The organism is Sphaerisporangium corydalis (genome assembly GCF_025506355.1).
In the GTDB taxonomy this organism is placed as follows: Bacteria; Actinomycetota; Actinomycetes; order Streptosporangiales; family Streptosporangiaceae; genus Sphaerisporangium; species Sphaerisporangium corydalis.
On the sequence record NZ_JANZYP010000013.1, the window covers coordinates 1 to 115,343 of the forward strand.

The following is a 115,343-nucleotide window of genomic DNA, read 5'->3' on the forward strand; positions in this document are numbered from 1 at the left end:
CCCGCGGGGCGGGGAGAGCCCGCGGGGCGGGGAGAGCCCGCGGGCGGGGAGAGGCTGCGGGCGGTCAGGGAGGGGTGGGTCAGGGAGGGGTGGTCAGGGAAGGGCGGGTTAGGGGGTGGGTGGGGGGAGGAAGGTGCCGTCGTGGAGTTCTAGGACGCGGTCGGCGAGGGTGATGAGGCTGGGGTCGTGGGTGGCGACCAGGGCTGTGACGCCCTCGCTGCGGACCACCGCGCGCAGGAGTTGCATGATCTGCCGCCCGGTCTGCGAGTCCAGCTGCCCGGTCGGTTCGTCGGCTACCAGGAGCCGGGGACGGTTGGCGAGGGCGCGGGCCACCGCGACGCGCTGCTGCTGCCCGCCGGACAGCTCGTACGGCCGCTGGTTGGCGTGCTTTTCGAGCCCGACCATCGACAGCAGCATCGAGACGCGTTCTTCGCGTTCGGCGACGGGCGTGCGCGCCAGGCGCAGCGGAATGCCGACGTTCTCCGCCGCCGACAGCACCGGGACCAGCCCGAACGACTGGAAGATGAACCCGATGACGTCCCGCCGGAGCTCCAGCAGCGCCGTTTCCGGCATTTCGGTGACGGGGTGCCCGGCGACGACGACGTGCCCGCCATCGGGCCGATCGAGGCCGCCGACCAGGTTGAGCAGCGTCGTCTTGCCCGAGCCGGACCGCCCTCGGACCGCGATCAGTTCGCCCGGGTACGCCGCGAAGGACACGTCGTGGAGGGCGACGACCTCTTTGGGGCCGGTCCTGTACACCTTGCGCAGCCCGTCGACGGTGACCAGCGGCCCTCCCTCGCCGGGCGCGCGCTCGGTCCCGTTGTCGGTCACCTGCTGCTTCACTCCGCGCCCTCCGGTCGGGGTTTGTCCGGCCATACGCCGATGTGGTCGCGCTCGAGTTCCAGCCGTACCCGGCGTTCCATGTCCAGCGCGTTGGTGAAGTCCCTGGGAAGCTGTAGCCGGCCCACGCGGTCCAGGACGGCGTACTCCTCGGCGATGATCTCCCCGTCCGAGGACGCACGGCGGAGCGTCTCGCTGCTGGTGCGCCCGTCGCGGATGCCCACGGTGCGGTCGACGTGCTCCGACACGAGCGCGTCGTGGGTGACCACCACGGCGGTGACCCCGAGCTCCCTGTTGGCCTGGCGCAGCGCGGCGAAGACCTGTTCGGAGCTCTCGCTGTCCAGTTCGCCGGTCGGTTCGTCGGCGAGGATGACCTCGGGCGAGTTGGACAGGGCGACGGCGATGGCGACGCGCTGCTGCTCTCCGCCGGACAGTTCGCCGGGCCTGCGGTCGGCGCAGTAGCCGATGCCGAGCAGGTCGAGCAGTTCGTCGGCGTGCGCGGTGCGCGCCCTCTTGCCGGCGAGCCGCGACGGCAGTTTCACGTTCTCCCTGGCGGTGAGGTACGGCAGCAGGTTGCGGGCGGTCTGCTGCCAGATGAAGCCGACGATCTCGCGGCGGTAGCGCAGCCGGTCCTTGCCCGTCATGCTCAGCAGGTCGGTCCCGGCGACCCGGGCGAGGCCCGCCGTCGGGACGTCCAGGCCGGACAGCACGTTGAGCAGGGTCGACTTGCCCGAGCCCGAGGCGCCGACGATGGCGATCAGCTCGCCCTCCTCGATGAGCAGGTCGAGGCCCTGGAGCGCGACGACCTCGACGCCTTCGGTCTTGTAGATGCGCACGAGGTTGTCGCACAGGATGTGCGCGTGCTCGCCGAAGGCGGGCCGCGTGTGCACGGCCTCGGCCTCCAGTTCGGACAGGGTAGGCGTGCCCAGATCGGCCGGGGTGTCCAACTCATTCACCTGCTCGGGACTCGGTCGGTGTGGCCATTTCACTCACCCACTCGGAGGATGGAGCCGAGTGACCGGTTGCGGCCGATCACGGCATGGAGGAACGCCCCGGCCACGGCGACGGCGGCGAGGCCCGCGGCGAGCAGGATCGGCGTGGTGAGGCTGAGTTCGTACGCCTGGATGGACAGGTCGCCCGCGTAGATGCCCAGGTCCAGGCCGGGGCCGAGCGTCGGCGGCAGTGCCAGGCCGAGCAGGAGCCCCGCGCAGGCGGTGAGGACGATCAGAGGGGTGATCTCCAGCACGGTGAGGCTCGCCGCCTGCCGTTCCGACAGCCCGAGGGTGCGCAGGAACGACAGCGCCCGCGCGCGCTCGGCGGCGCCGACGACCAGGGCGATGATGACGGTGAGCAGCGCGTACACGGCCAGCGCGATGGTCACGACCACGAAGCTGCTGGTGATGGTGGAGGTGAGCGGTGACTTGTCCACCTTCGCGAGGGCCTCGTCGAAGGTGGAGACCAGGATGTCGGGCCGGTTGCCCGCCGCCGCCCGCAGCGCGGCCCCGTCGATGCCGTCGCCCTCGATGAGCAGCGTGTTGGTGTACGGCCGCGCCCCGGCCCGCTTGGACGCGTCGTACGGCATCACGATCAGGTTGTTCTCGGCGAAGGAGAGGCCGGCCAGCCCTCCGGTGATGACGCCGCGCTTGACGAGGTTCATGCGGACGTGCCAGCCGACCTCGAAGGAGGTGAGGCCCGCCAGGTCGGGGGAGACCAGGACGGGGACCGCGGGAGGGGGCACGTCGGGCGCGGCGGGCGGCACGGCGAGCGGGGTGTCGGCGACGATCCGGCGGTAGGCGTCGAGGTCGACGGCGAAGCCGATCGCGGTCTTGCCGCCCCAGCCGATCTGCAGGACGCCCCGGTCCGCGGGCACGACGGTGCGGACGCCCGGTACGTGGCGGATCCTCTCGATGACGTCGGCCGGCAGTTCCGCCCCCCGGTCCACGCGCGCGTCGGCCCCGGTGGCCATCCAGGCGGCACGGCGCTGCGTGGAGTCCAGGGTCGCTCCGACGACGGACCCGTACACCGAGACGGCCAGCGCGGGCAGCAGGATCAGCACCGGCAGCGCGGTGACCGACCGGGCGCGGGCCGCCAGCGTCAGCCCGACGAACGGCACGGCGGGCCGTGCCCGGGCGGCGAGCCACACGATCAGCCGCAGCGGGTACGGGTAGCAGCGCAGGGTGATCAGCGCGACGGCCACCGTCAGCGCGGCGGGGACCATCATCAGGAACGGGTCGGCCCCCAGGGCGGCGACGCCGGTGGTGAGCCCCCGGTCACGGAGCAGGTAGGCGCCGCCCAGCGCGATCGCGACGACCAGGATCTCCAGCGTCATCCTGCGGGGGGACGGCCGCCGGGCCGCGATGTCGTCGCGGCGTTCCTGGAGCGGTTTGCGGTGGACGACGGCGACCCGGCCGCCGGCGTACGCCAGCGTGATCAGCGTGATGACGAGGGGGGCCATGTGGACGATCGGCGTCACGGGGCCGGGCAGCAGGTAGGACAGCCCGTAGCCCGCGAGGACGGCGGGGACGGCGGCCAGCCCGACCGTGCCGACCACGGCCCGGACGAGTTCCTCGATGGACGCGCCCCGTGCTCGGGCCAGGGACAGGGCGGACCGCATGCGCTCGGTCATGAGCTGCACGGCCAGCGCGAGGACGCCGGCCGCCACGACCACCAGGCCGCCGAGGATGAGGAACAGCAGCGCCTGGGCGGTCGCGAGCCGTTTCAGGAAGTCGCCGAGGATCAGGCCGAGTGCCGTGTCCAGATCGAACCCGGCGAACCCGGCGACCTGCTGGTAGTTGGTGATGGAGCCGGCGTTCGTCCGGGTCAGGAAGGACTGGAACTCGGTCAGGCCCTGGATGACGGCGGGCGCGTTGCGCGCGTCCACGGCGGCGGAGTCGACGGCGATGACCCAGCTGTAGTTCAGGTCCCGGGCGTCGTTGTCGAGCTGCCGCAGGGACGCCTCGCTGGTCAGCGCGGTGACGTGCTGTTCTTCGGTGTCGGCGTCGGTGCGCCTGACGGTGATCTGGATGGAGTTGAGTTCGTGCGCCCAGAACCGGTCCGCGGGGGCGACCGGTTCGAACAGCCCGGTGACGCGCGCGAGCGCGGGGCGGCTGTTGCCGAGCACCACGGTGGTGCCGACGGGCAGCTTCATCTTGTCCGACGCGCTCTTGGCCAGGGCGATGTCGAACCGCTTGACGTCCTTCAGGTTCGGGTAGCCGGGCACGCTCTTGACGATGGCCGGCGGTCCGGGCGGGCCGCCGGCGACGTAGCGCACGCGCTTGTCGACCCCCGAGAGCCAGCCCAGTTCGACGTACTGCGCCGCGGGCGCGTCGGGCCCGCTGACGCGGCCGCCCACCGGGGTGCCGAACGTCTTGGCGGCGAAGTGGCTGTCGTTGCCCGGCCCGGTGTCCAGCACGGAGGTCAGGGCGGGCGGCAGGCCGGCCCGGAAGATGCGGTCCTTGCCGGTGAACTCCGCCTCGGACTTGAGGTTCTGCTGGAACATCATCGGCTGCAACCGCACGACCACGTCGGTGAGGCTCGCGGGGGAGCCACGCATGATGTCGTGCAGTGCGGCGTCGTAGGAGGCCTCGAACCCGCGGGGCAGCCCGGCGACCAGCAGCGACGCGCTCAGGGCCAGCAGCGCGAGCAGGGTCGCCGCCCCCCGGTGGACCCGGAGCAGCAGAAAGGGGTTCATCGGTGCTCCCCGGTGCGGGCCGATCGGACGGTGCCGGTGCGGCTCATCGGTCCTCCCCGATGCGCAGGGCGCGGCCGAGACCGTGCCGCCGCAGCGAGCGGGCGAGGCCGGCGATGATCGCGAACAGCAGGACCGCGATCCCCGCGAGCATCCCGAGCGTGGCAGGCCAGGGCACGTCGAGGAGCACGGCCGGGGTCACCGACGCCGCCTGGCCGGTCAGGACGATGTGCGGGACGACCAGCGTCGCGACGCCCACGGCCAGCAGCGTGCCGCCGACCAGCGACAGCCCGATCAGGAACGCCTGCTCGACGGCGAGCATGCCGAAGATCTGCCGGAAGCTGACCCCGAGGGCGCGCAGGATCGCGAACTCCGAGATGCGCTCGCGCGCCGCCACGGCCGCGTTGACCAGGAAGCCGAGCAACGCGAAGATCAGCGCCGCGACGAAGCCGAGGATGAGCGCCCCCTGGAGCCCGCTGGCCAGCGGGTCGTCCCGCAGCCGTTTGGTCAGTGAGCCGAGGTCGACGACGACCTGGTCCCATTCGGGGTGGCGGCTCAGCACGGCGGCCGCGGGCGCGGGGTCGCCGTCGCGTGCGGACATCCACCATTCACCGGCGACCCTCGGGTCGCGGGCCAGCGCGACGTCCTGGGCCTGCAGGCTGGGCAGGTCGGCGAGCACGGCCGAGGTGCCGGCCGAGGTCCCGGGCATGGCCTGGATGATCCCGGCGACGGTCACCCTGATCGGCTCGCCGTCCAGTGTCAGCACCCCGGACTTGCCTTCGGTGAGCTTCTCCCGTGCCGCGACGTCCGCGGTGACCACCACGGGCAGCGGCTTGAAGATCGCCGCCTTCTCGGCCGGGGTCGAGGGCGCCGCGCCTCCCGGCGGCCCGTCGGACGGCAGGAACATGTCGGTGCTCTGAACGCCGGCGGGCGCGGCGACCAGGGCGACGTCCTCGGGGGCGAGCGGGTCGTCGGCGGAGGTGCCCGCCGGCGCGGGGACGGTCAGGGTGAACAGCGCGGGGCCGGTGGTGACCTCCTCGCCGGGGATGTGGACGGTCCCCCGGGCGATGTGCGCCCACTGCACGCCGCCGGGCATGGTGACCTCGGCGCCGGTGTCGGTCCTGACCGCGCCGGTCGCCAGCTCCAGGGCGGTCCCCACCGGCGGGAGCGGGACGCTGGCGAAGAACCCCCGGATGCCGAGCGGGTAGCTCAGCCGCCCCGACACCCCGGCGAGCGCGGACAGGTTCACGCTGACCCGATGCGGCTTCCCGTCGGCGGGGGGCGGGGTCAGCGGGATCGACCACTGCGTCCCCAGGGAGTCGGAGAGGACCATCCGGAGCTCCAGGGAGGTGTACGCGGCGCTCAGGGACGGCTGGCCGAGGCGGAGCCGCAGGTCCATGGTGAGCGCCTTCGGCGTGCCGGGCAGGGGGACCACGGGGATGTCGGGCCGTCCGGCGGTGAGCCGGCCGGCCAGCGCGCCCGCCGTGTGGCCCGCCAGGTCGGGCCGGAGCATCAGCATCGGGCCCAGTTGGGCCATGTCGGCGGCCAGGAGCGTACCGGCGTTCTCCGAGACGGTGGCGGTGCCCCTGTACACCGGGCTGACGGCGGTGACCCCGGGCAGGGCCGCGAAGGTGCCCCCTCTGCCGAGCGGGCCGAGCTCGGGAGTCTCCACCGGGCCCGACACGCGCAGGTCGGCGCCGGCCTGGTGCCTGGCCTGGTCCACCTGCGAGGTGCGCCAGGTCGCCGAGGTCGCCATGGAGACGACCCCGATGGCGACGGCCATGGTGAGCAGCAGCGCGGGCCCGGAGTACCGGGTGGGCCTGCGGCTCACCTGCCAGGCGCCCAGCGCGGGCGCGAGGCCCGGCCGCCGCGAGGTGTACCGCTCGACGAGCCGCGAGACGCGCGGGACGAGCCGCAGGCCGAGCATGCCCCCGCAGAGCAGCGCCAGCGCGGGGCCGGTCACGATCAGCGGGTCGATGCCGAGGTCGCCGCCTGACGTGGCGGTGACCGGGGCGCCGTAGTGCTGGAGCTGCCAGATGGCCAGCGCCGCCACCACCAGGAGCGCGACGTCGCCGCCCGTCCGCTGCAGTAGCCCCTGGGAGTCGCCCCGGCCGCGCGCGGCCTGCTCCTCCACGTACGTGCGGCGCCCGCCGCGCAGCGCGGGCAGCATGAGCAGGACGGCGCAGGCCAGGGCCACCGCGCCGGACACCGCGAACGTGGTGGCACCGGGCTCGGGGGCGATGCGCACCCCCGCCGCGCGGATCCACGGGATCGCGTTCACCAGCCGCAGCACCAAAGGAGCCAGGAACGGGGCGATGACCGCGCACGGGATGGCCACCAGCAGGGCCTCGGTGCCGGTCAGCACCGCCAGCCGCACGCTGCCCGCCCCCCGCGAGCGCAGCAGCGCCACCTCCATCCGCCGGTGGTCGACCAGCAGCCGCGCGGTCAGGACCAGCGCGTACGCGGCGAGCAGCAGCAGTTGCAGTACGGGGACCAGCATCGTGGACCTGGCGACCAGCGCGGCCTGGTCGAGCTGGGTGAGCATGTCCGGCAGCCGGCTGAAGGTCGTGCACGCGGAGCAGTCGCGGCTGAGCTCCTTGCCCATCTGCGCCATCGAGGACGCGAAGGGCCGCAGCCGGTCCTGGGTGAGGTTGCGCAGGTCGGGCACCGCGGTCCAGGTGACCGTGACGCTGGTGGTGGTGAACCGGGTGAGGAAGGTCTCGCGCGGCACCATCAGGGGGCCGTGGGTGGTGTACCCGCCGTGCTCCACCCCCTTGCGCAGCAGCTCCTCGCGGCTCCAGCGGTCGGCGAAGGGGTCGTTGAGCTGGAAGATCCCCGTCAGCCTGGCCTTGATGGCCTTGTGGTCCAGGCGGCCCACCATGCTGAACTCCTGGCCGGGGGTCAGGCGCATCGCCTGCGCGGCCTGCTGGCCCAGCGCGACCTCGACGGTGCCGGTGGTCCTCGGGCTCGGCCAGGTGCCCTTCAGGAGCCGCGCCTGCCGTTCGAGGCCGTCGTAGACGCCGAACCGGGTCAGCTCGGGGTGCGGGAGCCGTTCCTGGCCCGGCAGCGCGTAGGAGTCGGACCGGCCGCTGAGCGTGATCTCGTACGGGACGCCCGCGGTCCCGGCCGCCTCGGACAGGGAGGCGAAGCGGTTCCTGACGGCCTTCTCGATGCCGGCGAAGGTCCGCTGCTGGACGGGGGCGCTCACGGTCGTCGAGGTGGTCTGGAGCGACGCCGTCTCCATCGCGCGCCGCACGCCGACGCCGGCGACGGTGGTGGCGTACATCGTCAGCGCTACCAGCGTCGTGGTCGCCAGCAGGATCGAGCCGAAGGCGGCGAACAGCAGCAGCGGCTCGCTGAACGCACGCCGCAGCACCAGAGGTGTCCGCCCCCGCATGAACCCGCCTCCCCAGCTCCCGTTTTGCCCACCTTATTGACGGTTCGGGGGGAAGGAAGAGGCCGGGAACCAGGGTGATGGACCCGAGACCCGCCGGACATTACCGTGTGATATTGAAATCGAGACATTTGCCGCTGGTTCTCACGGAACGTGAGAGCCCGGCCCCGGGCCCGGCGTGGGCCTTCAGCGGGGTCCGGGTGTGCTGGGGCCGGGCATGTAGCGGGTCCGGGTGTTCTGGGGGCGGGCATGCCAAAACGCCGCGCCCTCGCGGTACGCGGCGTTGTGGAAGCCTGAGCCTACTTGGCGGGCTCGAGCGTGGCGACGCGCTTGGCGATCGCCGACTTGCGGTTCGCTGCCTGGTTCTTGTGGATGACGCCCTTGCTCGCAGCCTTGTCGAGCTGGCGCGCGGCGGCGCGCATGAGGACCGCCGCCTCATCCACGTTGCCCTGCTCAGCGGCCTCGCGGAACTTGCGGACCGCCGTCTTCAGGGACGACTTGACTGCCTTGTTACGCAGCCGGGCTTTTTCGTTCTGCCGGTTGCGCTTGATCTGGGACTTGATGTTCGCCACGAAGAAGCCTCGGTGAAAGTCGATTGGATGGGGCGCGCGGGCAGAGAGGGCGCGCCACACGCAGTTCAACAGAGTACCAACATGCCAGGTCCGCCCTCAAATCGGAGACCATGGCACACGCCTGCACCCGTATCTTAGCGCAGCGACGAGCCCGGTGGTCTTGGTGCCCGGTAAACTGGGGCGGAGCGCGGCACCGACACGCCGGTGAGACGAGGTGGCACACCTCGTCCGGGTGGCATTAGGGCGCAAATCGCCGCGCTGCTCTGCTGTCCAGGTGACGCTGCCCGGGTGACCATCCGGGCGTGTCACCATGGTCGGCGGCTGCCCTGTCAGCCTCCTGATCGTCCTTTTGATCATCGTCAAACCTGCCGAAACGGACCCCGGTGCGCATCCACCCTGGCCAGACCGACCCCGCGTTGATCCGCAACTTCTGCATCATCGCGCACATCGACCATGGCAAGTCCACGCTTGCCGACCGGATGCTGCAGCTCACCGGCGTGGTCGAAGGCCGTCAAATGCGCGCGCAGTACCTCGACCGCATGGACATCGAGCGCGAGCGCGGCATCACGATCAAGTCGCAGGCGGTCCGGCTGCCGTGGGACGGCCACGTGCTCAACATGATCGACACACCGGGCCACGTCGACTTCACCTACGAGGTCTCCCGCTCCCTGGAGGCCTGCGAGGGCGCGGTCCTGCTCGTGGACGCCGCCCAGGGCATCGAGGCGCAGACGCTCGCCAACCTCTACCTGGCGATGAGCGCCGACCTGCACATCATCCCGGTGCTCAACAAGATCGACCTGCCCGCCGCGCAGCCGGACAAGTACGCCGAGGAGATCGCGGGGCTCATCGGCTGCGCCCCCTCCGACGTGCTGCGGGTCTCGGGCAAGACCGGCGTCGGGGTCAAGGAGCTGCTCGACCACGTCGTCCAGAACGTGCCCGCCCCCGTCGGGGACGCCGACGCGCCCGCGCGGGCGCTGATCTTCGACTCGGTGTACGACACCTACCGGGGCGTCGTCACCTACGTACGGGTCGTCGACGGGCACCTCTCCAAGCGCGAGCGCACGATCATGATGTCCACCGGCGCCACGCACGAGACCCTGGAGATCGGCGTCATCTCGCCCGATCCGGTGCCGTCGGTGTCGCTCGGCGTGGGCGAGGTGGGCTACCTCATCACCGGCGTCAAGGACGTGCGCCAGGCGCGCGTCGGCGACACGGTCACCTCGGTGGTCAAGCCGGCCCTCACGGCGCTCGGCGGGTACGACCACCCGAGGCCGATGGTGTACTCCGGCCTCTACCCGATCGACGGCGACGACTACCCCGAGCTGCGCGAGGCCCTCGACAAGCTGCGCCTGAACGACGCCGCGCTCGCTTACGAGCCGGAGACCTCCGCCGCGCTCGGGTTCGGCTTCCGGTGCGGGTTCCTCGGCCTGCTGCACATGGAGATCGTCCGCGAGCGGCTGGAGCGCGAGTTCAACCTGTCGCTGATCTCCACGGCCCCCAACGTCATCTACCGGGTGGTCATGGAGGACGGCAAGGAGATCGTCGTCACCAACCCCTCGGAGTTCCCGTCCGGCAAGATCGCCGAGATCCACGAGCCGATGGTGAAGGCGACGCTGCTCTCGCCCTCCGACCACATCGGCGCGATCATGGAGCTGTGCCAGGGACGGCGCGGCGCGCTGCTCGGCATGGACTACCTCTCCGAGGACCGTGTCGAGATCCGCTACACGCTGCCGCTCGGCGAGATCATCTTCGACTTCTTCGACCAGCTCAAGTCGCGGACCCGGGGGTACGCCTCGCTCGACTACGACCCCTCGGGCGAGCAGGACGCCGACCTGGTCAAGGTCGACATCCTGCTCCAGGGCGAGGCCGTCGACGCCTTCAGCGCGATCGTCCACCGCGAGAAGGCCTACGCCTACGGCGTGGAGATGGCCAAGAAGCTCAAGGAGCTCATTCCGAGGCAGCAGTTCGAGGTCCCGATCCAGGCCGCCATCGGCGCCCGCGTGATCGCCCGCGAGAACATCCGCGCCATCCGCAAGGACGTCCTCGCCAAGTGCTACGGCGGCGACATCAGCCGTAAGCGCAAGCTGCTGGAGAAGCAGAAGGAGGGCAAGAAGCGCATGAAGATGGTCGGCCGGGTCGAGGTCCCCCAGGAGGCCTTCGTCGCCGCCCTGTCCACCGAGGCCTCCGCCGCCGAGAAGGCCAAGAAGTAACGACCCGAACCCGTCCGCCCGCCGGGGAGCCGCACGGCCGCCAAGCGGCGGACACGGGCGAACGCGGCGGGCGGGGGCGGGCACAGCGGACGCGCGGCGGGCCGGGGCACCCGCGGGGGAGCGGCAGACTGGGGGCGTGCCTTCCGTACTTCTCGACGGCGATGCCGTGCCCGCCTCCGGTGAGCTGCCCGCGAGCGCCCGCGAGGGCCTCGGCGACCGGCCGTTCGGCTTCTACGTCCACGTGCCGTTCTGCGTGACCCGGTGCGGGTACTGCGACTTCAACACCTACACCGCCACCGAGCTGGGCCCGGGCGCCTCCCGCGCCGACTACGCCGAGACCGCGATCGAGGAGGTCCGGCTGGCGCGCAGGGTGCTCGGGGACGCCGAGCTCCCGGTGGAGACCGTGTTCTTCGGCGGCGGCACGCCGACCCTGCTGCCCCCGGGGGACCTGGCCAGGATCCTTCGCGCGATCGGCGAGGAGTTCGGGCTCGCGCCGGGCGCCGAGGTCACCACCGAGGCCAACCCGGAGTCGGTCGACCCGGCCTACCTCGAAGGGCTCCTGGCGGGGGGCTTCACCCGCGTCAGCTTCGGCATGCAGAGCGCCAGGGAGCACGTCCTGACCGTCCTGGACCGGCGCCACACCGCGGGCCGCCCCGCCGAGGCCGTACGCGAGGCGCACGCGGCCGGGTTCGCGCACGTCAACCTGGACCTGATCTACAGCACGCCCGGCGAGGACGACGACGACTGGCGTGCGTCCCTCGCGGCGGCGATCGAGGCCGGCCCCGACCACGTGTCGGCGTACTCGCTGATCGTCGAGGAGGGCACCCGGCTGGCCGCGCGGATCCGCAGGGGCGAGCTGCCGATGCCCGACGACGACGTCGCCGCCGACCGCTACCTCATCGCCGACGCGATGCTCGCGGAGGCCGGGTTCTCCTGGTACGAGGTGTCCAACTGGGCCACCTCCGAGGAGGCCCGGTGCCGCCACAACCTGCTGTACTGGACCGGCGGCGACTGGTGGGGCGTCGGCCCGGGCGCGCACGGCCACGTGGGCGGCACCCGCTGGTGGAACGTCAAGCACCCTGCGGCCTACGCCTCGCGCCTGGCCACGGGATCGTCACCGGGCCACGCCCGCGAGGTGCTGTCGGAGGAGGACCGGCGGATGGAGCGGCTGATGCTGGAGCTGCGGCTCGACTCGGGCTTCCCGCTCGCCGAGATCGCCCCGTCCGCCCGTACGGCCGTCGCCCAGGCCCTCGGGAACGGCCTCCTGGCCACCGGGCCGTTCGCCTCCGGCCGCGCCGTCCTCACCCTCAAGGGCCGCCTTCTGGCCGACGCCCTGATCCGTGACCTGACCTGACCGTGCGGGACGCGCGTGCCGCCTCGCTCACCTACCAGGCGCCGGCGCGGCAGGACCGGGGTGTGGTGAAGCCGGCGCCTTGTGCGGCGGCCGGCCGGTGAGCGTTCGTGACGTGACCCGCTCTAGCTGACGAAGCGGATGTTCATCGCGTAGCGGTAGTTCTCTCCCCGGTTGGCGGCCACCGAGGCCATGATCGCCATGATCAGGGAGCCGATCCACACCACCGGCAGCAGGAGGAAGCCGATGACGAGGAAGGCCAGCAGGGAGCACACGACGTAGGCGATGAACAGCGTGATCTGGAAGTTCAGCGCCTCGGCCGCCTGGTCGCGGACGTAGGGCGACTGGTCCTTCTTGACGAGGTAGATGATCAGCGGGCCGAGGAACGCGGTCAGCAGGCCCAGCAGGTGGGACAGCATCGCCAGCGTCGTGTCGTCGGTGCCGGGCCGGGGCCCGTACCTCCCGGGCACATGCCGCGCCCCGTACGCCACGTTTCCGAACCCGGGCTGTCCGTAGCCCGGTTGCCCGTAGCCCGGCTGCCCGTGACCCGCCGGTCCGTATCCGGGCTGCCCGTACCCCGGTTGCCCGTACCCGGCCTGTCCGTAGCCGGGCTGGTCGTACCCGCCCTGCCCGTACCCCGGCTGGTCGTACCCCGCCTGCCCGTAGCCGGGCTGCTCGTATGCCCCCTGTCCGTACCCGGGCTGCTCGTAACCGCCCTGTCCGTAGCCGGGCTGCTCATATCCGCCCTGCCCGTACGCGGGCTGGTCGTACCCGGCCTGTCCGTACGCGGGCTGGTCGTACCCGGCCTGTCCGTACGCGGGCTGGTCGTACCCCGCCTGCCCGTACCCGGGCTGCCCGGATTGCCCGTACCCCTGGGAGCCCTGGCCGGCCCGGCCGTACCCCTGGGGGTCGTGATCGGGCCGCCTGTGGCCCGGCGGGGCGTCCCGGTAGGACCCGTTCACCGGGGGGCGCCCGTTGGGAGAGTCGTACTCCCGGTCGCGCGGCTGGTCGTCGGGACGTCGGTCCCACGGGGTCTCGCTCATGTCTCCTCCTCGGTCGTCACGAAGTCGATCAGCTCCTCGACCCGGCCCAGCAGCTCCGGTTCGAGGTCGGCGAACGTGCGGACGGAACCGAGGATGCGCCGCCAGGCGTCCGCCGGCTCCAGCCGCCAGCCGAGGGCCTGGATCACGCCCTCCTTCCACGGCACGCCACGCGGGACCACCGGCCACGCGGGGATGCCCACCACGGCGGGCCGTACCGCCTGCCAGATGTCCACGAACGGGTGCCCGGCGACGAGCACCTGCGGGCTGGACACCTGGGCCGCGATCCGGCTCTCCTTGGACCCGGGGACCAGATGGTCCACCAGCACCCCGAGCCGCCGTCCCGGCCCCGGCCCGAACTCGGCGACGATCGCGGGCAGGTCGTCGACGCCTTCGAGGTACTCGACGACGACGCCCTCCACCCGCAGGTCGTGCCCCCAGACCCTCTCGACGAGGGACGCGTCGTGCACGCCCTCGACGTAGATGCGGCTCTCCCGGGCGACCCGCGCCCGCAGGCCCTCGACGGCGATGGAGCCCGACGCGCTGCGGGCGGCGGGCCTGTCCACCGGGCCCGGCGGCGGGCGGACGAGCGTCACGGGTCTGCCCTCGAGGAGGAACGCCGCGGGCGCCAGCGGGAAGAGCCGGCGCCGGCCGAAGCGGTCCTCCAGCGTGACCGCCTCCTTGTCACAGGCGACCACGGCCCCGCAGAACCCTCCCTCGGCGTCCTCGACCACCAGGTCGAGCTCGGCGGGCACCTGCGGGATCTTCCCGCGCAGCGGCCTCCGCCAGTTCCCGGCGAGCACGTCGCGTCCGTAGTCCGGCATAACTGGGCACGCTAGCAAAGATCACGCGCCGGGCGGGGTGCCCTGAGGCCACCCGCCGCCGTACGGTGCGGCCGCCTGCCGCTTGCGGCTCCGGTTGCGCCGGACGAGCACGACGATCGTGACGATGACCGCGAACAGGAACCCGCCGAGCGGGAGGACGATCAGGGAGGCCACCCCTCCGACGAGCGTCCCGGCACTGGCGGTCAGCGACTTGCCGACGCCGAACAGGACCTTGTTGTCGCCCTCGGCCTGGCACCCGATGGTGTACGTGCCCGGGGCGGGGACGCCGATGTTGAACATCAGCTCCCAGACGCGGCCGTTCGCCGAGATCGTCTGCGCGGCCACGGGCCGGGTCAGGGAGGCCTTGCCACCCGAGGCGTCCTGGGCCAGGCAGGTGACGCTGGTCCCCCCGGGCGCCGAGGTGGTCACGGAGGCGTACAGGACGGGCTTGTCCTTGGGGTCCAGAACGGCGGAGATGGTGGCGCCGCCCTCGAACGTCTGGGTCGGCGCGAGGTCGTTGACGGTCTTGACCAGGCTGCCGGCGAAGCCCGCGACCCCGAAGCCGATGCAGACGACCGCGATGATCCACGCGAGCACGATCCACAGCACGCTGGGCTTCACCGGGACGCGGGCGGGCGGGGCGGCGCCGTACCCCGGCCGCTGCTGGAATCCGGGAGGGGGCGCGCCGTGGCCGGGGCCGCCGTACCCACCGCCGGGAGGGCCGTACCCGGGAGGGCCGCCGTGACCGGGGGCGCCCGAGGGGGCGTTGTACGAGGGGGGACCGTACGGGCCGCCGGGGGAGGGCGACCGCGGCGGCCGGGCGGTCTCGTCGTTCGGACGGGGGTCGTTCTCGGTCATAGGCATGATTCTGGGCGTATCAACTTGCTGTCGGATAGCAAGTGGCTTGTCTGTGACTGGGCGATGTCCTACGGGTGGGTTATCGCACGCCGCCGACAGGAGCCGTACACTTGGCACTCGGGAACACAGAGTGCCAAGCCAGGCGTTTACGCAGGCACGAAACGCAGGCAGGAGGTGAGCACGTTGCTCGATGAGCGTAAGCTGGCCGTTCTGCGCGCCGTCGTCGAGGACTACGTGTCCACCAACGAGCCGGTCGGGTCGAAGGCGCTGGCCGAGCGGCACAACCTGGGGGTCTCCCCGGCCACGGTCCGCAACGACATGGCCGTGCTCGAGGAGCAGGGGTACATCACCCAGCCGCACACCAGCGCGGGCCGCGTGCCGACCGACAAGGGGTACCGGTTGTTCGTCGACCGGCTGTCCCAGATCAAGCCGCTGTCCGGCGCCGAGCGCCGCGCGATCGAGACGTTCCTGGCCGGCGCGGTCGACCTCGACGACGTCGTGACCCGCACGGTGCGGCTGCTCGCGCAGTTGACCCGGCAGGTCGCGGTGGTGCAGTATCCATCGCTGATCCGTTCCACGGTCCGGCACGTCGAGCTCGTGCCGCTGACCGAGCGGCGGATCATGCTGGTGCTGATCACCAACACCGGCCGGGTCGAGCAGCGGGTCGTCGATCTTCCCGATGTGGTGGAGGACGCGCAGGTCGCGCATCTGCGAGCGGTGCTCAACGCCTGCCTCGACGGATGCCGGCTCAACCGCGTGCCGGAGACGGTGGCCGACCTGCACGAGCGGCTTCCGGAGGAAGACCGGCACGTGGCCACCACGATCCTGTCCGTGCTCCTGGAGACCCTGGTGGACCGGCACGACGAGAAGATCGTCTTCGCCGGGGCCGCGAACCTCGCCGGCGACTTCAGCGTCGGCCTGCGTGAGGTCCTGGAGGCACTGGAGGAGCAGGTCGTGCTGATGCGGCTGCTCGGCGAGGCGAGTGACTCGGCCGCGCTCACGGTGCGCATCGGCTCGGAGAACCCCTACTCCGGGCTTCACGGCACCTCGATCGTCGCGGCCGGATACGGTTCGGGCGACAATGAACTGGCCCGGCTGGGAGTGCTGGGCCCGACGCGAATGGACTACCCGGTGACAATGGGAGCGGTGCGCGCAGTGGCACGCTATGTCGGCCAGATCCTGGCGGGGTCCTAGGTGGCCCGCGACTATTACGGCATCCTCGGGGTCCGGCGTGACGCCGGCCAGGACGAGATCAAGAAGGCGTATCGCCGCCTCGCGCGCGAACTCCATCCGGACATCAACCCCGACCCGGAGACGCAGGAACGCTTCAAGGAGATCAACCAGGCGTACGAGGTCCTGTCGGACCCGAACAAGCGCCAGATGTTCGATCTCGGCGCCGACCCGTTCGGCGGGGGCGCCCCGGCGGGGGCCGGTGCCGCCGGGTTCGGCGCGGGCTTCCCGTTCAGCGACATCATGGACGCCTTCTTCGGCGGCGGCGGGGGAGGCAGAGGCCCGCGTTCCCGGGCCAGGCGCGGCCGCAACGCGACGATCCGGGTCGAGCTCGACCTGTCGGAGTCGGCGTTCGGCACGACGCGCGAGCTGGTGGTGGACACCGCCGTGCTGTGCGAGGTCTGCCAGGGCTCGGGCGCCGCGTCGGGCACCCACCCCGACACCTGCGACATGTGCCACGGCCGAGGCGAGATCTCGCAGGTCACCCGGTCGTTCCTCGGCCAGGTGATGACCGCGCGCCCCTGCCCCCAGTGCGGCGGGTTCGGCTCGATCATCCAGCACCCCTGCCAGGAGTGCTCAGGCGACGGGCGCGTGCGCACGCGCCGCACGATCAAGGTGCGCATCCCCGCCGGCGTCGAGGAGGGCACCCACATCCAGCTCGCCGGCGAGGGCGAGGTCGGCCCCGGCGGCGGCCCGGCCGGTGACCTGTTCCTGGAGATCGTCGAGCGGCCTCACGAGATCTTCGAGCGGCGCGGCGACGACCTGCACTGCACGGTGCAGATCCCGATGACGGCGGCGGCCCTCGGCACGATCCTGACCGTGGAGACGCTCGACGGCGCCGAGGAGATCGACGTGCGGCCGGGCACCCAGGCCGGGCACGTCCTGCCGCTGTACGGCCGGGGCATCCAGCGGCTCAACGAGACCGGCCGGGGCGACCTGCTGATCCACGTCAACGTGGAGACGCCGACGCGCCTCGACCCGGCCCAGGAGGAACTGCTCAAGGAGCTGTCCAAGCTGCGCGGCGAGGAGCGCCCGCCAGGAAAGTTCGCCCCCGGCCAGCAGGGCTTCTTCTCCCGCCTCAGAGACGCCTTCAACGGCCGCTGACCCCGCCCCCGATCCGTCCCCGTGATCGCGGGGCGGTTCGGTTTCGCGGGAGGCGCCGCGCGTGGCTAAGGTCTACGGGTGAGCGTCCCCGTCTTCCTCGCCGACGACCTCTCCGGGGACGAGATCGTCCTGTCCGGTCCCGAGGGGCGCCATGCCGCCACGGTGCGCAGGCTCCGCGCCGGTGAGCGCGTCGACCTGACCGACGGCAGGGGCGCGGTGGCCGAGAGCGTGGTGCGCGACGTCGCCAAGGACTCGCTCCGCCTCCAGGTGACCGGCCGCCGCTCGCTGCCCGCCCCCGCCCCGCGCCTGGTGGTCGTCCAGGGCCTGCCCAAGGGCGACAGGGGCGAGCTGGCCGTCGAGATGATGACCGAGGCGGGGGTGGACGTCATCGTCCCCTGGGCCGCCGCACGGTGCGTCACGCAGTGGAAGGGCGACCGCGCGGGCAAGGCGCTGGCCCGCTGGAGGTCCACGGCCAGGGAGGCCGGCAAGCAGGCCCGGCGGTTCCACCTGCCGGAGGTCACCGACCAGGTCACCACGGCCGGGGTGGCGGCCCTGCTGCGGGACGCCGCGGTGGCCGCCGTGCTGCACGAGGAGGCCGGGGAACCCCTGTCCGGCCTGGAGCTGCCCTCGGCCGGCGACATCGTGGTGGTGATCGGTCCCGAGGGCGGCATCGCCGCCGAGGAGATCGAGCGGTTCAGGGACTCGGGCGCCCGGCCGGTCCTGCTGGGCCCGACCGTCCTTCGCACGTCGACCGCGGGCGTGGCCGCCGCCGCCGTTCTGCTCACCCGCTCCGGCCGGTGGTGACCCGCGGGGTCAGTCCTGCGGGGCCGCCGGGTCGGACTCCAGGGTCATCTCCGGGGTGACCGTCGGCTCCGGCGGGGTGACGGTCGGCTCGGGGGAGCACTGTTGCCCGCACGGGTCGGTGGTCGGGTCGGCCGTCGGCGTCTTGCTCGGCTTCGGCGTCCTGGTCGGCTTCGTGGTGGGCTTGGTGGTCGGCTTCGTCGGTGTGGGCGTGGGCGACGCGGTCGGGTCGGGCTTGGTGGTCTGGTCCGGCCGGGTCTCGGTCGCCGAGGCGGACGGGCAGGGCTGGGACGACCCGCCGGACTCCGTCGGCACCGAGGTCGCGCAGTCGTTGCCCGGGGAGGTCGTCGGCGTCGGCCTCGGCGTGCCCGCCGCCGTGGTGGCGGTGGTCGGGCTGGGCTCGGGACGCAAAGTGTTCACCGGCGGGGTGTGGACGTACACAGGTCTGCGCGTGCTCGACTCGTCGGGCGGCGAGGTGTCGAACTGGACCGGGACGATGGAGCGGTGGTCGGTGGTGAACTGCTCCCGCAGGTCGGGCACGACCATCACGACGGCGGCGGCCACCAGGACGGCGCCGAAGGCGGACGCGGCGGCCCGCCACCAGAACACGCCCCGCAGGCCACGCAGCCCCCGCTGTTCGACGCGGGCGCGGATGATCTGCAGTCCTTCGGCGGAGGGCATGACGGAATCGGCCTCCGCGCGCAAGACACGGCTGAGGATCTCGCCGTACTCGTCGGGGGACTCGGTCATGACAATTGCTCCAGTACCGTGCGTAAGGCGGCCATGCCGCGGGCCGTGTGGCTTTTCACCGCACCCTTGCTGATGCCCATGGCGCTGGCGATCTCCGCCTCGGAGAGGTCGCCGTAGTAGCGGAGCACCAACGCCTCACGCTGCCTGGTGGGCAGCCCGCGGAGCGCCTCGATCACGGCGGACCGCTCCAGCTCGCCTATGGCGCCGTTCTCGGCGCTCGGCGCGTCGGGGAGGCCCTTGGGGGCGTACTTCTCCACGACGGCCCGGTGCCGCAGCACGGAACGCGATCGGTTGACGACCGACTGGCGCAGGTAGGCGAGTGCCTTGTCGGTGTCACGCAGGCGGCGCCACGCCCCATGGAGGGCGACGAACGCGTCCTGCACGACTTCCTCCGCGGTCGCGGTGTCGCGAACCAACAGCATGGCGAGACGCACAAGCGACCGATAATGGGCGCTGTAGAGCGCCGTCACGGCCATGTCGGCGTCCCATCCGACGGGCACCGCCCCCAGCGACCTTTCGGCCACGAGGGTCTCGGTGGTCACATCTGTTGGACGCGCGACCTTCCCAGAGGGTTTACTCTCTGCCGGTTCTTTAGGGGGCATGACCCAGTTGTGTCCTCGCCGGTGGCCTCGCCGACACTGACCGCTATCTGACGCTGAAGTGTCGCACACCAACCCTAGTCGTGAGGATCTTTTGACGGGGGCTCCTCGGTATTACCGATTGGCAACAGAGGTGACTACCATTCTGGCGGTGACAGACTGCCTGTTCTGCAAGATCGTGGCCAAGGACATCCCGGCGACGATCGTCCACGAGACCGACCGCACGCTGGCGTTCCGCGATCTGAACCCGCAGGCGCCCACCCACGTGCTGGTCATCCCGAAGGGCCATTACGAGAACGCCGCGGCGCTCGCCGCGGCCGACGACGGGCTCGCCGACGAGGTGCTCACGACGGCCCACGCCGTCGCCGTCCAGGAGGGCGTGGCCGATTCCGGCTACCGGCTGGTCTTCAACACCGGCCCGCAGTCCGGCCAGACCGTCTTCCACGTCCATGGTCACCTGCTCGGCGGGCGCGACCTGCTCTGGCCTCCGGGCTGAGCCCGTCCCGGATACCATGGCTTAATCAGTGGCGCGGCCGAACCGGATGCGACCAGGATCGAAGGATCATCCGAACGGCCGTGGCGAAGCAGGCACGGCAGACGAAGTACGCAGACCGGGAGGCGAGCAGGCCGTAGGGCCGCCCATGTCCGAGTCACACGAAACCCGCGGTGCGCCGAACGGCGCGCGCGCCGGCGAACCGCCGCGAACCAAGGGCCCGTCACGCACCCAGGCCAAGGTCGTGATCCCCGACGAGCACCTCATGGTCACCATCCTCGGCTCACGGGACGAGCTGCTGCGTGTCATCGAGAGGGCCTTCCGCGCGGACGTCCACGTCCGCGGCAACGAGATCACCATCAGCGGCAGCCCCGAGGAGAGCGGCCTTGTGGTGCGGCTCTTCGAGGAGATGGTGGAGCTGGTGCGCTCCGGCGCCCAGCTCACCGCCGACGCGGTGGAGCGCAGCATCGCCATGCTGCGCATGAGCTCGATCCGCCCCGCCGACGTGCTCTCCCTCGACATCCTGTCGGCCCGGGGGCGCACGATCCGCCCGAAGACCGTGAACCAGAAGCGGTACGTCGACGCGATCGACAAGCACACGATCGTCTTCGGCATCGGCCCGGCCGGCACGGGCAAGACCTACCTGGCGATGGCCAAGGCGGTGAAGGCCCTCCAGAACAAGGACGTCAACCGCATCATCCTCACCAGGCCCGCGGTCGAGGCGGGGGAGCGGCTGGGCTTCCTGCCGGGAACGCTCTACGAGAAGATCGACCCCTACCTGAGGCCGCTCTACGACGCGCTCCACGACATGCTCGACCCCGACTCCATCCCCCGCCTGATGGCGGCGGGGACGATCGAGGTGGCCCCGCTGGCCTACATGCGCGGGCGCACGCTGAACGACGCCTTCATCATCCTGGACGAGGCCCAGAACACCTCGCCCGAGCAGATGAAGATGTTCCTCACCCGCCTGGGGTTCGGCGCGCAGATCGTGGTCACCGGCGACGTCACCCAGATCGACCTTCCGGGCGGCACCGAGAGCGGGCTGAAGGTCGTCCAGGATATCCTTGAGGGCATTCCGGACATCCATTTCAGCAGGCTGACGAGCGCGGACGTCGTGCGGCACAAGCTGGTGAGCGACATCGTCGACGCCTACAGCCGTTACGACCTCGCGACCGCCGAGCCGCACGCCATCAAGGGCGGCAAGCGCCCGCGGGGGAGATAGGTCGACGATGAGTATCGAGGTGGCCAACGAGTCGGGCGTGGAGGTCGACGAGTCCTCGCTCGTGAAGCTGGCCGGTCACGTGCTCGGGCGCATGGGCATCCACCCGCTCGCCGAGCTCTCCATCCTCATCGTGGACGAGGCGGCGATGTCCCAGCTCCACGAGAAGTGGATGGGCGAGCCCGGCCCGACGGACGTGCTGGCGTTCCCGATGGACGAGCTGCGGCCGAGCCCGGGCGGCTCCCGCCAGGAGGGCGACGCCCAGCTCGACCCGGCGCTGCTCGGCGACGTGGTCCTGTGCCCGCAGGTCGCGGCCAAGCAGGCCGCGGAGGCCGGGCACGCCACCCGTGACGAGCTGGAACTGCTCTGCACGCATGGCATCCTGCACCTCCTCGGCTACGATCACGCCGAGCCCGAGGAGCACGCGGAGATGTTCGGCCTCCAGGGCGAACTTCTCGACGCGTGGCAGGAGGTGCGGCGGGAGCCGTGAGTTCCCCCAGCGGATGGCTGCTGTCAGCCGTCCTTCTCATCCTCATCGGCGGGCTGCTGGCCAGCGCCGAGACGGCCCTCGCGCGCATCTCCCGGGTGCGCGCCGAGGAGTTCGCGCGCAAGGGGAGGCGCGGGGCGCACCGCCTCCAGGCGATTGTCGCCGACCCGCCCCGCTACCTCAACCTCCTGCTGCTGCTGCGGCTCAGCTGCGAGCTGATCGCCACGGTGATCGCGACGCTGCTGTTCATCGACTGGCTCGGTGACGAGGGCCAGGCGTACGCGGCGGCGGCGGGCGTGATGATCGTGATCAGCTACGTCATCGTGGGCGTCTCGCCGCGCACCCTCGGCCGCCAGCACGCCGAGCCGGTCGCGCTGGCGAGCGCCCCCATCGTCTACGGGCTCACGCGCATCTTCGGCCCGCTGCCCAAGCTGCTCATCCTGCTGGGCAACGCGCTCACGCCCGGCAAGGGCTTCCGTGACGGCCCGTTCACCTCCGAGGCCGAGCTGCGCGACCTGGTGGACCTGGCCGAGGAGCGGCGGGTCATCGAGCCCGACGAGCGCCAGATGATCCACTCGGTGTTCGAGCTGGGGGACACCCTGGTCCGCGAGGTGATGGTGCCGCGCACGGACATGGTGTTCATCGAGCGCGGCAAGACCCTGTCCCAGGCGCTCTCGCTCGCGCTGCGCAGCGGCTTCTCGCGCATCCCGGTGGTCGGCGAGAACGAGGACGACGTGGTGGGCATCGCCTACCTCAAGGACGTCGTCCGGCGGGTGCACGAGTCGACCGTCGCCGGCGACACCGAGCGGGAGAAGATCGGGTCGCTGATGCGCCCGGCCACGTACGTGCCCGAGAGCAAGCCGATCGACGAGCTCATGCGCGAGATGCAGGCGCGCCAGATCCACCTGGCCATCGTCATCGACGAGTACGGCGGCACCGCCGGCCTGGTCACGATCGAGGACGTCCTTGAGGAGATCGTCGGCGAGATCGCCGACGAGTACGACCAGGAGGCCCCGCGCGTCGAGTGGCTGGACGACGGCAGCGCCCGGGTGACCGCCCGGCTGTCCGTCGACGAGCTGGGCGAGCTGTTCGACACCGAACTGGAGGTCGACGACGTCGACACGGTGGGCGGGCTGCTGGCCCACGCGCTCGGCCGGGTGCCGATCGCGGGTTCCCGCGCCACGGTCGACGGGCTCAGCCTGACCGCCGAGAGCACCGCCGGCCGCCGCAACCGCATCAACACCGTCGTCGTGCACCGCGCGGCCCCCGCCGAGGACGTCGCCGTGCACGCCTCGGCCGAACACGAGTGACGTGGGCTCCTCCGTCCGGCGCGGGTGAGGTGCCCGCTCCGCCGGCCACCGCGGGCCCCTTCGCCGGCCACCGGTGACGTGCCCGCCGCCTGCCACGAGTGACCCCGCGGGCCGGACGGGCCGGTGGTGACGCCGTGCCCTGGAGGCGCTCCCGGGTGAGGCTTGACCCGGCGGGTCGCGAGCGGCGCCGTGGCCGCAAGGGGCGCACGTCAAGCGTCCTTTAAGCGGATTGCAAGTGGTTCATGGAATTTTCTTCTCAGGCGCCCAATGGCTCGGGGCGCCGGTAAGGGGAGGGCCGGTGTGCCGGGGAGGGGTTCGCGGCGCATCGGCAGAGCCGGGGGGACAGTGTGGCGGGCCCTGACCGGGCGATCGGTCAGGGTACGGCGCGCCAAAAGGGTGCCCCCACCTGCGCTGGGCAGGTGGGGGCACCCTTTTGGTGTTCACCGGTCCCTCAGGCCGGCCTGTGCGCCGGTGACCGGCGGTCCAGGCCTCCGGCGGGCCGGTCTGGAGGTTTCAGCAGATCAGCCCGGGGGCGACCGGACCGTCGCCGCCCCACACGCTCTCGTCCTCGGTCAGCCAGGTCGAGCGCTCGCGCTCCTGGTTGGCCTCGTTGCCCGCGCCGCCGCCCATGGGCATGAACGGCATGCCGCCCATTCCCTGGCCGAGGCCGCGGCCCGCGTTCTGGCCGAGTGCTCCGGCCGCGCCCGCGCCGCCGTACCCCGTGCCGCCGCCGAGACCGGTCGCGAGCGGGCCGGTGCCGGTCGGGTTGGTGAGCAGCGGGTTGTTCAGCGGGTTGGTGCCCAGCGGGTTGTTCACCAGCCCGGAGGGGTTGGTGAGGCTCGTGGGCGTGGTGAGGCCGTTGAGCCCGCTGGGGTTGTTCAGGGAGGTCGCGTTCGGGTTGGTCAGACCGTTCAGCGCCGGGTTGTTGAGCCCGTTGGTGTTCGGCAGCCCGTTCGTGGGGTTGAGCCCGGCCAGGTTGGTGTTCCTGGGGTCGTTCGGATTCAGGCCCCCGGCCGGATTGCTCCCGTTCCCGTTCGGGTTCGACGGATCGACCCCACCGGGGAAGTTGGTGCCGTTGCCGCCAGGGAAGTTGGTTCCGGGGCCCCCGGTGCCGTTCCCTGTCCCGTTGCCCGTGCCGTTCCCTGTCCCGTTACCGGTGCCGTCACCCGTGCCGGTGCCGGTGCCGTCTCCCGTACCGCCCGTGCCGTTGTCGCCGGGGCCGCCGGTTCCGGGGAGGCCCGACCCGCCCGGGAAGTTCACTCCGCCGTTCGAGCCGTTGGACCCCGCCGGGTTGGAGACGTTGCTGTAGTCCGGCAGCCCGTTGGAGTCGAATCCCGAGCCGTTGCCGTAGGTGCTCGCCGGGTACCCGTTGCCCTTGTACGGGTCGCCGCCCGGGTAGTCGGTCGTGTCCAGGGGCGGGACGACCGGCCCGGTGGGCGCCGGGAGCATGGTGGTCACAGTGTCGGGCAACGTCTGGTAGACGGCCGTGATCTGCTTGTTCAGGTCCGCGATGTGGTTCTGGGCCTGCTCGTTCTCCGAGTCCCACCCGTTGCCGTTGGTCGTGAACCCCCACCAGTCGTCGTCGAAGGAGAACGCGCCTCCTTCGGGCAGGTTCGCCTTCGCCGCGCTGAGCTGGTCGGAGTAGTCCTTGTGGGCCGCGCCGACCTCGCGTGCGCGGTAGGCGACCTCGACCGCGCTGGCGTGCAGGAGCTGCAGCGCCTTCTGGGCCTCCTGTGAGGACTTGTCCTTCCAGTCACCCGCCATGCTGCCGGCGACCGACTGCAGCAGGTTGTGGGTGTCCTCGAGCATGCCGGCGGCGCGGATGTAGGCGTCCCCGGCCTGCGCGATCCCCCCGGGGTCGGTGTTCGTCAGCTTGTTCCTGACGCTCTCCACGCCCCCGTACGTGCTGGGATCGCCATGCGGCGCGGCGGTACCAGCCCTGATGGCTTGAATGTCATTGATCTGCGCCATGTTGACCCATCGCTTTGTTGACTACTTGCCCACGTCGCTCGCCGAGTCGGCCTTCCCGATGTTGAGGAACGACGCCTTGATCACCGTGATCGCCGCCTCGTACTGAGTGATCAGCTTCTCGTAGCTCATGGTCAGCGACGTGTGGCCCTGCGAGAAGACGGCGGCGAGCTGCTGGGCGGCGTCCCAGTCCCCGAGGTGGGCCGGCGTGACCCGGCCGTTCACCCGCAGATGTGCCACCGTCCCGGCGTTGACGCCCTTGAGCCGCTCGACGTCCTCTTCCAGAGCCTTGAGCAGGTTCTTCACCCGGTCGTGGTGGACGTCGATCCCTTCACCGACATCGAGGCCCGGCCAGCCCTTGTCGAGCTGGAAGCCGTCGTAGGCGAAGCCGCTCCGGCCGTTGCCGTTGTTGTTGCCCAATGTCTCTACCCCCTGCGATCAGGCCGCCCTGTGCCCGCGAACGCGGTCAGGGCGGTCTGCTTGCCGCGAGTGTGAAATGTCAGAAGGCTCAGTGGCCGTCGAACATGGTGACGTTGGCCTTCTCGGCCATCGTGAAGTTCTCGTGACCCTGCTCGATGACGCCACCGAGCTTCTGCAGCAGGAGCGCCATGCGACCGGACGCCGCGTCCCACTGGGCCCGCGCGGTGTAGTAGGCCGTGCGCGCGTCGCCGTCCCACTCGCCGAGCAGGTTGTCAAGGTCGGTCTCCAGCTGCTGGAGCGAGCCTTCCATCGCCTGCCACTGGCGCGCGAAGTCCTGGCGCCCCGTGGCCATCGTCCCGAAGTTGACCAGCGTGCGGTCGACGTCGTTGTTGATACCAGCCATGTTGATCTCCGTATTCAGGGGCGGGTCGTCAGGTCAGACGTTGATGTCGGCGGTGAGACGGTGCGCGGCCGACGCCTGCTCGTCTTCAGTCTTGCGGTACTGAACCTCGGCGAGCTTGAGCTTCCTCGCCAGCTCCTGGAGCTGGAACAGCACCGTGTTGAGCTCCTGGTCCCACTGGCCGTACACGGACTCGAACGCCATGCCGGACTGGCCACCCCAACCCGCGCGCAGGTCGGCCACGTGGCCGTGAAGCTGGGTCTGGATACTGCCGATGAACGAATGGGCGGCATCTGTCTTCTTCGCCGATTCGACGATTTGAGGGAGATTCGCAGCGGTCTGCTGGCCCACGAGATACCTCCAGGGAGTGTGCCTGCCGTGCCCGCGGTGGACCACCGTAGCGATACGCATCTTCGGCCCCCGCGATGCTGATCAGGTCACACACTAGGATCATTTAGCACATGGTGGACATACGTCATATTGCGAGTCGATAACGGTTTTTCGCACCGCTGGTCACACGGGTCATCATGGTTTCACCGCTTCGGCATGCGTGATCGGGACGGGCGTCCTCGCGAGTGCCGGGTCCAGCGCGGGCCCCTCGGGGATCAGGTGGAGCACCTGCGCGGGAAGCGGCGCGACCTCGCTCGGGTCGTATCCCAGTTTCGTCAGCAGATCGGCCGAGCCGAGTGCGAACCTGCGCCCCTGATCTGTGATAAGGGAGTAGTTCTGCACCGCGCTGAGCTGGCCCTCCCCGGGCAGCAGGCCCGCGAGGACCGCGCCGCCGGGCGGCAGCAGCACCTGGTCGAAGTGATCCTGGTCGGAGATGTCGGGCGGGACCGGCAGGCGCATGCGGCTGCCGATCGTCAGGTGCGCGCGGGTGGACCCCTTGGCCGTGTCGGAGTAGACGGTGCACAGCGGCGCGGTGGGGTCGGGCACGGTGATCTTCGGCATCGACGTCGGCAGCCCCTGGGTGACCATCGAGGTGCGCGACTGGCGTGCCGCGTTGGCCCGTGCCGCGTCGACCTCGATGGCCCGCACCGGGCTGCGGCCGTAGGCGCCCTTGCTCGCCGGGTCCTGCAGCAGCATCGTGGCCTGCATCCGGGAGATCGCGGCGATGCCGTCGGCGACCTGCACGTACCAGCGGGCCTCGCCGCCGGTCACGGCCGGCACGGTGTACACCCTGCCCACCAGCGAGAGGTGCCCGTCCGGCCCGCGGACCTTGCGTCCCACGCCGTGGATCCTCGGGCCGCGGAAGTCGGGACCGATCGGGAGCGCGTTCAGCCAGGTGGCGGGGATCTGGCGGGGCTGCTCGGAGGTCAGGGCCCTGATGCCCGAGTCCGTCACCCGCATCCGGCGGTCGGCGAGGATCACCCACGACTGCTGGCCGTCGTCGGCGATCATCGCCTCGTCGCCGAACGGCCTGCCGCCGACGTCCATGCCGCCGACCAGCGAGACGTACGGCTTGCGCGCCCCGGTGGGGTCCACGCTCTCGGCCACGCAGGCCGACCAGGGCCCCTTGATCAGCTTCTCGCGCGCCGGCAGCGAGTCGGGGGCGCCGGGGATGCCGACCAGCGTGCCCCGGGAGAACCCCGCCAGCGACGCCGACGAGACCGTGCGCACATTGACCTCGGCGGTGTCGAGCAGCAGGCGGGCCGAGGTGTAGTTGGCCACCGGGATGAGCTTGGACTCCTGCTGGCTGTAGACGTACGTGGCGCCGGTCTGCTCCTCGACGATCAGGGTGCCCGGCTCGGTCAGGGCGGTGGCGCCGCCCGGCTTGAGCAGCCCCCAGATGCCGAAGGCGGCCGTCACCAGCACGGCCACCAGCACACCGCAGAACATCGCGACGTTGTGCCTGCGCATGGGCGACTCGGGAACGTCCGGTTCGCCCTGGAGCAGGGCCATGCCGAGGCGCTGCATCATCAGACGGTGCGCCTGGTAGAGATCACGACGGGTTTGCATGCCACCTCAGCCTTGCCTGGCGGGTCCTGGCGGACAGCATAGAAGCGCGTGCCCGATGAAGTGGGTTTGGCGTGGATAACCGGTAAGACGAGGCTTGTCCGCTTCCTATACGGCCCCGGTGGCGCTGGGCTAGTCTGCATTTTCACGGCTGATCAAGAGTTTGCAGGTGCGGGACGGGGGCCGGAATGAGCGAGTCACGGGGCATCGAGGCACTGCTGAACGGGCAGGGCTCGACGTCCACCACGTCCGGGGGCGGAGCCCTCGACCCGACGGCCTCCACAACCTCCGGCGGCGGAGCGTTCGATTCAATGGGGTCCAACGGCTCGGACGGCGCCGGTTCCGGCCCATTCGGGTCCACTGACGGGGGTGGCGGGTTCGACCCGATGGGGTCCACCGTGTCTAACGATGGCGGTGCGTTCGATTCGATGGGGGCGGGCGGCGACGGCGGGTTCGCGGGCGGGCCGTTCGTCGTGTCCGACGGCGGCGGATCCTCGTCGTTCGACGGCCTGAACGGGTCCGGGGACCCGCAGGGAACGGGCGGGCTCGACTCGCTCCTGTTCGGCACGGGCGGCCCCGGCGGGCCGATGGGCGCCCCCGACGGGTCGGGGAACGGCCTGGACGGCTTCTTCGGAGGGCCGGACACCAACGTCGTGGGCGGCCCGGAGGGGTTCTTCGGCGGCCCGGGCGGGCCGCCCGGGCAGGTCGATCCGACCGGCGACCCGGTGGGCATGGACCCGATGTTCAACGTGACCGGGCCTCAAGGCAACAACTGGCTGGACACCACGGGGCCGAACGGGAACGACCCGACGGGACAGGACACCAGCAACCCGTTCATTCCCGACCAGTCCGACCCGACCTACCTGGACCCCCTGCACCTGGGCGGCCCCACCGGCACCGGCGACCCGAACGCCACGCTGGACCCGCTCGGGAACGTGGATCCCAACGTGTCGGGCGACCCGCTCGGCATCATCTACCCCAACGGGTCGGGAAACCCCCTCGGGAACGGGGACCCCAACGGAACGGCCGACCCGACCGGGAACGCCGACCCGATCGGGACCATCGATCCGCTCGGGAACGTGGACCCGCAGTATCCGGTCGACCCCAACGGCAACGGGACGCTGGACCCGATCGGCTTTCCCTCCGACCCGAGCAACCCGGCCGATCCCACCATCCCCGATCCGAACATTCCCGACCCGGGCAACCCGGGTGACCCCGGCATCCCGGGCATCCCCGACCCGAACAATCCGGGGGACCCGAGCAACCCGGGCATCCCCGACCCGAACAACCCGATCGATCCGAACATCCCGGCCATCCCTAACATCCCGGCCATTCCAGATCCGAACAACACCGGAAACCCCAACATCCCGGGCGTCACGGACCCGAGCACGATCCCGGTGACGGATCCGACCGGGACGGGGAACGGGACGGGCGGCGCCGGGAACGGCATTCCCAGCATCCCGAACATTCCAAGCGGCACCGGTGGCAACCCGGGCGGCGGGACCACCGGCGGCCCGGGGACCGGCCCTGCGGTGGGCACCTATCCCACGAACCCGGCGGCCAATCCGAAGAATCCGGTGCAGACCCGCGAGGTCGACCACGACGCCGTCATCAACCTCGGGACGAAGGTCGAGCAGGGCCCGGGCGCCAAGGCCGCGAACCTGCAGAAGCAGCCGGGCAACAACCACATCGGCGCGATGGACTGCGGTCTGGTCGGCATGCCCATCTCCGGTGCCCACGGCAACGTGTGCCGGGGTTCGGGAAGTTACCTCCAGACCGTGCACGACCAGCTCGGCGTCTGGCGTGAGCAGCTCAAGCTCTCCGGCGACAAGTGGCGTATGACCGAGGGCGACGTGGTCAAGACCGTTGAGGCGACCGGAACGGAGCTGAAGAAGTGAGTTACGAGTCAGCGCCCTATCTGTACTACGGCGGGTTCGCCGGAGCGATCACGTTCGCCTTCCTCGGCAACCCCAAGGTGGGCCTGGCCGTGGCCGGCGCCATCGCCAGCATCAACTCACGGCCCGAGTCGCTCTCCAGGGCCGGGGACAACTGGAACACCATGGCCCAGGGCATCAGGGACGTGAGCACGGAGCTGACCAAGCTCGAGGAGTCGGTGCCCCCCGAGAAGTGGACGGCCGAGGACCGCGAGGCGTTCAAGGGTGCCGTCCAGTACCTGAACCAGGGCATGGAGCAGGGGGCGACCACCCACCAGGACGCGGCCAAGATCATGCACGGACTCGCCCAGCTCACCTACGGCGGCGCGGTCGTGTCGGCCATCGCCGGAGGCATCCTCGCCGCGCTGGCCGCGACCCGCTTCATCCCGGGCGTCAACCTCATCTCGGCACCGGCCGTCCAGGTCGTCGCCCTGCCGGTCCAGCAGGGCATGATGGGCGTGATGAAGAAGTACGCGGGCGCGGCGATGGCGGCCGGCGTGGTGCTGTCGCTCGCATACAGCTACATCCAGACCAAGCAGGCCGAGCTCGACGCCAACGTCCAGTCGATGAAGGGGCAGGAGCCGCAGGTGAAGACGGTGAACATCCCGCTCACCAACCTGTCGCAGACCTCCGCGGGCGCCCCCTCGCCGTACACCACCGGGAACGGCATCCCGTCGAACAACGGCATCCCCTCGAACAACGGCATTCCGGCGAACACCACCGCCGGAACCTGAGCCCCGGGTCCGCCGGCCGGGCGGACCGGGTGCTCACTGCTCGAGGCGGCGGCGGATCTCCTCAAGGTCGCCCATCACCTGGTCGAAGGTGCGGTCGTAGGCGCCCTCGGCCTCGCGGATCTTCGCCAGCGCCGCCTCAGGGTCGCGCAGGAGGTTCATCGGGTTGTCCGCCTCGCCGAAGACCTCGCCCATCAGCTCGCCGGTCTTGCGCTCCAAGTCCTGGGCGGCCTCGCGCGCCACGGTCTTGATCAGGTCGGCCAGGTCGGCCGAGGCGAGGCGCATCGCGCGCGGGTTGAGCCGCAGGTCGCGAAGGCCGTCCGCAGCGTACTCGACCGTGACCAGGCCGTCCTTGTCCTGGGCCTCGCCGACCACGCCGACGGTGCGGCGCTGCAGCTCCTCAAGCTGGGACACCTGCCGCTGGGCGTCGCTGAGCAACTTCTCCACGTCCATGTTGGCGAAGCCGCCGAACTCTGTCATGTGTTCTCGAACCTCCGTCGCCACCCCGGCACCGCCGACACCGAGGACCCTACCGCCGACGCTCACCCGGTCGCGCGAGCGTGAACGGCGATCAGCGCGCATCTTTCCGATCATCTAGGACAAGGTGAACAACGGCCGTACAGTCGTAGATCTTCCTGAAACGCCTGATAAGACATGATCTACGACATTCGGACGTGCGGAGGCGGGATGGGGCAGGAGCGGTACGTCACCTCGGCGGCCATCGAGAGCATCATCAAGGAGATCGACGAGGACGTGCTCCCCGCGGTCAAGGAGTGGCGCTCGCTGGTGGACAGCACGGTCGTCGGATTCCCGGGGTGGGGGGCGATCGGCGAGGTGCTGATCGGGGTGCGCTACCGGAACGTCCAGGACGACGTGCGGGAGAAGTTCTCCGAGGCGATCAGCGTGCTGGAGACCTGGACCCGTGACCTCGACGTGGCCCGGCGGAACTGGCGGACCGCCGAAGAGCAGTCCACCGCCGTCTACGTCTGAACACGGCGACCGGGCCGCGACCGGCCCCACCAGCGACAGGGAAGCGTGAACGATGCCCGGGGTCTACAGGCCTTCGATGAACATGGCCGGGGGCAGCGCGGCCTCCGTGCTCAACGACATGCGGAAGGCCGCCCTGCTGTCCCGCCCGCTGACGGTGGGCGTCGCGATGGCCGCCAGCGCCATTGCCAACGTCCCCGGCATGGCTGACGCCTACAACAACTGGGAGTCCATCCACGCCCGGCTCGACACGGCGAACAAGAGCTTCGTCCGCAACCTCGGCGACAAGGGCAAGGACGGCTGGATCGCGCAGGACCACGACGCGTTCATGGACGCGGTCGAGCGCTACCAGGAGGCGCTGGAGAGCCTGCGGGGGTACATCAAGAACATCGGGGGCATCGTCGACGAGCTCGGCGACGCCTACCGCGCGTACTGGCTGGCCCTGGCGCGGGTGGTCGCGGTCCTGCTCGCGGCGCTGCCGATCGCCGCCGCCATGCTCGCGACCCCGTACGCCGCCGCCGGGTACGCCCGGCTGGAGATGCTGGGCAACCTGGCGAATTCCGTCATCGCCGCCGCGACCGGCATGCTCTCGAAGGTGGTGGCCGCGGCGGCGGGCGGCATGTCGGTCTACTTCGCCGGCAAGGCCTTCGTCCAGATGTTCAACCTGCAGCCGACCGGCGAGGCGAAGGTGGACTTCACCAAGGCGGTCATCGACACCAACGGCCTGCCGCCGTTCCAGGCGCCGCCGGCCACGGTGGGCGGGGCCCCGCCCTCCCTGCCGCCGTCGGCGGGCTTCGAGTGGCGTGAGCCCAAGCAGGAGACCCCCGAGCCGTACCACCCCTGATCCCGCACGTTACCCGGACCAGCAGAGGAGAGGCGCGCGTGTTCGACCCGGACGGTTTCCGGCCTGAGGACCTCGACCAGGTGGCCGAGCGGAGCAGGGAGGCCGTGCGGCGGCTGAGCGGGCTGGTCGGCGAGCTGGCGGACCTCAAGGGGGAGGGGGAGTCCGCCGGCGGACTCATCGGCGCCGTCGTGGACGGAGGGGGCCGGATCCAGGAGGTCACGCTCGACCCCCGGGCCATGCGGATGGACAGCCGCACCCTGGCCGAGGCCGTGACCGAGGCCGTGCGGGCCGCGCAGGAGGACGCCGCGCGGGCGAGCCAGGAGCTCCTGCGCGAGGTCGTGGGGGAGGACGCCCCCTCGCTGGACCCGGGGGACACGCAGGCGTGGCTGGACGACGTCGCCCGCTCGATGGGCGAGGCCTGGTCCCCCGACACCCACTGACCGCCCGCCGCCTCCGGCGCGTAGGCTCGACGTGCCGGATCACCCGCTTGGGGTCACTGCGCGTATTCTCCTTATTTCGTGTAGGAATACCGTGTATTGTCGATCACGCCGGCCGGTGTTCATCCCTTGGACATCCCGCCGGTCGTGACCGACGACCCGCCGGCGGCGGACGTGACCACTCCTGTCGCCATCTCTTCGCGACACGGGGGATTCATGTCGTACCCGAGGCACACGCCGTACGATCCGTACGATCCCACCAGCCCGCCCGGCACAGGGCCGGGCGCCGTCACGGGGCCGGCGGCCGGGGGGCCGGGGCCGGGGCTGGACGTGTCGCCGTCCGGGCTCGCCGACCTCGCCAAGCTGTTCGACGTCCAGGTCACCGACCTCAACGGGGCCATGCGCGAGGCGGCGGGCCGGCTCGCGGCCATCGGGGCCTTCTGGGGCGGCGACGAGGCGGGCAGAAAGTTCCACGAGGGCGACGGCGGCCGTGCCGGGTACGGTGCCGTCGCCGCCGACATCACCTCCGACGTCCGGGCCCTGTCCACCGTGTACGACGGCATCGGCGACCGCCTCGTCGTCATGGGGCGGAACGTGCGGGCGGCCGACTGGGCCTCGATCCCGAGACTGCCGGAGGTCCCGAGATGAAGCTCGGCCGCTCGGCGCTCTACCCCGCGGCGGGGACGGGCATGGCCGCGTTCGTGGCGCTGACGATCCTGTCGGAGTGGCCCGAGGGCGACGCGGACGGGGCGCGCCAGGCCGCCGCCGTCTGGCGGTCGCTGGCCGGGCGCCTTGACGCCAACGCCACCACCACCGGCGGGGTCGCCGAGAGGGTGTGGACGGCGAACCCGAGCGCGGGCTCGGAGGCGTTCCGCGCCTTCTGGTCCTCCGGCGGGTCCGGCGCCCCGCCCGGTGGCGTGGCCGCCTATCCGCCGCAGGTGTCGGCGTACTGCCGGCGGGTGGCCGAGGCGTGCGAGGGGTACGCCACGGCGGTCGAGACCACCAAGCACGCTCTGCAGGTGCTCTCGGTGATCAGCTACACGCAGCTCATGTTCGCCTGCTCCTGGCCCTGGGTCGGCGCCCGGGTCACGCTGCTGTCGGAGTGGCTGCTCCAGCGGCTGTACAAGAAGGTGCAGGCGACGGTCCTGCTGAAGTTCCTCAGCAACGCCGTCATGAAGATCGTGATGGACAAGCTCGTCCGCTACACGGTCGGCAGCGCCACCTTCGCCCTCGGGGACGAGGCGCTGGCGCTGGGCACCAAGGTGTCCTTCGGCGACGACGTGGGGTCCTTCGGCGACAACGCCTCGTCGACGCTGAAGGACTTCGCCGCGTGCATGGTCTTCTTCGGCGTCTGGGACCTCACCAAGGTGGGCCCCATGACCAAGGTGTTCCGCAACAACGACGCGGGGGACTTCGCCTCGTTCTACGCCGGGTCGAGCGCCTACACGGTCGCCTACAACGTGGAGAGCGGCAAGACGGGCACCGACGTCCTGCCGACGATGAGCCAGCTCATGTCCAAGCTGCTCATCGGCACGGCGCAGCGCGGCAAGGACCCCGGCTACCGCCCGAGGTAGCCCTCACCCCGCCAGGCCGCGCACCCAGGCGTAGACGTCGAGCACGCCGAGGGCCAGCGGGAACAGGCCGACGATCAGCATGAACTCGACGATGTCCCCGGCCCTGCCCCAGAACGGCGTGGGGTTGCGCTGCGGCAGCATCAGGCCCATGCCCGCGCTCACCGCCGCCATCACCAGCAGCGCCGGGACGGCGAGCAGCGCGGCCGCCGGGCTCGTCACGGCCATCGCCCCCACGAAGGCGACGAACCCGGTCGCGCCGGCCGCGAACAGCCACACGCGCTGGCCGACCCCGAGGAAGACGCGGGCGCGCATCACCAGCGCCAGCGCGAGCACCACCTCCATGGCCCCGCCGGTCCACCCCGAGGCGCCCAGCAGCAGCAGTTCGGCGGCGATCGCGACCAGCGCGGCGCCCGCGGCCAGGCCGGTGGCGAACCGCTCGGCCTCGACGGCGCGCTTCTTCACGTCGGGCCCGTCGAGCTCCTGGGAGTCGGTGCGCAGCTCTTCGGCGTTCCTCGGGGCGCTCGGCAGCGGCAGCCGCGCGAGCCGGAAGGAGAGCGTCGGGATCAGCGGGGTGCAGGCCAGGACGATGGCGACCAGCAGGGCGGCGACACCGGCCGGGTGCACGTCCCAGATCATGACGATGGCCGCGCCGGCGGCGCCCGCCATGGCGGCCAGCATGGCGCCGAAGAAGTTCGGCAGCCCCTCGGCGATGACCCAGCCGGAGACGGTGGCGGCGAGCGCCGTCATGGCGAACCCGGCGAGCAGGTTCGGCGCCCCGAACCCCAGCATGCCCACGTCCTTGGCCGGTGCCAGCAGCCCGGCGAGGAAGGCGTACGGCAGCGCGGTGTACCCGATGACGGCGCCCGCGCCGGCGTCCCCGACGGCCCGGGACAGCGCCGCGCCCGCGCCGATCAGGACCAGGGCGAGCACGCCGGCCACGATCACGGTCAGCGTCCAGGGCGGCCCGGCCATGGTGATCGCGAGCGCGCCGGCCAGCAGGAACGCCACGGCCACGCTGAGGCCCGTCGTCCGGGTGTGCCGGGGCTGCCAGCGGCCGGATCGTTCCTTGATGCCGGTGGCGATGGTGTCGGCGACGTCGTCGAACACGGCCTCGGGCAGCTCGGAGGGGCGGGGCAGGAGGTAGAGGACCTCGCCGTCGCGTATCCCGAGCGTGGTCATGCTGGCGTCCAGGTCCAGGGCCCGGCCCCCGACGCGCTGCAGCACCCATCCGGTGGTCGAGAGCACGGCTTCGTCGCCGTCCTCTCCCGCGGCGGCCAGCAGGTTCGGCAGGACGTGGGCCAGGGGGAGGTCGGAGGGGACCGCGAGGTCGATCCTCTTGCGTTGGGTCACGATCGTGACCCGGCTCATGGCGATGGCGGACCCGGGCGGGCGCAGGACGGCCGCCTTGGGCGCGCCGTTCATGACGTTCAGCGCGCCGGGGCCCCCGGGGCCGCGCGTGGGGGGTCCCGCCATCGGGTTCAGCGTCACACCGGCTCCATTGAGGTCACGCGAATACCGTAGCGGGACGGTATGCCCGGAGAGTGGGGACATGTCTATGTTCGATAGTGACACGTCCATATTTATGTGAGACTCGGGGTTCGTGGGGGACGCGGTCGGCCGTGTGATCGCTGTTCGCTACGGTTAGCTGTTCGGTACGAGTTCCCCTTGAGACCCGTGGGCACAGAGGTTCCGGGGACAGGCCCTCTGATATGGAGCGACGTGGGCATAGTCGTTGTCCGGCGACCCGAGCGCCGGCCGCCCCCGGCACCGCCGCGCGGTGAGATCCTGCTGGAGTCGCCGCCGGAGATCCCCGAGACCACCTCCGGTGGCTTCATGCAGGTCCTGACCTTCATGCCGATGGTGGCGGGCGGGGCCGCGATGGCCCTGATGTTCACCGCGGGCGGCTCGGGCAGCCCCATCATGTACGTCGCCAGCGGCATGTTCGCCCTGTCGATGGTCGGCATGAGCATGAGCCAGCTCGGCAGGGCCTCCGGAGAGCGCAAGCTGCGGCTCAACGGCCTGCGGCGCGACTACTTCCGCTACCTCTCCCAGACCAGGAAGAAGGTGCGCAAGGCGGCCCGCCAGCAGCGGGAGGCCCTGCACTGGAACGGCCCCGACCCCGACTCGCTGTGGTCGGTCGTCATGGGCCCGCGCCTGTGGGAGCGCCGGCCGCGCGACGGCGACTTCGCGACGGTCCGGGCCGGCACCGGCACCCAGCGCCTCGCCGTGCAGCTCATCCCGCCGGACTCCAAGCCCGTCGAGGACCTCGACGCCATGTCGGCGGGCGCGCTGCGCCGCTTCGTCCGCGCGCACTCGACCGTGGACGACCTGCCGATCGCCATGGCGCTGCACTCCTTCGCCCGCATCATCCCCACCGGCGAGACCGGGGCCGTCCACGACCTCGTGCGGGCCCTGGTCGGCCAGCTCGCGGTGTTCCACTCCCCGGAGGACATGCGGGTCGCCGTGTGCGCCAGCAAGGAGTGGATGGCCCAGTGGGAGTGGGTCAAGTGGCTGCCGCACGCGCTGCACCCCGAGGAGACCGACGCGGCGGGCCCGGTGCGCCTCATGGCCGACGACCTGCGCGACCTCGACCGCCTGCTCGGCGGCGAGCTGAAGGACCGCGGCCGGTTCCGGCCGGGCCCCAACGTCGACTCCCTGCCCTACCACGTGGTGATCGTCGACGGGGGGTACGTCCCGCAGGACTCGCAGCTCGGCGCGGACGCCATCCAGGGGGTCACCGTCATCGACCTCAGCGGCTCGACCTCGGCCACCGAGGAGGGCATCACGCTGCGCCTGGAGGTGCTGGGGGACCGGTTCAACCGGATCCAGCTCGACCACGCGGGCAAGGAGATCGTCACCGGGCTCGGCCGGCCGGACCGGCTGAGCTTCCTGCAGGCCGACGGCCTGGCCCGCCAGCTCGCGCCGCTGCGCGCCTCCACCGCCAAGAGCGGCGACAGCCAGGACGTGCTGGCCGCCAACATGACGCTCACCGACCTGCTCGGGGTGCCCGACCCCCGCAAGCTGGAGATCCCCGCCCTGTGGCGCCCCAGGGCGCCGCGTAACCGGCTGCGGGTGCCGATCGGCCTCGGGGCCGACGGGCGGATGGTGGAGCTGGACATCAAGGAGTCCGCCCAGGGCGGCATGGGGCCGCACGGCCTCATCATCGGCGCGACCGGCTCGGGCAAGAGCGAGCTGGTGCGCACCCTGGTGCTCGGCCTGGCCACCACCCACTCCTCGGAGATCCTCAACTTCGTGCTCGTCGACTTCAAGGGCGGCGCGACGTTCCTCGGCATGGAGTCGCTGCCGCACGTCTCCGCGGTGATCACCAACCTGGAGGACGAGCTCCCGCTGGTCGACCGTATGTACGACGCCCTGCACGGCGAGATGGTGCGCCGCCAGGAGCTGCTGCGCTCGGCGGGCAACTACGCCTCGCTGCGCGACTACGAACGGGCCAGGGAGCAGGGCGCCGACCTGCGGCCGATGCCCACGCTGTTCGTGGTGCTCGACGAGTTCAGCGAGCTGCTGTCGGCCAAGCCGGAGTTCATCGACCTGTTCGTGATGATCGGCCGGCTCGGCCGGTCGCTCGGCGTGCACCTGATGCTGGCGTCCCAGCGGCTGGAGGAGGGCAGGCTGCGCGGCCTGGACACGCACCTGTCGTACCGCATCGGCCTGCGGACGTTCTCGGCCATGGAGAGCAGGGTCGTCCTCGGCGTCGCCGACGCCTACGAGCTGCCCTCGGCGCCGGGCAACGGCTACCTGAAGTTCGACACCAGCGGGATGACCAGGTTCAAGGCCGCCTACGTGTCGGGCCCGTTCGCGCCCGAGGCGCGCCAGGAGCGGCGCGCCTCCGCCGACCAGCGCCAGGTCGTCCTGTACGGCCCGGCCTACGTCCCGCCGGCCGCCCCGGCGCAGCAGCCCGACCCCGAGCCGGCCGAGCCCACGGTGGTCGGCAGGGACAGCCTGCTGGACATCATGGTCCGCCAGTTCCAGGGGTACGGACCGCCCGCGCACCGCATCTGGCTGCCGCCGCTGGCCGAGCCGCTGACCCTCAGCCACCTGCTCCCGCCGCTGAGCATCACCCCCGAGCACGGCCTGACCACCGCGGGCTGGGGCGGGCGCGGGAAGCTGCGCGCCGTGCTCGGCATCGTGGACCGCCCCTTCGAGCAGCGGCGCGACCCGCTCGGCGTCGACCTGTCGGGCGCCGCGGGCCACCTGGCCATCGTCGGGTCGCCGCAGAGCGGCAAGAGCACCGTCCTGCGCACGCTGATCGCCGGGCTCGCGCTCACCCACACCCCGCGTGAGGCGCAGTTCTACTGCCTGGACTTCGGCGGCGGCACCCTGGCCTCGCTGGAGGGCCTGCCGCACGTCGGCGGCGTGGCCAACCGGCTGGACGGCGACCGCGTGCGCCGTACCGTCGCGGAGGTCACCTCCCTGCTGCAGCAGCGTGAGCGGGAGTTCTCCGAGCGCGGCATCGACTCGTTCGCGACCTACCGGCGCGAGGTCGCCGAGGGGAACATCACCGGCAACGACTTCGGCGACGTGTTCCTGGTCGTGGACGGCTGGCTCACGGTGCGGCAGGACTTCGACTCGCTGGAGCCCACCATCACCGACCTCGCCGCCCGGGGTCTCAGCTACGGCATCCACGTCGTCGCGGCGACCAACAAGTGGTCGGAGTTCCGGCCCGGCATCCGCGACCTGTTCGGCTCCCGGCTGGAGCTGCGCCTGGGCGACGCCTACGAGTCGGAGGTCAACCGCAAGACGGCGCTGGCGGTGCCCGAGGGCGTCCCCGGCCGGGGGCTGACCCGCGACGGGCTGCACTTCCTCAGCGCGCTGCCCCGCATCGACGGGGTACGGCAGGCCGACGACCTCACGGTGGGCGTGCGGGCCCTGGTCGACGGCGTCCGGGAGTCCTGGCAGGGGCGGCCCGCTCCGCGCGTGCGGCTGCTGCCCGCCGTCCTGCCGGTGGACTCCCTGCCAGGCCCCGAGGAGACCGGGCGGCGCATCCCCATCGGCATCGACGAGGCCACGCTGTCGCCGGTCTCGGCGGAGTTCGACGTCGACCCGCACCTGACGGTCATCGGCGACACCGAGAGCGGGAAGTCCAACCTGCTGCGGCTGGTCGCCGAGGCCGTCGTCGCGCGCAACACCACGGCCGAGGCGCGGCTCATCGTCATCGACTACCGCCGCTCGCTCCTGGACGCCGCCTACACCGAGCACCGCATCGGCTACGCGGCCTCCAGCACGGCGGCGGCGGAGATGGTCGCCGAGGCCCGTGAGGCGCTGGTCAAGCGGCTCCCGCCGGCCGACCTCACCCCCGACCAGCTGCGCGCGCGCAACTGGTGGAAGGGGGCCGACCTGTACTTCATCGTGGACGACTACGACCTGGTGGCCACCGGCAGCAACCCGCTGACCCCGCTGCTCGACCTGCTGCCCCAGGCCAGGGACATCGGCCTGCACCTGGTGCTGTCCCGCGCGATGGGCGGCGCGGGGCGGGCGATGTTCGACCCGGTCATGCAGCGGCTGAAGGACATGGCCAGCCCGGCGGTCATCCTGTCGGGCGACCGGGACGAGGGCGTGCTGTTCGGCGTGCGGCCGCACGCGCTGCCTCCGGGCCGGGCCAACTACGTGGACCGCAGGTACGGCGCCCGGCTGATCCAGACGGCGTTCCTGCCCCAGTCGGGGCCCGCGGAGGGCTGAGGACACACGATGTGATTTACCCCCCATGGTCATCAGTAGGTAGATATGATCGATTTCGGTAGATCTGGTCGACGGCACGCGGGTAGCCGGCCGGCGGCCGGAGGACGTCCGAGCGGATGGTTTCTCGGTGACGGCGGAGGGAGCCGGTCCCGGTGGCAGGTATCGATCTGAATCGCGAGGCGCTCGCCAAGCTTCGCGTCTCGGTGAACACGCAGGCGGGCAAGCTGGCCCTGATCGGTGACGGCTTCCCGTCCAAGGACGGGGCAGGGTCGTCGATGTTCGGGAAGCTGGCCGGCGCCGAGGCGCTGGCCGGCGCGGTCGGCCGGGTCGAGGGGCACGCCGACGGAGAGCTCGGCACGGTGAAGAGCCGTCTCGACGGGGTGGAACGCGCGCTCGACACCATCGAGAGCAACATCCAGAAGGCCGAGCACGGCACGACCTCGAATCTGCCCGCCGTATGACCGACATGGGGGCGGTGGGGGCCCTTCCCGGCGGCCAGGCCCTGGTCGACCTGGCGAACAAGGCCAACGGGGACCCGGCCGCGATCCGGGCCGTGGCGACGCGCTGGCGCGGCGCGGCGACGTTGACGACCGAGCCGTTCAAGCTGCTCGGCGGCGCGGTGGGCCAGGTCGACATCGCCTGGATGGGCGCCTCGGCCGACGCCTTCGTGGCGTACATGAAGCGGTACGGGCAGGCGGGCGAGGCCCTCAACGACGTGCTGGGCGACTGCGCGACCTCCCTGGACACCGTCGCGGGCGCGGTCGAGTCGGCCAAGAAGAACGTCGACAGCGTGTGCGGCGACCTGCTCGGCTGGGTCGCGGAGTACCGCCGCAGGAACCCGCACGCCACCGAGGACCAGCTCAAGCCGGGGATCACCGAACAGGTCTCCAGCGCGGTCTCGCTCGCGCAGGGGCACGTCGGCGCGGCGGAGACGGCGGTGTCCACCGCCCAGCGCGAGATCGACAAGTACCTCGGCGACGCCTCGCCGGACTTCGCCGACATCCCGGCCGCCGGTGACCAGTCGTTCGTCCCGGGTGCCGGCCACACCACCGAGTGGGTGCCGGTGCCGGAGGACCAGCTCCGCACCACCGACCTGGCCGGGAACACCGGCGACGGGAACGGCGCCGGCTCGTCCTCGAACGGCGGCGGCGGGCAGTCCGGCGGTGGCGGGCAGAGCGGCGGTGGCGGCGGTGGCGGCGGCCAGCCCGTCCCCTACACCGTGACCGGCAACGGGACCGGCGCGGACATCGTCGCGGCGGCCAGGTCCCACCTCGGCAAGCCCTACGTCTGGGGCGCCGACGGGCCCAACGCGTTCGACTGCAGCGGCCTGGTCCACGTCTCACTGAACGAGGCCGGGATCAAGATCGGCGACAGCACCGCCGCCGGGTACCAGCACAGCGGCCAGCCCGTCGTGGGCCCGCCGCAGCCCGGCGACATCATCTTCTTCGGCGACCCGGCGACGCACACCGCGATCTACATCGGCAACGGGCAGATGATCGCCGCGCCCCACTCGGGCACGGTCGTGCAGATCCAGAACGTGGCCGGTCACGCCCCCATCACCTACCGCCGCTTCACCTGACCCTCGCTGTGACGGCGGCACCCGCCGGCGGCCGTTTCGGCGCCGCCGGCCGGTGCGGTGCGCCCGCGCCCCGGCACCGAATCGTGATCAAGCTTTCCGCACGCCTTTCCGGGATGCACGGATAGATGTACGGCACAGAAACTTGATCTTAAATTCCTCGTAATCAGACGTTCCTAGTATCAGGCTGTCCGATTTGCGCCTTATGGCGGGGGGAGCCTGCGGTGGCCATTCCTGATGACCCGGGCGGTGGCGGGTCCACGGCGCCGACGACCGACGTCAGCTCGACGGACCTCGCCAAGGCCGGGGGCGCGTTCACCCAGGAGAGCGTGACCCTCGACAAGGCCGTGATGGACGCCGTGGCGGCCCTCGCCGCCCTGGGGGAGTTCTGGGGCGGGGACGAGAACGGCCAGAAGTTCTACCACGGCGTCGGCGGCGGCAAGGGGTTCCTGAGCGCGCTGACCGACGCCGTGACGCACATCGGGCACATCGAGGACGGGTACTCCCTGATCGGGGCCAAGCTCGCCACGAGCGGGGGGAACCTCGACACCGCCCAGTGGAACACGGTCGCCGACCTGGCGACGGTGGTCGCCCAGGATGAGCTGTACACGCCGACCACCAAGGCCAAGGTCGCGTGACCCCCCCGCTCGCGGGCTTCACCAAACTCGTCAAGGCCCATCCGGTGGGCACCACCATGGGCGTGGGCATGGTGACGCACGCCGCCTTCGCCAGCGCCATCCTCATGGTGGACTGGCCCGAGGGCGACCCGGACAAGCTCCGGCAGGCCGCCACGATCATGAACGACCTGGCCGGGAAGATCGACTCGGGCCTGGTGGCCGCCAACGACGCCGCCGTGCAGGTGTGGCTGAAGAACTCAGGGCTGGGCATCGACGCGTTCAAGAAGATGTGGGCGGGCGGGGGCGGCACCTACGGCCCGTTCGTCACCACCCCGCCCGAGGGCTTCTCCGGATACCCGCCGGACGTGGCCGGCCTGTGCCGCCGCATCGCCAAGGCCTGCGAGGGCTACGCCGAGTGCGTCGAGACGACCAGGAAGATCCTGATCGTGCTGGCGATCCAGTCGTACACCAACATGCTGTTCACCTCGATGTGGGGCTGGAGCAGCGCCGGGCTGTCCACGATGGTGCAGAAGAAGATCATCGAGAAGTACTTCCAGCGGCTCGCGCAGAGCCGGCTCAAGCTGCTCGGCCTCAGCGTCGAGAAGCTCGTGCACTCGTTCTTCTACTACTCGATCGAGAGCGCCGCCTACGCGGGCGGCCAGCAGGCGATCAGGCTCGGCGTGTACGGGGCGTCGGGCGTGCGGACCGACGACAAGGGCAGGGACGTCTTCTCCTTCGGCACCAACGGGACCCAGTTCCTCCAGGGCGCCGCCGCCAACGCCGCGTACAACACGGTCTGGGACGCCATCCCGGTCACCAGGTTCACCCCCAAGGGCACCCGCTGGGGCGACTTCGTCCGCCGCCTGTCCGGTTCGGCGACCTACTCCGTCACCGACAACTTCCTGCAGAACCCGGACGGGCAGCCGTTCCCCACCGACTGGCAGACCTGGACGAGCAAGATCCTCACGCACGGCGTGCGCTCGATCAGGCCGTCCTAGCGGTCGCCGGCGGTCAGGACCTTCTGCCGGTGTGGGTGACGATGAAGTCGTCCAGGGTCTCCTGGAAGAAGGCGATGTCGGTCTCCAGCGCCTCCCGGGTGAACAGCTCAGGCTCATCGCGGTGGGCCGCCGAGCCCATCTCCGACCAGAACGCCGACGCGGGCACCGCGTCCGCGCCGTCGGGGAGGAACTTGGCCACCTCGATGGCCGCGTCGCGGGCCGACTCCCAGCCGGTCACCACGCTCTGGAAGTGCCGGGGGTCGCCGGGGTCCTCGGCGAACTCCAGGTCGTTGCGCATGGTGCGGCGGGCGTACCCGGCGCTGACCACCCTCCACTGCCCGGCGTCGATCAGCTCCGACGGGCCGTCGCCGAACCGCAGCCCCTCCTGCCTGGCCTGGTACTCGGTCTGGTACGGCACCAGGACGACGACCTCCAGGGCCGGTTCGAGGTCGCGCCCGTCGAAGCGCAGCGTCCAGGCCTCGCGGCCCTCGGTGATCGTGGTGGCGGCCTGGTGGTCGCGGACCGGACCGGCCTCCTCCGACTCCTCGTCGCGGTCGTCGGCGGCGAGCGCCGCGAGGTCGATGTACAGGTAGGCCTCAACGAGGGTCCTCGCGACAAGCGGTGACATCGCGTCCTCTCCCTTCCCCCGGCCGTGCCCGTGGCGACTTCGACCCTAGCGGCAGCTCGCGAGGGCTACCGCTTCTCCGCGAGCCTGAGGTAGGTGTCGCGGACGATCAGCAGCCGCTCGACCTGGAACCGGCCCGGCTCGGTGTCGCGCGTCAGCCTCCCCCGGTCGGTCCAGAACGCCGTGCCCGGCACCGTGTCCGCGCCGGGCGGGATGAACTTGACGACCTCCTCCACGGCCGCGACCGCGATGGCCAGCGCCTGCCGGGCCGCGTCGGGGTCGCCGGCGGGGACGTTGCCGGCGGTCAGGTCGGCCACCCACAGCCACTCCCCGGCGTCCAGCAACTGCGACGGCTCAGGTCCGCCGAACGTGGGGAAGCGGGCGGAGACCACCTCGCGCTCGGGCAGCCCGAACAGGTGGACCCGCCGCGTCCCGCAGCCCGCGCACGTGCCCGAGTACCGGGCGGCCAGGGCGCCCTCCGCGTCGACCAGCCCGTTCTCCCAGGTCGTGTCGACCGAACCGCACTCCTCACACGGGTGCAGGTCCAGGTAGAGGTGCGCCTCGTCCCTGGTCCGCGCCACCGGAAACCTCATGTCCGTCCTTTCGCGCCAGATTTCCTGGCCGGGGCGGTCAGGACCTGGCCGGGGTGGATCACACTCGGGTCACTGCCGATCACGGCCCGGTTTGCTTTGTACCAGTCGTCGACGGCCCGCTCGAGCTCCTCCTGGCTGGCGTCGGGGCCCAGCCACTCCCTGGCGATGTCGTACAGCGTCTGGTTGCGCTTGACCTTCACCTTGATCGGGTCCGGCTCGTCCACCGGCTTCGGCGTGCTCGGCGTCCCGCCGGGACCGGGAGGCTCGCCGGGTCCCGGCGTCGGCGCGCCCGGCCCGGACGAGCTGCCCACCGGCCCGGGAGCGGAGGGGGAAGGCGAGCTCGGCGCCGGCACGGGGGCACGCCTGGCGTCCGGCTCCTCCTCGGGCGGGATCCAGCCGGTCGTGTTGGCCAGCCGCCGCATCCGGGCCCAGAACTCGTCCTTGGTCTCGGCCCTCGGCCCCGCCTGGGGCGGCACGGAGCCCGTCGCGGCCGGTGAGCCGGGCGACACCGGGCCGTTGAGCAGGCTCGCGAAGTCCGCGGCGGGCGCCTGCTGGAGCGCGGCCGACCAGGGCGGGACCGGCACGGGCAGGCCGCGCGCCTCGAAGAACCGCTTCAGCCCGTTGATCTGGGACTCCAGATCCGCCCGCCGGTCGGCCGGCGCCTCCGCCCACTTGCGGGACAGGTAGCGGTGCTCGTCACGGCGCGTGTCGACACACAGGTCGTCGGTCTGGACGGGCGTGGCCGCCGGGTTCGCCGCCGCGGCCGCCACCGCCGTGGCCGCCGCGAGGGACGGCCGGACGATGCCCTGCGGAGACCCGCTGGCGGTCGCGGCGAGCTCCCGCAGGGAGTGCCCGACCTCGTGGATCATGGTCCGGGTCACCAGGTGTGCGGGGGTCTCCGGGTCCAGCTTCATGATGTGCGGGTCGGCGGCGGTGCCGGTGTGCAGCTCGGTCCTGGCCATCTGGTCGTCGGGCACCGCCTCCACGACGGGACGGAAGTGCTGCTTGCCGAGGGCCCCGGTGTCCACCGAGAGATCCGGCGAGCCCTCCGGCCACGTGGAGGCGAGGAAGCCCTCGCTGATGTCGGACGCCTGGACGTCGGTCCACGCGTCCCGCATCTCCGCGTCGTCCAGCAGCGCCGCCCCCGCCGGCCGGCCCTTGACGAACCCCGACCCCGGCTCCACCGGGGCCGAGACGCCGAAGCCGCCCATCGTCGAGCCGCCGCTCCGGTCCGGGCCCGGCCCCCACAGCTTGGTCGGGAACACCGGCGTGTACGGCTCGGGGACCGAGATCCCGCGGTCGCTCAGCGCCTGCCTGACCTGCTCGGTGAAGGTGCCCTGCCCGCCGCCCCGGTTGAACAGCGAGCGCAGGTCGAGATCGTTCTCCACCGCCGTCCCCCACACCTCCGGCGGCAACGAGGCGAACGCGGTCGTGAAGCCGCCGTCCGGCACCACGCTGGACAGCGCGCCGTGCGGGGTCGCCACATAGGAGCGCACCTCACCGCCGGGTTCGCGCACGTCGATGCGCACCTCCGACCCGGTCTCGCGTGCCAGCAGCCGCGCCCACACCAGCGAGAGCGGAAGCTGGGCGGCGTCGGCGTCGACGGCCAGCGACACCGGGCCACGGGAGCCGCCCATGCGGGCGGCCAGCAGGTCGGCCACGTCCGCGTACAGGTCCTCGTGGGTACGGGGCCGGGCCATCGCCGCCGAGATCAGCTCGTCCAGCTCCTGCGGCGCGGCGGCCGGCACGGCCGCCGGGGCGGTGCGCCTCCGGTCCGCGCCGGAGTCCAGGTCGTCGAAGTTCCAGCCCTCGGCCGGCGCGGGATCGGCCTCCAGCCCGCGCATCATGGCCTGGTGGTCGTGCTCGAACATCAGCAGCTGCGCGCGGCCGACCACCGGGCGCGGCAGCTCGATCCTGGTGCCGGGACGATCGCTGCCGTCGCGGCGCACGGTGTGCCGTTCGACGACGATGTCGTAGTCCACCCGGAACTCCGCCGACACCACCCAGCCCTTCTCGAACAAGCTGGTCTCGTTGCGGTTCCCGCCGCCGGAGGAGAACCGCTGGCCCGCCTGCTCGCCGAAGGAGATCCCCTCCTCGGTCCCGGTGACGCCCTGCCCGAAGCCGAAGCCGAACGAGAAGGGGAGCAGGCGGTTGCGGTCCACCGCCGATCCGTAGACGCGCTGCATACGGTCGACCCGGCCCAGCTCGATGTCCGCGCGCCGCCCGACCTCAAGGCGGGGCTGGCTCGGCCTGGCGCGCAGGTACACGTCCACCACCTCGTTGAGCCGCCCGGGGACGGGCAGCCGCAGCATCCGGTGCCCCTCAGGGTCGGTCATCCAGCGGAAGTTCGCGGTCATCGCCATGGGCCCCAGCCCGTGGTTGACGTGCGTCGAGTGCTCCAGCAGCCCGGCCTCGCCGAGCATGTCGTCCTGGGCCAGCCGGGCGCGCACGGCGTCGATGACGTCGTCGGTGCCCGCCGTCTCGGTGTAGTAGGTGTCCGGCAGCGTCACCGCGCGAGGGTCGGGAAGCTGGTACGGCGCCTCCTCGGCCTTGTCCGCCGAGATGGTCAGGCCGTCCGGCACGACCCGGACGGCGCGGCCCTTCAGCACGATGGGGGGGAGCTTCTCGGGCGGCGCCGGCGCGGTCGGCGCGTTGTGCCCGATCCCGGTCGCGTAGCGGTCGGCGGCCTTGACGCCCTTGACCGCACCCCGCCACGCGGCGCGGACGGCCTTGCGCAGTGGCCGGGTGATCCGGTTGCCCGGCTGGTTGGGCGGCAGCGGCGATCGCTCGACCTGGATGGTGAGCGTCACACCGTGGCTGACACGGTCCGCGCCGTCGGAGGAGAGCACCCGTTCCAGCAGGGTGCGCTGGCTGCCGCGCGAGTTCTGCCGGTTGTGGCCCCTCTCGGAGTTCACGCCGCCGTTCCCGCCCAGGCCCGACCCGGATCCGCTCGCGCCGGCGCCCGCGCCCGCGCCCCACCCCTTGGAGGCGGATCGGCTCTCCTCCGAGTAGGCGTACCCCTGGCTGATGTCGACCTTCTCGTCGTGCTTGCCCTCCAGCTCCGGCAGCTCCTGGCCCATGTCGAGGTTCGCCGTGAGCCGGAACAGCTCGGTGTGGTGCGAGCTCAGACGTACCGGGATCTCCCACTCGAACCCGTGGCGGCCCAGCATGTTGTCCGCCTTGCCCCACCAGTTCTCGCCGGCCGTGTCGCCGAACAGGGCGCGCCACAGCGTCGGATCCGACACGACGGCGCCCGGGGCCGACCTCTGGATGCCGGCGATCATCGAGTCGAACAGCTCGACGGGGTCGCCGTTCTCGTCGACCAGGTCGATCGACTCGAACGTCGTCAGGCCCATCGCCCGCCGGAAGCTCTTCGGCATGGCCATCTGCGGCTTCGGCCGGTCGCGCCGGGGGTCGAGCAGGTCGTCCAGGGAGGACGCCTTCCCGTTGTCCGCCAGGCTCAGGCGCTTGACGAACTGCGTGAACACCGTGTCGGAGGTGTGCTTGGCGACCAGCTTGCCGACCGGGGTGCCGGCCTTGAGCGCGGCGGCCCGCTCCGAGCGGTAGCGGCGCATGATCCGCACGGCCGTGGCGCGGTCGAGCCGCATGTTGCCGTGCAGATAGCGCTCCATCGCGTCCGCGACCAGGTCCAGGGGGATCGGGATCTCGTCGTGGCTGTACAGGAGCAGGGCGTCGTGCTCGGGGATCGTGTAGATGATCGGGCGGTCGAGCAGGACCTCGGTCTTGGACTCGTCGCTCCCCGCCTCCCGCCCGACGACCTTGATCTTCGCGAGCGTCCGGTAGGTGTACTGCTTGCCGGTCTCGACGGTGAGCTGCTCGCGGCCCGAGATGGACATCTGGGTGGCCGACTTGGAGCCGCCGACCGACGCGGACCCGTTGGCCCCGAAGCCCCCCGAGGGGTTGCCGTTCTGCCGGTATCCCAGGCCGACGCTGCCGTTCACCCCGTGGCCGTGGTGGACGCCGATCGTCGTCGCGCTGCTGCCCAGGGCCAGCGTGATCTCGCCGGTCACCAGGTCGTTGATCCCGACGAGCTCGGACTCGCCCAGCTCGGCGCTGATGGCCACCGACGCCTGGGTCGGCGACATGCCCTGCGGCCGGATCGCGAGGTTCGTACTGAACTCGGTGAAGAGCCAGCCGACATTGGAGATCAGGCTGCGGACGTTGGAGAAGGCGGCGAGATGGTGGAACGCCTCGGAGTCGCTCAGCGCCCCCGTCGGCAGCACCTTCCTGATGGCGTCCATCATGGCGCCCGCGTCCATGTGGAGCAGCGTCGAGCGGCGGATCATCGTCAGCGGCGTTGGGTGCGGCGCCTGCGTGAGGTGCCGGCCGTCCTTCTCGGGCAGCAGGTCGCGGGGCACCAGCATCCGCGCGTCCACGACCTTCGCCACCGTCTCCGGGGCCAGCAGCGACGTGGGCACGCCGTTCTCGTCGATCAGGTCGACCCGCATCACGTAGCCGCGGTTGAAGACCGCCGACTGCCCGGTGCTCTCCACGAGCGTCACCGCGTTCAGGGTGTTGCCCATGGCCCACGCGGCGAGCCTGCCCATGCTCCACTGGTAGCCGCCGTCCAGGCCGGTGAACCGGAGGAAGGCGTCGAAGACCTTGCGGCCGACCCCGGCGCCGAAGCCCAGCGTGAAGTTCTTCGACCGGCTCCTCGACCGCGCCTGGGTGCTGGAGCCGATGTTCAGGTGGACCTGCGGCTCGACGGAGGTCATCCCGGCGTACACCGGCTCGCCGGCCGGGTCGAGCGACACGCTGACCGTCACGTGCTCCACGCTGTGAAAGCGGCTCATCTTCAGCAGGTCGAGGTGGATGCGGTCCTGGGAGGCCTGGTCGATGCGGGTGTTCAGCGCGTTGGCGGACAGTTGCTCGGAGACCTCCCGCATGTTGGCGAGCTGGGCGTCCCGCACCAGGGGGTCGTCGTCCATCACCGGCATCCCGTCGCGGTCCAGCGCGGGCAGCAGGCCCATGCCCCGCAGGGACGCCTCCACCTCCAGCCGCCGCTCGAGGACCTCGCGCGGGTCCAGGTCGACCATCGTCGGCCCCGCCCCGCGCGCCTGTTTCGGACCGTCGCCCAGCCACTCGGGGATCTTCGGCTTGCGGCCGGGCGGCGGACCGGGGGTGGGGTCGCCGCGCAGCCGCGTCGAGCCGTCCGGGTTGGTGAGCGCCTGGCGTCCCGGGCCCCGCTCGACGGCGTTGGCGTCGACCTCCCAGCCGTACCGTGCCGCGTCCATCTCCGGGGTCTGGATCAGGCCGTCGACGCGGCCGGAGACCGGCGTGCTGGACTCGGAGGCGCCGAACGGCTTGAAGGTGACCGTGACCTCGGTGACGACCGCGTGCAGGTTGGTGTGCCCCATCCAGCGCCGCACCAGCGGGAAGATCGCCACGCCGCCCGCGCTCTGCCCGTCCGCCCGTGACCACGACTTCTGGATGAGGCCGAGCACGTGGGCCTTCAGCGCGGCGAGCCCCCGGGCGGCGGGGGAGTCGGGGGAGCCGTCGTGGACGCCCGCCGTGAGGCTGATCCCCGAGGAGCTGGAGTCCGACGCCGAGCCGTTGGCGCCGGAGAAGCTGACGCCCAGCCACTCCTGGTGCTGCTTCCTGGTCGGCCGCGCCGCCAGCTTCGCCGTCACCACCTTGGCCTGGACACGGAGGAAGCCCACCGGGCGCCCGCCATCGTTGATCACCCGCTGGTACCCGTCGGGGTTGTCGGCCGCCTCCTTGAGGTGCCCGGGAAGCTCCTCGGTGATCACGTTGTGGATCTCGGCGCGGGCCAGGTCGCTCACCGACCTGTGGCTCCTGGCCACGGAGTCCACGGTCCGGTCCGCCAGCGCGGTGGCCCCGTTGACGGTCAGCATCACGTTCCTCGGGAACGCCGTCCGCTGGACCTCCGCGTCGGGAAGCGTGACGGTGTGCTTGTGCGGCCGCTCGGTGTGGGCGTGCGAGAGCCACAGGTCCAGGTCCGGCTTGTCGCCGGCCATGCCCTCCGAGACGTGGACCGCCGGGGTCCGGGTGGGGGCGCCGCGCCTGCCCGGGTACAGCAGGTCCACCTCGTAGTCGACGGGCACCTTGTACAGGGTCGCGTCGCCCCGGTTGTCGGTGACCGAGCCCGGCAGGACGTACTCGGCGGAGTTGCCGCTCGTCTGGGTCAGGTGACCGGTGTTCGTCTTGACGTTGAGCACGAGGATCTTCACCAGCGCCTTGACGTGGTGCCAGAACCCGGGAGTGTCGGGGGCCAGGTTCGCGATGGTCGCCAGGTCCAGGCCGAACGAGCCGCCGAGGATGCGCGAGAGGGTGGCGCCCACCCAGCTTCCCCCCTGAGGGAGCCAGGCGGCCATCATCTCCGAGGCCTTGCGCTTCGCGTCCGGCACCTCGACGGGCTCGCCCATGGTGAGGCGGACGCGCAGCTCGCCCTCCTTGTGCGCTCCGACGCGCAGCACGGCGCCGTCGGTCGAGGCGAGCCTGCGGAACTCCGAGCGCAGCTCCCACAGCAGTTCCTGCGCGGTGTAGCGGTGGTCGATGCCCCGCTCGGCGAGCAGGTCGTTCACCACCCGCGTCAGCCGCAGCAGGTGCGGCAGCCGGCCCGCGGGGAGGCCGGTGCGCAGCAGTTGGGCCGGCGGCAGGGCGTTCTCGATCGCGCTGCGGTACTTGGCGAACGCGGCGTCGGCCTCGCGGGAGAGCCTGGCCACCTCCGCGGCCAGGTCCGCCGCCGGCGTCGGGTCCACCCCCGAGGCCAGCCGGTCGAGCGTCTCCGCCAGGGCGGTGTACACCTTGGCGACCCGGCCTGCCTGCTCGGCGGCCCTGGCGTACCCCTTGGCGATCCGGGCGTGGCGTGCGGCGGAATCCTGCGCGAGGTCCTGGTCGAACAGGGACCTGCGCACGCGCTCGACGGCGCCGGAGTCCTCTTCGGTGGAGGCGGTCTTCGCCTTGGCCTTCGCGTCGCGGGCCGCCGCGATGTTCTCCTCGAGCTTCTTGCGGTTCACCTCGGTACGCTGAACCAGACCCGCGTCCAGGTCCGTCAGCGCCCGCCCCATCCGCTGAACCCGCTCCGCCAGCTCACTCACCACCACCGGCACCACGGCGGCGGGGGCTCCCTGCGGTGCGGTGGCGGTCGAGGTCGTGCCCGCTGGTGTGGTGGTGGCCGTTCCCTGTGGGGCCGGGGTGGCGGGGGCGGGGGCCGTGTGGACCCGGTCGGTGGTCCAGGGGGCCACCGGCGGGGTCTGGTCGTGCGCCTGGAGGTCCCGGGCCAGGTCGGTGATCTGCCCTCGCAGGACGGTCCGCTCGTCGAGGGTGCCGTCGGTCCACAGCCGCGCCAGGTGCCGGTACTCGCCGAGCCGCGCCTCCACGTACGGGTCGGCCGTGCCCCTTCTGAACAGGCGCTCCGTGAGGAACCGCCGCACGACCCCCTGGTCCGGACGGGCGGCCGGGGCGGTGCTCAGGGCCGGGGCGACGACCGCCGGGCTCGGGGCCGGTGCCGGGTTCGCCAGCGCGGCCTCCAGGCCCTCGGCCCGTTCGCTGATCTCCTGCCGCTGGGCGTCCAGCACGTTGGTACGCAGCGCGTACATCCCCTGGGGCGGCTCGGTGCCGGTCATGCGGGCCTCGGTCGCCAGCGCGCGTGCCGCCTCGCTCAGGTGGGAGAGGTTCACGCGGTTCCACCGGTGCCCCACCACCTCCTGGGCGACGGTCACGGTGAGGGCCGCGAGGTCCGGGGAGACCTCGGTCAGCCGCGCGAGCGCGTCCAGCGCCCCTTCCATCGGCGGGCGATGACTCGCCCTCGCGTCGGCGGCGCCGAGCCAGGCCGCCGCCTCGGTGCGCAGGCGGTCCTCCGACGCGCCGTCGGCGGCCCGGACCGCCAGCCGCCGGCGGATCCGGGACAGGACGTCGGCGGGGATGTGGGTGACCCGCCCGTCCGGAGCGGTCAGCCGGACGGTGCCATCCTGAAGCGGCAACGCGCCAGGGGCGACCACCGGCAACGTCTCACTCAACACGGAGTCGGCGACCACCCGCGGCACGACCGGCGCGACGGCGGCGGTCCCCGTCCCGGCCGCGGGACCCGGCACCCCCGTCGCCGGGGTCCCACTCGCGACGGGCGTCCCGGACGCGGAAGCCGGCGCTCCGGACGGAGCGGCGGCCGTTCCAGTCGATGGGGCGGATGTGCCGGTCGCGGGAGCCGGTGCCCCGGTCGATGGGGCGGACGTGCCGGTCGCGGGGGCCGGTGAGCCGGACGCGGCGGGGGTCCCGGTCCCAGGGGCCGGTGTGCCGGTCGACGGGGTGGACGGTGCGGTCGCGGGGGCCGGTGAGCCGGTCGTGGTGGCGGGGGTGCCGGAGGCGGGGGTGGGCGTGCCGGTCCCCGGGGTGGGGGAGGCGGCGGGGACGACGGTCGGGACGGGCCCGGCGGGGGGCACGTTCTGGGGCGTCGTGTTCCCCGGGCCGGTGGTCCCGGTGGTGGCCCCGGGCCCGGTGGCCGTGCCGGCGGGCGGGGGCGGTTGCGCCGTGTTCGGGGCGGGCGTCGGTGTCGTGCCGCTTTGGGCCGGGGTTCCGGTGGGCGCGACGTTCGCGGGGGGACCTGCCGCGGGCTGGCCCGACGCGGTGGGCCCCGCGGCAGGTGCGCCGGTGCTCGGCCCCGCGGTCGGTACGGCGGCGTTCGGCCCTGTGGCCGGTGCGGCCGGGGGCGGTACGGCGGTGTTCGGCCCCGTGGCAGGCGCGGCGGGGTTCGGTCCCGGGGTGGGTACGGCGGTGTTCGGCCCCGTGGCAGGCGCGGCGGGGTTCGGTCCTGGGGTGGGTACGGCGGTGTTCGGTCCTGGGGTGGGTGTGACGGGGGTCTGTCCGGTGGCCTGGGCGGGCGGGGGTTGTGCGGCGGACGCGTTCGAGCCGGTGGGGGTGGCCCCGGGGTTGCCGGTCTGGGGGGCGGGCGCGCCTGCCAGGGGAGCGGGGGTCCCCTGCGGCGTGGGGGGCGCCCCTTGGGCGGTGCCGGTGGGCGTGTGTCCCGAGGGCGTTCCCTGCCCCGCCGAGGGCTGGCCGGGGTCGGGACCTCCAGCGGCCGTGGGCCCGGCAACCGTGGGCCCGGCGACCGCGCTCTGCGCGCCGGCCCCCGTTCCCGCCGTCGGGTTGGAGGCGGTTCCGGAGGCACCCGGGCCGCCGCCGGTTCCGGACGCGGGGTTGGAGCCGGTTCCGGTGGGGTTCGCCCCGGTGCCGGAGGTGGGGTTCGTGCCTGTGCCGGAGGTTGGGTTGGAGCCGGTGCCGGACCCGGCATTCGTCCCGGTTCCGGACGGGGGGTTCGCCCCGGTGCCGGAGGCGGGGTTCGTGCCTGTGCCGGAGGTCGGGTTGGAGCCGGTGCCGGACCCGGCATTCGTCCCGGTTCCGGATGGGGGGTTCGCTCCGGTGCCGGAGGCGGGGTTCGTGCCCGTGCCGGAGGTTGGGTTGGAGCCGGTGCCGGACGTGGCACTCGTCCCGGTTCCGGTTCCGGTTCCGGTGCCTGTGCCTGTGCCTGTGCCGGAGGTGGGGTTCGTGCCCGTTCCGGTGGCCGAGGTGGCGGGGTTGGTGCCGCCGGTGGGGCCGCCGGTGCCGGTGGCGGTGGGGTTGCCCGTCGCGGGGTTGCCCGTGGCGGCGGTGGGGACGACGACGGGGTTCGTGGCGGGGCCGGTGCCCGACGCGCCGGTGCCCGAGGCGGCGGGATTGCCCGATGCGGGGGGATTGCCGGAAGCGGGCGGGTTGCCGGTGGCGGGCGGGTTGCCGGAGGCAGGGGGGTTGCCGGAGGCGCTGGCGAGGTTCGCCGCGCGGGTGGCGTCCGAGGCCGCCGCGGTGTCCGTGGCCGAGGCCAGGGTCGAGATGGGGTGGGTGACCGCCATGAGCACGTCGGGGTTGAACGGGCTGATCGTGTTCGTCCGCCCGGCGCCGCCCATCGCGGCTCCGACCAGCGACTCCGCGTCCGGGAGCTGCCAGGTGCCGTACACCAGGCCGTTGGCCAGGATGCTGCCCCCGGGGGAGGCGACCACGTTGTTGAGCCCGGTCTGCACCGCCCGCCCGGGGAACCTGGCGAACGCGTTCCCGACGCCCGGCCCGGTGCCGCCCGCGTTGTTCAGCGCCCTGAGCAGGGGGATCCGGTTGCTGTAGCGGGACAGCGGCGCCGCCGCGCGCATGCCGATGACCGCGCCACCGCCCGCGCCGACCGCCGAGGCCGAGGTCTTCTTCCAGTCCCAGCCGCTGCGCGTCCCCTGCTTCATCTGGTCGCGCTGCGACCAGGCGTCGATGAAGACCTCTTCGCCGATCTCCTCGAAGATCTCCCGGCCCAGGTGGCTGGTGAGCAGGGTGCGTACGAGACCGCCGCCGCCGGCCCTGGCCGCGGTCGAGCCGGCCAGCCTGGTGACGGCGCCGGTGCTGAAGCCGCGCCCGGCCACGGCGGCGAGCCGGGCCAGGATGCGGCTGATGGCCGCGCGCGCGGAGGCGGCGATCGGCCCGACCATCGGCGCGCTCGCCCCGGCCGTGAAGAAGGCGCTGACCAGGGCGATGAACGCCGCGATGACCGCGACCCAGAAGGCCACGTTGATGGAGATCTTGGAGTACTGGGTCTCGCGGGCGAAGCCGTCGGCCTGGAGCGCTTTGGTGAGGTTGTCGATCCCGATCTTGGTGACCCCGGACTGCTCGGAGAACAGGACGTCGGCCTCCGAGAGGTACAGAGGCGTCGCGGGCACCTCCCACCCGGTCAGGATGGTCCGGCACGCGGTGACGCTCGGGTCCACCGAACCGCACAGGCCGGCGCCGAGCGCCTGGTGCTCCTTGGCCAGCGCCCACAGCAGGCGCTCGCTGGCCTCGGGCCAGCTCTGCCCGGAGACGATCAGCGAGACCAGCGTGGACGCCCACCCGGGAAGGCTCTCGCCCCACGCGGGCGTGACGTCGACGGACGCGCTGCCGCCCGCGTCTCCGAGGGTGGCCTGGCCACCGGGGGTGTTCGGATTGACGGCGGGGTTCGTGTTGGCGGACACGTCACCCCAATCTGGTCATCGGCCGTCCGGTCCGGCCGCCTCGCGTACGGGCGCCCGCGGCCGGTGCCGGGGGCGCGGGGAGCGGACCGGGGTCCGCTCCTGTGTCGATCAGATGCTTCTGATCGTCTCTGTGGTCTGGCTGTCGGTGTCGCGGGATCGGGTGACGGCCGTGCGCACCTTGGCGCCCAGGGCGGCGATGTCCTTCATGATCCGGTCGCCGTCCTGGTGCATGCGGTCCGGCCCGCCGTCCTTGGTGTAGGCCGTCTGGAAGTTGGTCCCGGCGGAGTCGTGCCCCCACGGCGCGGCGGCGGCGAGCCGCTGGATCCTGGCGATGCCGTCGGCCCAGACCTTGGACAGGTCGGCGGTGGCGGTGTCCCACTGGGCGAGCCCGAGGCCGGCGGCCTGCGCGTGGATGTCGACGTCCTGCGGCATGGCGGTCACTTCTCCCCGAGCATCTGCGCGGCCATCTGGTCGAGCACGCCCCCGAGGTCCCCATCGAGGTGCGCCTTCATCTGCTCGGCCGGGATCAGCGGCTCGAAGAGCTCGATGACCCTGTCCTGGGCCTTCTCGGCGGCCCGGTGGACGGTCTCGGTGATCGAGTCGGCCAGTTCGCGCGAGTCGGGGCGCCGGTAGACGCGGGGGTCGATGTCGAGCCGGATGAGGTCGCCGCGCGGTCCCACGGTCGCCGAGATGAGCCCGTCGCGCGACTTCTCCGTGATCTGGACGGCCCGTGCCTTCTCGTGCACGGCCGGCGCTTCTTCCTGCAGGCGCGCGAAGGTGGCACGCAGCTCCTCGGCATAGGCCTGCATATCCCCCCCGCTCGGTCCCTCGAACGGCTCCACATGACCCCCTCAAGCACCTGTCCGGCCGGTTCCATGTGCTTAACGGCACCGTAACCGTTGCCTAACCCCAGGGAAACAGTCGCTTTGAGCGGTCATTCTGGCATTTTGGAATGTCGTTCGGCAAGCATTGTGATCCCGTAGCGGGAAATTGCGCCATATGTCCGAATTATTGTCGTCTGATGGCGAAAGTCGGGCCTAACCGAGCGCTCGGAACGTACCCGGAAACAGTCCCGTGACACCCACAACGCACAGCCGTCACAGAGGAACGGCGTGCTCCCGGAGATCCACGACCTCGTGCCGGGGGACCCACGCCCGGTGGACGCCCCGCTCGACGCGCTCCAGCCCCAGCTCCCGCGCGACCGGCAGCCGCCCTCCGGTGTACTCGACGAGCAGCTCGCCCTCGCGCTCGTCGTGCACCTGGCACTCGGCGCCCCGCCACCGCCCGGTCATCGTGACGAACAGCACCGCCTCGCACTCCTCCGCCCGCACGGGCCGGACGTGGCGGCCCGGCGCCACCTCGTCGAACCCCTCGGCGGGCGCGGTGACGCGCAACCGCATCCACAGCCCGTCCGCGCGGGGCTCGGCGCTCGCCTCGTAGTCGGCCCCCCGCCAGCGCGCGCGGTAGGAATGCCACCTCATACGGGCCCGCCCTGGGCGTACGCGCCGGCGCCGTCCCCGGCGGCCTCGCCGTACGGCAGGACCTGGACCAGCATCCACCGTTCGAGGTCGCCGTCGTACACGGCGCGGCGCCGCTCGACCCCCGAGGCGGTCAGCTCCCGGATCTCCGCGCCGTGCGGCAGCCCGACACCGTCGACCTTGTACTCGCGGATGAGCTGGTCGACGTTCGGCACCAGCCCCATCCCGACGAACGGAGGCTCCTCGATGACCCACCCGGCCACGGCGGCCATGGTCTCCTCGTCGGTGCCGCCGTACGGGGTGCGGTACAGGTGCGGCCCGGCCACCCGCCACCGCAGGATGTTCACCGACCCCTCCTCGGTGACCACGCCCTCCTGCTCCGTGTGTCCGAGGGCGTCCGCGAGCACGGTGGGGGTCGCGATGTGCGCGACGTCCAGGGCGTGGTGGCAGTAGCCGGAGACCCGCGAGACGCCGTCGGCGAGGAAGGCGTACAGGTCGGCGGGGCGCAGCAGCTTCTGCACCACGGGGATGCCGGAGCCGGGCTCGGCGAGGAGGTCCTGGGCCAGCGAGGGCACGGCGAGCCGGGCGACCGTCCCCGGTTCCAGCAGGAAGGACACCGGGAGGCCGGGGTTGACCGCCAGCCCCCAGCGGAGGTCGGGCCACCCGGCGGCCAGCTCGGCCATCGACACGATGCGGTGCTCCAGGACCGCGCCGACGCCGGAGCGCATCGCGGGCTCGGAGGTGTACGCGGCGATCCAGGTGCGGTCCTCGCCGGGGACGGTGGGCCAGGCGACCGGCACCTGCCCGGCCGAGGCGGCGGGCCCGATCGGGAGCGCGAACTCCGCGCTCCGCAGCATGCCCAGGCAGAGGGCGAGGTCACCCGCCGCGAACGCCGAGCCGAGCCCTTCCTCGAACGGGCTCGACGGTTCCCATTCCCGCACGACGATCACTATAGGTCGTCGCGCGTGCCACCCCGATGGCCCCTCGGGCGGTCCGGTCCGACGGCCACTCGGACGCGCCGTCAGCGGCCGAGGACCTGGGCCGTCAGCGGCCGGGGCCGCGCCGTCCGGAGTCGTCAGGGTCGCCGGTGCCGGGGGGCGGCACGTACAGGCCGGGGCCGGGTGTGCCGGGCTCGCCGAACAGCGGGAGCATCAGCGACTCCGCCCGTTCGGCGGCGTCGGCCTCCGCCGCGCCGGCCGCGCGCAGGATCGCCTCGGCCAGGGCCTCGGAGCCGAGGCGCATCGCGCGGGGGTCGATGCGCAGCGCCGTGAGCGACCCGTTGGGCCGCACCTCGACGACCACGCGTCCCTCCTCGGCCTCGCCGCGCCCGACGGTCTCCGACAGCAGCCGCCCGGCCTCCTCGAAGTCGGCCGACTGCGCGTTGAGCGTCTTCAGCACCTCGTCGACCTCAGGGTCGCCGGTCGGCGAGAACGGCCCGAACGGCCCACCATTCGTCGTCATGCGATCGTCATCCTCCGGGTCGCGTGCGGTGGCGCGGGGGAGCCGGTGACGGCTCCCCCGCGAGGGCCGGCGGCTATCCGCAGTTGCCGAACACCGAGGTGGCCGAGCCGGTGGCGGTCGTGCCGCCGAACCTCACGCACTTGCCCTTGGCCTGGAGGATCACCGGGCCGGCGTAGTACTTGAAGGATCCGCCGTCGCTGACCGGGGTGCCGCCCTGGACCTCCAGGGTGGCCGACACCGGAGTGGCGGTGCCGAGGTAGGTGGTCTTCATCGTCACCACGCAGTTGGCGCCGGAGGCGGCGCTGTACAGCTGGTAGGCGGTGCCGCCGTTGAACGCCAGCGACCGCTGGACGAAGAACCCGGTGCCCTGGCCGGCCGCGTCACAGACCCGCTGCGGCGTGTACGGGCTGGTCATCGGCGGGGCCGAGGGCCGGGAGGCGCTGGGCCTCGGCACGACCGTCCTGGTCACCGTCGGCCGGGGCGTGGCCGTCCGGCTGGGCCGGGGCACGACCGTCCTGGTGACCGTCGGCTTGGGCGCCGGCTTCTTGGTCACCGTCGGGGTGGGGGTCGGGCGGGGCGTGACCGGGGCCGAAGCGGTCGGCGTCGGCGTCGGGGTCGGCGTGGGGGTGGGCGTCGGGGTCGGGGTGCCGTTGGGCACCAGGTTGTTCTCCGACGTGGTCGGCGTGGGCGTCGGGGTGACGCCGCCGGACGGCGTCGCCTCGGGGGTGGGGCTCCCGCTGGCGGACGGGTCGGGGGTCCCGGTCGGGCCCGAGGGCGTCGGCGTCCCCTCGGCGGACGGCGTCACCGTCGGCGTCGCGGTCACGGTGACCGTGGGCGCCGGGGTCGGCGTCCCGGGCTTCGAGGGGGTGGCGGTCGTCGGGACGTTCGTGGGGATCGGCGGCGGGGTGAACTGCGGGGCCGCCGAGAAGCTCGGCACACCGACCGACGGGGTGACCGTCGTGATCTGCATCGGGTAGACGCCGGTGTCCTTCGGGTTCGGCGTCTGGGCCCACGGAGCGGTCACCTGCGGCCGGGGCGCGGTCGAGCCGCCCACCCCGCCGACGTTCACCGAGCCGTCGGACGGCATCGGGACGTTGTTCGCCTGACCCTCGGCGGCCACCCGCCCGATCTGCTGGACGCCCGAGTAGTGCCCGGCGCCCCACAGCCCGAGACCGGACAGGCCGATCACGACGCCGACGCCGGCCGCCAGGCCGACGGGGAAGTGGCCGGCCTTCTTCTTGCGCGTGGGCGCGGCGGGCGGGGGGACCTGCCCGGCCGCGGCCGGGAGAGCCAGCTGCCCGGTCTCCTCGGCGGGCAGCGCGGGCGCGCCCCACACCTGCGACTCGGAGGCCTGCGGCTCGGCGGGGACCGCCCAGACCGGTTCGGCCTCGCCTTCGGCGGCCGCCGGCACGATCGTGCCGGCCGGAGCCGGGTCGCCGGTGCCGTTCACGTCCACCCAGGCCGGCTCCACCGCGAGCGGCAGGACGACGGGGACGGGGGCGGCGGGGACCGAGGGGGCGGGCGGTGCCGCCTTCTCCTCGCCCAGCAGCCACAGCATCGCGCCCTGGGCGGTCGGCCGCTCGGCGGGCACCTTGGCCAGGCAGGCCGAGACGACGTCGCGCAGCGGCGTGGGCAGGGTGCTCAGGTCGGGCCGTGCGGTCGCGATGGCCTCGGCGCTGTCGCCGAACAGGTCGCTGCCGGTGGCGGCGTAGGCGATCGTGGTCGCCCAGGCGAAGACGTCGGCGGCGGGGCCCGAGGGCTCTCCGCGCACCTGCTCGGGGGAGCGGTAGGCCGTCTCGCCGAGGCCGAAGTCGGAGACGCGCGGCCCGTCGGGGCCGAGCAGGACGTTGTCGGCGGTGAGCCCGCGGTGCGCGATGCCGGCCAGGTGGATGGCGGTGAGCGCGGTCAGGCTGCCGATGGCGATGCGTTCGAGGTCGTCGCCGGTGACCGGCCCGTTCGCCTCGACGGCCTCGCGCAGGGAACCGCCTTCGACGTGCTCGCGGACGACGTAGGCGCGGTCGCCGATCCAGCCGGCGTCGACGGTCCTGACGGCGTACGCGCTGGCGACCCGCTGGGCGGAGGAGAGGTCGTCGACGACCCGTGCGCGGGAGTCGGCGTCGGCCTCCGGCCACGAGGGCAGCAGCTTGATGACGAAGCGCTTGCCCGGGGCGGCGGTCTCGGCCGCGGGCTCCGGGGCCTCGCTCACGATGACGGAGGACGTGGCTTCCGCCGCGCTTTCCGCGGGGCCTTCCTGACCCCCGACCTGCGCTTCTTCCGAGAGGTGGCCAAGGTAGACAATTCCGCGTGGCCCATGGCCCAGGCGTCCGAGAAGGGTGTATTTCCCGACTTGCCTGGGATCGTCCGGAAGCAATGGCTGCATGTCCCCTACTGCCTTCCCCTGTGGCTCAAGTGTCGCGGGAACATGACACCACAAATTGAGGTCTCACTTATCGTATTTTGTCACGTGTGCATCACATGTTACGGATTCGTTGATCTTTGTCCTGAAAGACTGGGTACGGGTTATGGCTTGCCGGTGCTCTGCAGCTCCGTGCGACCCGGTTTCCAGTTCCGCCGCCGGCCCAGGGGGATCACCAGGCCCAGTGCCGTGACCAGGGCGGCCGCACACGCGGCGATCACCGCGACACCCACCGAGATGTCGATGGCCTTCTGGTCCGGGGGCCGCGCCTTGGTCACGACGCCCGGCGGCAGCGCGCCGGGCTGCTTGGGGGCGATGGCCACGACCTCGGAGGGCAGGATTTCGGACACGGCCAAAAGGGGGTTCACCATGCCGCCGCCCGTCCCCGCCCCGGAGGCGCCGTCGGCGGTCAGCTCGATGCGCCGCCGCACGCGCACGTTGTCCAGCTCGGGGTGGCGCGAGCGCACCAGGGCCGCCACCCCGGCGACGTACGGGGCCGCGTAGCTGGTGCCCTCGAGGTCCTGGCGGTAGGCGGCGCCGGGCCAGGTGCTCGTGATGTCGGCGCCCGGCGCCAGGACCGACACCGGGGTGGCCGCGTTGGAGAAGTCGGTGCGCCTTCCGTCGGGCCCGGCCGATCCGACGGAGAGCACGCCCGGGTAGGCGGCGGGGAAGATCGCCGCCGGGGTGCCGTCGCCCTGGTGCAGGTTGCCGGCGGCGGCCACGATCACGACGTCCTTGGCCAGCGCGTAGTCGACGGCGTTCTTCAGGTCGGGCTGGTCGCTCGTCTGGATGGAGATGTTCATGACCTTGGCGCCGAGGTCGGCCGCCTGCCGGATCGCCTGGACGAGCAGGGACACGTCCCCTCGCTCGCTGTTGGTCTGCTTGATGGAGATGAGCCGGGCCTTGGGGGCCACGCCGACGAAGGGGATCTGCTTCATGTCCGCCCCCGCGATGATCCCCGCCACCGCCGTGCCGTGCCCGACGCAGTCCAGCGTCCCTGTCCCGGTCAGGTCGATCGAGCGGGCGACGCGCACCTGCGGGTGGCGGGTGTCCACGCCGCTGTCGATCAGCGCCACGGTCACGCCCTCGCCCTGGGTGAGCGGCCAGACCCCGGTGAACGCGAGCCGGCGCTGCCCCCACGACTCGCCGACCTGGCTGCCGCCCCGAGGGGGCGAGCACGGTTCCGCGACGGGCGGGGCCGCGGCGGCGGCCGTGCTCGGCCCCACCGCGAGCGCCACGGCCAGAAAGCTGGTCAGAATCCCCCGACCGGCCATGCTTCAGCTCCATCTCTCGCCAGGTGCCCGCTATGGGCGGATCGCGGCATGGATACGACCGGGAAGCCTAGCGAATACCCCTCGACCGGTTGATTTCGAGATGGGGGCCAGGTGATCACGGTACGCGCTGGCAACATATCTCCGCGTATATGCATATAGCTCAATACGACCGTCACCGTAGCCGCGCCGCCCGCCATTCGCGGGAGAATCCCCACATCAACCAGGAGATTGCGCCTTTTGCCGACCGGGCAGGATTTCCTCAGACGGGACGCGGGGGGTCCCGTCCGGCGGGATTCGGGGGAGCACGATGCGCGTCACCGGTGCGGTCCTTGCCTGCGCCCTGGTCGCCGCGACGGCGGGGGCCTGCGGCCACGGCCTGTTCGGCGCGCCCGGCGGGAACGAGGAGCTGAGGCGGGCGAGCAAGGCGCTGGCCGATATGGACGACCCGTCCGTGGACTTCACCGACCGCGCCGAGGCGGCCTGGCAGTCGCCCTTCCACCCCGCGAACCGGCAGTGCGGCCGGCTCTTCGACCTCGCCGAGGGCAAGGCCGGGGACCTGGCGTCCGCCACCCACGAGGCCACCTCCTTCCGCGGCGGCCGGCTGGGCGAGTCCACCGGGGTCGTCCTGGCCGCCTACGCCCCCTCAGGGGCCCGCGAGGCCCTGCGCAGCGTCGCCGGCCTCATGCGCGACTGCGCGGTCGCCTCGGTGCGCACGGCGGGCGGCGGCGACCGGCTGGTCGGCTCCGAGCTGCCGGTGGGCGCCATCGGCGACGGGGTCGAGGCGCGGCGGTTCAGGGGCCGGGTCGGCGGCTACCCCTACGAGATGCACCTGGTCGTGGTCCGCTCGGGCGACATGCTGATCTCGCTGGTCCACACGGGCCTGGCCAGGCTCGACCCCGAGCGGACCGCGAAGCTGGCCGCCGTCGTCGCCGCCAGGGTCGGGCGGGCAGCCGAGTAATCTGGGCCGGTGACTGAGACGACCCTCGGCCCCGAGGACAGCAAGATCATCACTCTGGCCCGCGCCGTGCGCGCCCGCAACGGGACCGCCGAGGGCGCCGCCGTCCGTGACGAGACCGGCCGCACCTACACCGCGACCAACGTCGACCTGCCCTCGCTCAAACTGTCCGCCGTCCAGGTCGCGGTCGCCATGGCCGTGTCCAGCGGTGCCGTCTCCCTGGAGGCCGCGGCCCTGGTCAGCGAGGAGGAGGAGCCCGCCGAGCAGGACATGGCGGTGGTCCAGGACCTCGGCAACGCGATCATCTTCATGGCCGGGACCGACGGCACCGTGAAGGGGCGGTACATCTGATCGGCGACAATGGGTGACGTGAGTTCCTCTGCCACTGAGTTCCGTTCCGGCTTCACCTGCTTCGTCGGCAGGCCCAACGTCGGCAAGTCGACGTTGATGAACGCGCTGGTCGGCGCCAAGGTGGCGATCACCTCGTCCAAGCCACAGACGACCCGCAGGGCCGTGCGGGGCATCGTCACCAGGCCCGACGCCCAGCTCGTCATCATCGACACCCCCGGCCTGCACCGGCCGCGCACCCTGCTCGGCGAGCGCCTCGACAGCCTGGTGCTCTCGACCCTGACCGAGGTCGACGTCATCGGCTTCTGCATGCCCGCCGACGAGCCGCTCGGCAAGGGCGACCGCTTCATCGCCGAGAAGCTCGCGGCCGTCAAGAAGACGCCCGTCGTCGCCGTGCTCACCAAATGCGATCTCGCCACCCGCGAGCAGATCGCCGCCCGGCTGCTCGCCGTCTCCGGGCTCGCCGAATTCGCCGAGATCATCCCGGTGTCGGCGGAGACGGGGGAGCGGCTCGACGTCCTGCGCGACCAGCTCGTCGACCGGCTGCCGTTCTCCCCGCCGCTGTACCCCGGGGGCGAGCTGACCGACGAGCCCGAGCAGCAACTGGTCGCCGAGCTGATCCGCGAGGCCGCCCTGGAGGGCGTGCGCGACGAGCTGCCGCACTCCATCGCCGTGGTGGTCGAGGAGATGACCCCCCGGGAGGGCCGCGACGACCTCCTCGACGTGTACGCGCACATGTTCGTCGAGCGCCCCTCGCAGAAGGCCATCGTGATCGGGCCCAAGGGCGCCAGGCTCAAGGACGTCGGCAGCCGCGCGCGCAAGCAGATCGAGGCCCTGCTGGGCACCCACGTCTATCTCGACCTGCGCATCAAGGTCGCCAAGGACTGGCAGCGCGACCCGAAGCAGCTCCGCCGCCTCGGCTTCTACGACTGAGCCACCCCCGGCTACGACCGCGTCGCCCGGGCCTCCCCCCAGGTCAGCCGCTCGCGCAGCGCCGCCGCGTCCGGGGCCAGGGCCGACACCAGCGTCCCCGGGCCCGCCAGCGGCAGCACCACGCACCCCTCCGCGAGAACGGGTTCGGTGAGACGGCCGGAGGTGGGCGGCTTGTCCGTACGGCCGGCGGCGGGGGCGTCCGCGAACGGCGGGCCGGGAGGCTCCGGGCGGACGACCAGGACGCTGCCGACGCAGCGCGCGTCCCCGTACACCGCGGGGCTGCCGTCCACGGCGGGGTCGCCCACGACGAACTCCTGCCGCAGCAGGGGCACGCCCCCGATCGTCGCGTCGAAGCGCGAGTGGCAGGTGCCCGGCCGCTCGCCGTACCGGCCGAAGACGATCTCCTCACGCCAGGTCACCGAGGCGCCCTCCTCCAGCGCCAGCCGCACGATCATGCGGTGGGCGCAGCCGGCGGCCAGGACGGTCGGCTCGGGCGCGTACCGCAGCGTGGCACCCGCACCCACCCGCGCCTCCACGACGGTGACCGACTCGCCGGGTCCCGGCAGCACGAGCGTGCTCGCGACCGAGGCGATCTCCAGGCACGTCCCCGGCGCCACGTCGATCCGCAGCTCCAGGTGGTCGCCGCCGAGCGGGCCCGCCGCGGTCGACACCAGGTGGACGGTGACCGGACCGGTCTGGCGCATGGTGAGCGGCGGGTCGGACCGCAGCGTGCCCAGCACGGTGCGGCCGCCCGCCGACTCGGTCGCGATCGCCGCCCGCGCGTCCACCGATCAGGCGTTGGTGGTCGGGACGGCCGGGCCGTGCGGGTGCTCGCGGGCGTGCGCCCAGGACTCGACCACCCCGTGCACCCACTCCGCCACCGAGTACACCTCAGGGACCTCCCTGATCGAGGTGAACAGGACCGGCCTGCCTTCCCGCACGGCCGCCGCGTCCCTGGACATCACGGTCAGGTCCGCGCCGACGTGCTTGGCGAGGTCGGTCTTGTTGATCACCAGCAGGTCGGCGGTGGTGACGCCAGGGCCGCCCTTGCGGGGCACCTTGTCGCCGCCGGACACGTCCAGCACGAAGATCTGGTGGTCGGCGAGCCCTCTGCTGAAGGTCGCGGTCAGGTTGTCCCCGCCGCTCTCCACGATCACCAGGTCCAGCGGGCCGAAACGCTCCTCCAGGCTCTCGACCGCGTCGAGGTTGGCCGCGATGTCGTCGCGGATGGCGGTGTGCGGGCAGCAGCCGGTCTGCACCGCGATGATGCGCTCGGGGTCGAGCACCCCGGCCCTGCGCAGGAAGTCGGCGTCCTCGGTGGTGTAGATGTCGTTGGTGACCACGCCCAGCCGGAGCACCGGCCCGAGCGTGCGGCACAGCGCGGCGACGAGCGCGGTCTTGCCGCTTCCGACCGGGCCGCCGACGCCGAGGCGCAGCGCCCTTCCGTGCGGATCGGGAGAGTCGTGACGGTCGTCGTGGTTAGCTGACAAAGAGCCGTACCTCCGTGCGTAAGTGCTGTTCGGCCAGCAGGTCGAGTGCGGGAGCGGCGTGCGCGGGAAGGTCCTCCCACGCGGTGCGGGCGCATGCCGTGCGCGCCACGCTTTCGAGATCGGGAACGAGGCCGGCGAGCACGCGGTGCACGACGACGGGGTCGAGCCCGAGAAGCCGGACCGCCGCTGTGGCGGGCCCGGTGATCGAGGTGTACGCGGTGGCGAGCGCCGCGTCATGGGGGGAGCATCCGGCGGCGGCCGACACCGCGCCGAGGGCGATCGGATGGTGGACGCCCTGCGGCACGGCCCGCGCCGGGGCGTCCAGGGCGGGGGAGGGCCAGATCCTCCGGGCGCTGCGCAGCAGGAGCCGGCCCTGGGTGCGGCTCGCGCCCCGCTGCGCGGGCGAGGCCGCACGGGCGTCCGCCTCCGCGTCCAGCCCGCGCCACTCACCCTCGGCCCCCCCACCCGAGCGGTCCGGTTCCCCCGAACGGCCCGGTTCGTACGAGCGGTCCGGTTCGTACGAGCGGCCCGGTTCGTACGAGCGGCCCGGTTCGTCCGAGCGGCCCGGTTCGTACGAGCGGCCCGGTTCGTCCACGGCGGACGCGTCGTCCCGGGCGGCCAGGGCGCAGGCGGCGGCGGACAGGGCGGCGGCGACCAGGCCGGCCGTGGCGAGCCGGCCGCGCAGGAACCGTGCCAGGTCCCCGGGGCCGGTGATCGCCCCGACGCGGACCGCCTCCTCCGCGCCTCCGGAGTGGCCGTGGCCACCGGCGGGGAGGCGGGAGTCGGCGAGGAGCAGCAGCGCCGCGTTCATGTCAGAACAGGAAGTAGCGCTGGGCCATGGGGAGCACCTCGGCCGGGGCCGGTTCGATCGCCTCACCCTCCACCCGGACCGCGAACGTGTCCGGATCCACCTCGATGGCCGGCAGGGCGTCGTTCAGCGGCATGGACGACTTCCCCCGCCGCCGCACGTCGGCGACCGGGACCAGCCGGCGCTGGACCCGCAGCCGGTCGGCCAGGCCGTCCTCGATGGCGAGCGGCGCGACGAAGTGCAGCGACGTGGCGGCGGCGGTCACCGGGGCGGCGCCGAACATCGGCCGGGGCATCACCGGCTGCGGCGTCGGGATGGAGGCGTTGGCGTCGCCCATCTGCGCGTAGGCGATGACGCCGCCCTTGACCACCAGGTGCGGCTTCACCCCGAAGAACGCCGGTTCCCACAGGACCAGGTCGGCCAGCTTGCCGGTCTCCACCGACCCGACGTGGTCGTCCAGCCCGTGCGCGATCGCCGGACAGATCGTATATTTCGCGACATAGCGGCGGGCGCGAAGGTTGTCCGCCGGCCCGTCGCCCGGCAGCGCCCCCCTGCGCCTCTTCATCACGTGCGCGGTCTGCCAGGTCCTGATGATCGTCTCGCCGACCCGGCCCATCGCCTGGGAGTCGGAGCCGATCATCGAGATCGCGCCCATGTCGTGCAGCACGTCCTCGGCGGCCATCGTCGTCGGCCGGATGCGCGACTCGGCGAACGCCAGGTCCTCGGGCACCGCCGGGTTGAGGTGGTGGCACACCATGAGCATGTCGAGGTGCTCGTCGAGCGTGTTCACCGTGTGCGGGCGCGTCGGGTTCGTCGAGGACGGCAGCACGTTGGCGTACCCGGCCACGCGGATGATGTCGGGGGCGTGCCCGCCCCCCGCCCCCTCGGTGTGGTAAGCGTGGATCATCCGGTCGCCGATGGCCTGGAGCGTCGACTCGACGAACCCGGCCTCGTTGAGGGTGTCGGTGTGGATGGCGACCTGCACGCCCGTGGCGTCCGCGACGCGCAGGCAGGCGTCGATGGCGGCCGGCGTGGTGCCCCAGTCCTCGTGCAGCTTGAAGCCCGAGGCGCCGGCCCTGAGCTGCTCGGTCAGCGCGTCGGCGCTGACGGTGTTGCCCTTGCCGAGGAGCGCGACGTTGACCGGCATCCCGTCCATCGACTCCAGCATGCGCGCCAGGTACCACGTGCCGGTGACCGTGGTCGCCTTGGTGCCCTCCGCGGGGCCGGTGCCGCCGCCGACGACCGTGGTCACGCCCGCGCCGATCGCCTCGTCCACGATCTGCGGGCAGATCAGGTGGACGTGCGAGTCGACCGCCCCCGCCGTGAGGATCTTGCCGTTGCCGGCCAGGATCTCGGTGGAGGGGCCGATCACCAGCTCGGGGTGGACGCCGTCCATCGTGTCGGGGTTGCCGGCCTTGCCGATGGCGGTGATCCGCCCGTCCCTGACGCCGATGTCGGCCTTGACCACGCCCCAGTGGTCCAGGATCACCGCGCCGGTGATCACCAGGTCGGGCGCGCCCTCGGCGCGGGTCGTCCTGGCCTGCCCCATGGACTCGCGGATCACCTTGCCGCCGCCGAAGACGACCTCGTCGCCCGCGCCCTGCGGACCCTGGCTGCGGTCCTCGGTCACCTCGATGAACAGGTCGGTGTCGGCGAGCCGGATCCGGTCCCCGGTCGTCGGGCCGTAGAGCATGGCGTACCGGGAACGGCCGATCGTCGGCTCAGTCATGCGAACCCCCGTCAGGTGCACGTGTGTCGAGCGGCCCGGCCCACTCCGGGCGTAGCCCGGGGACGACGCGGAGGCCGGCGATCGGGACCAGGCTCACGTCCCGCTCGATGCCCGGCTCGAACCGGACGGCCGTGCCGGCGGGCACGTCGAGCCGCCTGCCCCACGCGGCGTCCCGGTCGAACGTCAGACCGGGGTTGGCGGCGGCGAAGTGGTAGTGCGACCCCACCTGGATCGGCCGGTCGGCGGTGTTGACCACGCGCAGCGTGACCCGCTCCCGGCCCGGGTTCAGCGGGATCGGCGCCCCGCCGTGGACGATCTCTCCCGGCGTCATCGCGCCGGGCCCGTCGTGCGCCGCGCCGGGCTCGCCGGGGGCCGCCGTCATTGGATCGGCCGGTGGACGGTGACCAGCTTGGTGCCGTCAGGGAACGTCGCCTCGATCTGCACCGACTCCAGCATCTCGGGGATCCCCTCCATCACGTCCTCGCGGCGGAGCACCTTGCGTCCCGCCTCCATGAGGTCGGCCACGGTCCGCCCGTCCCTGGCCCCTTCCAGGAGGAAGGAGGCGATGATCGCGGTGGCCTCCGGGTGGTTGAGACGCAGCCCCCTGGCCTGGCGGTCCCTGGCGACGCCCGCCGCGACGTGAATGAGCAGGCGTTCCTGTTCGTGTGGGGTGAGCCGCATGGCCGGACCTTAGGCAACGGTGGTTTCCGTGACGTGACGGCGGCATTTCCACTGTGTGTCGGCCGTTCACGGCCCCGCGTATTCCGCCTTCCGGCCCGGCGCGCCGAATCTCCGGCCCGGCGCGGCGGCCGTCCCCGGCCTTCCCGAATTCACCGGATCTGTCCCTTGAACACCTTATACGGTCAGGCCATGAAGGCCGATCGTGTTGTTGCGGTGATGAGCCGGTAAACGGCAATTAACAATTCCGACGTCAACGGGAAACCTCGCTCGATCACCTTGGCGGCAGATGGGTCGGTGCGGGGGCCGTATCGGCAAGGAGGAGTAATTGCGGAATTCAGCTTGGCGTATCGGGGCCGTGGTCGCGGTCCTGGCAACCGGGCTCGCCGCCTGTGGTGGGCAGTCCTCGACGACCGGCGGCGGAACGGCCGCGGCAGGAGGGGACGCCTCCAGCATCAAGGTCGGCATCCTGCATTCCCTGAGCGGCACCATGGCGATCAGCGAGGTCACCGTGCGTGACTCCGAGCTGCTCGCCATCGAGGAGATCAACGCGGCCGGCGGCGTGCTGGGCAAGAAACTCGTCCCCGTGGTCGAGGACGGCGCGTCGGACTGGCCGACCTTCGCCGAGAAGGCCACCAAGCTCATCGCGCAGGACAAGGTCGCCACCGTGTTCGGCGGCTGGACCTCCGCGAGCCGCAAGGCGATGCTCCCCGTGTTCGAGAAGCGCAAGGCGCTGCTGTGGTACCCGGTGCAGTACGAGGGCCTGGAGAGCTCCCCGTACATCTTCTACACCGGCGCCACGACGAACCAGCAGATCGTCCCCGGGCTCGACTATCTCAAGGAAAAGGGAAAGAAGAGAATCTTCCTGGTCGGCAGCGACTACGTCTTTCCGCGGACCGCCAACAAAATCATCAAGGCGTACGCGGCGGCGAACGGAATGCAGGTCCTCGGCGAGGAATACACGCCGCTGGGGCACACCGAATACAGCACCCTCGTCAACAAGGTCGTCCAGGCCAAACCCGACGCGGTGTTCAACACGCTGAACGGCGACAGCAACGTGGCCTTCTTCAAGCAACTGAAGAGCGCCGGCGTCACCGCCGAGCAGATGCCCGTCATGTCGGTGAGCGTCGCCGAGGAAGAGGTCAAGGGCATCGGCGTCGACAACATCGCCGGCCACCTCGTGGCGTGGAACTACTACCAGACCACCGACAACCCGGCCAACAAGAAGTTCGTCGAGGCGTTCAAGGCCAAGTACGGGCCCGACCGGGTCACCTCCGACCCCATGGAGGCCGGCTACAACGCCGTCTACCTGTGGGCCGAGGCCGTGAAGAAGGCCGGCAGCACCGAGGTCGAGGCCGTGAAGAAGGCCGCGGGCGGCATCACGCTCGACCGCCCCGAGGGCTCGGTGACCATCGACGGCGAGAACCAGCACATCTACAAGACCGCCAGGATCGGCGTGATCGAGACGGACGGCCAGATCAAGGAGGTCTGGAACTCCGGCAAACCGATCAAGCCCGACCCCTACCTCAAGACCTACCCCTGGGCCGGCGGCCTCGCCTGACGGCGGGACGCCACCACGACGTGGCCGGGTAGAGGGGGAGTCTCCACCCGGCCACCCACGACGGTCCGGAACGTGGGCGGCGACCCGACCGCGGACATCACCGCGGCGCGGCGACGCGGCGCCGCCCGCGTTCCGGAACCGTACGGGACCAGGCACCAGGCACCAGGCAGGCACGAGCCGGAGGAGATCGCCATCAGCGACAGCGAGACGGCCGCTCGGCGGCCGGCGGAGACGGCGGGGAACGCGCGGGAGGCGAGGCGGCGGTGGAGGCCATAGTCAACCAGCTCCCCATCGGCCTCTCGATCGGGGCGGTACTGCTGCTCATCGCGCTCGGCCTGACGTTCACGTTCGGCCAGATGGGCGTGATCAACATGGCGCACGGCGAGTTCATCATGGCCGGCGCCTACACCGCGTACCTGCTCCAGGGCTGGGCCGGGCGCCAGGCGGTGCTGGTGGCGCTGCCGGTCGCGTTCGCCGTGGCCGGGCTCATGGGCCTGATCCTGGAGCGGACCGCGATCCGGCACTTCTACGGCCGCCCCCTCGACACCCTGCTGCTCACCTGGGGCGTCAGCCTGGTGCTGCAGCAGCTCGCCAGGGACCTGTTCGGCGCGCCCAACGTGCAGGTGCAGGCGCCCGCCTGGCTGCAGGGCGGCCTCGGCATCCTGCCCTACAACCGGCTGTTCATCTTCGCGCTGGCCGTCGGCAGCGTCGTGGCGATCTGGGGGTACATGAACCGCACGTCCCACGGCCGCCGCATGCAGGCGGTCATGCAGAACCGCCAGCTCGCCGCCGTCATGGGCATCAACACCGGACGGGTGGACCAGCGCACGTTCTTCATCGGCTCCGGCCTCGCCGGGATCGCCGGGGTCGCGCTCACGCTGATCGGCCCGGTGGGACCGGCACTCGGCACCTACTACATCGTGGACGCGTTCCTCGTCGTGGTCGCGGGCGGCCTCGGGCAGCTCCGCGGCGCGGTCATCGCGGCCGTCGCGCTCGGCCTGCTCAACTCCTACGCGGAGTTCTGGACCAACGCGAGCCTCGCCAAGGTGATCGTCTTCGTGGCCATCATCGCGTTCCTCCAGGTACGGCCGCAGGGCATGTTCGTCCTTCGGTCCCGGGCGCTCACATGACCGCCACCGTGCGCGACGCCGCGCCCGTCGCCCCGCCCGCCCCCGGCCGTTCCTGGCGCGACCGGCTCCGCGGCCCGTCCGTCTTCGTCCTGATCGCCGTGCTGGCGCTGGTCGTCGCGCCGCTGCTGCTGGAGCCGTTCCGCCTCGGCCTGCTGGCCAAGTACCTCTGCTTCGGCATCGTCGCGCTCGGCATCGGGCTCGCGTGGGGGCAGGGCGGCATGCTCACCCTCGGCCAGGGCGTGTTCTTCGGCCTCGGCGGCTACGCCATGGGCATGTACCTCAAACTGCACGACGCCGGCGGCGACCTGCCGGACTTCATGGTGTGGAGCGGCGTGGAGCGGCTGCCCGCGCTGTGGATCCCGTTCGAGAACCCCGTCTTCGCCATCGCCTTCGCGGTCGTCGGCCCGGTCCTGCTGGCGGTGCTGCTCGGCTCCCTGGTGTTCCGGCAGCGCGTGCGCGGCGCCTACTTCGCGATCCTGACCCAGGCGCTCGCCGCCGCGATGGTCATCCTGCTGGTCGGCCAGCAGGGGCTGACCGGCGGGACCAACGGCCTGACCAACTTCTTCGACCTGTTCGGCCAGGACCTCGCCGCCGACGGGACCCAGCGCGGGTTGTACGTCGTCGTGGCCGCCGTCCTCGGCGTGCTGTACCTGGTCGCCTGGCAGCTCGTCAGGAGCAGGTTCGGCCGGCTGCTGGTCGCGATCAGGGACGGCGAGGACCGGGTGCGCTTCCTCGGCTACAACCCCGCGACGATCAAGACGATCACGTTCGCCGTCTCGGCGGGCATGGCCGGCCTGGCGGGGGCGCTGTTCGTGCCCGTCGTCGGCATCATCTCGCCCGCGCTGCTCGGCGTGGTCCCGTCCCTGGAACTGGTCGTCGCGGTCGCGGTCGGCGGCCGGTTCTCGCTGGCCGGGGCCGTGCTCGGGGCCGTGGTCATGGGGTACGCCAAGACCTCCTTCAGCGAGGAGTTCGCCGACGGCTGGCTCTACCTGCAAGGAGCGCTGTTCATCCTGGTCATGACACTGGCGCCCAAGGGGATCTTCGGCCTGGCCGCGACGCTGCGCGACCTTCTCCCGGGAAGGAGGGCGCGCGCGTGAGCGGCACCCTGCTGGAGGTGCGGGACCTGTCGGTGGTCTTCGACGGGTTCCGGGCGATCGACGGGGTCGACTTCACCGTCGAACAGGGGGAGCTGCGCTTCCTCATCGGCCCCAACGGCGCGGGCAAGACCACCCTGATCGACGTGATCACCGGCCTGACCCGGCCGGCCTCGGGCTCGGTGCGGTTCGAGGGCTGGGACCTGGTCGGGCGCAAGGAGCACGAGATCGTCCGCATGGGCGTCGGGCGCACGTTCCAGACCTCGGTGGTGTTCGAGCAGCTCACCGTCGTGGAGAACCTCGACCTGGCCGCGTCCTTCCGCCGGCCGCTGTGGTCGCTGGCGCGGCGGCGGCGCGGGGTGTCTGCGGCCGTCGAGGCGGCGATGGCGACCACCGGCCTGGACGCGCTCGCCGCCCGGCCCGCCGGGGTGCTGTCCCACGGGCAGCGGCAGTGGCTGGAGATCGGCATGCTCATCGCCCAGCGGCCCCGGCTGCTGCTGCTCGACGAGCCGGTGGCCGGGATGTCGGGCGAGGAGCGGTCCCGAACCGGGGAACTGCTCGTCGAGATTGCCAAGGACCACACCGTGATCGTGATCGAGCACGACATGGACTTCCTGCGGCGGTACGCCTCCCAGGTGACCGTCCTGCACGAGGGGAAGGTGCTCGTGGAGGGCTCGGTGGACCAGGTGAGGTCCGACCCGCGCGTCCAGGAGGTCTACCTCGGCCGCGCCGAGGACAGGGACAAGCGTCCGGCCGGCGGCGGCCGTGCGGGTGCGGCCGGTGAGGGCCGCACGGGTTCGGCCGGCGCGGAGCCGGCCGAGGGAGCGGCTGTCGGCTCGGCCGCCGGAGAGGTGACGTGATGCTGTCGGTACAGGGCCTGGAGGCGGGGTACGGCAGGGCGCGCGTGCTGTTCGGCGTGTCGTTCGAGGTGGAGCCGGGCCGCCTGGTCTGCGTCATGGGACGCAACGGCGTGGGCAAGACCACGCTGCTCAACACCGTCATGGGGGTGCTGCCCGCCACGGCGGGCACCGTCACCTTCGAGGGCAAGGACGTCACGCGGCTGACGCCGCACGAACGGGTAAGGCTCGGCCTGGGCTACGTCCCCCAGGGTCACGAGACGTTTCCGCAGCTCAGCGTGATGGGGAACCTGCTGGTGACCCTGGAGGCGTCCCCGCACAAGGACCCGGCCGCGATCGAGGAGGCCCTCACGGTCTTCCCCCGGCTGAAACCGCTGCTGAAGAAGCGGGCGGGCTTTCTGTCCGGCGGGCAGCAGCAGCAACTGGCCATGGCGCGCGCCCTGGTCACCCGGCCCAAGCTGCTGATCCTGGACGAGCCCACCGAGGGCATCCAGCCGTCCATCATCCTGGAGATCGAGGAGGCCATCGAGCACCTGCACGCCTCCGGGCTCGCCGTGCTCCTCGTCGAGCAGTACCTCGATCTGGCGCTGCGCCTCGCCGACCGGTTCCTCATCCTCGACGCGGGTCACGTCGTGCACGCCGGCACCGCCGAGGAGCTGCGCGGGGAGGAGGTCCACCGGCTGCTGGCCGTCTGATCCGCGAGGGCCCTTCGCGGGCGCTCACTCCCGCGGGGGCTCGATGGGCTGCGCCGCCGCGTGCAGGTGGGTGTAGTGGTAGTCGAAGGCGGGCCGCTCGGACCGGATCGGCGGCAGCCGGGTGAAGTTGTGCCGGGGCGGCGGGCACGAGGTGGCCCATTCGAGCGAGTTCCCGAAACCCCACGGGTCGTCCACCGTCACCTTGGGGGCGTGCCGCCAGGTGTGCCAGATGTTGTACAGGAACGGCAGCGTCGAGGCGCCCAGGATGAACGCGCCGATCGACGAGACCAGGTTCTTGCCGCTGAAACCGTCGGCCGCCGCGTAGTCGGCGTACCGGCGGGGGAACCCCTCGGCGCCGAGCCAGTGCTGGACGAGGAACGTCATGTGGAAGCCGATGAACAGCGGCCAGAAGTGCCACTTGCCGAGCGTGTCGTTCAGCATCTTCCCGGTGAGCTTCGGCCACCAGAAGTAGAACCCGGCGAACATCGCGAACACGACGGTGCCGAACACCACGTAGTGGAAGTGGGCGACGACGAAGTAGGAGTCGCTGACCTGGAAGTCCAGCGGCGGCGAGGCCAGGACGACCCCCGTGAGCCCGCCGAACAGGAACGTGACCAGGAACCCGACGGCGAACAGCATCGGCGTGGGGAACGTCAGGTGGCCGCGCCACATCGTGCCGACCCAGTTGAAGAACTTCACCCCGGTCGGGACCGCGATGAGGAACGACATGAACGAGAAGAACGGCAGCAGGACGTGGCCGGTGACGAACATGTGGTGCGCCCAGACCGTCGCCGACAGCCCCGCGATGGCGATCGTCGCGCCGACCAGCCCGATGTAGCCGAACACCGGCTTGTGGCTGAAGACCGGCAGGACCTCGGTGATGATGCCGAAGAACGGCAACGCGATGATGTAGACCTCGGGGTGGCCGAAGAACCAGAACAGGTGCTGCCACAGCAGGGCGCCGCCGGTCTCGGGGTCGTAGATGTGCGCGCCCAGCCTGCGGTCCGCCTCCATGGCCAGCAGCGCGGCGGCCAGCACCGGGAACGCCAGCAGCACCAGCACGCTGGTGAGCAGGACGTTCCAGGTGAAGATCGGCATGCGGAACATCGTCATGCCGGGGGCCCGCATGCAGATGATCGTGGTGATGAAGTTGACCGAGCCGAGGATCGTGCCGAGGCCGGACAGGACCAGCCCCATGATCCACAACTCCTTGCCGACGCCCGGCGAGTAGGTGTCGCCGGCCAGGGGCATGTAGGCGGTCCAGCCGAAGTCCGCCGGGCCGTCCGCGATGAGGTACCCGGAGATCACGATGAGGCCGCCGAACAGGAACAGCCAGTAGCTCACCATGTTCAGCCGGGGGAAGGCCACGTCGGGGGCACCGATCTGCAGCGGCATGATCGCGTTGGCGAACCCGGCGAAGAGCGGCGTCGCGAACAGCAGGAGCATCAGCGCGCCGTGCATGGTGAACAGCTCGTTGTAGTGCTTCTGGGTGACGAACTGCAGGCCGGGACGGGCCAGCTCGGCCCGGATGAGCATCGCCAGCGCGCCGGCCAGCAGGAAGAACAGGAACGACGTGACGAGGTACAGGTTGCCGATCACCTTGTGATCCGTCGTGGACGCCCACTTGAGGACGAGCCGCCCCTTCGTCAGGGGCCGTCGCTCCTCGCCGGCGATCCCGAGATCTTTTGTCGTCCGCACGTCCCCACCTCCCGGCACGGCTACTTCCCGTCGTATTCCGATTACAGCGTGCGAATGGTGCGTAGCGCCGAAACAGCCAGCAAAAACACAAAGCACATCGGCCAGGCTTTCTTGACCAAAGCGCGGGCTCGCCGGTTCGCTCCACGGCGGCCTCGTCCCGGCTCGGCTTCGGCGGAATGAAACGTTCATTCGGAACGGTCCTGGCGGAGCGTCGGGACGGCCCGGCGCGGGCCCGGCGATGGTCGTGAATCCGGCCATCCGCCGCTCTGACCTCCCGAAAGTTTCGGCAGCGGACCCGATCTCAATGTGGCGCGCCCCTGACCGTGAAAGGGCGCCGGATAACGGGCCCCACGGGTTGACCGCGCTCTTGACGTACCCCTACAGGACGCCTATATTTCCGCAATATTAATGCGCGACCTTGAAAGTTTCGGATGCACAGTCGTGACCTTCGCGGCCTGTGAGGGATGACACCGTCGTCGGCCGAGAGGGATGGCATGCGCGATCAGCTGGACGACGCGGTCGCCGCGCCGGGTGCCGTAAGCACGTCATCCGACCCCCGTGGCGCGCACCGGCCGAGTTCCGTTCGCCCGTCGGGAAAGCGCTATCCAAGCCGCACCTGGCGTCAGGCGCTGCGCCGCGACTGGCGGCTCTACTCGCTCGCGATCCTCCCGCTGCTGTTCTTCGCGGTGTTCCGCTACCTGCCGATGATCGGCAACGTGATCGCCTTCCGGAAGTTCGAGCCCGGCGGCAGCGTGCTGGGCGAGGAGTGGGTGGGCCTGCGCTACGTGCGGCTGTTCCTGAGCGACCCGACGTTCTGGCACGTGTTCACCAACACGCTGATCCTCGGCACGCTGACCCTGCTGTTCTGCTTCCCCATGCCGATCATGCTCGCGCTGCTGATCAACGAGGTCCGGCACCAGCGCCTCAAGCGGTTCGTCCAGTCGGTGTCCTACCTGCCGCACTTCCTGTCGATGGTGGTCGTGGCCGGACTGATCGTCGAGCTGGTGTCGGTCGACGGGCCGGTGAACCAGATCCTGCGCGGCGCGGGCGGCGATCCCATCGCGTTCATCCAGCAGCCCGAGTGGTTCCGCACGATCTACGTCTCCTCGGAGATGTGGCAGACCGTCGGGTGGGGGACGATCCTCTACCTCGCCGCGCTGACGACCATCGACGACCAGCTCTACGAGGCGGCCCGCATCGACGGCGCGGGCCGATGGCGCCAGACCTGGCACGTCACCCTGCCCGGCATCCGGCCGACCGCGGTCACCCTGCTGATCCTCAACATCGGCGCGTTCATGGCGGTCGGCTTCGAGAAGATCCTGCTGCTCTACAACCCGCTGACGTACCCGACCGCGGACGTGATCTCCACGTACCTGTACCGCATGGGCGTGGTCTCCAACAACTTCAGCTACGCGGCGGCGATCGGCCTGCTGGAGGCCCTGATCGGGCTGACCCTGGTCCTGTCGGCGAACCTGATCTCCCGGCGCGCGGTGGGGACGAGCCTGTGGTGACCGTGGACCGCGGCAGGGGCCACCGCGTGTTCCAGTGGGTCAACGGCGTCATCCTCACCGGCGTCGTGATCGTGACCCTGTACCCCTTCGTCAACATCGTCGCCCGCTCGCTGTCCGACGAGAACGCCATCCGGTCGGGCCAGGTCAACCTCATCCCGCGCGGGTTCACCTTCACGACGTACGAGTACGTGGTCTCCGACCCGACCTTCTGGACGAACTACCGCAACACCGTGGTGTACACGGTCGTCGCCACGCTGATCGCCATGTTCCTGACCACCTGCTACGCCTACGTCCTGTCCAAGAAGGACCTCAAGGGACGCACGTTCCTGATCGGGATCGCCGTCTTCACCATGTTCTTCTCCGGCGGCCTCATCCCCAACTACGTCCTGATCACCAGCCTCGGGATGAAGGACGCCATCTGGGCCATCGTCCTGCCGAACGCCGTCAACGTCTTCAACCTCCTGATCATGAAGACGTTCTTCGAAGGGCTGCCGGCCGAGCTGGAGGAGGCCGCCGCGATCGACGGCATGAGCACCTACGGCATCCTGCTCCGGATCGTGCTGCCGCTGTCGAAGGCGGTGATCGCCACGATGCTGCTCTTCTACGCCGTCGCGTTCTGGAACTCCTGGTTCGCCGCCTTCCTGTACATGAGCCAGACCGACCTCTTCCCCGTGACGATCTTCCTGCGCAACCTGATCGCCGGCGCCACCGGCGCCTCGTCCGTCGGCGCCGACGCCATGGACCTGACGGTCGCGGCCAACATCAAGTCGGTGACCATGGTGCTCACCATCCTGCCCATCCTGGGGATCTACCCCTTCGTCCAGCGGTACTTCATCACCGGGGTCATGCTCGGCGCGGTCAAGGGATAGCCCCCGCCGGTCGCCTCAGTCGCCCTCCACCCACCCCCGTTTTGCGGAAAGGACTCCCATGTACCAGGTGAACCGGCGTCAGGCGATGCTCGCGATGGGTGCCTTCGTCGTCCTGGCCGGCTGCGGCGACGACGGCGCCAAGAAGAAGACCGACGACTTCTCGGCCAACCGGACCGGCGCGATGACGGACTACGGCCCCGGCAAGCAGTTCAAGGCCACCGCGCCGCTGTCCTTCACCGTCCTGTACAACAACCACCCCTTCTACCCGATGAAGAAGGACTGGCTGTTCTGGTCGGAGCTCGGCAAGCGGACCAACGTGACGATCCAGCCGAGCGTGGTGCCGCTCAGCGACTACGAGAACAAGCGCAGCCTGGTGATCGGCGCCGGCGACGCCCCGCCCATCATCCCGAAGACCTACCCCGCCCAGGAGACCCCGTTCGTCGCCTCCGGCGCCATCCTGCCGGTGAGCGAGTACCTCGACCTGATGCCGAACTTCACCGACAAGATCGCCAGGTGGAACCTCAAGGGCGACGTGGACACCCTGCGCCAGGCGGACGGCCGGTTCTACTTGCTACCCGGGCTCCACCAGGACTACTGGGTGGACTACTCCCTGGCGATCCGCACCGACGTCCTGGACAAGCTCGGGCTCGCCATCCCCGAGACCTGGGACGACCTGCACACCGTGCTGAAGGCGATGAAGCAGGAGTACCCCGACTCCTACCCCATGTCCGACCGGTGGGGCGTCCCCACGCCCGGCGGCTCGCTGCTGAACGTCATGGGCCTGGCCTACGGCGCTCCCGGCGGCTGGGGGTACCGCAACGGGGTGATCTGGGATGACACCACCCAGAAGTTCGTCTTCACCGGCGCCTCCGAGCCGTACAAGCAGATGCTCCAGTACCTCGGCACGCTGGTGAAGGAGAAGCTGCTCGACCCGGAGAGCTTCACGCAGACCGACGACCTGGCGATCCAGAAACTGGTGTCCGGCAAGTCGTTCGTGATCAGCTCGAACGCGCAGTCGCTGGTCAACGAGTACCGGCCGCCGCTGGCCAAGGCGAACCCGAAGGCCACGCTCGTCAAGATCCCCGTTCCCGTGGGGCCGCTCGGGCCGGTCAAGGCCGGGCACCACATCACCCGCCTGGAGAACGGCGTCATGATCTCCAAGAAGGCCCGCGACAGCAAGGACTTCGTCGCGATGATGCAGTTCATCGACTGGCTCTGGTACTCCGACGCGGGCGAGGAGTTCGCCAAGTGGGGCGTCGAGGGGGTCACGTACACCAAGGACGGGCCCGGCGCGTACAAGCCGGCGCCGGACGTCGACATCGTCGGGCTCAACCCCAAGGCACCGAAGCACCTGCAGAAGGACTTCGGCTTCGCCAACGGCGTGTTCGCCTACGGCGGGACCACCGAGCTGCTGGAGTCGACCTTCTCCGACGAGGAGAAGGCGTTCCAGAAGGTGATGAACGCCAGGAAGGCCCTGCCGGTGGAGCCGCCGCACCCGCTCACCGACGAGGAGCGCGAGCAGGCGACCCTGTGGGAGACGCCGCTGAAGGACCACGTCACCCAGAACACGCTGAAGTTCATCCTCGGCAAGCGCGACTTCGGCGACTGGGACGCCTACGTCAAGGAGCTCGAAGGGATGAACATGCCGGCCTACCTCGGGCTGGTGAACGGCGCCTACGAGCGGTACAAGAAGCAGCACGGCTGACCGGCCCCTGATGATGACCGTGGCGTCCGAACCCCGGCGGTTCGGCGAAGGACCCCTCTCGCGCGCCTGCGCGCTCGTCTACACGCTGCTCGTGGTCGAGCTCCTGTTCCTGGCCGCCGTGCTGCCCGGCCTGGCCGGGCTCGTCCTGCTCGACCGCGCCGCCGGCAACGTCCCGCTCGCCGCGGCCTGCCTGCTCCCGGTCGGCCCGGCGCTGTCGGCCGCGTTGTACGCGCTGCGCCACCGGCGCCTGGACCTCACCGACCTCCATCCGGCGGCGGCGTTCCTGCGCGGCTACAAGGCCAACGCGCGCGGGGTCGTGAAGCTCTGGATCCCGTGGCTGGCGTGGCTGGCCGTCATCGGGTCGAACCTCGCGAACTTCGCCGCCGCCGGCGTCCCGGGGTGGTGGGCCGTGCTGTCGGTGCTCATCGCGGTGGCGACGGCCCTGTGGGCCGCCAACGCCCTGGTGATCACCTCCCTGTTCGCGTTCCGCGCGCGGGACGTGGCCCGCCTGTCCGCGTACTTCCTCACCCGGTCGCCCCGCGCCACGCTGGGCAACGCCTGCCTGCTGGTCGCGGCGGCCGGCGTCACGCTGGTGGCCTCCAAGGCGGTGCCGGTCCTGCTGACCTCGGTGCTCGCCTCGGCGGTCCTGCTGAACAGCCGCCCGATGATCGCCGAGATCCGGGAGAGGTTCACGGCCTGAGTGCGGCACCACGACAGGAGCCCGGATATGACGCGCATGGACGGTTTCAGGGACCGCGTCGGCGGACTGGCCTTCGGCGGCGACTACAACCCCGAGCAGTGGGATCCCGGCGTCTGGCGCGAGGACGTGCGGCTCATGCGGCGGGCCGGTGTCAACGTCGTCTCGCTCGGCGTATTCGCCTGGGCCTCCCTCGAACCCGAGCCCGGCCGGTACGAGTTCGGCTGGATGGACGAGGTCATGGACCTGCTCCACGGCAACGGCATCGCCGTCAACCTGGCCACCCCCACCGCGGCGCCGCCGGTCTGGCTCACCCGCCTGCACCCGGAGGTCCTCCCCGTCATGGCGGACGGCGAGCCGTTCGGCTTCGGGAACCGCCTGCAGTACGACCCCTCGTCGCCGGTCTACCGGCGGTACGCCGCCGCCATCACCACCAGGCTCGCCGAGCGCTACTCCTTCCACCCGGCCCTGGCGATGTGGCACATCAGCAACGAGTACGGCCCCACGGCGTACAACGAGGCGAGCTCGGCCGGCTTCCGGCGGTGGCTGGAACGCAGGTACGGCGACCTCGGCACCCTCAACGAGGCGTGGACCACCCGCTTCTGGGGCCAGGTGTACACCGATTGGGACCAGATCGAGGTACCGAGCATCCCGCGCACCTGGATGAACCCCAGCCGCATCCTGGACTTCAAGCGCTTCACCTCCGACGCCCTGCTCGAGTGCTACCTCGCCGAACGGGACATCGTCCGCTCCTTCCGCGACGACGTCCCGGTCCTGACGAACTTCATGCGCTTCTACCGGCACGCCGACTACTGGAGGTGGGCCCCCGAGCAGGACGCGGTGGCCCTGGACATCTACCCCGACCCCGCCGACCCCGCCTCGCACGTGCCGGCCGCCTTCCAGTTCGACCTGTTCCGCTCGCTCAAGGGCGGGCGGCCGTGGATGCTCATGGAACAGGCGGCCGGCGCGGTCAGCCAGTGGCGGCTCAACGTGGTCAAGGAGCCGGGGCGGATGCGGCTCGGCTCGCTCCAGGCGGTGGCCCGCGGCGCCGACTCGATCATGTTCTTCCAGTGGCGCGCCTCCCGCGGCGGGCAGGAACGGTTCCACTCCGCGATGCTGCCGCACTCCGGGCCCGGCTCGCGGACGTTCCGCGAGGTCACCGACCTCGGCCGCGAGGCCCGGCTGCTGTCACGGGTCGCCGGGACCACCTCGCGCGCCGAGATCGCCGTCCTGTTCGACTGGAACGGCTGGTGGGGGCTGGAGGAGGTCGCGGGACTGCCCCGCAACGACTTCGGCTACGCCGAGACGGTCATGCGCCACTACACGCCGCTGTGGGAGCACCATCTCGCCGCCGACATCGTGTCCCCGCACAGCGATCTCGCGCCGTACAAGGTGCTGGTCGTGCCCAACGCGTACCTCATCGACGACCAGGGCGTGGCGGCCGTCACCGCGTTCGCCCGCGCGGGCGGGACCGTCGTGATGTCCTTCTTCTCCGGGGTGGTCGACGAGTGCAACCGTGTACGCCCCGACGGCTACCCCGGCGCGTTCCGGCGGCTCATCGGCGCCAGGATCGACGAATACTGGCCGGCCCGGCCGGACGAGCGGTTCGCCGTCCGGTTCGCCGGCGGACGCGCCGCGACCGCGAGCTGGTGGCGCGAGGACATCCACCTGGAGACCGGCACCGCCCTGGCGACCTACGCCGACGGCCTGCTCGAGGGCCGCGCCGCGGTCGTCGCCAACACCTACGGCTCGGGCCGGGTCGTCTACGTCGCCACCCTCCTGGACGACGCCGCGTTCGGCGCCACGTTGCTCGACGAGGTCAGGGCGGCGGGCGTGGACGACCGGTTCCCCGGCGTCCCCGCCCACGTCGAATGCGCCGTACGCCAGGACGAACGGCACGAATACGTCTTCCTGCTCAACCACGACGCCGGGCGCGCCGCCACCGTCCGGCTCCCCGGCGGCGGACGGAACCTCCTCACCGGCACGCCGGCCGGCGAGGACGTCGAGCTGCCCCCGCTCGCCGCGGCCGTCGTCCAGCGGGCACTGGATCCAGCGGCGCGATCGCGGACGCCTCACTGACTCGCGGGCGCGGCGCTCCGGGCCCGGCCCACCTGGTCCGGCGGCGGGACCTCGGCGGTGCTCCCGCGGACGACCAGGTCGGTGGTGAAGATGAGCCGGTTGTGCGGCAGCGGCTCGTTGCGGGCGAGCGCGACCACCATGGAGGCGGCGGCCGTGCCCATCTCCCTGAGCGGCTGACGGACGGTGGTCAGCGGAGGCGTCACCCACTGCGCCGGGGTCAGGTCGTCGAACCCGACCACGCTCACGTCGCCGGGGACCCGCAGGCCCATCCTGGCCACGGCCTGGTAGACCCCCATGGCCTGCCCGTCGTCGGACGCGAAGATCGCGGTCGGCGGGTCCGGCAGGGCCAGCAGCGACAGGGTGTGCTCGAAGCCGTCCTCGACGAGGAACCGGGCCTCGCGCACCAGAGAAGGGTCCACAGGGGCGCCCGCCTGGTCCATCGCGGCGCGGTAGCCGTCGAGCCTGGCCCTCGCCGAGAGCAGGTGCGGCGGGCCGGTGATGATGGCGATGCGCCGGTGCCCCAGCCCGAGCAGGTGCCGCGTGGCCGTGAGACCGCCGTTCCAGTTGCCGGCGCCCACCGACGGCATGTCGTGACCCGGCTCACCCCTCGGGTCCACCAGGACCAGGGGGATGTTCCGCCTGCGCAACTGCTCCCGTTGCCCGGGGGAGAACTCCGAGAACACGGCGATCAACCCGGACGGGCGCCGATGGAGGAAACCGTCGAACCATTCGGGATCCGCGACCTGCCGGCCCTGCAGGTGCGACAGCACCAGGGACAGCTTGTGCCGCCGCGTCGTCTCCTCGACACCGGCGATGATCTCCATGGCGTATCCGGACGCCGGTTCCAGCTCGTGGAAGACGAGCTCGACCAGCGAGATCCGGCTCGCCTGCTTCCGCTGGCGCCGGTAGCCGTACCTCTCGATGATCCTTTCCACGTTGGTGCGCGTGCTGGGGGAAACCTCGGCCTTGCCGTTGACGACCTTGGACACCGTCGAGACGGACACGTCGGCCAGTTCGGCGATCTCCGCGATGGTCAGCGGCGCGGAATGCGTGGTCACGGCCGGGGACGGCGGGGGATGCGCGTCAACGGGCGGGGACGGCGCGGGGTGTCCGTCCGCGGGATCTCCGTCCGCGGGCGGGGACGTTCTGGGATGTCCGTCCGCGGGTGGGGGTGCCTCCCGTGAAGCGGTCATGGCAGCAGCCTAGACCGCGAGATGGTCCATTTCAGATCTTCGGCCACCTCGCCGCCCGCCAGGACCACCCGGGCGACGTCCGGGTGGCGCGCGCCGGTGGGTGCCCGGTGGAACCGGCTACTGCTGGTAGCCCTCGACCTCGTTGATCGGGCGCGGGACGGAGAAGTCGGGGTCCTCCCCGAACTCCCTGCGGGCCTTACGCTGCCGCAGGAGGTCCCAGCACTGGTCGAGCGCCTCCTCCAGCTCGCGGACGCGCACCTTCTCGTCGTCGGCGGACACGTCTCCCACGCCGACCTTCTCGCGCAGAAGATGCTCCTCCGTGATGAGTTCCTTGATCTTGGTGAGGATCTCGCCGTCTTGCATGTCCCTGCCTCCAGTCGTCACTGTGGAGCTTACGGGGAACCGTCGCGCCGGACACGAAGTGGCCCGGCGCCTGCGCGCGGGCGACGTCCCGGACCCGGAGGAATCCCCGGAAAGTCGGCTTCAGGGGGCGGACCGCCACGGTCCCGGATCATCACCCCTGCTTCGGCGATCACGTTTCGGTGACTACCCGGCGTCTGCTACGGTCTGAATATGCTGCGCGGGCTGCTTCTTAGCTGCCGCGGCGAGGGCCTGTAAGAGGCCGGCTCCCTCGCCGCGGAGCGAGTCATGCGCGTCGGCCGCTTGAGGGTAGATCCCCGGTGGCGACCTTTCTGACGAAGTTCAGACCAGTTCAGGCATTCCGTCCTGACGTGCCGCCCCGGTTACGACACCGACCAGGAGCACGCAATGTATCCCCAGCAGCAGCCCAGCCCCATGCCCGTCCAGCGCTACCAGTCGTACGCGCCCGTACGCCTGACCGACCGCACCTGGCCCGACAAGGTCATCGACCGGGCCCCCCAGTGGTGCGCGGTCGACCTGCGCGACGGCAACCAGGCCCTGATCGACCCCATGGACTCCCATCGCAAGCTCCAGATGTTCGAACTGCTGGTACGCATGGGCTTCAAGGAGATCGAGGTGGGTTTCCCCGCGGCCTCGCAGACCGACTTCGACTTCGTCCGGCAGATCATCGAAGAGGGCCGCGTCCCTGACGACGTGGTGATCCAGGTGCTGACCCAGGCCCGGCCCGAGCTGATCGAGCGCACCTTCGAGTCCGTGCGCGGATCGAAGCAGGCCATCGTCCACCTCTACAACTCCACCTCGACCCTGCAGCGCCGTGTCGTGTTCGGCCAGGACAAGGACGGCATCAAGTCCATCGCCGTCGAGGGCGCGAAGCTGTGCAAGAAGCTCGCCGCCCAGATGGACGACACCGTGATCTTCTTCCAGTACTCCCCGGAGTCGTTCACCGGCACCGAGCTGGAGTACGCCGTCGAGGTGTGCGACGCCGTGAATGACGTGTGGCAGCCCACCCCCGACCACAAGGTCGTCATCAACCTGCCCGCCACCGTCGAGATGGCCACGCCGAACGTCTACGCCGACCAGATCGAGTGGATGCACCGCAACCTGGCCTACCGCGACTCCATCGTGCTGTCCCTGCACCCCCACAACGACCGGGGCACGGCCGTGGCCGCCGCCGAGCTGGGCTACCAGGCCGGCGCCGACCGCATCGAGGGCTGCCTGTTCGGCAACGGCGAGCGCACCGGCAACGTCTGCCTGGTCACGCTGGGCATGAACCTCTTCTCCCAGGGCATCGACCCGATGATCGACTTCGGCGACATCGACGAGATCCGCCGCGTCGTGGAGTACTGCAACCAGCTCCCGGTGCACCCCCGCCACCCCTACGGCGGGGAACTGGTCTACACCGCCTTCTCCGGCTCCCACCAGGACGCCATCAAGAAGGGCCTGGAGGCGCTGGAGCGGGACGCCGCCGGATCCGGGGTGCCCGTCGACGACTTCGCCTGGGCCGTGCCGTACCTGCCGATCGACCCCAAGGACGTCGGGCGCAGCTACGAGGCCGTCATCCGGGTCAACAGCCAGTCCGGCAAGGGCGGCGTGGCCTACATCATGAAGGCCGAGCACGGCTTCGACCTGCCCCGCCGCCTGCAGATCGAGTTCTCCGGCGTCATCCAGGCCCACACCGACACCGACGGCGGAGAGGTCACCCCCGCCGCGATGTGGGAGGTATTCAGCGACGAGTTCCTCCCGAGCCCGGTGAAGCCCTGGGGCCGCTTCGGCCTCCTGGCCCACCGCAACGTCTCCCAGGTCGACGAGAAGGACGCCATCAGCGCCGACATCCGCGTCGACGGGGAGATCCGCGAGGTCGAAGGCGTCGGCAACGGCCCGATCTCCGCGTTCGTCGACGCGCTCAGCAGCGTCGGAATGGACGTCCGCGTCCTGGACTACACCGAGCACGCCATGAGCGCCGGCACCGACGCCCGGGCCGCGGCCTACGTCGAGTGCCAGGTCGGCGACCGGGTCCTGTGGGGCGTCGGCGTCGACGCCAACACCGTCACCGCCTCCCTCAAGGCCATCCTCTCCGCCGCGAACCGCGCCACCCGCTGACCCACCACGCCGCCGGGTGCCGAGACGACACCGTCGTCCCGGCACCCGTCCGGCCTGTCAGCGCTGACCCGTCCAACACGTCAGCAGCTCTCTGGCCAACATGTCAGCGAACCAGCGACCAACGTGTCATCAGGCCGGTGAGCGCCCTCTGGGAGACGGGCGCCCCGGCGGTCACCGGCTCCCCGGGCGGGTGGTGAGCGGTCCGCCGGAAGGGTCAGGTGATCCCGCTGACGATGCGGCCCTGCCAGGCGGCGCCGCTGATCTTTCCGAGTTCGCGGACCTCCCAGAGGCGGTCGAGAGCGTTCTCGATCATGTCGGGTTCCAGGCCCGCCTGCTTCCAGCGGGCGGCCATGTGGTCCATGTCCAGCCTCCGCAGGTCGGCGACGACGTCCGAGTTCAGCGGCTGACCGTGGTACTTGCTGGTGAACGCCGAGACGATGGGAAAGTCGTTGTCGGGCGGGAAGGCCCGCGCGTGGTCGATCAGTTTCAGCCGGTCTTCACCGGAGGTGAGGTAGTTCGTCCGGCGATCGGTGTTCGCGGTCACGTAGTCGATGACCGCCGCGCGCTGCTGCTGCACCTCCGAGTACTGACCGACGGGCCACCCGGGACGGGCGTCCAGGACGAACTCCTGTACGGAGCCCTCGCCTCGTGGCCCCTTCCACCGCGTGGTGGTGGGCACCATGTCCCAGCCGAGGTCCTCGCTGAACCGGAAGGCGCCGACCTCGGGAGCCGCGAAGTCCAGGTCGAGTGCGCTTCCCCATGAGCGCGGCGACACCTTGTAGATCTTCATGGTCCCGTCGCCGGCGTCGACCAGTTGCGCGCCCTGGCTGCTCTGCCCCCGCCAGCGGGAGATGTGCTCGTTCTTGACGTTCTTGAGCGAGGCCCGGAAGCGCCGTTCGGTGGTGCTGACCAGGCTGGTCCTCGGGGTACGGGCCGCCATCACGCGCAGGAGCCGCGCCTCGACGGCGGTGACCAGCTTTCTGCCCACGAACCGCTCGACCTCGCGCCGGAAGACGGCGCTGGCGCGGCGGGCCGTGATCTGGGTCCCGGTGAGGGTGGCGCGGGCGGCGGCCAAGGAGCCGCCGGCGGTGAACGCGGCCGCGGCCGCCGCCCATGCCAGCACCGCGAGCACGTAGGCGGCGGCCACCAGCAGCAGCGTTTTCAGGGCCTTCACCAGGACGGCGGCCGCTTCGTGCAGGTCGGCCAGGGAGTGCAGGGTGAGCGCCAGGCTGGGCAGGTGAGTGGCGTCGTCGCCTGAGCGGTGGTAGTCGCCCCAGAAGTCCGCCAGTGCCTCGACGCCCTCGCCGCTGTTGCCGGCCGCCGTACGGGCCATGTTCGTGTCGAGGGCCGGAATGATCTCCTCGTCCAGGATGGTGGCGCAGGAACGGTAGGCGGCGGCGCAGGTGCGCAGCCGGTCCTCGTCCTCGGTGGGCCAGGGCACCCCGATCAGCCCGAGCGTCGACTCCAGCTCCGCCGGGAGCGTCATCGCCACGGCTCCGCCCCTCTCAGGACCAGCTGATGCCTCGGCGCTCAGCATCGGTCATTACCGGGATAGATCCTCCCAACGGACCACCCCGCTCCGCCCCGCTTCTCGGGAAACGCCGGAGAACGGCGGCCAGGTCAGGGCTTCGCGGTCAGGCCGAGGATGGTCGCCTGGGTCAGGGCCATCTGGTCGAAGACGGCGGGGCGGTCGTTCTCGATGACGGACTTGTACATGCCGAACAGCTCGAAGCTGACCACGCCGTAGATGTACGTCCAGGCCGCGAGGGCTCGGAGGATGATGTCGTCGGGGAGCTCGGCGAACAGTGCCTCGCGCAACAGTTGCGCTTCGGGCGCGAAGGACTCCGGCGCGGGGGGCAGGCCGGTCATCGGCGTCAGCTCACCCGCTTCGCGGGCGTCGCGCAGGATGCCCGCCAGGACGAAGCCGTCACGGGCCGCCGCCGACGCCGTGTCCTGGGGGGCGACGTATCCGGGGACGGGTGAGCCGTGGATGAGCGCGTACTCGTGCGGGTTCTCCAGCGACCAGACGCGGATGGCCCGGCAGACGGCCATCCACCGGTCGAGGTGGCGGTCGCGGGGACACGCCGCGTCGGCCGCCTCCACGGCCGCGCCCACGGCGTCGAAGGCCTCGATGATGAGCGCGGTGAGCAGCTCGTCACGGCTGGGAAAATAGCGGTAGATCGCCGAGGAGACCATGCCGAGATCCCGGGCCACGGCCCGCAGGGACAGCCCTGAGGCGCCGTCGACCCCAAGGTGACGCCGGGCGACGTCCTTGATCTCGCTGATCAGCTCGGCGCGGACCCGTTCGCGCGCGGTGCGGCTTGCGTTCATCTCCCCGACCATACCAGAGCACTGCCTTGAATCGAGAGCAGCGTTCTTTCATAGGGTTTGTGACTCGTGAACTCTCGCGGACCCAGGCTCGATCGCGGGTTCCCTTTTAGGATCCGTTGTGTGCCTGAATCAGAGGGAACGTTGGTCGCCCGGCGCTACCGGTTGATCAAAGTGGTCGGCGCTGGAGGGATGGGACGGGTCTGGCTCGGCCACGACGAGCTGATCGGCCGCGAGGTGGCGATCAAGGAGATCCTGCTGCCGCCCGAACTCGACGACGAGCAGCGGGACCTACTGACCCGGCGGACCATCCGGGAGGCCCAGGCCGCCGGTCGGATGAACCATCGCGGGATCGTCACCGTGCACGACGTCGTCGAGCATCACGGCGCGCCGGCGATCGTCATGGAGTTCCTCAGGGGCGGATCCCTGGCCGACGCCATCCGGGCGCGAGGCGGCCTGCCCGTCGAAGAGGTCGCGGCCATCGGCGCGGCGATGCTCGACGCGTTGCGGGCCGCCCACGCGATGGGCGTCGTACACCGCGACCTCAAGCCGGCCAACGTCCTGCTGGACGGCGACCGGGTCGTGCTCACCGACTTCGGCATCGCGAGCCTGGCCGGCGCGGCCCAGCTGACCGGTACAGGGGTGATCGTGGGAACACCCGCGTTCATGGCGCCCGAACAGGCGCACGGTGAACTCCCCACACCGGCGTCGGACCTGTGGTCGCTCGGCGCGACCTTGTACGCGGCGGTCGAGGGCCGGCCCCCGTTCGACGGCGACGGCTTCACGGCGGTGCTGGCCGGGCTGCTCACCAGGGATCCCCGCCCTCCCGTACGAGCCGGGCGGCTCGCTCCGCTGCTCCTGGCCCTCCTCACCAAGGATCCGGCGCGGCGGCCGACCGCGGAGCCGACCGCCCGCCTCCTGGCCGCCGCCCCCTCACCTGGCGGTACTGCTCCTTCACCGGGCGGTCCGGCTGCCTCACCGGGCGGTACCGCTCCCTCACCTGGCGGTCCGGCTCCCTCGGGCGGTCCGGCTGCCTCACCTGGCGGTCCGGCTCCCTCGGGCGGTCCGGCTGCCTCACCTGGCGGTCCGGCTCCCTCGGGCGGTCCGGCTGCCTCACCTGGCGGTACTGCTCCCGCCGCCGGCCCGGCGATGCGGCACGGTCAGATCCCCACCGGCACGCCCGTCCCGCCCGGCCCTGACCCCCTCGCCGGCCGCCACGCACCGGCGGCCACCGTCCCTTCGCCGCAGGGTGACCCCTCCGCCGGCCGAGGAGGCGTCCGGCGGCGCACGGTGCTGATCGCCGGTGCCGGAGCGCTCGCGGTGATCGGCATCCCCGCCGCGGTGTGGGTGTACGGCTCGAAGGACCCGGACGACGTACGGACACCCGTTGGCACACCCAGCCCGGACGGCACCTCCAGGCGCAGCCCCGCCGACAAGACGCCGGAGCCCGCCGCCGTGGTCGAGATCACCGATCACATCCAGTTGCTCGGGCATCGCAAGTCCGTCACGAAGGTGGCGTTCAGCCCGGACGGCAAGCTGCTCGCCAGCGGCGACGGCGACCTCACGGACAGACCCAAGACCCGCCTCTGGGACCCGGCCAGCGGAAAGCTCGTCGCCACCCTGCTCGGCCCCACCGCGACCGGCGGCGGCTCGGCGGACGCCGTGGCGTTCAGTCCCGACGGCAGGCTGCTCGCCAGCGGCGGCAACTTCCTGGGCGACAGCACCCGGCTGTGGAACGTCGCCGACCGCCGCCTGATCGGCCCTTTCCCCCAGAGCGGCTCGATCATGAAATCTCTGGCGTTCAGCCCCGACGGCACGCTTTTGGCGGGCGTCACCCACGGCGGCACGACCACCCTCTGGGACGTGCCGAGCCGCCGCGTCAGAATCGGCCTGCCGGACTCCGACGGATTCCGCAACGTGACGTTCAGCCCCGACGGGAAACTCCTCGCCGGAGGCGGCAAGGGCGGCGACATCCGCCTGTCCGACCCCGCGACCGGCCGGACCATCCGCACCATCGACGACGCGACCGGGTCCGAGGTGGCGTTCAGCCCCGACGGCAAAACCCTCGCCGCACCCGACACCGACGCCGGCGACCACAGCCTCCAGCTCTGGGACCTGGCCACCGGCCGCAGCACGGCCCGCTTCGACTGGGTTGACGACATGGTCACGTCCGTGGTGTTCAGCCCGGACGGCAGGACGCTGGCCACCTGGAGCCTGGGCAACCTCATCCACCTGTGGGATGTGGCGACCGGCCGGGTCCGCGCCACCCTGATCGGCCACTCCGCCCCGATCCACACCGCCGCGTTCAGCCCAGACGGCAAAAAACTCGCCAGCGCCGGCCAGGACACCACCATCCGCATCTGGACCCTAACCGCCTGACCTCAACGGTCCTCGCCTTCGGCTCGGGCGGTTTTTCTTGGGCCTTCGGCCGCCGCTTCGCCCCAGGGAACCGTCAGAGGGTGGCTTGGCGGAAATCGTCGTTGTCCAGGCTCCGGATGAACGCGTCCCATGCCGGACCGGTGACCACCAATGCCGGGCCGGCCGAGTTCTTGCTGTCCCGCACGCCACGCCGCCGGTTTGAGAGCGTCGCCACCTCCACGCAGTTACCGCCGTTACTGCCCGAGTGCGATGACGTGATCCATGTAGCTGCCCTCAGGTCCTGGGTCAGCTTGTCCATCGTTGTATCATCCCCTCGATCGAATCCCCTCGTACCTGAATGTAAAGTCCTCACGGCCTCTGTCCAGTCGGTCACTGGGCATTCGAAGCGCCTTCTTTATAGACGTATCGGGCGTTCCTGGGGCCTGGGCAGCGGTCCTCGCCTCCGGCTCGGGCAGTTTTTTGGGCCTTCGGCCGCCGCTTCGCCCAGGGAACCGTCAGAGGGTGGTTTGGCGGAAATTGTTGTTTCCCAGACTCCAGATAAACGCGTCCCATGCGTGACCCGTGACGACCAGCGCGGGTCCGGTTGCGTCCTTGCTGTCTCGCACTCCCCGGCGCCGCTCCGAAAGCCTCGCCACCTCGACGCAGTTACCCCCATCTGGTCCAGACCAGCTCGACTTACACCACGTGGCCAGTTCCAGTTCTTCGGTCAGCTCGCCCATCGCTGCTCCTTGATCAGGTCAAGGGAATCACGTTGGGAGATCGCTTCGGAGCGAATCCCTTTGTATCTGAATCCTCAGGTCCGAATGTCTTCTGGACGTTCGGCTACTCGACCCAAGATCCCGGCGGATTCAACGTAGGCGGTAACTGCCCAGGCAGGACTCGGACTGTTATTGCGGAGGTTCGCGGGGGAGAGGTGGTTCTTTGATGCGGTTGTATTCGTTCAAGAAGCCGGCCAGGGTTTCGGCGGCGTTGAAACGGTTCTCGGCGTCTCCGGAGGGGTCGACGACAAGCTCGTATACCGTTGTGACGGCTGCGAACCAGTAGGGTCTGCCCAGGCTGGCGAGCCCTTTGGCGACGGCCAGGCGCTCTTCGGACGTGAGGCCGGAAGTTTCCAGGAGCCGGAGCGAGCGGTCGGCAGCGGCCTTTCGGTCGGCGGGACTCAGCTCGGCCAGGGCAGTGTGAGCGAGGGCTTGTTCATACGGCTCGCCTGCGAGATCAGAGACGAGCGTGCGGAGGGCCTGCGCCGTGCGGGTACGGTTCTTTCTGCCGAGATCGGCCATCGCCTGTGCCGCCAGGCGTCGCTCACGCGGATCCGCAGATGAAGTCGTGGCGAGCTGGTGGAGTACCTCCGCTGCCTGCGATCGATGCTCGCCGCCGTATCCGATCAGCGCCTCCGCAGCCGAGCGCCGAAGTGAGACAGGGACGGATTCGTCGCAGGCTACCCGGGACAGGGCTTCCGCGGCGATCGGACGCTGGTCGGGGTCCAGGAGGCGGGCAATTGAGTGCAGGGCCAGAGCTCGTTGGACGTCGTCGGCCTCAGGGGCGAGGGCGAGTGACCGGAGTGCTGACAAGGCCTCGTCACGTCGTTCACGACAGTGTTCGGCGAGTGTCACTGCGGCACTGCTTCGTACGTCGGTGTCGACGCGTGGGTCGCTTGCAAGGTCACCGAGGGCGCGGGCAGTCGCCTCGCGGTGCTCACCCACCTGACGTGCCAGCCGCATTAGAGCCCACAAGCGGTCTTCGACTTCGATCTCGCCGTTGTCGGTCATGCGACGCAATGCCTCGATGGTCGCGAGGTGCGCCTCGGGTCCAAGGTGGAGGAGTTTGTTTACAGCTTGAAGGCGCTGGTCGGCCGAGACGGTCGGATCATTGGCGAGTTGGAGCAATTGACGGGTGGCGTGCGGCCGCTCCTGGACATCCAGTTCGATCAGGGCGATCGCCACCTCTATCCGCTCCCAAGGGTCGGCGGAGGCGTCGGTGAGGATGTCCCGGAGCGACGCGACCGCGCTCGCACGGTGGACGGCGCCGAGTCGTGCGAGCATCTCGGCGGCCTGCCGGCGCTCCCACGCTCTGACGCTCCGATCCTGCGCGATCAGACTGCACAGGCGCGCTCCTCGGTCGCGGTGCAGAGGGCTGAGACGGAGGAGGGTGATGGCCGCTAGGATCCGTTCGCGTCCCAAGTGTGCCGGGTCCTCGGCCATCCGGGTGAGCAGGTCGATCGCACGATAGTGGTGGCTCTCACTGACATCCGCAAGGGCCGCGATGGCCAGGGCACGTGGCAGCTCGGCGCAGGACTCCCCGGAGAACCGGGTCGCCGCCTCCACCGCGAGCCGCCGGGCGTCCGGACCCAACTCTGTCAACTCTTCGATCGCCCAGAGCCGGTTCCATGGGTCGGCCTGCTGGTCATCGGCCAGCCGGTGGAGGGCCCGTGTGGCGGTGGCCTCCGTCCGCAGTGACGGCAGCCGGGCCAGCGCCTCCGCTGCCCAGCGACGGGTGAACGTGCCGACCGTCTCGTCCTCGGACAACTCACCGAGGACGGTAACGGCACGGGTCTGGGCTGACGGTCCGAGCTTGACAAGCGACTGAGCGCTGAGCAGCCGCGTATCGGCTGCACCGGCGGGGTCACGGGACAGCTCGTACAGGACTTCCGCTGCCTGATCGCGGTATTCACCGCCCAGTTCGGCGAGCCGCCAGGCCGCCTCATAGCGCTCGCTGGCATTCGTTAGCGGGTCGGTGGCGAGATGGTGAAGGATCTTCGCGCCGTGGACTCGATCCTCACCCCCGAGTTTCGCCAGTTCATGCCCGGCGCTCCGCTGATCGCCCGGATCTAGATCGGTGTCCACGGCGAGTCGGTGCAGGGCGTTCCTGCCCAGGACCCGATTCTCCGCATCCAAGCCGGTCAGCGCCAAAAGCACCTCGATTCGGTCGCCTGGCCCGACGCCTGGATCGGTGGCGAGCCGGTGCAGGATCTCCGCGCCCCGAACCTGGTGCTCAGTACCGAGAAACGTCAGTTCCTGTGCCGCGTTGAGACGGGCAAGGGGGGCGAGGAGGGGGTCTGTGGCTACCCGACACAGCAGTGAAGCGACGCGGGTGTGCTGTGCCGGGTCGATCGCGGCCACGATGGCCAGCGTCGATGCCTGCTCACCGCGCATTGTCGGATCCCCCGCCAAGCCATACAAAAGCTCGACCGCCCGCGATGCGTGCTCAGCACCGAGCCGTGCGAGTTCCTCGACGCTTTCCTGGCGAACCGGGGCTGGCCCAGTGGGATCGGCAGCGATTTCATACAGGATGGCGATCGCCTGGCGGTTGTGCTCAATACCGAGTCTCTGCAGGAGATGAACGGCATTCCTTCGGAAAGACGATGGCAGTATGCGGTCGGTGGCAAGTTTGTGGAGGATCTCGGTGCCCCGTGCTCGGCCCTCTTGTCCCGATCGGAGTAGATCCCTCGCGACGATTACTCGCCACCGGGCGTCTATGGTCGGATCGTTGGCTAGCGCGTCGCGGATCGCCGTAGCACGCGTGAGAGATTCGCCGCCCAACGTCGCGAGTTCGTCGACGGCGATGCGCCGCCGGGTGGTGTTGGCCAGATCGTCGGTGGCGACCATGACGAGGAGCTCGGCTGCCCTGCCGAGGCCGTGACGTCCCATGTCGATCAGGGCACGGGCCGCGTAATCACGAGCATGCGCGACCACCGTAGGGGAGATCGCGGTCACGTGGATGAGCGCGGCGACAGGAGGCAGGCCATCAGGCCTCAGCGCGGCCCAGATCGTGGTCGCGAGCAAGCGTTCCTCGGACGACGAGAAAGGATGATCCAGCGAGGCTTCGACCAGGGCGTGCACACTCTGGAGGTGTTCTCCCCCAAGTTTGGCGAGCGTGGACGCGGCCTCGAAGCGGACGCTGATCGGTACGGAACTACCGGCGGCGATTCCTGAGAGGATCTCGGCGGCGCCTGCCCGATGCTCGGGTCCCAACTGGGCGAGCTGGCTCACCGCGCCCTGGCGCTCGGCCGCGTCGAGGCCGAGGTCGATGCCAAGCGCATAAAGGGCCTCGGCGCCCTTGTTCCGGTGTTCGCCGCCAAGCTCGCTCAGGTCCAGGGCAGCGCCGCAGCGATTAGAGGTGTCGAGATCAGGATCGACGGCGAGTTCGAACATGATGGCAGCCGCATTTGATCGGTAGCTCCCACCTAACTTCGCCAACGCTTGGGCGGCTTCGCGACGGTCCCAGCCATTTGCAGCGGAGTCGGTGGCCAACTGGTTCAGGACAATGGCGGCTCTAGAGCGGCTCCGTGGTTCGATCACCGCCATGGCCGTCATCGCGTTCCCCCGTTCGGAGGGATCACTGGCCGGGTCGTCCGCCAGGCGAAGCAGCAACTCCAGGGCTTCGGCGCGGTGGGGACCACCCAGCTTGGCGAGACATTCGGCGGCATGCAAACGCTGCCATGCGTGCACCATTGTTTCACCCGCCAGGTCCCGCAGAATCCCGGCGGCTTGAAGACGGTGCTCGCCGCTCAGCTTCGCCAGTCCTTCGGCGGCGTCCAGGCACTCCGAGCGGCCGAAGGTAAGATCTCCGGCCAGACGGTACAAGATTTCTCCAGCACGTGTCCGGTGCTCTCCACCGAGTTTGGCCAGGCTCTCGGCTGCTTCTCGCCACTCCGAGACGTCAGCGTCGGGGGCATCGACGAGGCCGGAGAGGATTCCCGCCGCCTCGGTACGGTGTCCGTCGCCGAACCTGGCGAGAACCGTCGCGGCCTGACGCCGCACGTCCGCCGGCTGGTCGGTGGTGACGAACGACCGGAGGAGGACCGGGCCGTCGCGGCGGATCCGGTCGGAGCGTTCGCGTAGCAGGTCGATGACGGAGATCTTCGTCTCGGCCCCAATGGACTTCTCGGTGAGGAGAGCTTCCAGGCGGGAGCGGACAGGCGCGTGACGGGTGAGGCCCGACAGGTCTTCGAGATTCGTCAGCGCGCCCGAACGTACTTTGTCCTCCACGCGTAGCAGGCGGGCGTCGAGCTGGGACGCCGAGCCGGGCGCGCCCGCGTCGATGAGCTCGTCGGCGCACGCGCGCTGGTCGAGCGTCCCGCGCTGGAGCCAGTCGAGCAGCCCGGTGCCTGGACCGGTCAGGTGGAGATGGTGCAGGAGGACGCGTTCGGCGGCCTCGTCGCCCAGCAGGAGATCGCGGATCAGGTCGTCCCACGGCGGTTCGCCGGCGTCGAACCTCTCCGGGAGGGTCTTGGCTCGGGCCGTGGCCGCGAGGTGCTCGGCGAAGGTCTGGTGCAGGAACCGCAGCCGTGTGCCGCTCCTGCTCAGGATCCCGGTTCGGGACAGCCAGTCGGCGAGGGTGTTCTCCCAGTCGAGCGGCATCCGTATCGGCATCGGAGCTCGCTCGGTCAGGACGCGGTGCGCGACCTCCATCAGTGGCGTCTCGCTGGTGGTGTACGCGGTGGCCAGTTCTTCCACCAGTTCGGTTCGGTGCTCTTCCAGCCAGCCGGCGAGCTGCGACCCGCCGGGATACTCGTAGAGGGACGCCAGAGCGGTGGGTCCTGCCTCGGTCCGGGCTCGGGCGAACTGCCCGATGTACTCCTCGTACAGCTCGTAACGGCCAGCAGGGAGGGGACGGTCAGGCTGCGACTGGTGGATGTTGGCCGCGACGGTCGCCAGGAGTGGGACGACGAGCACTTTTTCCAGCGCCGCCAGCCGGACCCGCCGGAGGAACTCCTCGGCCGCCGCGTTGGCCGAAGGCGTCTTGTCAGGGTCGAACCAGTTGCGGGCGAACGCGGTCAGGGCGTCCTCGTCGAACGGCTGCAACTCGTAGAACCCCACCCGGGCGCCGCGCAGCCGGTCGATCTCTCCTGGCGACAGCGGCCGGGTGGTGACCAGGAACCGGGCCGGACCGTCGCTTTCCTGCGTGCGCGTCGCGAGTGCGGTCAGCAGGCGTTCCCGGTCGTCCCGGTCGGGTATCTCATCCAGCGCGTCGACCACGATCAGCCAGCGCCGCCCTCCCACCTCGCGGGCGAACAGCGGAGCCGGGAGCTCGCCGTCGGGCCGCCCGTACTCGCTGGTCACCGACGCTTGGAGCGCCTCCGGCCAGCTCCGGTCGAGGTGGGTCGCCAGCACCCGGGCAGGAAGCACGATCGGGATCAGCGCAGGGGGCGGCTCCTCCGATTCGAGGTCGCGCAGGTGGTTCGCCCGCTCGGCCGGGCGCGGGCCACGTGGGCCGAGCGCGAGTTCGGCCAGGCGCCGGGACAGGACCCTTCCGAGAGTGGACTTGCCGAGACCGGCGTCGCCCTCGATCACCAGGTGGTCGTGCTGGTCGAAGACCTGATCGAACGGCTGTGCCAGCCCGGATGACGGCTGACGCTCCTCGTCTCGAAGTTCCTCGCTTTCCTCCTCCCACGGCCTGCGCGATTCGGCCATGGTGGCGACGCTCTGGCGGACGTAGACACCGGAGAGCGGGAACCGCCCGTACTTGCCGCGCAACCGGTAGGGCATCTCGTCGGCGACGTGCAGCATCATGCGCAGGACACCCGCGAGCTCGCGAGGCAAGGGCGCGACGGATTCCCCCGATGGCGTGTCGCGCCTGGATGGTGGCGTGGTCAGCCCCGGCGGCGCCGTGATGATCTCGGACGGCGTTGAGGCGACCGTGCGGGCGGCGAGATCGGATTCAAGTGCCGGCCAGCGGGCGGCCAGGACGGAGACCGGGAGCATCCAGGCAACCTTGGCCGTCTCGGCGCGGTCTTCGGTGACCGCGATGCCGGCCACGTGCCCGGTGTCATCGCACTCGATGGCGGTCCCGCTGAAGCCGTGTTCGATGCGCCTGCCCGTCGCCCGGGCCGCGTCGAGTTGCACCCATTCGGGCCCGCTCGGGTCGCCGACCTCGTACGCGACCGCCCACACTCCCGTATCGACCCCGGGGGGATACCCGTAGGCGCGTACGGCCCGGCCCCGCTGGACGCGCCCGTCGAACACGGCGGGCGAGGTGCCCGCAGGGGGCGGGGAACGCAGTTCGAGGACGGCCACGTCGCCGCGTTCGTCGTTCTCGATCGGATGCCAGCCGCCCTGGGCGACCCGAGCGCGGACCCGCGTCTCGCCGGCGGCGTACGGGAAGTCGAGCTCGACCGTCCTGGCGGGCAGGGAGGCGTCATCCGCCGGGCGGCCGAGCGCGGCGTTCACCACATGCGCGCATGTCAGGACATGGCGGTCGTCGATGAGCACTCCGGCCCCGCAGATCCCCCTGGCGCCGTGGACGCGGGCCGACCATGGCCGCATGTCAGTACTCCGCGATCCGGCGCCGCCCGGGTCTCCTGTTCGGCCGGCTCCCGGTGGTGTCCTCGGGCGGTGGCCGGTGTGACAACTCGCTCATATCGGCTCCGGGGGAGAGGCTCGGGATGCCTGCGAACAGGTTCGGAGCGGATCGTAACCCGGTGAGCAAGCGTGTCGCGGACCGTTCACCGTTCGGAGATCGGGCCTGCGGCCGAAAGGAGGTCGTGGTCACGACCGGAAAGGGTTCCGGTCGGCTACCGAAGGTCGTCAGCGAAAGGGGTCAGCCGCCGAATGGGGGAAGGATTTGGCGGGCGGCCAGCAGGTCGGCGGTGAAGGTGGCGGGGTCGGCGGAGGCCAGGCGTTCGAAGACGCGGACGCGGTTGCGCATGCAACGGAGGCCCTCGGACTGCTTGCCGTCCTCCCAGTACGCGTAGGCGAGGAAGTAGAAGGCGCCGGTGAGCGGGACCCAGTGGGCGTTGGGCGCGTGGCCGGACAGGTCGGGGTACTCGGGGACGGCGGGCAGGCCCGCGAGTTCCTGGTAGATGGTGACGGCGCGCTCGCCGGCGCGCTGGGCGCCGGGCAGGTCGGGTGTGCGGAACATCGTCTCCTCGACCAGGGCCTGGGCCAGCATGGCCTTGAACCCTCCCGGGTCGGCGACGGCCAGGTCCTCGAAGATCTTCACTCTGTCTCGCATGCTCTTCAGTCCGTCCTCGTGGCGGTTCAGGTTCCACAGTTCCCAGCCGAGCCCGTACAGGGCGTTGGCGCGATCGAGCATGAGCCGCGGGCACAGCGCGTCGTTGGTCGTGCGCACGGGGTTCAGGCGGTCGCGGAAGTCCAGTACGAGCGGGATGGCACACCCCGAGGGGCGTATCTCGAAATATCCGTCATGGCCGTTGGGTGACCTCAGGTACGGCCCGTCGACCAGATGCAGGTCGCGGAAGTCCTCCACCACGGCCTGCCCGTCCAGGTGATGCACGATCGGCAGGTACGCCACCCCGATCGGCCACAGCCGGAAGGTGAACTCGTGGTCGTCGGCCGACCTGAACGCGTAGGTGTCCCCGATGCGGAGCTCGGCGGGCAGTGCGGGGTTGCGCTGCCTGGTGCGGGTCTCGAACTCCTGGAAGCTCATCACCGTGGCCTCCATGGCGTGGAACAGCCCGACGTTCGCCGGAGCGGGGTCGAACGAGCCCGCGTCCGCGACCGGCGTCCGGTACGCGGCGACGTAGAAGCCGAGACGTCCATGACCAGGCAGGTCGAGATCGAGGTTGAGGAAGATCCACGGTCCGTCGGCGGACGTGCCGGTGAGGGCGCACCACTTGTCCAGTCCGCGCAGATTGGCCCCGCAGGCGAAGCCGCGGTGCACGCCGTAGTTGGTGGACCGCCGGTTGTCCGGGTAGGCGTCGAACCGGATCACGTCGCCGAACTTCACGTCGGCGCGGGTGGGCAGCAGCGTGGTCGCCTGCACGGCGCCGACGTCCTTGAACCCCATCAGCTCGTCGTGGCCGTACCCGCTGTTGACGAACATGCCCCCGGCGGTCAGCAGGAACGACGGCGAGCTGTAGTAGATCTCGATGCCGCCGGCCGCCGGCTCCGGCGAGGAGAGCAGGGGAGTGCCGTCGAACCCCCGGACCGCCGGACGTTCCCCGTGGTAGAGCCAGTGCTGTGTGGCCTCGGTCTTCGACAGGGCGTGCTCGTACGCCGCGATCGGCGGGCGGTAGGGCGCGAGGCCGGCGATCAGCGCCTCGATGACCCAGGAGAACTGGATCCACTCGCCTCCCGTTCCGTCCGGATTGACCGGTCCGGTGTAGGCGAGGAAGAAGCCGCGCTGCGGGTCGGCCGCGAAGACCAGGTCGTCGTGCTGCCCGTCGGCGGCGTTCACGTCCGAGACGAGCCTGCGGAACGGCCCGAGCCGCCGCAGCCGGTTGCTCGACACGGCGAACTTCGTCGTCGTGTAGTCGAGCACGATCTGCGCGGCCGTCCGCACCCGGGCGTCCGAGGCGAACTCGTGCAGGTTGATCAGGGCGTTCAGCGAGTACCGCTGGTACGGCCGGGCGTTGAACTCGTGGAAGTCGTGCCGCGCGATGGTGTGCAGGTAGCCGAGCAGCCAGTCGGCCAGCCCGTTCGCCCGGTTGTCGTACCGGGCGTCCTGGGTCTGGGCGAACAGGATCTGGTTGCTGAGGTACCGGCTCGTCTCGATCAGCAGGATGTGGTTCTCCGACTCCGGCGGGTCGATGCAGTCCCCGAGGAACAGCAGCGGCGGCGGCAACGGCTGGAAGTCGCAGCACACCTCCTTGGTCTCGATGCCGACGTCGTGCCCGCCGGTGACCGTGAGCAGGTCCCGGACGATGTGGTCGCGGACCTCGGGCACGAGCAGGTGGCCGTACCGGAGGACGATGGCGACCAGGCCTTTCAGGAAGGTGTCGTACTCGCCCTTCGTCTTGCACACCCACACGAGGATGAACTCGCCGGCGTCGGTGCCGACCACGCCCGGCGACAGGTCTTTCAGCACCTCGTTGACCAGGAGGTGGCTGGGCAGCTCCCCGGGGACCTTGTGCTCGGGGTCCAGGCTGAGGGCGTGGAGGCGGGCGACCAGCGCCATGGCGACGTCCTCGCCCACCGTGGGGTCGCCGGGGATCGGCGTGCGCGTCCGGGTCGCGTAGTCCACCAGGGCCAGGACCCGGGCGTCGTGCGTCGCGAACGCCCGGCCCGGGGTGCCGCCCCGCTGCGGTGCGTCGAGGTGGAGGTCCGCGAGGTCGACCCGTATCTGCAGTCCGAAGATCCGCCCGACGAAGTCGGTCACGCGGATCAGGTACGTGCCCGGTAGCTTCGGCCGGTAGCGGACCGCGCCCGAGCTGGCGCTCTGGCGCGCCCACTCCAGGGTCGCGAACGCCGACAGGGGCATCCGCTGGGTGAACACCGGTTCGGCGCTGCCGCTCTCCGGGAGGATCACCTCCACGATGGACTCAGCGGAGATCGCGCCCTCGATGTACCCCCAGTTGATCACCACGTCGCGTCCCTGCCGGTACGCGAGCACCGCCATGTGCGGCCCGAGCCGCGGGTACGCGGCCACCGCTCCGTGCTCGAACTGCTGGACGTGGTAGTCGCCCCCGCCGACCGTCTCCTCGGCGAGCGGGCGGCCGAGGGCCCCGGCCACGCCGCCCAGCTCGTGCCAGCGCTCCGCGATCACCCCTCGTACCGGGAAACCGCCGTCGGGGCCGGTCGGTTCGACGCGGACGTGCACCGGGACGGTCCATCCCTGCTTGCTCTCGTCCGGGTCGTCGCATCCGCGCACCGTGAAGGCGTACTCGCCGTAGCCGTTCAGCTTGATCCGGCGCCTGCCGCGGTCCGGGTGCCCGTGGATCGCGAAGTTCCACTGGCCCTGACTGGCGCCGTCCACGGCGACGTCGATGCGGAAGTAGTCGTAGGTGAACCGTTCGAGGATCGCCCACTCGAACACGGCCTCATTCCACAGCCGGTACGCGGTGACGATCGCCTTCTGGTCCTCTGACCAGCAGATCTCACCCCGCTCGAACGTCTGGCGCCGCCCTCGCCCCTCCGCGTCGGTCTCGGGCCCGATTGCGCGCCCGAGGGCGCCTCTCTCCGCGCCCATGGCCCGCCAGCGGTCGCCGATCCTCCCGCCCACCGCGAACTCGTCGGCCATGACGGCACTCCCTCCACGCCCCGGATATCGCCGGGACTTCGCGAGCGCGTCGTCACCGCGTCCGGCCCGGCCTTTCGAAGCTAGGGGCGCCGTCCCGCTCGCCGCATGAGTAACCCCCTACTCACTGTTGAGCGGAGAGGTCACGATATATCTTGTCTTCGAACTGAAAGACGCGTAATGTCGCGACTGCTTTGGCGGGTGGACGGACAAGGAGAGCTGGTCATGCCGCGTGTGATCATCGTTGGAGGCGGCCTCGCGGGGCCGTGCCTGGCCCACGGGTTACGGGGCGCCGGTTTCGAGGTGGCGCTGCACGAACGGGACGAAGGGCTCAGCCGGGGCCAGGGGTACCGCATCCACATCGACCCCGTGGGCACGCGTGCCCTCTACGAGTGCCTTCCGCCGCATCTGTACTCGATGGCGATCGACACCTCGTGCGTCGCGGGCACCAGCGTGACCATGCTGAGCGGGTCGCTCGACGTCGTGAACCGCTTCGTCGTGAACCCGGACCCCGGCGCACCGGTCACCCCGGACAGTGACATCTCGGTCGACCGGCTCACCCTGCGGCAGATCCTGCTCGCCGAGCTGGGTGACGCGGTGCGGTTCGGGTCGGAGTTCACCCGCTTCGACCTGCTTCCTGATGGCCGGGTCCGGGCCCACTTCGCCGGCGGCGCGAGCGAGGACGCCGACATCCTCGTCGCCGCGGACGGCCCGTCGTCCCGCGTCCGCCGACAACTACTCCCTGACGCCAGTGTGGTGAGAACGGGGACCTGGGCCGTGTTCGGCAAGACCCCTCTCACCCCGGATGCCGAGGCGATCACTCCGCCCGCGGCCCTGGACGGCTTCTCCGCGGTGATCGCCCCCGACGGCCGGTTCATGCCGCTGGCCGGGCACCGGTTCCGCAAGGACCCGAACAGCCTGGCGTCCGGGCTCGACTTCCCCGACACCCGCGACTACCTGATGTGGGTGCTGGCGATCCAGGAAGACCTTTCCGGCCTCGGCCCCGCCGCGCTGCTGGACGCCGTGGAGGACCGCATCTCCGACTGGCACCCCGACCTGCGCCGCCTCGTACGGCTCAGCGATCCGGAGACGGTGCGCGTGACGCCGTTGCGCACCGCCGAGCCCGTCGATCCGTGGCCGAGCGGACCGGTGACGTTCGTCGGCGACGCCATCCATTGCATGATCCCGGCGGGCAGCGGCGCCGGGGTGGCCCTGCGTGACGCCGGCCTGCTCTCCACCGAACTCGGAGCCGCCCTCCGCGACGGATCCCCCCTGGTGGAGGCCATCGCCCGCTACGAACGACAAATGCTCATATACGGCTTCGAAGCCGTGGCGGCCTCCCTGCGTCCGCGCTTCTGATCGGATGGGCACCAGGTTTCTCTGGGTGGATATTTGACGCATGGTTCGCGAACCAGACCGGTGCCTCGCGCCTTTGTCGGTCGTTGTTGGGAGACTGTCGGCATGGCGACATGGGAGCAGTTCGAAAGCGAGGCCGGTGAGTTCGCGTCCGCGGTGAAGGTCCGGTTCGAGGCGGCCACCACTCATATCCTGGCGACGTTGCGCACGGACGGGGCGCCTCGCGTGAGCGGGACCGAGGTCGACTTCACGGGGCCGTATCTGTCTTTCGGCTCGATGTTGCACGCGGTGAAGGCGCTCGACCTGCGGCGGGACGGCAGGTGCGCGATCCACGCCCGCCCGCGCAACGACGGTGACGCCAAGGTCGCCGGGGTCGCGAACGAGGTGACCGGCGTGGAGAAGAAGGCCTACACGACCGGCTCGGAGCCGCCCGGCGGCTTCCACGCGTTCCGTCTCGATCTCCACGAGGCCGTGATCACCACCGTCGAGGGCAACGAGATCGTCATCCAGCTCTGGCGCCCGGGCTTAGGGGTGAAGACCTTTCGCCGCAAATGACCTCTGCTCCGAGCCGCTCAGGCCGGTTGCCATCTGTCCGCCGGGGCCGATCCTGACGGTGACCCGTAGCCGTCACGAAGTCGGATCCCGTGCCTGGATCGCGATTCATCTTGTTCGCCGTTGAGTAGGTACGCACGGTCTCGGCTGATTCAGGGATCTCAGCTGAGCCATAGAACCAGCAATCCACAGATTCATAGATCCAGTGGCCATACGGTGCTGGTGTTCAAGGTAGGTAGAGGGGGCGTTCGTCATGCCGCGGGCGATCATTGTCGGGGGAGGCCTCGCCGGGCCGTGTCTCGCGCACGGGTTACGGCGTGCCGGTTTCGAGGTGGCGCTGCACGAACGGGACGACGGGCTCGCCCGCGCGCAGGGGTACCGCATCCGCATCGGCCCAGAGGGCACGCGTGCGTTGTACGAGTGCCTGCCGCCCCATCTCTACTCGCTGGCGGTCGACACGGCAGGGGTCCCGGGCTCTGGCGTCACCGTCCTCACCGGTTCGCTCGGCGTCATCAAGCGGGTCGTCGTGAACGATCCCGCCGCCCCGACGACTCCCGACAGCGGTATCTCCGTCGACCGGCTCACCCTGCGGCAGATCCTGCTGGCCGAGCTGGGTGACGCGGTGCGTTTCGGGTCGGAGTTCACCCGCTTCGACGTGCTCTCTGGCGGTCGGGTACGGGCCCACTTCGACGGCGGCGCGAGCGAGGAGGCCGACCTCCTCGTCGGCGGGGACGGGCCGTCGTCCCGTGTCCGCCGCCAGTTGCTGCCGGACGCCCGCGTGGTGACCACGGGGACCTGGGCGGTGTTCGGCAGGACCCCGCTGACACCGGAGGTCGCGGAGATCACCCCGGCCGCCGCCCTGGACGGCTTCTCCACCGTCATCTCACCCGACGGGCGGTTCATGCCGCTGGCCGGGCACCGCTACCGCAAGGATCCGAACAGCCTGGCGTCCGGCCTGAGCTTCCCCGACACCCGCGACTACCTGATGTGGGTGTTCGGCGTCAACGACGACGTCTCCCGCCTTGACCCCGCCGCGTTGCTCGACACCGTCGAGGGCCGCATCGCCGACTGGCATCCCGATCTGCGTGGCATCGTGCGGCGCAGCGACCCGGACACGGTGCGCGCGGTCCCGATGCGCACCGCCGAACCCGTGGCGCCGTGGCCGAGCGGGCCCGTCACCCTCATCGGCGACGCCATCCACTGCATGATCCCGGCGGGCATCGGAGCCGCCGTGGCGCTCCGCGACGCCGCCCTCCTGTCGGCCGAACTCGGCGCCGCTCTCCGCGCCGGCGCCCCCTTGGTGAACGCCGTGGCCCGCTACGAGCGCGAGATGCTCACGTACGGCTTCGAGGCGGTGGCCGCCTCCCAGCGCCCCCGCTTCTGACACCCCAGCTTTCAGGACTCCGTTGCCCGGCGCCACGTCAGTTTCACGTTCAGGTGGCCCTCGATGGAGGACTTGGCGATCACCGCGCCGGCCTCGGCGTTCAGGCGTACGCCCAGTTCGATCTCGACCTCGTCCGGATTCGCCCTGCGGAAGGTGTCCAGGGCGGCCTCGGCGGCGGCCCTGATCGGCTGGAGCGCCTCCTGAAGCGAGTCGACAGCCGCCTCGATCTTGTCCCCGCTGCGCGACGCCCGCCGGACCCCCGGCTCGTTCTCCGACACCTCCACCGTGACGTGCCCACCCTCGGACAACGGCATGCGCATCAGCTCGCTCATGATCAACTCCGGGGGAAGGAAGACAAGGGGAAAGAAGACATAAGGAGCGGATCGTAACCCCTCCAGGGGTCCTCCGCTCTTCACTAAGCCCCCGCTCCACGCCTCGCGTCCTCCCCTTCGTACGGGACCAATCCGGAACACCGGGTGCCGATTCAGAGCATCTGAGTAAAAAGAGAGCACTGCTCTTGACGACACCTGCTCTCCTGAGAGAGCATTGCTCTCGAAGCGGAGCAAGGGATTCCCCCGAATACTGGAGCTTGAGATGCTGACCATCCTCAAAGGTGCCAACGCCGGACTGATGTTCTTCCTCGAACTCGGCGTCTACCTGGCCGTGGGGTACTGGGGTTTCACGCTCAGCCCCAATTGGGCGATTAAGATCCTTTTGGGGGTTGGCGGCCCGGTCCTGTTCGCCGTCATCTGGGGCGTCTTCGGGTCGCCCAAGGCGAGCATCCCGCTGCACGGCATGGCCCGTGCGGCGCTGGAGATCCTCTGGTTCGGCGGCGGCATCGCGGCCGCGGCGTCGGCGGGCCTCGTCACCGCGTCGGTGGTGTTCGCCGGGCTTTTCATCGTGAACGCGATCCTCAGGATCGTCTGGAACCAGATCTGACAGCGAACGGCCTCATTCCACAGAAGGAGATCGACATCATGGGCAAGCACGTCATCGTCGGAGCCGGCCAGGTCGGATCCCCGCTCGCCGAAGCGCTCGCGTCCAGCGGCCACGAGGTGACCGTGGTGACCAGGTCGGGTTCGGGCCCGGCCACACCAGGGGTGACACGACTCGCCGCGGACGCGAGCGACGGGGAACGGCTCGCGAGCATCGCCAAGGGCGCCGAGGCGCTCTACAACTGCGCGAACCCGCAGTACCACCGCTGGGCGCGGGACTGGCCGCCGATGGCGAACGCGATGCTCGGCGCGGCCGAGAAGAGCGGGGCGGTACTGGTCACGCTCAGCAACCTCTACGGGTACGGCCCGGTCGACCGGCCGATGACCGAGGACCTGCCGCTGGCAGCGCCGGGCACCAAGGGCCGGGTCAGGGCGAAGATGTGGTCCGACGCGCTCGCCGCGCACCAGGCGGGGCGCGTGCGGATCACCGAAGTGCGGGGATCGGACTTCTTCGGCCCGAACATGATCGACCTGTCGTTCTTCGGCAGCCGGTTCATCAAGCCGATCCTGGCGGGGAAGACGGTGCGGGTGCCCGCCGACCCCGACCAGCCGCACAGCGTGACCTACCTCCCGGACGCGGCACGGGCCCTCGCGGTCGTGGCGCTCGACGAGCGGGCCTGGGGCCGCGCCTGGCACGTCCCCACCGGCCCCGCGCTCACGATCCGGCGGATGGCCGAGCGCATCGCCTCGGCCGAGGGAGCGCCCAAGCCCGAACTGGCCGCCATCCCGCACTGGACCATGCGCGCGGCCGGGCTCTTCTCACCCCTGCTCCGCGAACTGGAGGAGACCCGCTACCAGTTCGTCCGCCCCTTCATCCTCGACTCCTCCGCCTTCGAAACCACCTTCGACGTCCCCTCGACCCCCTTCGACGACGCCCTCAAACACACCCTCACCTGGTGGCACACCACCCACCCCGCCTGAGGGCCACCGGCACCGCCGATCACCATGCGAGGGCGTGACCGACGCGTTACGCTGTGTTGCCAAAGGGGTCCGGTTCTGTGCCGCGACCCGGGTGGCGGTGGCGTGCGGACGGAGGCGAGAAGTGACCCTTGGACGCGTGCCCTCAAACGAATGCCGCGGCGGGGCGCGCTACCCGGTGATCAGCCGATCGGCGATGATGATGACGCGCGAGTCGACGGGAGGAGGAACGCGACATGGACGACATCAGAACCCGCACAGGGCTGCTGAGCCAGAGCGATGCCGCACGCTTCCTCGAAATCCGGCAGCAGACCTTCAACCGCTGGGCGCGAGATCACGAGGAGGATCCTCCGCTCCTGCACGTCCTTCCCTCGTCCATGCCCCGGGAGGCCACCGTCCCCCTCGTGGCGGTGGCGGAGGCCTACGTCCTGGACGCCCTGCGGCGGGCGGGCGTGAAGCCGCACAAGATCCGGCCCGCGCTGCGGCGGCTGCGGAAGGAGTTCGGACACGACTACGTTCTTCTGGCTCCCGAACTGGCGACCGACGGCATCGACGTCCTGTGGGACTTCTCTCGCACCAAGGCCGGTGCGGGGCTCATCGAGGCCAGGACCGGCCAGCATGTCATCCGCGAGATCGTGAGCGACTACCTCGACTACCTCATGCGCGCCGAGGACGGCTTTCCTGGGAGCCTGCGGCTGAGAAGCTGCCTCCCGTCGAACGTGGTGATAGACCCGCTCAGGGCGTTCGGGCAGCCCATCTTCGCGGGGACGCGTACCCGGGTGGCCGAGGTCGCGGCCATGATGAAGGCAGGGGAGGCGCCCGAGGTGATCGTCGATGAGCTCGGAGTCACCCTCGACGACGTCAGAACCGCCACCCGCATCCTCTTGGGCCACGCCGCCTGAGTTCTATCTCGACGAGAACAGCGTCAGCCGCAGCGTCCGCAAACTGCTCTCCGGGTTGGGCTATCAGGTGCATACACCGGCTGAGTTGTTCGGATCACGGGAGAAGGCCCTGGGCGCGCCTGACGATCAGTGGCTGCCGCTGGTCGGGCAGCGCGGCTGGGTGGTGATCGCGTCGGACATCCACATCTTTCAACGCCCGCACGAGTACCAGGCATATCTCAAGGCCAGGGTCGCGGTCTTCCTGCTACCGGGGGAGTCGAGGGTCGAGGAGCGCATGGACTTGATCACCTGCGGTCTGTCGGTGATGTGCGGTGAGGCGAGCCAGCATCGCTCGGGTGTGTGGCGGTTGACTCCGCGAGGGCCCGAGCCATACGTAACGCCGATCACCAAGGGGAGGCGATCGCCACGCTCCAAGACCCGGAGCGGGTGAGTCAGCGGAGGGCCGGGGGTCGTCCGTTGGTGAATGGTGCGGATTGGGTGGTGGGGGGTGGGGGCGGTCGGCAGGATGCCGGGTATGGGTGGTGGGTTCGTGAGCGGTGGGGTGCGGCGGGCGGTGGTGGGGGACGCGGCGGCGCTGGTGCGGCTGCGCGGTCTCATGCTGGAGGCGATGGGGATGACGGTCGGGGGCGAGGACGCGGGGTGGCGCGCGGTCGCCGAGGCGTGGTTCGCCGAACGGTTGCGGGACAAGGCGAACTTCGTCGCCTATGTCGTGGAGGACGCGGAGCTCGGGGTCGTGTCCAGCGCGGTCGGCGCCTGCGAACGGCGCGCTCCGGGGCCGGTGAACCCGGCGGGGGTGCACGGGCACGTGTCGAACATCAGCACCGATCCTCGCAGGCGGCGCCGTGGTCACGCCAGGGCGTGCCTGGACGCGGTGCTCGGCTGGTTCCGTGAGGAGACCGAGGTGCGGGTGATCGACCTCAACGCCACCGGCGACGGCATCGAGCTCTACCGTTCCGTCGGTTTCGATGCTCCGCGCTTCCCCGCCCTCCAGCTCAGGATCAGGGAGATGACCACCGCGTCCGGCCGGGCGACGGACGCCGACCGGCCAGGTGGCGGCCGTAGTCTCTGGGCATGACGACGACGCGGGTGGCGATGATCGGTCTCGGGGACATCGCGGAGAAGGCGTACCTGCCGGTGCTGGGGGCCACGCCCGGCCTCGACCTGCTGCTCTGCACGCGGAACCGGGCGACTCTCGCGCGTCTCGGGGACGAGTACCGGATCCGGGAGAGGTTCACCTCGGTGGAGCAGGTGATCGGCGCCGGCGTCGAGGCGGCGTTCGTACACGCGTCCACCCAGGCGCACCCGGAGATCGTGACGGCGTTGCTCCGGGCCGGCGTGCACGTGTACGTGGACAAGCCGCTGGCCTACGACCTCGCCGACGCCGAAAAGCTGGTGGGTCTCGCGGGGGAGCGCGGGCTCTCGCTCATGGTGGGGTTCAACCGAAGGTACGCGCCGGGGTACGCCGGTCTGCGGAACCTGCCCCGGGACCTGATCGTCATGCAGAAGCATCGAGCCGGGCAGCCGGACGACCCCCGGCGGGTTGTCTTCGACGACTTCATCCACGTGGTGGATACGCTGCGATTTCTGGCGCCGGGGGATATTTCCGATACGAGGATCGAGGTCCGGACGCGGGGTGGACTGCTGGAACACGTGGTCCTGCACCTCTCCGGCCGTACCGATCCGGGATCGGGCCGTACCGATCCGGGAACGGGACACGCGGACCCCGGGGTCGGTCACGCGGAGCAGAGGGACGGCCGTGCGGAGACGGGAGCCGGTGGCGTGGAGTCGGGGGCCGATGGGTTCGAGTGGGTGGGTGGTCGTGGGGAGCGGGGAGCCGGAGTTGCTGGGCGGGGGGAAAGGGGTGGTTCGGACGTGGGCGGGTTCACGGCGATCGGGATGATGAGCAGGGTGAGCGGGTCGAGTGAGGAGACCTGCGAGATCATCGGGGGCGGCGGCAAACGCCGCATCGTCAACCTCGCCGAGGTCGTCGACTACGACGGCGCGGAGACGGTGACCCGGCGCGGCGACTGGATCCCGGTCGCGCGGCAGCGGGGCATCGAGCAGGTGTGCCACGAGTTCCTCGCGTCCCTGCGCGACGGCCGCGTCATCTCCGCCGCCGACGCCCTGCTGACCCACGCCACGTGCGAGCAGATCGTCACCGCCGCCGGTTCGCCCTCATAGCCGGTCAAGGACCTGTCGCGAACCAGGGCTCGGCCGTGGCGGCGACGCGGTCGGCGTCGCCCGTGAGGCCCATGACCTCCAGGGACTCCGCCATGCCTACCGGGTCACTCGGCGGCGCCGGACTGGGTGAGGAGGTTCTGGTACCAGGTGTCGTACGGGTGGTTGGTCGCCGGATAGTTGGCCAGGGGGTTGGTGGCGTTGCCGGCCGAGTCGAAGTCCCAGCCGCGTACGAGCCGCCCCGCCTGCCGCGCCGCGGTGATGAACGAGGACTCGCCGGCGGGGGCGGCGTAGAACAGCGCGCCCTGCTGGAGTTCCGCGCTGTCGCCCTTCTGGAACTCGCCGAAGGCGGTCTGCGGGAAACGGATGCGGTCGCCGGTGAACCTGTCGGTGTCGATCCGCAGGGTCTGGGCCGGGGTCGAGCCGTCGGCGCCGTTCCACACGTGCACGCGCGAGGCGCCACTGGCCGAGGTGGTCGCGTCGTAGCGGGCGTCGGAGGTCTTGGCGTTGCCGCTCCACGCGACCGTCATGGCGCCGGCGTTGAGCGAGCCGTTCCAGGTCCAGTTCTGGTTGCTGCTGTTGCTGCGATGTATCTCGCGCACCTGGGTGCCCGCCGCGTCGGTGAACCTGACCGTCGGCAGGACGCCGTCGTCGTACCGCCGGCTGGCCGACCAGGTGATCTCGCCATCGGCACCGAGATGACCGACGTGATACCACAGCGTGCTTGCGCTCTGCGACTGGTGGACCTCGACCAGGTCGCCGTTGTCGTTCAGCGCGACGGCCGGCGTGACGCCGGTGTCGTACCTGCCGTGGCGCAGCCAGGTCACCCGGCCGTCGGCACCGTAGCTGCCTGTCCAGTACCAGAGCACGCCCGCGCCCGAGTCGTTCACCTGTACGACCTGGCCGCGACTGTTGATCGCGACGGCCGGGTGGTAGCCGATGTCGCGTTTGTACGCGGTGCGTGTCTTGCCGTCGCCGGAGATCACCGCGAGCACCCGGCCGCGCAGCGCGTCCACCGAAGGTGAGGTGGCCGGGTAGTCCCTGGCCCAGTACAGCCGCGAGCCGAAGACCGAAGTGAGCTCCTGGTTGAGCGCGGCCAGGTTGCCCGCGGCGTACGAGGCGTTGTCGGTCAGGTCGTCCTTGACGTCGAGCGCGACGACGATCGGCGCGGCGGTGGGGTGCTGCGCGGACCAGGCGTTGATCACGGTGAGCCAGTCACGCAGCCGATTCGACGCGGGGTTCCCCGTGTGGTCGACCAGGTTGCCGGGCGAGTCATGCCCGACGGAGTAGTCCTGCGAGGTGGCATATTCGTTGTCGTGAATGTCGAGTTCGACAAAGCGGATGCCGTGGTCGAGCTGGTAGGCGATCGAGTTCTTCGCGCCGTCGACGTTGCCGGAGTAACTGTTGTGCGTGGCCCGGAAGATCGCCGACGATAACGGCGACTCCGCCGCCGCCTCGGCGTTTCCGCTGATCAGCGGCACGAATCCGGCGATGAGGAGTGCGGGCAGGACGAGTCTTGATCGGGACATTCTTTGATCTTCACATCGGCGATGATCCCCGACAATACGATCACATGTGCGGTTCAGGTCTTCTTCTTGAACAGTGGCCTGCGGAGCCTCGGTTGTTTGAGTAATCACCGATATAGAGCCCCGGGCGGATAAACAGACGAACACCCTTGGCCTCCGTGGCGCGATGCCCATCCTGAGGCTGAGTACGACGCCGGGGGCGTTCACCGCCGAGATAATCACGAGCGTTGTGATCACGGTGCGGGCAGGATGTTGTCGTGGACCATGTTCTGTGCGGCCTTGCCTTCAATCCGGCCCTGCCGTCTGAGGTGGTCGACCGGCTGATCGCGACCGCCGACGAGGACATCGCCGCCGGTCTGGCCGAGCGTGCGGACCTCACCCGTGCGCAGGCCGCCGCGCTGGCCTCGCGCAGTGAACAGAGCATCGCGAGACTCGCCGAGCGGGGCCTGCTGAAGGCCGACGACGTCGATCCGGTGGCGCGGCCGCTCGCCGCGCTCGCCCTGCTTGCCGAGGGTGCCGGTCGCCCGGAGTGGGCACGCCTGCTCGCGGCGGACCCGATCGCCGGACACCGGGAGAAACTGGCCGCCTGTCCCGGCCTTCCGCCGGAGGTGACGGAGACCCTCGCAGCCGACGCGGACATCCGGGTCGTCGTGGAACTCGCGCTGTGGGCGACACCGGACATGGCCGCCCGGCTGGCGGAGCACCCGCATGCCGAGGTCCGCAGCGCGGTGGCATGCAACGAGGTGACCCCTCCGACGGTGCTGGCCGCCCTGGTCGGCGGCGAAGGGCTGCCCCCGGCGCGGCGGTGCCTGGTCTGTGATCGCGAGGAGATCCCGTTCACCCACGATCCGGAATGCCCCAGGCTCGACTGCGACCTGCCGCCGGGTGCCTCATGTGACGGCTCTCACGAGTCCACCGTTCACCAGACGCACCTGAACGCGCTGGGGAACCCGGCCACGCCCGCCGCGGCCGTCGTCGGCTTCGCCGGCCATTCCTCGATGCTGCTCCGCTGGTCGCTGGCCGCCCGCCCCGACCTGCCCTCGGCGACGTACGAACGTCTCGCGGGCAGTCCGGAACCCGGTGTCCGTGCCACCCTCGCCGCGAATCCCGCGATCGACGACGACCTGATCCGCGTACTGTCCATCGATCCCGGCCACGACGTGCGACGCGGCGTCGCCCGCAACCCCCGCGTGCCGCTGGAGGTCCTCACCCGCCTGGCGGGCACCGCCGGAATCGGCCCCGTCCTGCTGCCTCGGATCGCCACCGCCTCGCCCGCCGAGGTTGAAGAACTGGCCGCATCGCCGGATCCGGCCGTACGGATGCTGCTAGCCGAACGGCGCGACCTGCCCCCAGAGATCCGCGACGCGCTGGCCGCCGACCCCGACGCCAAGGTGCTCAAGTCCATCGCACCGCACCCGGGCCTGTCCGAAGCCCGGCTACGTGCCATGGTGGACCGGCACGGGGTGCGCGTCGTCGCCAGGGTGGCGAGAAACCCGGACGCCTCGCCGGCGTTGCTGGAAGACCTGACCCGGCACCGGCCGCCGGTGAGCAAGGCGTTCCGTGAGATAGCCCGGCGGCGCGACGTGACGGCCCCGGCACTGCTGGCCTGCCTGCTGGAACGGCAGGCCAGGCCCATCGCCGCCGGTCACCCGGGCCTGCCGCCCCAGCTCATCGTCGAGCTGCTCGCCGATGACGACTGGCAGGTGGTACAGGCGGCAGCGGCCAATCCGTCGCTGCCGACCGCGGTGATGCTGAAGCTGGCGCCCTGACCGGTGAGAGGAACGCCGGCTGGACGGGCCTGGTGGGCGGGTCAGCGGGTGGTGAGGTAGTGGGTGGATAGGGTGCGGAGGGTGGTGTGGGTGGAGGCGTAGGGGGTGGGGGTGTTTAGGTAGGCCTTGGGGATTTTGGCGACCATTGTGTAGTTGGTGTCGCAGACGTTGCCGACGGGGGCCTCGGCGCCCTGGCTGACGAGTTGGTAGGCGTCCAGTTCGTCCAGGCCGGTCAGGGAGGACGTCCAGGTGACGAGGTCGTGCTGGCTGATGCGGTAGGCGTCCTCAAGCGGGCGTGCCGACCCGGTGGACATGATGTGCAGGTCGTCCTCCAGCCGGGGCCACGGGGTGGTGACGCCCTTGATGAGGTCGACCGCGACGACGGTGTTCATCGCGGCCTCCACCGCCGTGCCGCAGACCTCCCCGTGTCCCTGGCGGCAGTGCCCGTCGCCGATGGAGAACAGTGCGCCGTCGACGTTGACCCCGAGGTAGACGGTGACCCCGGCCCGCAGCTCGGGGGTGTCCATGTTGCCGCCGTGCGCGTCCGGGGTGATCGTCATCCGGGCCTCTGAGGCGGCGGGGGCGACGCCGACCGTGCCGTGCATGGGGTCGAGCGGCATCTCGACGGCGAAGTCGCCGCGCCTGGCCTGGTAGCGCACGACCCGCTTCTCGCGGTCGACCTCGTACAGCCACACGACTTCGTCCAGCGGCGGCTGGAGCATGGCGGTGGTGTGGGTGCCGGTCAGCGCGCCGAAGTGCGGGAACGTGGTGGACACCGCCCAGTCGCGTGCCGGTTCGATCGAGATGAAGTGCAGGGCGAGCGTGTCGCCGGGTTCGGCGCCCTCGACGTGGAAGGGGCCGGTCACCGGGTTGAGGTAGGGGAACTCGCACACCTTGGAGGGGAGGTCGCCGAACCCGCGTACCCGCCCGCCGAAGCAGTCCTCGGTGAAGAGCTCCACGACCGTGCCCGGCCGGACCCTGCCCACGGCGGGGCGTCCGCCGAAGGTGTAGGACAGCTCTTCGGGGGCGGGCTGGTAGGAGACGACGTTCACTCGGAGACCTCCGAATCAATGGCGGACAGGGTGGGGCGCCGGCCCATGGCGTAGGAGCCGGCGAGGATGATCAGGCCGATGGCGAGCCAGACGAAGCCGAGCACCTGGGCGGCGACCTTGGCGTTGATCACGACGTACAGCAGGATCAGGAAGCCGATCGCCGGGGCGACCAGGTGGCGCCACCAGTCGCGGCTGCGCTGGCGCACCACGTAGTGGACGATGACCGACACGTGCAGGGCGAGGAAGGCGGTCATGGCGCCGAAGTTCACCAGCGTGCTGAGCAGCGAGATCCCGTCGTCGCGCGAGCTCATGTACAGGCCGAGGACCAGGGACACCGCGGCGACCAGGAACGTGGCGTTGACCGGGACGCGGTGCTTGGGGTGGATCTTGCCGAGGAACTTCGGGAGCTGCCGGTCGCGGGCCATGGCGAACAGCAGGCGCGAGGTGGCCGCCTGCGCGACCAGGGAGTTGGCGAATCCCCAGGCCACGGCGGTGGCGACGGCGGTGAGCACGCTCAGCCAGTGGCCGCCCGCGTACTCGGCGGTGGTGTAGAAGGACGCGGGGTCGTCCTTGGCGAGCAGCCCGGCGCGGTCGGGGACGAGCAGCGCGGCCACCCAGGTCTGCACGACGAACAGCACGCCGGCGAGCGCGAGCGCGTAGACCATGGACCTGCCGAGGCGGCGGGTGTCCTCGCGGCTCTCCTCGGCGAGCATCGAGATGCCGTCGAAGCCGAGGAAGGACAGCACCGCCACCGAGACGGCCCCGAACACCAGCGGCCAGGAGAACGTCGTGGAGTCGAACAGCGGGCTGAGCGCGGCGC

The 115,343-nt window shown here is 71.0% G+C and carries 92 protein-coding genes (1 of these 92 running past the window's edge); 46 read left to right on the forward strand and 46 right to left on the reverse strand.

What is annotated here, in order from left to right:
- Nucleotides 1–108 precede the first annotated feature (108 nt).
- The 5 genes from NYZ98_RS11840 to rpsT form a co-directional block, all read right to left on the reverse strand.
- Complete coding sequence (locus tag NYZ98_RS11840) at nucleotides 109–843, reverse strand: ABC transporter ATP-binding protein (RefSeq protein WP_262842681.1); 735 nt, start codon at nucleotides 841–843, stop codon at nucleotides 109–111.
- Nucleotides 840–1,796, reverse strand: coding sequence for an ABC transporter ATP-binding protein (locus tag NYZ98_RS11845; protein ID WP_262842683.1), 957 nt, complete (start codon nucleotides 1,794–1,796; stop codon nucleotides 840–842). Before NYZ98_RS11845 ends, NYZ98_RS11840 begins: the two co-directional genes overlap by 4 nt.
- A 29-nt stretch (nucleotides 1,797–1,825) precedes the next feature.
- Nucleotides 1,826–4,531 carry an FtsX-like permease family protein gene (locus tag NYZ98_RS11850; RefSeq protein WP_262842684.1) on the reverse strand — a complete coding sequence of 902 codons (2,706 nt, stop codon included), beginning with the start codon at nucleotides 4,529–4,531 and terminating at the stop codon, nucleotides 1,826–1,828.
- A gap of 43 nt (nucleotides 4,532–4,574) precedes the next feature.
- Entirely contained in the window at nucleotides 4,575–7,925 is a 3,351-nt protein-coding gene (locus NYZ98_RS11855) for an ABC transporter permease (protein WP_262842685.1), read from the reverse strand.
- Between the two features lie 296 nt (nucleotides 7,926–8,221).
- A complete protein-coding gene (gene rpsT / locus NYZ98_RS11860) occupies nucleotides 8,222–8,494 on the reverse strand; it encodes a 30S ribosomal protein S20 (RefSeq protein WP_262842686.1) in 273 nt (90 codons plus the stop codon).
- 383 nt (nucleotides 8,495–8,877) lie between these two features.
- On the opposite strand from rpsT, the gene lepA reads away from it, so the two are divergent.
- Complete coding sequence (lepA, locus tag NYZ98_RS11865) at nucleotides 8,878–10,704, forward strand: translation elongation factor 4 (RefSeq protein WP_380706296.1); 1,827 nt, start codon at nucleotides 8,878–8,880, stop codon at nucleotides 10,702–10,704.
- 136 nt (nucleotides 10,705–10,840) lie between these two features.
- Nucleotides 10,841–12,058: a radical SAM family heme chaperone HemW gene (hemW, locus tag NYZ98_RS11870; RefSeq protein WP_262842687.1), complete on the forward strand. Its 1,218-nt coding sequence runs from the start codon at nucleotides 10,841–10,843 to the stop codon at nucleotides 12,056–12,058.
- 122 nt (nucleotides 12,059–12,180) lie between these two features.
- Here hemW and NYZ98_RS11875 read toward each other — a convergent pair whose 3' ends face one another.
- From NYZ98_RS11875 to NYZ98_RS11885, 3 genes are read right to left on the reverse strand one after another with little or no spacing between them, the layout of a single operon-like run.
- Nucleotides 12,181–13,098: a DUF4870 domain-containing protein gene (locus NYZ98_RS11875; RefSeq protein ID WP_262842688.1), complete on the reverse strand. Its 918-nt coding sequence runs from the start codon at nucleotides 13,096–13,098 to the stop codon at nucleotides 12,181–12,183.
- Nucleotides 13,095–13,919, reverse strand: a complete 825-nt coding sequence (locus tag NYZ98_RS11880) for a DUF3097 domain-containing protein (RefSeq protein ID WP_262842689.1) — start codon at nucleotides 13,917–13,919, stop codon at nucleotides 13,095–13,097. The genes NYZ98_RS11875 and NYZ98_RS11880 overlap by 4 nt, the downstream gene beginning before the upstream one ends.
- A 21-nt stretch (nucleotides 13,920–13,940) precedes the next feature.
- Nucleotides 13,941–14,777 carry a hypothetical protein gene (locus NYZ98_RS11885; RefSeq protein WP_262842690.1) on the reverse strand — a complete coding sequence of 279 codons (837 nt, stop codon included), beginning with the start codon at nucleotides 14,775–14,777 and terminating at the stop codon, nucleotides 13,941–13,943.
- Nucleotides 14,778–14,960: 183 nt separating this feature from the next.
- Here NYZ98_RS11885 and hrcA point away from each other — a divergent pair, with 183 nt between their 5' ends.
- From hrcA to NYZ98_RS11900, 3 genes are all read left to right on the forward strand, one after another.
- The gene (hrcA, locus tag NYZ98_RS11890; RefSeq protein WP_262842691.1) at nucleotides 14,961–15,971 is read left to right on the forward strand and encodes a heat-inducible transcriptional repressor HrcA; all 1,011 of its coding nucleotides are present in this window, start codon (nucleotides 14,961–14,963) and stop codon (nucleotides 15,969–15,971) included.
- Nucleotides 15,972–17,111, forward strand: coding sequence for a molecular chaperone DnaJ (gene dnaJ, locus NYZ98_RS11895; protein ID WP_262842693.1), 1,140 nt, complete (start codon nucleotides 15,972–15,974; stop codon nucleotides 17,109–17,111). It abuts the gene before it with no gap.
- A 78-nt stretch (nucleotides 17,112–17,189) separates the two neighbouring features.
- On the forward strand, nucleotides 17,190–17,915 hold the full coding sequence (locus NYZ98_RS11900; RefSeq protein ID WP_262842694.1) for a 16S rRNA (uracil(1498)-N(3))-methyltransferase: 726 nt from the start codon (nucleotides 17,190–17,192) through the stop codon (nucleotides 17,913–17,915).
- Nucleotides 17,916–17,924: 9 nt separating this feature from the next.
- Here NYZ98_RS11900 and NYZ98_RS11905 read toward each other — a convergent pair whose 3' ends face one another.
- Nucleotides 17,925–18,662: a hypothetical protein gene (locus NYZ98_RS11905; RefSeq protein ID WP_262842695.1), complete on the reverse strand. Its 738-nt coding sequence runs from the start codon at nucleotides 18,660–18,662 to the stop codon at nucleotides 17,925–17,927.
- Nucleotides 18,659–19,138 carry a SigE family RNA polymerase sigma factor gene (locus tag NYZ98_RS11910; protein ID WP_262842804.1) on the reverse strand — a complete coding sequence of 160 codons (480 nt, stop codon included), beginning with the start codon at nucleotides 19,136–19,138 and terminating at the stop codon, nucleotides 18,659–18,661. The genes NYZ98_RS11905 and NYZ98_RS11910 overlap by 4 nt, the downstream gene beginning before the upstream one ends.
- 268 nt (nucleotides 19,139–19,406) lie before the next feature.
- Between NYZ98_RS11910 and NYZ98_RS11915 the strand changes: the two genes are divergently transcribed.
- The 4 genes from NYZ98_RS11915 (at nucleotide 19,407) to NYZ98_RS11930 (ending at nucleotide 22,770) form a co-directional block, all read left to right on the forward strand.
- Nucleotides 19,407–19,757, forward strand: a complete 351-nt coding sequence (locus NYZ98_RS11915) for a histidine triad nucleotide-binding protein (RefSeq protein ID WP_262842805.1) — start codon at nucleotides 19,407–19,409, stop codon at nucleotides 19,755–19,757.
- A gap of 145 nt (nucleotides 19,758–19,902) precedes the next feature.
- On the forward strand, nucleotides 19,903–20,976 hold the full coding sequence (locus tag NYZ98_RS11920; RefSeq protein WP_380706297.1) for a PhoH family protein: 1,074 nt from the start codon (nucleotides 19,903–19,905) through the stop codon (nucleotides 20,974–20,976).
- Nucleotides 20,977–20,983: 7 nt separating this feature from the next.
- Nucleotides 20,984–21,463, forward strand: a complete 480-nt coding sequence (gene ybeY, locus NYZ98_RS11925; protein ID WP_262842696.1) for an rRNA maturation RNase YbeY — start codon at nucleotides 20,984–20,986, stop codon at nucleotides 21,461–21,463.
- Entirely contained in the window at nucleotides 21,460–22,770 is a 1,311-nt protein-coding gene (locus NYZ98_RS11930) for a hemolysin family protein (protein ID WP_262842697.1), read from the forward strand. The genes ybeY and NYZ98_RS11930 overlap by 4 nt, the downstream gene beginning before the upstream one ends.
- A gap of 513 nt (nucleotides 22,771–23,283) precedes the next feature.
- On the opposite strand, the gene NYZ98_RS11935 is transcribed toward NYZ98_RS11930, so the two are convergent.
- The 5 genes from NYZ98_RS11935 to eccB form a co-directional block, all read right to left on the reverse strand.
- Entirely contained in the window at nucleotides 23,284–24,663 is a 1,380-nt protein-coding gene (locus NYZ98_RS11935) for a WXG100 family type VII secretion target (RefSeq protein ID WP_262842698.1), read from the reverse strand.
- A 99-nt stretch (nucleotides 24,664–24,762) separates the two neighbouring features.
- Complete coding sequence (locus NYZ98_RS11940) at nucleotides 24,763–25,158, reverse strand: hypothetical protein (protein ID WP_262842699.1); 396 nt, start codon at nucleotides 25,156–25,158, stop codon at nucleotides 24,763–24,765.
- A gap of 88 nt (nucleotides 25,159–25,246) precedes the next feature.
- A complete protein-coding gene (locus tag NYZ98_RS11945) occupies nucleotides 25,247–25,561 on the reverse strand; it encodes a WXG100 family type VII secretion target (RefSeq protein ID WP_262842700.1) in 315 nt (104 codons plus the stop codon).
- A gap of 33 nt (nucleotides 25,562–25,594) precedes the next feature.
- The gene (locus NYZ98_RS11950; protein WP_262842701.1) at nucleotides 25,595–25,909 is read right to left on the reverse strand and encodes a WXG100 family type VII secretion target; all 315 of its coding nucleotides are present in this window, start codon (nucleotides 25,907–25,909) and stop codon (nucleotides 25,595–25,597) included.
- A 174-nt stretch (nucleotides 25,910–26,083) separates the two neighbouring features.
- A complete protein-coding gene (gene eccB / locus NYZ98_RS11955) occupies nucleotides 26,084–27,517 on the reverse strand; it encodes a type VII secretion protein EccB (protein ID WP_262842702.1) in 1,434 nt (477 codons plus the stop codon).
- 185 nt (nucleotides 27,518–27,702) lie between these two features.
- On the opposite strand from eccB, the gene NYZ98_RS11960 reads away from it, so the two are divergent.
- Both NYZ98_RS11960 and NYZ98_RS11965 read left to right on the forward strand, forming a co-directional pair.
- Nucleotides 27,703–29,412, forward strand: a complete 1,710-nt coding sequence (locus NYZ98_RS11960) for a hypothetical protein (protein WP_262842703.1) — start codon at nucleotides 27,703–27,705, stop codon at nucleotides 29,410–29,412.
- Nucleotides 29,409–30,182, forward strand: coding sequence for a hypothetical protein (locus NYZ98_RS11965; RefSeq protein ID WP_262842704.1), 774 nt, complete (start codon nucleotides 29,409–29,411; stop codon nucleotides 30,180–30,182). The genes NYZ98_RS11960 and NYZ98_RS11965 overlap by 4 nt, the downstream gene beginning before the upstream one ends.
- Nucleotides 30,183–30,215: 33 nt before the next feature.
- Here the strand turns inward: NYZ98_RS11965 and NYZ98_RS11970 are convergent, their stop codons facing one another.
- Nucleotides 30,216–30,659 (reverse strand): YbaB/EbfC family nucleoid-associated protein, encoded by a 444-nt coding sequence (locus NYZ98_RS11970; RefSeq protein WP_262842705.1) that lies wholly within the window; start codon nucleotides 30,657–30,659, stop codon nucleotides 30,216–30,218.
- 207 nt (nucleotides 30,660–30,866) lie between these two features.
- On the opposite strand from NYZ98_RS11970, the gene NYZ98_RS11975 reads away from it, so the two are divergent.
- The 5 genes from NYZ98_RS11975 to NYZ98_RS11995 all read left to right on the forward strand — a co-directional run bounded on the left by NYZ98_RS11975 (nucleotide 30,867) and on the right by NYZ98_RS11995 (nucleotide 34,021).
- A complete protein-coding gene (locus tag NYZ98_RS11975) occupies nucleotides 30,867–31,169 on the forward strand; it encodes a hypothetical protein (protein WP_262842706.1) in 303 nt (100 codons plus the stop codon).
- 76 nt (nucleotides 31,170–31,245) lie between these two features.
- Nucleotides 31,246–32,010, forward strand: coding sequence for a hypothetical protein (locus NYZ98_RS11980; RefSeq protein WP_262842707.1), 765 nt, complete (start codon nucleotides 31,246–31,248; stop codon nucleotides 32,008–32,010).
- A gap of 38 nt (nucleotides 32,011–32,048) precedes the next feature.
- The gene (locus NYZ98_RS11985) at nucleotides 32,049–32,450 is read left to right on the forward strand and encodes a YbaB/EbfC family nucleoid-associated protein (RefSeq protein WP_262842708.1); all 402 of its coding nucleotides are present in this window, start codon (nucleotides 32,049–32,051) and stop codon (nucleotides 32,448–32,450) included.
- Nucleotides 32,451–32,663: 213 nt separating this feature from the next.
- Entirely contained in the window at nucleotides 32,664–33,095 is a 432-nt protein-coding gene (locus NYZ98_RS11990; protein ID WP_262842709.1) for a WXG100 family type VII secretion target, read from the forward strand.
- Nucleotides 33,092–34,021 carry a WXG100-like domain-containing protein gene (locus tag NYZ98_RS11995; protein ID WP_262842710.1) on the forward strand — a complete coding sequence of 310 codons (930 nt, stop codon included), beginning with the start codon at nucleotides 33,092–33,094 and terminating at the stop codon, nucleotides 34,019–34,021. Before NYZ98_RS11990 ends, NYZ98_RS11995 begins: the two co-directional genes overlap by 4 nt.
- A gap of 3 nt (nucleotides 34,022–34,024) precedes the next feature.
- On the opposite strand, the gene eccD is transcribed toward NYZ98_RS11995, so the two are convergent.
- Complete coding sequence (gene eccD / locus NYZ98_RS12000) at nucleotides 34,025–35,509, reverse strand: type VII secretion integral membrane protein EccD (protein ID WP_262842711.1); 1,485 nt, start codon at nucleotides 35,507–35,509, stop codon at nucleotides 34,025–34,027.
- Nucleotides 35,510–35,740: 231 nt separating this feature from the next.
- Between eccD and eccCa the strand changes: the two genes are divergently transcribed.
- The 5 genes from eccCa (at nucleotide 35,741) to NYZ98_RS12025 (ending at nucleotide 42,909) form a co-directional block, all read left to right on the forward strand.
- Entirely contained in the window at nucleotides 35,741–39,718 is a 3,978-nt protein-coding gene (gene eccCa, locus NYZ98_RS12005; RefSeq protein WP_262842712.1) for a type VII secretion protein EccCa, read from the forward strand.
- 152 nt (nucleotides 39,719–39,870) lie between these two features.
- The gene (locus NYZ98_RS12010) at nucleotides 39,871–40,179 is read left to right on the forward strand and encodes a hypothetical protein (RefSeq protein ID WP_262842713.1); all 309 of its coding nucleotides are present in this window, start codon (nucleotides 39,871–39,873) and stop codon (nucleotides 40,177–40,179) included.
- Nucleotides 40,176–41,297: a bifunctional WXG100 family type VII secretion target/C40 family peptidase gene (locus tag NYZ98_RS12015; protein WP_262842714.1), complete on the forward strand. Its 1,122-nt coding sequence runs from the start codon at nucleotides 40,176–40,178 to the stop codon at nucleotides 41,295–41,297. Before NYZ98_RS12010 ends, NYZ98_RS12015 begins: the two co-directional genes overlap by 4 nt.
- Before the next feature lie 221 nt (nucleotides 41,298–41,518).
- A complete protein-coding gene (locus tag NYZ98_RS12020) occupies nucleotides 41,519–41,932 on the forward strand; it encodes a hypothetical protein (protein ID WP_262842715.1) in 414 nt (137 codons plus the stop codon).
- The gene (locus NYZ98_RS12025; RefSeq protein ID WP_262842716.1) at nucleotides 41,929–42,909 is read left to right on the forward strand and encodes a WXG100-like domain-containing protein; all 981 of its coding nucleotides are present in this window, start codon (nucleotides 41,929–41,931) and stop codon (nucleotides 42,907–42,909) included. The genes NYZ98_RS12020 and NYZ98_RS12025 overlap by 4 nt, the downstream gene beginning before the upstream one ends.
- A 13-nt stretch (nucleotides 42,910–42,922) precedes the next feature.
- Here the strand turns inward: NYZ98_RS12025 and NYZ98_RS12030 are convergent, their stop codons facing one another.
- The 10 genes from NYZ98_RS12030 to NYZ98_RS12075 form a co-directional block, all read right to left on the reverse strand.
- Nucleotides 42,923–43,537, reverse strand: a complete 615-nt coding sequence (locus NYZ98_RS12030; protein ID WP_262842717.1) for a hypothetical protein — start codon at nucleotides 43,535–43,537, stop codon at nucleotides 42,923–42,925.
- Between the two features lie 65 nt (nucleotides 43,538–43,602).
- Nucleotides 43,603–44,127 (reverse strand): hypothetical protein, encoded by a 525-nt coding sequence (locus tag NYZ98_RS12035; RefSeq protein WP_262842718.1) that lies wholly within the window; start codon nucleotides 44,125–44,127, stop codon nucleotides 43,603–43,605.
- The gene (locus NYZ98_RS12040) at nucleotides 44,124–55,127 is read right to left on the reverse strand and encodes a WXG100-like domain-containing protein (RefSeq protein ID WP_262842719.1); all 11,004 of its coding nucleotides are present in this window, start codon (nucleotides 55,125–55,127) and stop codon (nucleotides 44,124–44,126) included. Before NYZ98_RS12040 ends, NYZ98_RS12035 begins: the two co-directional genes overlap by 4 nt.
- 108 nt (nucleotides 55,128–55,235) lie before the next feature.
- Complete coding sequence (locus tag NYZ98_RS12045) at nucleotides 55,236–55,559, reverse strand: hypothetical protein (RefSeq protein WP_262842720.1); 324 nt, start codon at nucleotides 55,557–55,559, stop codon at nucleotides 55,236–55,238.
- Nucleotides 55,560–55,564: 5 nt separating this feature from the next.
- A complete protein-coding gene (locus NYZ98_RS12050; RefSeq protein ID WP_262842721.1) occupies nucleotides 55,565–55,936 on the reverse strand; it encodes a YbaB/EbfC family nucleoid-associated protein in 372 nt (123 codons plus the stop codon).
- Nucleotides 55,937–56,224: 288 nt separating this feature from the next.
- Entirely contained in the window at nucleotides 56,225–56,608 is a 384-nt protein-coding gene (locus NYZ98_RS12055; RefSeq protein ID WP_262842722.1) for a hypothetical protein, read from the reverse strand.
- Entirely contained in the window at nucleotides 56,605–57,546 is a 942-nt protein-coding gene (locus tag NYZ98_RS12060) for an SseB family protein (RefSeq protein ID WP_262842723.1), read from the reverse strand. Before NYZ98_RS12060 ends, NYZ98_RS12055 begins: the two co-directional genes overlap by 4 nt.
- Nucleotides 57,547–57,649: 103 nt before the next feature.
- Nucleotides 57,650–58,066 (reverse strand): YbaB/EbfC family nucleoid-associated protein, encoded by a 417-nt coding sequence (locus NYZ98_RS12065; protein ID WP_262842724.1) that lies wholly within the window; start codon nucleotides 58,064–58,066, stop codon nucleotides 57,650–57,652.
- 73 nt (nucleotides 58,067–58,139) lie between these two features.
- On the reverse strand, nucleotides 58,140–60,272 hold the full coding sequence (locus NYZ98_RS12070; RefSeq protein ID WP_262842725.1) for a serine/threonine-protein kinase: 2,133 nt from the start codon (nucleotides 60,270–60,272) through the stop codon (nucleotides 58,140–58,142).
- 314 nt (nucleotides 60,273–60,586) lie between these two features.
- On the reverse strand, nucleotides 60,587–61,756 hold the full coding sequence (locus NYZ98_RS12075; protein WP_262842726.1) for a S8 family serine peptidase: 1,170 nt from the start codon (nucleotides 61,754–61,756) through the stop codon (nucleotides 60,587–60,589).
- A 307-nt stretch (nucleotides 61,757–62,063) separates the two neighbouring features.
- Between NYZ98_RS12075 and NYZ98_RS12080 the strand changes: the two genes are divergently transcribed.
- The 3 genes from NYZ98_RS12080 to era are packed head-to-tail and all read left to right on the forward strand — an operon-like array spanning nucleotide 62,064 to nucleotide 63,992.
- Entirely contained in the window at nucleotides 62,064–62,714 is a 651-nt protein-coding gene (locus tag NYZ98_RS12080; RefSeq protein ID WP_262842728.1) for a hypothetical protein, read from the forward strand.
- 9 nt (nucleotides 62,715–62,723) lie between these two features.
- Complete coding sequence (locus NYZ98_RS12085; protein WP_262842729.1) at nucleotides 62,724–63,062, forward strand: cytidine/deoxycytidylate deaminase family protein; 339 nt, start codon at nucleotides 62,724–62,726, stop codon at nucleotides 63,060–63,062.
- Nucleotides 63,063–63,071: 9 nt separating this feature from the next.
- Nucleotides 63,072–63,992 (forward strand): GTPase Era, encoded by a 921-nt coding sequence (era, locus tag NYZ98_RS12090; protein WP_262842730.1) that lies wholly within the window; start codon nucleotides 63,072–63,074, stop codon nucleotides 63,990–63,992.
- Nucleotides 63,993–64,003: 11 nt separating this feature from the next.
- Here the strand turns inward: era and NYZ98_RS12095 are convergent, their stop codons facing one another.
- The 6 genes from NYZ98_RS12095 to NYZ98_RS12120 are packed head-to-tail and all read right to left on the reverse strand — an operon-like array spanning nucleotide 64,004 to nucleotide 68,700.
- On the reverse strand, nucleotides 64,004–64,780 hold the full coding sequence (locus NYZ98_RS12095; protein ID WP_262842731.1) for an urease accessory protein UreD: 777 nt from the start codon (nucleotides 64,778–64,780) through the stop codon (nucleotides 64,004–64,006).
- A 3-nt stretch (nucleotides 64,781–64,783) separates the two neighbouring features.
- Nucleotides 64,784–65,482, reverse strand: coding sequence for an urease accessory protein UreG (ureG, locus tag NYZ98_RS12100; protein WP_262842732.1), 699 nt, complete (start codon nucleotides 65,480–65,482; stop codon nucleotides 64,784–64,786).
- The gene (locus tag NYZ98_RS12105) at nucleotides 65,472–66,293 is read right to left on the reverse strand and encodes an urease accessory protein UreF (RefSeq protein ID WP_262842733.1); all 822 of its coding nucleotides are present in this window, start codon (nucleotides 66,291–66,293) and stop codon (nucleotides 65,472–65,474) included. The genes ureG and NYZ98_RS12105 overlap by 11 nt, the downstream gene beginning before the upstream one ends.
- Before the next feature lies 1 nt (nucleotide 66,294).
- Nucleotides 66,295–68,019, reverse strand: coding sequence for an urease subunit alpha (locus NYZ98_RS12110; protein ID WP_262842734.1), 1,725 nt, complete (start codon nucleotides 68,017–68,019; stop codon nucleotides 66,295–66,297).
- A complete protein-coding gene (locus NYZ98_RS12115; RefSeq protein ID WP_316249559.1) occupies nucleotides 68,012–68,401 on the reverse strand; it encodes an urease subunit beta in 390 nt (129 codons plus the stop codon). Before NYZ98_RS12115 ends, NYZ98_RS12110 begins: the two co-directional genes overlap by 8 nt.
- Nucleotides 68,398–68,700 (reverse strand): urease subunit gamma, encoded by a 303-nt coding sequence (locus NYZ98_RS12120; RefSeq protein WP_262842735.1) that lies wholly within the window; start codon nucleotides 68,698–68,700, stop codon nucleotides 68,398–68,400. Before NYZ98_RS12120 ends, NYZ98_RS12115 begins: the two co-directional genes overlap by 4 nt.
- 325 nt (nucleotides 68,701–69,025) lie before the next feature.
- Here NYZ98_RS12120 and urtA point away from each other — a divergent pair, with 325 nt between their 5' ends.
- The 5 genes from urtA (at nucleotide 69,026) to urtE (ending at nucleotide 74,034) form a co-directional block, all read left to right on the forward strand.
- Entirely contained in the window at nucleotides 69,026–70,258 is a 1,233-nt protein-coding gene (urtA, locus tag NYZ98_RS12125) for an urea ABC transporter substrate-binding protein (protein ID WP_262842736.1), read from the forward strand.
- A gap of 263 nt (nucleotides 70,259–70,521) precedes the next feature.
- A complete protein-coding gene (urtB, locus tag NYZ98_RS12130; RefSeq protein WP_262842738.1) occupies nucleotides 70,522–71,388 on the forward strand; it encodes an urea ABC transporter permease subunit UrtB in 867 nt (288 codons plus the stop codon).
- Nucleotides 71,385–72,485, forward strand: a complete 1,101-nt coding sequence (gene urtC, locus NYZ98_RS12135; RefSeq protein WP_262842740.1) for an urea ABC transporter permease subunit UrtC — start codon at nucleotides 71,385–71,387, stop codon at nucleotides 72,483–72,485. The genes urtB and urtC overlap by 4 nt, the downstream gene beginning before the upstream one ends.
- Nucleotides 72,482–73,342 (forward strand): urea ABC transporter ATP-binding protein UrtD, encoded by an 861-nt coding sequence (gene urtD / locus NYZ98_RS12140; RefSeq protein ID WP_262842741.1) that lies wholly within the window; start codon nucleotides 72,482–72,484, stop codon nucleotides 73,340–73,342. The genes urtC and urtD overlap by 4 nt, the downstream gene beginning before the upstream one ends.
- The gene (gene urtE, locus NYZ98_RS12145; RefSeq protein ID WP_262842743.1) at nucleotides 73,342–74,034 is read left to right on the forward strand and encodes an urea ABC transporter ATP-binding subunit UrtE; all 693 of its coding nucleotides are present in this window, start codon (nucleotides 73,342–73,344) and stop codon (nucleotides 74,032–74,034) included. Before urtD ends, urtE begins: the two co-directional genes overlap by 1 nt.
- Before the next feature lie 24 nt (nucleotides 74,035–74,058).
- Here urtE and ctaD read toward each other — a convergent pair whose 3' ends face one another.
- Entirely contained in the window at nucleotides 74,059–75,708 is a 1,650-nt protein-coding gene (gene ctaD, locus NYZ98_RS12150) for an aa3-type cytochrome oxidase subunit I (protein ID WP_380706313.1), read from the reverse strand.
- Between the two features lie 518 nt (nucleotides 75,709–76,226).
- Here ctaD and NYZ98_RS12155 point away from each other — a divergent pair.
- The 5 genes from NYZ98_RS12155 to NYZ98_RS12175 are packed head-to-tail and all read left to right on the forward strand — an operon-like array spanning nucleotide 76,227 to nucleotide 82,593.
- Entirely contained in the window at nucleotides 76,227–77,243 is a 1,017-nt protein-coding gene (locus tag NYZ98_RS12155) for an ABC transporter permease (RefSeq protein WP_262842745.1), read from the forward strand.
- The gene (locus NYZ98_RS12160) at nucleotides 77,240–78,112 is read left to right on the forward strand and encodes a carbohydrate ABC transporter permease (RefSeq protein WP_262842746.1); all 873 of its coding nucleotides are present in this window, start codon (nucleotides 77,240–77,242) and stop codon (nucleotides 78,110–78,112) included. The genes NYZ98_RS12155 and NYZ98_RS12160 overlap by 4 nt, the downstream gene beginning before the upstream one ends.
- 58 nt (nucleotides 78,113–78,170) lie before the next feature.
- The gene (locus tag NYZ98_RS12165) at nucleotides 78,171–79,817 is read left to right on the forward strand and encodes an ABC transporter substrate-binding protein (protein ID WP_262842747.1); all 1,647 of its coding nucleotides are present in this window, start codon (nucleotides 78,171–78,173) and stop codon (nucleotides 79,815–79,817) included.
- A gap of 19 nt (nucleotides 79,818–79,836) precedes the next feature.
- Nucleotides 79,837–80,517, forward strand: a complete 681-nt coding sequence (locus NYZ98_RS12170) for a hypothetical protein (RefSeq protein ID WP_262842748.1) — start codon at nucleotides 79,837–79,839, stop codon at nucleotides 80,515–80,517.
- A 27-nt stretch (nucleotides 80,518–80,544) separates the two neighbouring features.
- Complete coding sequence (locus NYZ98_RS12175; protein ID WP_262842749.1) at nucleotides 80,545–82,593, forward strand: beta-galactosidase; 2,049 nt, start codon at nucleotides 80,545–80,547, stop codon at nucleotides 82,591–82,593.
- Here the strand turns inward: NYZ98_RS12175 and NYZ98_RS12180 are convergent.
- Complete coding sequence (locus NYZ98_RS12180) at nucleotides 82,587–83,651, reverse strand: LacI family DNA-binding transcriptional regulator (RefSeq protein ID WP_262842750.1); 1,065 nt, start codon at nucleotides 83,649–83,651, stop codon at nucleotides 82,587–82,589. The two genes, NYZ98_RS12175 and NYZ98_RS12180, sit on opposite strands and share 7 nt — an antisense overlap.
- Before the next feature lie 252 nt (nucleotides 83,652–83,903).
- The gene (locus NYZ98_RS12185) at nucleotides 83,904–84,149 is read right to left on the reverse strand and encodes a DUF2630 family protein (protein WP_262842751.1); all 246 of its coding nucleotides are present in this window, start codon (nucleotides 84,147–84,149) and stop codon (nucleotides 83,904–83,906) included.
- Nucleotides 84,150–84,554: 405 nt separating this feature from the next.
- Between NYZ98_RS12185 and leuA the strand changes: the two genes are divergently transcribed.
- A complete protein-coding gene (gene leuA, locus NYZ98_RS12190; protein WP_262842752.1) occupies nucleotides 84,555–86,267 on the forward strand; it encodes a 2-isopropylmalate synthase in 1,713 nt (570 codons plus the stop codon).
- A 214-nt stretch (nucleotides 86,268–86,481) separates the two neighbouring features.
- Here leuA and NYZ98_RS12195 read toward each other — a convergent pair whose 3' ends face one another.
- Together NYZ98_RS12195 and NYZ98_RS12200 are read right to left on the reverse strand one after the other, a co-directional pair.
- Nucleotides 86,482–87,753 (reverse strand): WXG100-like domain-containing protein, encoded by a 1,272-nt coding sequence (locus NYZ98_RS12195; RefSeq protein WP_456115248.1) that lies wholly within the window; start codon nucleotides 87,751–87,753, stop codon nucleotides 86,482–86,484.
- A 134-nt stretch (nucleotides 87,754–87,887) separates the two neighbouring features.
- Nucleotides 87,888–88,598 carry a TetR/AcrR family transcriptional regulator gene (locus NYZ98_RS12200; protein WP_262842754.1) on the reverse strand — a complete coding sequence of 237 codons (711 nt, stop codon included), beginning with the start codon at nucleotides 88,596–88,598 and terminating at the stop codon, nucleotides 87,888–87,890.
- A gap of 120 nt (nucleotides 88,599–88,718) precedes the next feature.
- On the opposite strand from NYZ98_RS12200, the gene NYZ98_RS12205 reads away from it, so the two are divergent.
- Nucleotides 88,719–90,974, forward strand: a complete 2,256-nt coding sequence (locus NYZ98_RS12205; RefSeq protein ID WP_262842755.1) for a WD40 repeat domain-containing serine/threonine protein kinase — start codon at nucleotides 88,719–88,721, stop codon at nucleotides 90,972–90,974.
- A 73-nt stretch (nucleotides 90,975–91,047) separates the two neighbouring features.
- Here the strand turns inward: NYZ98_RS12205 and NYZ98_RS12210 are convergent, their stop codons facing one another.
- From NYZ98_RS12210 to NYZ98_RS12225, 4 genes are all read right to left on the reverse strand, one after another.
- Nucleotides 91,048–91,272 (reverse strand): DUF397 domain-containing protein, encoded by a 225-nt coding sequence (locus tag NYZ98_RS12210; RefSeq protein ID WP_262842756.1) that lies wholly within the window; start codon nucleotides 91,270–91,272, stop codon nucleotides 91,048–91,050.
- Between the two features lie 196 nt (nucleotides 91,273–91,468).
- Nucleotides 91,469–91,693 (reverse strand): DUF397 domain-containing protein, encoded by a 225-nt coding sequence (locus NYZ98_RS12215; protein WP_262842757.1) that lies wholly within the window; start codon nucleotides 91,691–91,693, stop codon nucleotides 91,469–91,471.
- 168 nt (nucleotides 91,694–91,861) lie between these two features.
- Nucleotides 91,862–98,239 carry a trypsin-like peptidase domain-containing protein gene (locus tag NYZ98_RS12220; RefSeq protein WP_262842758.1) on the reverse strand — a complete coding sequence of 2,126 codons (6,378 nt, stop codon included), beginning with the start codon at nucleotides 98,237–98,239 and terminating at the stop codon, nucleotides 91,862–91,864.
- 274 nt (nucleotides 98,240–98,513) lie between these two features.
- Nucleotides 98,514–101,894 carry an LGFP repeat-containing protein gene (locus tag NYZ98_RS12225; protein ID WP_262842759.1) on the reverse strand — a complete coding sequence of 1,127 codons (3,381 nt, stop codon included), beginning with the start codon at nucleotides 101,892–101,894 and terminating at the stop codon, nucleotides 98,514–98,516.
- A gap of 222 nt (nucleotides 101,895–102,116) precedes the next feature.
- On the opposite strand from NYZ98_RS12225, the gene NYZ98_RS12230 reads away from it, so the two are divergent.
- From NYZ98_RS12230 to NYZ98_RS12240, 3 genes are all read left to right on the forward strand, one after another.
- Complete coding sequence (locus NYZ98_RS12230; protein WP_262842760.1) at nucleotides 102,117–103,250, forward strand: FAD-dependent oxidoreductase; 1,134 nt, start codon at nucleotides 102,117–102,119, stop codon at nucleotides 103,248–103,250.
- Nucleotides 103,251–103,352: 102 nt separating this feature from the next.
- Nucleotides 103,353–103,802: a pyridoxamine 5'-phosphate oxidase family protein gene (locus NYZ98_RS12235; protein ID WP_262842761.1), complete on the forward strand. Its 450-nt coding sequence runs from the start codon at nucleotides 103,353–103,355 to the stop codon at nucleotides 103,800–103,802.
- Between the two features lie 250 nt (nucleotides 103,803–104,052).
- Nucleotides 104,053–105,183 carry an FAD-dependent oxidoreductase gene (locus tag NYZ98_RS12240; RefSeq protein ID WP_262842762.1) on the forward strand — a complete coding sequence of 377 codons (1,131 nt, stop codon included), beginning with the start codon at nucleotides 104,053–104,055 and terminating at the stop codon, nucleotides 105,181–105,183.
- 11 nt (nucleotides 105,184–105,194) lie between these two features.
- On the opposite strand, the gene NYZ98_RS12245 is transcribed toward NYZ98_RS12240, so the two are convergent.
- Nucleotides 105,195–105,515, reverse strand: coding sequence for a CU044_2847 family protein (locus tag NYZ98_RS12245; protein ID WP_262842763.1), 321 nt, complete (start codon nucleotides 105,513–105,515; stop codon nucleotides 105,195–105,197).
- Nucleotides 105,516–105,777: 262 nt separating this feature from the next.
- Here NYZ98_RS12245 and NYZ98_RS12250 point away from each other — a divergent pair, with 262 nt between their 5' ends.
- The 6 genes from NYZ98_RS12250 (at nucleotide 105,778) to NYZ98_RS12275 (ending at nucleotide 110,179) form a co-directional block, all read left to right on the forward strand.
- The gene (locus NYZ98_RS12250) at nucleotides 105,778–106,122 is read left to right on the forward strand and encodes a YrdB family protein (protein WP_262842764.1); all 345 of its coding nucleotides are present in this window, start codon (nucleotides 105,778–105,780) and stop codon (nucleotides 106,120–106,122) included.
- A 38-nt stretch (nucleotides 106,123–106,160) separates the two neighbouring features.
- On the forward strand, nucleotides 106,161–107,099 hold the full coding sequence (locus NYZ98_RS12255; protein WP_262842765.1) for an NAD-dependent epimerase/dehydratase family protein: 939 nt from the start codon (nucleotides 106,161–106,163) through the stop codon (nucleotides 107,097–107,099).
- Nucleotides 107,100–107,332: 233 nt separating this feature from the next.
- Nucleotides 107,333–107,998 carry a DUF433 domain-containing protein gene (locus NYZ98_RS12260; RefSeq protein WP_262842766.1) on the forward strand — a complete coding sequence of 222 codons (666 nt, stop codon included), beginning with the start codon at nucleotides 107,333–107,335 and terminating at the stop codon, nucleotides 107,996–107,998.
- Nucleotides 107,999–108,053: 55 nt separating this feature from the next.
- A complete protein-coding gene (locus tag NYZ98_RS12265; protein WP_262842767.1) occupies nucleotides 108,054–108,428 on the forward strand; it encodes a PIN-like domain-containing protein in 375 nt (124 codons plus the stop codon).
- Between the two features lie 84 nt (nucleotides 108,429–108,512).
- The gene (locus NYZ98_RS12270; protein ID WP_262842768.1) at nucleotides 108,513–109,073 is read left to right on the forward strand and encodes a GNAT family N-acetyltransferase; all 561 of its coding nucleotides are present in this window, start codon (nucleotides 108,513–108,515) and stop codon (nucleotides 109,071–109,073) included.
- The gene (locus NYZ98_RS12275) at nucleotides 109,070–110,179 is read left to right on the forward strand and encodes a Gfo/Idh/MocA family protein (RefSeq protein ID WP_262842769.1); all 1,110 of its coding nucleotides are present in this window, start codon (nucleotides 109,070–109,072) and stop codon (nucleotides 110,177–110,179) included. The genes NYZ98_RS12270 and NYZ98_RS12275 overlap by 4 nt, the downstream gene beginning before the upstream one ends.
- A gap of 104 nt (nucleotides 110,180–110,283) precedes the next feature.
- Here NYZ98_RS12275 and NYZ98_RS12280 read toward each other — a convergent pair whose 3' ends face one another.
- Entirely contained in the window at nucleotides 110,284–111,705 is a 1,422-nt protein-coding gene (locus tag NYZ98_RS12280; protein WP_262842770.1) for a phosphatidylinositol-specific phospholipase C domain-containing protein, read from the reverse strand.
- Between the two features lie 254 nt (nucleotides 111,706–111,959).
- On the opposite strand from NYZ98_RS12280, the gene NYZ98_RS12285 reads away from it, so the two are divergent.
- The gene (locus tag NYZ98_RS12285) at nucleotides 111,960–113,471 is read left to right on the forward strand and encodes a hypothetical protein (protein WP_262842771.1); all 1,512 of its coding nucleotides are present in this window, start codon (nucleotides 111,960–111,962) and stop codon (nucleotides 113,469–113,471) included.
- A gap of 41 nt (nucleotides 113,472–113,512) precedes the next feature.
- Here the strand turns inward: NYZ98_RS12285 and NYZ98_RS12290 are convergent, their stop codons facing one another.
- Together NYZ98_RS12290 and NYZ98_RS12295 are read right to left on the reverse strand one after the other, a co-directional pair.
- Nucleotides 113,513–114,523: an acetamidase/formamidase family protein gene (locus NYZ98_RS12290; RefSeq protein ID WP_262842772.1), complete on the reverse strand. Its 1,011-nt coding sequence runs from the start codon at nucleotides 114,521–114,523 to the stop codon at nucleotides 113,513–113,515.
- On the reverse strand, nucleotides 114,520–115,343 hold the 3' portion of the coding sequence (locus NYZ98_RS12295) for an APC family permease (protein ID WP_262842773.1). The gene runs 601 nt beyond the window's last position; 824 of the gene's 1,425 nt are visible here — the last part of the coding sequence; the start codon falls outside the window, past its right edge — the gene reads right to left on this strand; the stop codon is at nucleotides 114,520–114,522. Before NYZ98_RS12295 ends, NYZ98_RS12290 begins: the two co-directional genes overlap by 4 nt.

Excerpts from the sequence above, each read along its gene's own strand:
- NYZ98_RS12055 (WP_262842722.1), bottom strand. The coding sequence starts at position 56,608 with ATGAGGTGGCATTCCTACCGCGCGCGCTGGCGGGGGGCCGACTACGAG.
- NYZ98_RS12185 (WP_262842751.1), bottom strand. The coding sequence starts at position 84,149 with ATGCAAGACGGCGAGATCCTCACCAAGATCAAGGAACTCATCACGGAG.
- NYZ98_RS12250 (WP_262842764.1), top strand. The coding sequence starts at position 105,778 with ATGCTGACCATCCTCAAAGGTGCCAACGCCGGACTGATGTTCTTCCTC.
- NYZ98_RS12210 (WP_262842756.1), bottom strand. The coding sequence starts at position 91,272 with ATGGACAAGCTGACCCAGGACCTGAGGGCAGCTACATGGATCACGTCA.
- NYZ98_RS12280 (WP_262842770.1), bottom strand. The coding sequence starts at position 111,705 with ATGTCCCGATCAAGACTCGTCCTGCCCGCACTCCTCATCGCCGGATTC.
- NYZ98_RS12220 (WP_262842758.1), bottom strand. The coding sequence starts at position 98,239 with ATGCGGCCATGGTCGGCCCGCGTCCACGGCGCCAGGGGGATCTGCGGG.
- NYZ98_RS12045 (WP_262842720.1), bottom strand. The coding sequence starts at position 55,559 with ATGCCGCAGGACGTCGACATCCACGCGCAGGCCGCCGGCCTCGGGCTC.
- NYZ98_RS12225 (WP_262842759.1), bottom strand. The coding sequence starts at position 101,894 with ATGGCCGACGAGTTCGCGGTGGGCGGGAGGATCGGCGACCGCTGGCGG.
- leuA (WP_262842752.1), top strand. The coding sequence starts at position 84,555 with ATGTATCCCCAGCAGCAGCCCAGCCCCATGCCCGTCCAGCGCTACCAG.
- NYZ98_RS11970 (WP_262842705.1), bottom strand. The coding sequence starts at position 30,659 with ATGACAGAGTTCGGCGGCTTCGCCAACATGGACGTGGAGAAGTTGCTC.
- NYZ98_RS12270 (WP_262842768.1), top strand. The coding sequence starts at position 108,513 with ATGGGTGGTGGGTTCGTGAGCGGTGGGGTGCGGCGGGCGGTGGTGGGG.
- NYZ98_RS11850 (WP_262842684.1), bottom strand. The coding sequence starts at position 4,531 with ATGAACCCCTTTCTGCTGCTCCGGGTCCACCGGGGGGCGGCGACCCTG.
- NYZ98_RS11855 (WP_262842685.1), bottom strand. The coding sequence starts at position 7,925 with ATGCGGGGGCGGACACCTCTGGTGCTGCGGCGTGCGTTCAGCGAGCCG.
- NYZ98_RS11990 (WP_262842709.1), top strand. The coding sequence starts at position 32,664 with ATGTCGTACCCGAGGCACACGCCGTACGATCCGTACGATCCCACCAGC.
- NYZ98_RS11945 (WP_262842700.1), bottom strand. The coding sequence starts at position 25,561 with ATGGCTGGTATCAACAACGACGTCGACCGCACGCTGGTCAACTTCGGG.
- urtE (WP_262842743.1), top strand. The coding sequence starts at position 73,342 with ATGCTGTCGGTACAGGGCCTGGAGGCGGGGTACGGCAGGGCGCGCGTG.
- NYZ98_RS12155 (WP_262842745.1), top strand. The coding sequence starts at position 76,227 with ATGCGCGATCAGCTGGACGACGCGGTCGCCGCGCCGGGTGCCGTAAGC.
- era (WP_262842730.1), top strand. The coding sequence starts at position 63,072 with ATGGGTGACGTGAGTTCCTCTGCCACTGAGTTCCGTTCCGGCTTCACC.
- NYZ98_RS12075 (WP_262842726.1), bottom strand. The coding sequence starts at position 61,756 with ATGGCCGGTCGGGGGATTCTGACCAGCTTTCTGGCCGTGGCGCTCGCG.
- NYZ98_RS12015 (WP_262842714.1), top strand. The coding sequence starts at position 40,176 with ATGACCGACATGGGGGCGGTGGGGGCCCTTCCCGGCGGCCAGGCCCTG.
- NYZ98_RS12195 (WP_456115248.1), bottom strand. The coding sequence starts at position 87,753 with ATGACGCTCCCGGCGGAGCTGGAGTCGACGCTCGGGCTGATCGGGGTG.
- NYZ98_RS12230 (WP_262842760.1), top strand. The coding sequence starts at position 102,117 with ATGCCGCGTGTGATCATCGTTGGAGGCGGCCTCGCGGGGCCGTGCCTG.
- NYZ98_RS11995 (WP_262842710.1), top strand. The coding sequence starts at position 33,092 with ATGAAGCTCGGCCGCTCGGCGCTCTACCCCGCGGCGGGGACGGGCATG.
- ybeY (WP_262842696.1), top strand. The coding sequence starts at position 20,984 with ATGAGTATCGAGGTGGCCAACGAGTCGGGCGTGGAGGTCGACGAGTCC.
- NYZ98_RS12065 (WP_262842724.1), bottom strand. The coding sequence starts at position 58,066 with ATGACGACGAATGGTGGGCCGTTCGGGCCGTTCTCGCCGACCGGCGAC.
- NYZ98_RS12050 (WP_262842721.1), bottom strand. The coding sequence starts at position 55,936 with ATGCAGGCCTATGCCGAGGAGCTGCGTGCCACCTTCGCGCGCCTGCAG.
- NYZ98_RS12115 (WP_316249559.1), bottom strand. The coding sequence starts at position 68,401 with ATGACGGCGGCCCCCGGCGAGCCCGGCGCGGCGCACGACGGGCCCGGC.
- NYZ98_RS12275 (WP_262842769.1), top strand. The coding sequence starts at position 109,070 with ATGACGACGACGCGGGTGGCGATGATCGGTCTCGGGGACATCGCGGAG.
- NYZ98_RS12235 (WP_262842761.1), top strand. The coding sequence starts at position 103,353 with ATGGCGACATGGGAGCAGTTCGAAAGCGAGGCCGGTGAGTTCGCGTCC.
- NYZ98_RS12215 (WP_262842757.1), bottom strand. The coding sequence starts at position 91,693 with ATGGGCGAGCTGACCGAAGAACTGGAACTGGCCACGTGGTGTAAGTCG.
- NYZ98_RS12110 (WP_262842734.1), bottom strand. The coding sequence starts at position 68,019 with ATGACTGAGCCGACGATCGGCCGTTCCCGGTACGCCATGCTCTACGGC.
- NYZ98_RS11975 (WP_262842706.1), top strand. The coding sequence starts at position 30,867 with ATGGGGCAGGAGCGGTACGTCACCTCGGCGGCCATCGAGAGCATCATC.
- NYZ98_RS11875 (WP_262842688.1), bottom strand. The coding sequence starts at position 13,098 with ATGAGCGAGACCCCGTGGGACCGACGTCCCGACGACCAGCCGCGCGAC.
- NYZ98_RS12245 (WP_262842763.1), bottom strand. The coding sequence starts at position 105,515 with ATGAGCGAGCTGATGCGCATGCCGTTGTCCGAGGGTGGGCACGTCACG.
- NYZ98_RS11885 (WP_262842690.1), bottom strand. The coding sequence starts at position 14,777 with ATGACCGAGAACGACCCCCGTCCGAACGACGAGACCGCCCGGCCGCCG.
- NYZ98_RS12035 (WP_262842718.1), bottom strand. The coding sequence starts at position 44,127 with ATGAGGTTTCCGGTGGCGCGGACCAGGGACGAGGCGCACCTCTACCTG.
- NYZ98_RS11910 (WP_262842804.1), bottom strand. The coding sequence starts at position 19,138 with ATGGCCGTGACGGCGCTCTACAGCGCCCATTATCGGTCGCTTGTGCGT.
- NYZ98_RS11920 (WP_380706297.1), top strand. The coding sequence starts at position 19,903 with ATGTCCGAGTCACACGAAACCCGCGGTGCGCCGAACGGCGCGCGCGCC.
- NYZ98_RS11880 (WP_262842689.1), bottom strand. The coding sequence starts at position 13,919 with ATGCCGGACTACGGACGCGACGTGCTCGCCGGGAACTGGCGGAGGCCG.
- NYZ98_RS12260 (WP_262842766.1), top strand. The coding sequence starts at position 107,333 with ATGGACGACATCAGAACCCGCACAGGGCTGCTGAGCCAGAGCGATGCC.
- NYZ98_RS11980 (WP_262842707.1), top strand. The coding sequence starts at position 31,246 with ATGAACATGGCCGGGGGCAGCGCGGCCTCCGTGCTCAACGACATGCGG.
- NYZ98_RS12120 (WP_262842735.1), bottom strand. The coding sequence starts at position 68,700 with ATGCGGCTCACCCCACACGAACAGGAACGCCTGCTCATTCACGTCGCG.
- NYZ98_RS12165 (WP_262842747.1), top strand. The coding sequence starts at position 78,171 with ATGTACCAGGTGAACCGGCGTCAGGCGATGCTCGCGATGGGTGCCTTC.
- eccB (WP_262842702.1), bottom strand. The coding sequence starts at position 27,517 with ATGCAAACCCGTCGTGATCTCTACCAGGCGCACCGTCTGATGATGCAG.
- NYZ98_RS12240 (WP_262842762.1), top strand. The coding sequence starts at position 104,053 with ATGCCGCGGGCGATCATTGTCGGGGGAGGCCTCGCCGGGCCGTGTCTC.
- NYZ98_RS12175 (WP_262842749.1), top strand. The coding sequence starts at position 80,545 with ATGACGCGCATGGACGGTTTCAGGGACCGCGTCGGCGGACTGGCCTTC.
- NYZ98_RS12105 (WP_262842733.1), bottom strand. The coding sequence starts at position 66,293 with ATGAACGCGGCGCTGCTGCTCCTCGCCGACTCCCGCCTCCCCGCCGGT.
- NYZ98_RS12200 (WP_262842754.1), bottom strand. The coding sequence starts at position 88,598 with ATGAACGCAAGCCGCACCGCGCGCGAACGGGTCCGCGCCGAGCTGATC.
- NYZ98_RS11905 (WP_262842695.1), bottom strand. The coding sequence starts at position 18,662 with ATGACCGAGTCCCCCGACGAGTACGGCGAGATCCTCAGCCGTGTCTTG.
- NYZ98_RS11960 (WP_262842703.1), top strand. The coding sequence starts at position 27,703 with ATGAGCGAGTCACGGGGCATCGAGGCACTGCTGAACGGGCAGGGCTCG.
- NYZ98_RS12255 (WP_262842765.1), top strand. The coding sequence starts at position 106,161 with ATGGGCAAGCACGTCATCGTCGGAGCCGGCCAGGTCGGATCCCCGCTC.
- NYZ98_RS12030 (WP_262842717.1), bottom strand. The coding sequence starts at position 43,537 with ATGTCACCGCTTGTCGCGAGGACCCTCGTTGAGGCCTACCTGTACATC.
- NYZ98_RS12080 (WP_262842728.1), top strand. The coding sequence starts at position 62,064 with ATGCGCGTCACCGGTGCGGTCCTTGCCTGCGCCCTGGTCGCCGCGACG.
- urtC (WP_262842740.1), top strand. The coding sequence starts at position 71,385 with ATGACCGCCACCGTGCGCGACGCCGCGCCCGTCGCCCCGCCCGCCCCC.